The sequence below is a fragment of the Pseudorhodobacter sp. W20_MBD10_FR17 genome (genome assembly GCF_052119765.1).
Classification (GTDB): Bacteria; Pseudomonadota; Alphaproteobacteria; order Rhodobacterales; family Rhodobacteraceae; genus Pseudorhodobacter.
The window spans coordinates 222,374-304,515 of the sequence record NZ_JBGQOQ010000001.1 but is presented as its reverse complement, the minus strand read 5'-3'; the positions used below and the strand labels follow the sequence as shown (position 1 = coordinate 304,515).

General features: G+C 56.8%; 78 protein-coding genes and 1 pseudogene (1 of these 79 cut by a window edge). 30 read left to right on the top strand and 49 right to left on the bottom strand.

The window, feature by feature from the left end:
• On the top strand, window positions 1–333 hold a 333-nt coding region (locus ACEN2J_RS01490; protein WP_442102681.1), incomplete at its 5' end, for a transposase.
• Window positions 334–409: 76 nt separating this feature from the next.
• Here ACEN2J_RS01490 and ACEN2J_RS01485 read toward each other — a convergent pair.
• The 6 genes and pseudogenes from ACEN2J_RS01485 to ACEN2J_RS01460 all read right to left on the bottom strand — a co-directional run bounded on the left by ACEN2J_RS01485 (window position 410) and on the right by ACEN2J_RS01460 (window position 3,402).
• Window positions 410–658, bottom strand: coding sequence for a hypothetical protein (locus tag ACEN2J_RS01485; RefSeq protein WP_442102679.1), 249 nt, complete (start codon window positions 656–658; stop codon window positions 410–412).
• A 39-nt stretch (window positions 659–697) separates the two neighbouring features.
• The gene (locus ACEN2J_RS01480; protein WP_442102677.1) at window positions 698–1,558 is read right to left on the bottom strand and encodes a phage BR0599 family protein; all 861 of its coding nucleotides are present in this window, start codon (window positions 1,556–1,558) and stop codon (window positions 698–700) included.
• Between the two features lie 170 nt (window positions 1,559–1,728).
• The gene (locus tag ACEN2J_RS01475; protein ID WP_442102675.1) at window positions 1,729–2,055 is read right to left on the bottom strand and encodes a transposase; all 327 of its coding nucleotides are present in this window, start codon (window positions 2,053–2,055) and stop codon (window positions 1,729–1,731) included.
• 122 nt (window positions 2,056–2,177) lie between these two features.
• Window positions 2,178–2,276: pseudogene (locus ACEN2J_RS01470) on the bottom strand (IS6 family transposase); the annotation flags it as partial.
• A gap of 161 nt (window positions 2,277–2,437) precedes the next feature.
• The gene (locus ACEN2J_RS01465) at window positions 2,438–3,202 is read right to left on the bottom strand and encodes a hydroxypyruvate isomerase family protein (RefSeq protein ID WP_442102673.1); all 765 of its coding nucleotides are present in this window, start codon (window positions 3,200–3,202) and stop codon (window positions 2,438–2,440) included.
• The gene (locus ACEN2J_RS01460; protein WP_442102671.1) at window positions 3,199–3,402 is read right to left on the bottom strand and encodes a hypothetical protein; all 204 of its coding nucleotides are present in this window, start codon (window positions 3,400–3,402) and stop codon (window positions 3,199–3,201) included. Before ACEN2J_RS01460 ends, ACEN2J_RS01465 begins: the two co-directional genes overlap by 4 nt.
• A gap of 309 nt (window positions 3,403–3,711) precedes the next feature.
• On the opposite strand from ACEN2J_RS01460, the gene ACEN2J_RS01455 reads away from it, so the two are divergent.
• Both ACEN2J_RS01455 and ACEN2J_RS01450 read left to right on the top strand, forming a co-directional pair.
• The gene (locus tag ACEN2J_RS01455; protein ID WP_442102669.1) at window positions 3,712–4,686 is read left to right on the top strand and encodes an MBL fold metallo-hydrolase; all 975 of its coding nucleotides are present in this window, start codon (window positions 3,712–3,714) and stop codon (window positions 4,684–4,686) included.
• A 65-nt stretch (window positions 4,687–4,751) separates the two neighbouring features.
• Complete coding sequence (locus ACEN2J_RS01450) at window positions 4,752–5,669, top strand: AraC family transcriptional regulator (protein WP_442102667.1); 918 nt, start codon at window positions 4,752–4,754, stop codon at window positions 5,667–5,669.
• 118 nt (window positions 5,670–5,787) lie between these two features.
• On the opposite strand, the gene tcuB is transcribed toward ACEN2J_RS01450, so the two are convergent.
• From tcuB to ACEN2J_RS01435, 3 genes are read right to left on the bottom strand one after another with little or no spacing between them, the layout of a single operon-like run.
• Entirely contained in the window at window positions 5,788–6,861 is a 1,074-nt protein-coding gene (gene tcuB / locus ACEN2J_RS01445) for a tricarballylate utilization 4Fe-4S protein TcuB (RefSeq protein WP_442102665.1), read from the bottom strand.
• Window positions 6,851–8,257, bottom strand: coding sequence for an FAD-dependent tricarballylate dehydrogenase TcuA (tcuA, locus tag ACEN2J_RS01440; RefSeq protein WP_442102663.1), 1,407 nt, complete (start codon window positions 8,255–8,257; stop codon window positions 6,851–6,853). Before tcuA ends, tcuB begins: the two co-directional genes overlap by 11 nt.
• Before the next feature lie 2 nt (window positions 8,258–8,259).
• Complete coding sequence (locus ACEN2J_RS01435; protein WP_442102662.1) at window positions 8,260–8,940, bottom strand: GntR family transcriptional regulator; 681 nt, start codon at window positions 8,938–8,940, stop codon at window positions 8,260–8,262.
• A gap of 91 nt (window positions 8,941–9,031) precedes the next feature.
• On the opposite strand from ACEN2J_RS01435, the gene ACEN2J_RS01430 reads away from it, so the two are divergent.
• Window positions 9,032–10,066 carry an AbrB family transcriptional regulator gene (locus tag ACEN2J_RS01430; protein ID WP_442102661.1) on the top strand — a complete coding sequence of 345 codons (1,035 nt, stop codon included), beginning with the start codon at window positions 9,032–9,034 and terminating at the stop codon, window positions 10,064–10,066.
• Window positions 10,067–10,106: 40 nt separating this feature from the next.
• On the opposite strand, the gene ACEN2J_RS01425 is transcribed toward ACEN2J_RS01430, so the two are convergent.
• The 3 genes from ACEN2J_RS01425 to ACEN2J_RS01415 form a co-directional block, all read right to left on the bottom strand.
• Window positions 10,107–11,198 carry a 4-oxalomesaconate tautomerase gene (locus ACEN2J_RS01425; RefSeq protein WP_442102659.1) on the bottom strand — a complete coding sequence of 364 codons (1,092 nt, stop codon included), beginning with the start codon at window positions 11,196–11,198 and terminating at the stop codon, window positions 10,107–10,109.
• A gap of 13 nt (window positions 11,199–11,211) precedes the next feature.
• Window positions 11,212–13,191, bottom strand: a complete 1,980-nt coding sequence (locus ACEN2J_RS01420; RefSeq protein WP_442102657.1) for a tripartite tricarboxylate transporter permease — start codon at window positions 13,189–13,191, stop codon at window positions 11,212–11,214.
• A gap of 128 nt (window positions 13,192–13,319) precedes the next feature.
• Entirely contained in the window at window positions 13,320–14,429 is a 1,110-nt protein-coding gene (locus ACEN2J_RS01415) for a Bug family tripartite tricarboxylate transporter substrate binding protein (protein WP_442102656.1), read from the bottom strand.
• A gap of 163 nt (window positions 14,430–14,592) precedes the next feature.
• On the opposite strand from ACEN2J_RS01415, the gene ACEN2J_RS01410 reads away from it, so the two are divergent.
• The 9 genes from ACEN2J_RS01410 (at window position 14,593) to ACEN2J_RS01370 (ending at window position 24,251) form a co-directional block, all read left to right on the top strand.
• On the top strand, window positions 14,593–15,264 hold the full coding sequence (locus ACEN2J_RS01410; protein ID WP_442102654.1) for a response regulator transcription factor: 672 nt from the start codon (window positions 14,593–14,595) through the stop codon (window positions 15,262–15,264).
• Window positions 15,261–16,637: a sensor histidine kinase N-terminal domain-containing protein gene (locus tag ACEN2J_RS01405; RefSeq protein ID WP_442102652.1), complete on the top strand. Its 1,377-nt coding sequence runs from the start codon at window positions 15,261–15,263 to the stop codon at window positions 16,635–16,637. The genes ACEN2J_RS01410 and ACEN2J_RS01405 overlap by 4 nt, the downstream gene beginning before the upstream one ends.
• Window positions 16,638–17,074: 437 nt before the next feature.
• A complete protein-coding gene (locus ACEN2J_RS01400) occupies window positions 17,075–17,956 on the top strand; it encodes a fumarylacetoacetate hydrolase family protein (protein WP_442102650.1) in 882 nt (293 codons plus the stop codon).
• Window positions 17,957–17,971: 15 nt separating this feature from the next.
• Complete coding sequence (locus tag ACEN2J_RS01395) at window positions 17,972–18,373, top strand: nuclear transport factor 2 family protein (protein WP_442102648.1); 402 nt, start codon at window positions 17,972–17,974, stop codon at window positions 18,371–18,373.
• Between the two features lie 38 nt (window positions 18,374–18,411).
• Window positions 18,412–20,151 carry an ABC transporter permease gene (locus tag ACEN2J_RS01390; RefSeq protein WP_442102646.1) on the top strand — a complete coding sequence of 580 codons (1,740 nt, stop codon included), beginning with the start codon at window positions 18,412–18,414 and terminating at the stop codon, window positions 20,149–20,151.
• Between the two features lie 32 nt (window positions 20,152–20,183).
• The gene (locus ACEN2J_RS01385; RefSeq protein WP_442102645.1) at window positions 20,184–21,236 is read left to right on the top strand and encodes an ABC transporter ATP-binding protein; all 1,053 of its coding nucleotides are present in this window, start codon (window positions 20,184–20,186) and stop codon (window positions 21,234–21,236) included.
• A 24-nt stretch (window positions 21,237–21,260) separates the two neighbouring features.
• Complete coding sequence (locus ACEN2J_RS01380) at window positions 21,261–22,292, top strand: ABC transporter substrate-binding protein (RefSeq protein ID WP_442102643.1); 1,032 nt, start codon at window positions 21,261–21,263, stop codon at window positions 22,290–22,292.
• 77 nt (window positions 22,293–22,369) lie between these two features.
• Window positions 22,370–23,206 carry a polysaccharide deacetylase family protein gene (locus tag ACEN2J_RS01375; protein ID WP_442102642.1) on the top strand — a complete coding sequence of 279 codons (837 nt, stop codon included), beginning with the start codon at window positions 22,370–22,372 and terminating at the stop codon, window positions 23,204–23,206.
• Window positions 23,207–23,231: 25 nt separating this feature from the next.
• Window positions 23,232–24,251, top strand: coding sequence for a VOC family protein (locus ACEN2J_RS01370; RefSeq protein ID WP_442102641.1), 1,020 nt, complete (start codon window positions 23,232–23,234; stop codon window positions 24,249–24,251).
• 119 nt (window positions 24,252–24,370) lie between these two features.
• Here ACEN2J_RS01370 and ACEN2J_RS01365 read toward each other — a convergent pair whose 3' ends face one another.
• The 14 genes from ACEN2J_RS01365 to ACEN2J_RS01300 all read right to left on the bottom strand — a co-directional run bounded on the left by ACEN2J_RS01365 (window position 24,371) and on the right by ACEN2J_RS01300 (window position 38,837).
• Window positions 24,371–24,835, bottom strand: coding sequence for a GlcG/HbpS family heme-binding protein (locus ACEN2J_RS01365; protein WP_442102640.1), 465 nt, complete (start codon window positions 24,833–24,835; stop codon window positions 24,371–24,373).
• Window positions 24,832–25,554, bottom strand: coding sequence for a GntR family transcriptional regulator (locus tag ACEN2J_RS01360; protein WP_442102638.1), 723 nt, complete (start codon window positions 25,552–25,554; stop codon window positions 24,832–24,834). The genes ACEN2J_RS01365 and ACEN2J_RS01360 overlap by 4 nt, the downstream gene beginning before the upstream one ends.
• A 297-nt stretch (window positions 25,555–25,851) precedes the next feature.
• Window positions 25,852–26,874: an ABC transporter substrate-binding protein gene (locus tag ACEN2J_RS01355; RefSeq protein ID WP_442102637.1), complete on the bottom strand. Its 1,023-nt coding sequence runs from the start codon at window positions 26,872–26,874 to the stop codon at window positions 25,852–25,854.
• A 42-nt stretch (window positions 26,875–26,916) separates the two neighbouring features.
• On the bottom strand, window positions 26,917–28,011 hold the full coding sequence (locus ACEN2J_RS01350) for an ABC transporter ATP-binding protein (RefSeq protein ID WP_442102635.1): 1,095 nt from the start codon (window positions 28,009–28,011) through the stop codon (window positions 26,917–26,919).
• Window positions 28,008–29,666 carry an ABC transporter permease gene (locus ACEN2J_RS01345; RefSeq protein ID WP_442102633.1) on the bottom strand — a complete coding sequence of 553 codons (1,659 nt, stop codon included), beginning with the start codon at window positions 29,664–29,666 and terminating at the stop codon, window positions 28,008–28,010. Before ACEN2J_RS01345 ends, ACEN2J_RS01350 begins: the two co-directional genes overlap by 4 nt.
• A 312-nt stretch (window positions 29,667–29,978) precedes the next feature.
• Window positions 29,979–30,842: an aspartate/glutamate racemase family protein gene (locus ACEN2J_RS01340; protein ID WP_442102632.1), complete on the bottom strand. Its 864-nt coding sequence runs from the start codon at window positions 30,840–30,842 to the stop codon at window positions 29,979–29,981.
• Window positions 30,843–30,905: 63 nt separating this feature from the next.
• Complete coding sequence (locus ACEN2J_RS01335) at window positions 30,906–31,940, bottom strand: Gfo/Idh/MocA family protein (protein ID WP_442102631.1); 1,035 nt, start codon at window positions 31,938–31,940, stop codon at window positions 30,906–30,908.
• A gap of 115 nt (window positions 31,941–32,055) precedes the next feature.
• Window positions 32,056–33,036: a LysR family transcriptional regulator gene (locus tag ACEN2J_RS01330; RefSeq protein WP_442102630.1), complete on the bottom strand. Its 981-nt coding sequence runs from the start codon at window positions 33,034–33,036 to the stop codon at window positions 32,056–32,058.
• Window positions 33,037–33,210: 174 nt separating this feature from the next.
• On the bottom strand, window positions 33,211–34,089 hold the full coding sequence (locus tag ACEN2J_RS01325) for a 3-keto-5-aminohexanoate cleavage protein (protein WP_442102629.1): 879 nt from the start codon (window positions 34,087–34,089) through the stop codon (window positions 33,211–33,213).
• Window positions 34,089–35,225, bottom strand: a complete 1,137-nt coding sequence (locus ACEN2J_RS01320; RefSeq protein WP_442102628.1) for an LLM class flavin-dependent oxidoreductase — start codon at window positions 35,223–35,225, stop codon at window positions 34,089–34,091. The genes ACEN2J_RS01325 and ACEN2J_RS01320 overlap by 1 nt, the downstream gene beginning before the upstream one ends.
• 43 nt (window positions 35,226–35,268) lie before the next feature.
• The gene (locus ACEN2J_RS01315; protein ID WP_442102627.1) at window positions 35,269–36,048 is read right to left on the bottom strand and encodes an alpha/beta fold hydrolase; all 780 of its coding nucleotides are present in this window, start codon (window positions 36,046–36,048) and stop codon (window positions 35,269–35,271) included.
• A 128-nt stretch (window positions 36,049–36,176) separates the two neighbouring features.
• Complete coding sequence (locus tag ACEN2J_RS01310) at window positions 36,177–37,022, bottom strand: IclR family transcriptional regulator (RefSeq protein WP_442102626.1); 846 nt, start codon at window positions 37,020–37,022, stop codon at window positions 36,177–36,179.
• Window positions 37,023–37,138: 116 nt separating this feature from the next.
• A complete protein-coding gene (locus ACEN2J_RS01305) occupies window positions 37,139–37,645 on the bottom strand; it encodes a flavin reductase family protein (RefSeq protein ID WP_442102624.1) in 507 nt (168 codons plus the stop codon).
• Between the two features lie 184 nt (window positions 37,646–37,829).
• Window positions 37,830–38,837 (bottom strand): LacI family DNA-binding transcriptional regulator, encoded by a 1,008-nt coding sequence (locus tag ACEN2J_RS01300; RefSeq protein ID WP_442102622.1) that lies wholly within the window; start codon window positions 38,835–38,837, stop codon window positions 37,830–37,832.
• Between the two features lie 281 nt (window positions 38,838–39,118).
• Between ACEN2J_RS01300 and ACEN2J_RS01295 the strand changes: the two genes are divergently transcribed.
• The 7 genes from ACEN2J_RS01295 (at window position 39,119) to ACEN2J_RS01265 (ending at window position 46,445) form a co-directional block, all read left to right on the top strand.
• Window positions 39,119–40,384 (top strand): ABC transporter substrate-binding protein, encoded by a 1,266-nt coding sequence (locus ACEN2J_RS01295; RefSeq protein ID WP_442102620.1) that lies wholly within the window; start codon window positions 39,119–39,121, stop codon window positions 40,382–40,384.
• A gap of 87 nt (window positions 40,385–40,471) precedes the next feature.
• On the top strand, window positions 40,472–41,317 hold the full coding sequence (locus tag ACEN2J_RS01290) for a carbohydrate ABC transporter permease (RefSeq protein ID WP_442102618.1): 846 nt from the start codon (window positions 40,472–40,474) through the stop codon (window positions 41,315–41,317).
• Entirely contained in the window at window positions 41,314–42,147 is an 834-nt protein-coding gene (locus tag ACEN2J_RS01285) for a carbohydrate ABC transporter permease (RefSeq protein ID WP_442102616.1), read from the top strand. Before ACEN2J_RS01290 ends, ACEN2J_RS01285 begins: the two co-directional genes overlap by 4 nt.
• Before the next feature lie 11 nt (window positions 42,148–42,158).
• Window positions 42,159–43,202, top strand: coding sequence for an ABC transporter ATP-binding protein (locus tag ACEN2J_RS01280; RefSeq protein WP_442102614.1), 1,044 nt, complete (start codon window positions 42,159–42,161; stop codon window positions 43,200–43,202).
• Between the two features lie 16 nt (window positions 43,203–43,218).
• On the top strand, window positions 43,219–44,493 hold the full coding sequence (locus ACEN2J_RS01275) for an MGH1-like glycoside hydrolase domain-containing protein (RefSeq protein ID WP_442102613.1): 1,275 nt from the start codon (window positions 43,219–43,221) through the stop codon (window positions 44,491–44,493).
• Window positions 44,490–45,176: a D-lyxose/D-mannose family sugar isomerase gene (locus tag ACEN2J_RS01270; RefSeq protein WP_442102611.1), complete on the top strand. Its 687-nt coding sequence runs from the start codon at window positions 44,490–44,492 to the stop codon at window positions 45,174–45,176. The genes ACEN2J_RS01275 and ACEN2J_RS01270 overlap by 4 nt, the downstream gene beginning before the upstream one ends.
• 9 nt (window positions 45,177–45,185) lie before the next feature.
• Window positions 45,186–46,445, top strand: coding sequence for a glycerate kinase type-2 family protein (locus ACEN2J_RS01265; protein WP_442102609.1), 1,260 nt, complete (start codon window positions 45,186–45,188; stop codon window positions 46,443–46,445).
• On the opposite strand, the gene ACEN2J_RS01260 is transcribed toward ACEN2J_RS01265, so the two are convergent.
• The 3 genes from ACEN2J_RS01260 to ACEN2J_RS01250 all read right to left on the bottom strand — a co-directional run bounded on the left by ACEN2J_RS01260 (window position 46,429) and on the right by ACEN2J_RS01250 (window position 48,340).
• The gene (locus tag ACEN2J_RS01260; protein WP_442102607.1) at window positions 46,429–47,046 is read right to left on the bottom strand and encodes a sulfite oxidase heme-binding subunit YedZ; all 618 of its coding nucleotides are present in this window, start codon (window positions 47,044–47,046) and stop codon (window positions 46,429–46,431) included. The two genes, ACEN2J_RS01265 and ACEN2J_RS01260, sit on opposite strands and share 17 nt — an antisense overlap.
• Window positions 47,047–47,195: 149 nt before the next feature.
• Window positions 47,196–48,038, bottom strand: a complete 843-nt coding sequence (locus ACEN2J_RS01255; protein ID WP_442102606.1) for a nuclear transport factor 2 family protein — start codon at window positions 48,036–48,038, stop codon at window positions 47,196–47,198.
• A 23-nt stretch (window positions 48,039–48,061) separates the two neighbouring features.
• Window positions 48,062–48,340: a DUF2218 domain-containing protein gene (locus ACEN2J_RS01250; RefSeq protein ID WP_442102605.1), complete on the bottom strand. Its 279-nt coding sequence runs from the start codon at window positions 48,338–48,340 to the stop codon at window positions 48,062–48,064.
• Between the two features lie 94 nt (window positions 48,341–48,434).
• Here ACEN2J_RS01250 and ACEN2J_RS01245 point away from each other — a divergent pair, with 94 nt between their 5' ends.
• Complete coding sequence (locus ACEN2J_RS01245) at window positions 48,435–49,331, top strand: LysR family transcriptional regulator (protein ID WP_442102603.1); 897 nt, start codon at window positions 48,435–48,437, stop codon at window positions 49,329–49,331.
• Between the two features lie 98 nt (window positions 49,332–49,429).
• Here ACEN2J_RS01245 and ACEN2J_RS01240 read toward each other — a convergent pair whose 3' ends face one another.
• From ACEN2J_RS01240 to ACEN2J_RS01220, 5 genes are read right to left on the bottom strand one after another with little or no spacing between them, the layout of a single operon-like run.
• Window positions 49,430–51,688 carry a glycoside hydrolase family 2 TIM barrel-domain containing protein gene (locus tag ACEN2J_RS01240; protein WP_442102602.1) on the bottom strand — a complete coding sequence of 753 codons (2,259 nt, stop codon included), beginning with the start codon at window positions 51,686–51,688 and terminating at the stop codon, window positions 49,430–49,432.
• A gap of 1 nt (window position 51,689) precedes the next feature.
• Window positions 51,690–52,838, bottom strand: coding sequence for a galactonate dehydratase (gene dgoD, locus ACEN2J_RS01235; RefSeq protein WP_442102600.1), 1,149 nt, complete (start codon window positions 52,836–52,838; stop codon window positions 51,690–51,692).
• A 7-nt stretch (window positions 52,839–52,845) separates the two neighbouring features.
• Window positions 52,846–53,766, bottom strand: coding sequence for a Gfo/Idh/MocA family protein (locus ACEN2J_RS01230; protein ID WP_442102598.1), 921 nt, complete (start codon window positions 53,764–53,766; stop codon window positions 52,846–52,848).
• Complete coding sequence (locus ACEN2J_RS01225; protein WP_442102596.1) at window positions 53,766–54,824, bottom strand: ABC transporter ATP-binding protein; 1,059 nt, start codon at window positions 54,822–54,824, stop codon at window positions 53,766–53,768. The genes ACEN2J_RS01230 and ACEN2J_RS01225 overlap by 1 nt, the downstream gene beginning before the upstream one ends.
• 46 nt (window positions 54,825–54,870) lie before the next feature.
• Window positions 54,871–55,680: an IclR family transcriptional regulator gene (locus tag ACEN2J_RS01220; RefSeq protein WP_442102594.1), complete on the bottom strand. Its 810-nt coding sequence runs from the start codon at window positions 55,678–55,680 to the stop codon at window positions 54,871–54,873.
• A 146-nt stretch (window positions 55,681–55,826) separates the two neighbouring features.
• Between ACEN2J_RS01220 and ACEN2J_RS01215 the strand changes: the two genes are divergently transcribed.
• From ACEN2J_RS01215 to ACEN2J_RS01185, 7 genes are all read left to right on the top strand, one after another.
• On the top strand, window positions 55,827–57,059 hold the full coding sequence (locus ACEN2J_RS01215; protein ID WP_442102592.1) for an ABC transporter substrate-binding protein: 1,233 nt from the start codon (window positions 55,827–55,829) through the stop codon (window positions 57,057–57,059).
• A 77-nt stretch (window positions 57,060–57,136) separates the two neighbouring features.
• Entirely contained in the window at window positions 57,137–58,051 is a 915-nt protein-coding gene (locus tag ACEN2J_RS01210) for a carbohydrate ABC transporter permease (RefSeq protein ID WP_442102591.1), read from the top strand.
• Window positions 58,051–58,896 carry a carbohydrate ABC transporter permease gene (locus ACEN2J_RS01205; RefSeq protein WP_442102590.1) on the top strand — a complete coding sequence of 282 codons (846 nt, stop codon included), beginning with the start codon at window positions 58,051–58,053 and terminating at the stop codon, window positions 58,894–58,896. Before ACEN2J_RS01210 ends, ACEN2J_RS01205 begins: the two co-directional genes overlap by 1 nt.
• Entirely contained in the window at window positions 58,893–60,974 is a 2,082-nt protein-coding gene (locus ACEN2J_RS01200) for an alpha-galactosidase (protein WP_442102588.1), read from the top strand. Before ACEN2J_RS01205 ends, ACEN2J_RS01200 begins: the two co-directional genes overlap by 4 nt.
• Entirely contained in the window at window positions 60,971–61,861 is an 891-nt protein-coding gene (locus ACEN2J_RS01195; RefSeq protein ID WP_442102586.1) for a 2-dehydro-3-deoxygalactonokinase, read from the top strand. Before ACEN2J_RS01200 ends, ACEN2J_RS01195 begins: the two co-directional genes overlap by 4 nt.
• Entirely contained in the window at window positions 61,858–62,460 is a 603-nt protein-coding gene (locus tag ACEN2J_RS01190; protein ID WP_442102584.1) for a 2-dehydro-3-deoxy-6-phosphogalactonate aldolase, read from the top strand. The genes ACEN2J_RS01195 and ACEN2J_RS01190 overlap by 4 nt, the downstream gene beginning before the upstream one ends.
• Complete coding sequence (locus tag ACEN2J_RS01185; protein ID WP_442102582.1) at window positions 62,457–63,308, top strand: SMP-30/gluconolactonase/LRE family protein; 852 nt, start codon at window positions 62,457–62,459, stop codon at window positions 63,306–63,308. Before ACEN2J_RS01190 ends, ACEN2J_RS01185 begins: the two co-directional genes overlap by 4 nt.
• On the opposite strand, the gene ACEN2J_RS01180 is transcribed toward ACEN2J_RS01185, so the two are convergent.
• From ACEN2J_RS01180 to ACEN2J_RS01115, 14 genes are all read right to left on the bottom strand, one after another.
• The gene (locus tag ACEN2J_RS01180; protein ID WP_442102581.1) at window positions 63,309–63,908 is read right to left on the bottom strand and encodes a TetR/AcrR family transcriptional regulator; all 600 of its coding nucleotides are present in this window, start codon (window positions 63,906–63,908) and stop codon (window positions 63,309–63,311) included.
• A gap of 3 nt (window positions 63,909–63,911) precedes the next feature.
• On the bottom strand, window positions 63,912–64,556 hold the full coding sequence (locus ACEN2J_RS01175) for a DsbA family oxidoreductase (protein WP_442102579.1): 645 nt from the start codon (window positions 64,554–64,556) through the stop codon (window positions 63,912–63,914).
• A 187-nt stretch (window positions 64,557–64,743) separates the two neighbouring features.
• Window positions 64,744–65,313, bottom strand: a complete 570-nt coding sequence (locus ACEN2J_RS01170; RefSeq protein WP_442102577.1) for a carboxymuconolactone decarboxylase family protein — start codon at window positions 65,311–65,313, stop codon at window positions 64,744–64,746.
• A gap of 214 nt (window positions 65,314–65,527) precedes the next feature.
• Window positions 65,528–67,525 (bottom strand): AsmA family protein, encoded by a 1,998-nt coding sequence (locus tag ACEN2J_RS01165; RefSeq protein ID WP_442102575.1) that lies wholly within the window; start codon window positions 67,523–67,525, stop codon window positions 65,528–65,530.
• Between the two features lie 107 nt (window positions 67,526–67,632).
• Window positions 67,633–68,205, bottom strand: coding sequence for a DUF1190 domain-containing protein (locus ACEN2J_RS01160; protein ID WP_442102573.1), 573 nt, complete (start codon window positions 68,203–68,205; stop codon window positions 67,633–67,635).
• Between the two features lie 46 nt (window positions 68,206–68,251).
• Window positions 68,252–69,478 (bottom strand): glutathionylspermidine synthase family protein, encoded by a 1,227-nt coding sequence (locus ACEN2J_RS01155; protein ID WP_442102571.1) that lies wholly within the window; start codon window positions 69,476–69,478, stop codon window positions 68,252–68,254.
• Between the two features lie 75 nt (window positions 69,479–69,553).
• Window positions 69,554–70,987: a hypothetical protein gene (locus ACEN2J_RS01150; protein ID WP_442102570.1), complete on the bottom strand. Its 1,434-nt coding sequence runs from the start codon at window positions 70,985–70,987 to the stop codon at window positions 69,554–69,556.
• Entirely contained in the window at window positions 70,984–72,339 is a 1,356-nt protein-coding gene (locus ACEN2J_RS01145; RefSeq protein ID WP_442102568.1) for a DUF3131 domain-containing protein, read from the bottom strand. Before ACEN2J_RS01145 ends, ACEN2J_RS01150 begins: the two co-directional genes overlap by 4 nt.
• Complete coding sequence (locus ACEN2J_RS01140) at window positions 72,336–74,165, bottom strand: glycosyltransferase family 2 protein (protein ID WP_442102566.1); 1,830 nt, start codon at window positions 74,163–74,165, stop codon at window positions 72,336–72,338. The genes ACEN2J_RS01145 and ACEN2J_RS01140 overlap by 4 nt, the downstream gene beginning before the upstream one ends.
• Window positions 74,162–75,316, bottom strand: coding sequence for an acyltransferase (locus tag ACEN2J_RS01135; protein ID WP_442102565.1), 1,155 nt, complete (start codon window positions 75,314–75,316; stop codon window positions 74,162–74,164). The genes ACEN2J_RS01140 and ACEN2J_RS01135 overlap by 4 nt, the downstream gene beginning before the upstream one ends.
• Window positions 75,313–77,040, bottom strand: a complete 1,728-nt coding sequence (locus ACEN2J_RS01130; protein ID WP_442102563.1) for a DUF3131 domain-containing protein — start codon at window positions 77,038–77,040, stop codon at window positions 75,313–75,315. Before ACEN2J_RS01130 ends, ACEN2J_RS01135 begins: the two co-directional genes overlap by 4 nt.
• Before the next feature lie 50 nt (window positions 77,041–77,090).
• The gene (locus ACEN2J_RS01125) at window positions 77,091–77,504 is read right to left on the bottom strand and encodes an ATP-binding protein (protein WP_442102561.1); all 414 of its coding nucleotides are present in this window, start codon (window positions 77,502–77,504) and stop codon (window positions 77,091–77,093) included.
• On the bottom strand, window positions 77,501–77,845 hold the full coding sequence (locus tag ACEN2J_RS01120) for an STAS domain-containing protein (RefSeq protein WP_442102560.1): 345 nt from the start codon (window positions 77,843–77,845) through the stop codon (window positions 77,501–77,503). The genes ACEN2J_RS01125 and ACEN2J_RS01120 overlap by 4 nt, the downstream gene beginning before the upstream one ends.
• Before the next feature lie 2 nt (window positions 77,846–77,847).
• Entirely contained in the window at window positions 77,848–79,023 is a 1,176-nt protein-coding gene (locus ACEN2J_RS01115; RefSeq protein ID WP_442102558.1) for a PP2C family protein-serine/threonine phosphatase, read from the bottom strand.
• A gap of 416 nt (window positions 79,024–79,439) precedes the next feature.
• Here ACEN2J_RS01115 and ACEN2J_RS01110 point away from each other — a divergent pair, with 416 nt between their 5' ends.
• Together ACEN2J_RS01110 and ACEN2J_RS01105 are read left to right on the top strand one after the other, a co-directional pair.
• A complete protein-coding gene (locus tag ACEN2J_RS01110; RefSeq protein WP_442102557.1) occupies window positions 79,440–79,982 on the top strand; it encodes a heme NO-binding domain-containing protein in 543 nt (180 codons plus the stop codon).
• 14 nt (window positions 79,983–79,996) lie between these two features.
• The gene (locus ACEN2J_RS01105; protein WP_442102556.1) at window positions 79,997–81,751 is read left to right on the top strand and encodes an ATP-binding protein; all 1,755 of its coding nucleotides are present in this window, start codon (window positions 79,997–79,999) and stop codon (window positions 81,749–81,751) included.
• A 98-nt stretch (window positions 81,752–81,849) separates the two neighbouring features.
• On the opposite strand, the gene ACEN2J_RS01100 is transcribed toward ACEN2J_RS01105, so the two are convergent.
• Window positions 81,850–82,142: the 3' portion of a response regulator transcription factor gene (locus ACEN2J_RS01100; RefSeq protein ID WP_442102554.1), read on the bottom strand. It continues 322 nt past the right edge of the window; only the last 293 of its 615 coding nucleotides appear in the window; its start codon lies beyond the right edge, outside the window — the gene reads right to left on this strand; the stop codon is at window positions 81,850–81,852.

The following is an 82,142-nucleotide window of genomic DNA, read 5'->3' as shown; positions in this document are numbered from 1 at the left end:
ACCATCGCTGACAGCGAAGCGCGGCCCATAATCCACAGCGATCGCGGAGGCCACTATCGCTGGCCTGGCTGGCTGGAACGTATCGACGCAGCAAAGCTCGTTCGTTCGATGTCACGAAAGGCGAGCTCGCAAGACAATGCCGCATGCGAAGGCTTCTTCGGGCGCCTGAAGACTGAGTTCTTCTATCCTCGTGATTGGCGGGCCCTCACCGCAGCCCAGTTTATTGACGAGGTTGACGCCTACATCCGCTGGTATAACGAAACACGTATCAAGATGTCTCTTGGCGGTCGAAGCCCAATCGAATACCGTAAAAGCCTAGGACTTATGACGTAAAAACAGTCCAAGTTTTTGTCCGCATCCCCGCCGGGTCAGTTCTCAGTGACAATTAACACTTGGAGGATTACGCGCGTCACTTCTTACCGCCTTTCTTCTTGATGGGAACGACCCGGAGGTCACCGGCCCAGACCACGTTGGGGCCGGTGATCAGCATGGTGCCGAAGACAACCGGGATGGGCCGGCCCGCCTCGGCGGTGGGTAGGCTGAAATCGTCGAGACCCGCGGCCTGGGGCTTCTCGACTTTGGGTTTTGGGCTCAACGCATAGGAAATTGCAGACAGCACGAGCCCGAGAACGAGCCGCGCGATAAAGGTCCAGACCATATGGGAGTGCCGTTTGCTGTTTGGGGACGCGGGAGTGCGTCAGACGATGGAACTGCCGCCAAAGGGATTGCGGCCCGGGATCTCGGGGAAGCCCCCGAAGTTCAGGACATTGCCGAATTTTGTGGCACAGGTGGCAGCACGCAGATCACATCCTGGGGCGATGTCGGCGAGCAGGGGCAGCGGCGCGCCTGTGACGGGATCAATCTCGGGGGCGGCGAGGGCTGCGGCCAGATCTGGCATTGGCCGTGATAGGGTCAGAGCCGCCCCGGCATGCCCCGTGATAAACCCAAGCTGGGTGCCAAACCGCAGCACACCACCGCGAAACCAGCCATCGGGCTGGCTCGCAGCCTCTGGGATTGTCACCGCAGTACCGGAGGCCGCAGTCACTGTTCCGGTTTGCCAGTGCAGTGCAATATCGAGCCCGCAGCCGCGGCCGTAAAGTGCATGGCGGCAGAGGCGCTGATACTTTGCCCGCACGCCTGCGCGGCGCAGGGTGCTGAAGACGGACTCGCAGTTGAGGAGGATCCGCACCCCCTCGACCTCGGCCCCGACCACACGGCCTTTCCAATGCGCGACGGTCTCGCCCAAGACCTGTTCGTGGCCGCGAAAAATGGTCAGTGTCACTGGCGTGTTCCCGAGCGGCGCCAAAAACCGCCGCGCAAAGGGCTGCGAGAGCGGCCATGTGAGCTCCAGCCGCCCTCGCTCGATCTCACTTGTTTGCACCACATCACCGTGGGCCACGGCAGCGGCTTGCCAGGTGATGATGTCGCCCCCCCTGCCTGCGCTGAGCCAATCCTCGGGCCTGCTGGTGAAGCGCCAGACCTGTTCCCCCTCGACGAACTGGTAGAGGAAATACGGGCGGCCCTCGGCGGCTGAGGCCTCGATGGTGGCGTAGCTCATGATGGGGGTGTTTCCCTCATTGGGGCAGGCGAACCGGTTGCACCCTCGACCAGATTGGCGGTGCATGACAGGGCAACATGGCCGGTGCAGGCGCGGGTTGCCGGTCGCTGCGGTGGCTTTGGGGGTGTTTGGGTGGAAGGGCGGGAGCGAGCCTTCGCTGCGGTGATGACCTAGGCAACCTGCGCCGGACGAAGTGAGCCGGGCTCAGCCGATACGCCGTTCATTCGCGCGGAAGCGCCAGAAACCTTCATTGCAGGCCCATCAATCTCGACGGGAAGGAAAATGCCCTCAAGCTCAATACTCTCCTCCGGAGAGAGTGCGCGCTCTGGCGGCGCAAATCGGGGATCCTTCAGCCATTTGAAAATCAGGTTCGCGTTCATCGAATAGCGCCGTGCAACCTGTGCAACTGAAACGCCCGGTGCCAGCGTCTGCTCGCAAATCGTGCGCTTCTCGACGTCAGACCAGACCCGCTTCTTCAACCCCTTCTTCCCCGCCATCACCAACCTCAAGATGTCCACTATCCATGGTGGACACTATCACCCACTCCATCACGCAGGCAGGGCAGTCAGACCGGACGGATACTTTGCAAATACGCTGACAGGCAACGCAACATCGCGCGGCTCAGGGCAAACCGATGGTACGCCCAAACGGCATAGGGGATGATGGACCGAGGCAACCGGAAGCCTTTCAGGCGAGGCTGTGAAACTTTGCTGATGATGAGAGATGGCTATGCGTGCAGCCTGGGCGCGTCAATAACCTGATAAAGCCTCCAGATGCCACTTGTCGTTTGGGGGCGGCCGATCTCGGCGGATGCAGGTTGCAAAATGCGTCCAAGCCGATTGGGCAATGCACAAAGTTCTGTTTCTCTAATTGGGAGATTCACATCCTTGCGCGTGAGAACCAGCCAAGCGTCTCATCTGTCGGCCCATTGGGTTTATATTCTGCCCCGATTGGGGCGCCCCAACCTGTCTTTACAATTTCCGCAAAGACATGGGCGTAATTTATTTCTCCATGATCCGGTGCGCCGCGATCTGGAACCGAGGCAATCTGAATATGCCCGATGAGGGGTCGCAGATCATGAAGACGGTACGTGAGATCACCTTCCATCAATTGCACATGATAGCAATCGAACATCAGGCGCAGGTTGGTGGCGTCCACAGCGTCGATGATGGTTTTCGCCTGCGTGGTGGTTGTCAGGAAATAGCCCGGCGCATCATAGTGATTTAGCGGTTCTATCAAGATTGTGATATTGTGATTTGCGGCCTGTGCGCATGCATAGCGCAGGTTGGCCAGAAAAGTATTGTGCGCTACAGAACCCGAGGCGAAACCGGCCATCACATGAACGTTTTCAGCCTTGATTGCAACGGCATAGGTCAGAGCTTCGTCGATCGCGGCGCGTGCGTCGGCTTCACGCCCAGGCAAGGCTGCTAGCCCGTTTTCACCCCCGTTCACGTCACCACGGCGCGTATTAAGGCCGAGCATGGACAGGCCCGTTTCTGCCAAGGCATCGGCGACCTCATTTGGCGGTGTGTCATAAGGCCAATGGCATTCAACCGCGTCGAAGCCCGCCGCTTTAGCTGCCACAATGGCCTTTGGTAACGAAAGCTCCGACCATAGAAACCCAAGGTTCGCTGAAAACTTCATACATCCCACTCCACATCGAATTTGGTAATCAGGGACTGCACTTGGGTTCCTGTCAGACCGCGAGGGTTCAGCCCCCAGGTCAACAGGGCCAGCCGCGCAGTATCCTCAAAGATGGGTGTCGGGGCGAGGACGAGGGCGCGCATGAAAGTGCTGTTGTGTTCTATATTTGCAGACGATGCGTTGGGACCGTGAATCATCATAGACTCGCTGCTGTATCGACCTTGTTTAACGATACGTCTTCATCCCCGAAGTCTCTGATAAAGCTTTGGATGAATTCGTCTAGGTGAATATTCACAGATTATATCATGACACTGCAACCGTAATGACTGGGCGGGTCAGGGCTCAGCGACAATGAACAAGCACTGATCCACACTCCACACCGCAGCCCATAAAATCAATAAATTGACAAATTTTGTACGATAAGTATTAAGAGTTGGACGTTGCACCATTATTCGTCCATTATAATCATCATATATGTTTTTCATGAAAACGCAGTTCAGGAGAAACACATGTCGTACCTCACAGTCAACCGCCGCAAAGCTTTGCTTGGTGGTGCCCTTCTTGCAGCAGCTCCGGCTTTGCTGGCGGGAACAACCGCCGCCCGCGCTGGCGGCACCGACCTACCAATGCGGGCCGTCGCACGATTTTCGCTGGGCGATATGCGCCTGACGGTCATTGATGATCTGTTGTTCACAGTTCCAACGGCCATTTTCGGCGCAAACCAGCCCGCGGGCAGCGTAGACAAACTGTTCGCCAAATACGGCCTGCCACAGGAATTTGCCAACATGCAGGCGCAGGTTTTGCTTGTGGAAACGGGCGATGCCAAAGTTCTTATTGATACGGGCATGGGCGACATCACCTTGCCTGATTCGACCCCTGACAATGGCCGTCTGTTCGCGGGGCTCAAGGCCGTTGGTGTTGCGCCAGAAGACATCACGCATGTTTTCCTGACGCATGGCCACTATGACCACCTTGGTGGCGTGTCGCAAAATGGCAAGCCGTGTTTCCCCAATGCCGCACACTTCATGCCCGAAAGCGAGCTGGCCTATTGGACAGCAGCCCCCGGCACCGAAGCGAACTTTGAAAACCTGATGATCGGTTATGCCAATGACAAATTGGCGCCCGTCAAAGACATGATTAAAACCGTTAAGGACGGCGATGAAATTGTACCCGGCATCACGGCAATCGCGGCACCCGGCCACACACTTGGCCACATGGCGGTTATGCTGACCAGCGGAGACGAGTCTCTGCTGCACATGATCGACACCTCGGTCCACTACATCGTTGGCACGAATGAACCAACTTGGGCCTTGGGCATCGAACATGACCCCGAAGCCGCTGTCGCCACGCGCCGCAAGCTGTTTGGTCGCGCGGTTGAGGAAAATCTTTTGGTGGCGGGCTACCACTTTCCATTCCCGGGGATCGGGCGCATGTCGCAGAAAGAGGACGGCACCTACCTCTACACCCCCGTATCGGTAGCATAAAAATCTGCGGCCCCTGTTGAAGTTTGCAACACGGGGCCGCATTCTATGCCCAAAGGATATGCCCGATGGACCCGCTTAGCGACATTCTGGAATTGGTGGGGGTGCAAAGCTCTATCTATTTCCAAAAGGATTTTTGTGGGCCGTGGAAAATGTCGGTCGACAACACAGGCTTTGCGCAGTTTCACTTTGTGATCAGGGGCGGCGCCATAGTTGACTCGGACGGAGCGCAATCGCTGTTATCGGCAGGCGATATTGTGCTGTTCCCCAAGGGCGCGACCCATACGATTGGCGACCATCCGGCCAGCATCGCCACGCCCGGCACCGAGGTGATTGCAGGCCTGCAAAACGGGGCCGAGCCTTTCATTCAGGGGCCATTAGCCACGACGATGGTCTGTGGCCACTTTGAATATGATCTTTCGCACCCGCACCCGATGATCCGGCATTTGCCGAACCAGATCATTTTGCGCACGAATGATCTGCCGATGGGGAACTTGCTGCTTGGATTGCTGCCCCTCATCGTGCGCGAAACGAAAAACAGCGCACAAGGCAGCCGCGTTGTTATCCAGCACCTGTCATATGCGCTTTTCACGTCGATTTTGCGCGCTTATTTTGAAACCACGGATGCAGATGTCGGGCCCTATGCCGGTTTGCGGGATGCACGCATTTTAACGGCGCTCTCGGCCATCCACGAACCACAAGGATGGTCCTATAGCCTTGTCGATCTTGCGCAAAAGGTTGGCATGTCCCGCTCTTCGTTTGCTGCAACATTTAAATCACTGATGGGCCAATCGCCTGGTGACTATGCGGTAAACTGGAAATTGCTAAAGGCAAAACAAACGCTTGAGACAACGCAAAAAACGATTGAACAAGTCGCATATGACTATGGCTATTCAACAGCAAGCGCGTTTACCCGCGCATTCCGCGAACATATTGGGGTGAATCCAAGCTTCGTGCGAACACCTGTTTTCAAGCGTGGCCCTTAAGCGTTTGTATCTTTGATGTAACCTTTTTGAGGCTTGGGATCGCCGCCCAACGGTGGATCATTTCTACTGTTACCTAAGGACCATGCAAAACTCTGCCCTAGGGGCAATTGGTCCAACCTCACGATTGGTGATCACGGGTTTTTTGGTTTTCCGATATGAGCGCCGTCAACCGATAGAAACCATGGACCATTTTGCTAAAAGGCAGCAGCAAAAAGAATGCCAGCACGCAACCAAGGTGAACAGCCAAAAGCAAAGGCACGGCTGCAGTGCCAGTTGCGCCATAAAGCGCAAGACCGGTGGCGCCAGTTGCCCCCAAAAGGGCGATGAAGGCCATTTCGCCGCCCCAGACCCGCACGGCACCTAGCTTTGGGTCTGCCTTGGTCTTTAGCCAACCCAGGCCAATGGTGCCGATGGTCAGCAACACGCCGCCTGGAATACCCAGCAACTTGGGCAGGCTGAACAATCCATAAGGGGCCTGCATGTCAAACATATAGTGCAGGATTGTACCGCTGGAGGTGGAGGCAAAGCACAATAGAAAGCCGTACATGACCGCCTGATGCAACCAACGCCGCGTGTCGGTATATCTGTCTTCATCCTCAAAGTTACAGCCTTGGCCTTGACCGCCGTTCAGGTTTTTCAGGTTGGCCGCAGCGCGAAAGCCGCCGATAACATCACGCCACGGCAAAGGCCCACCGTTGGTTTCGTGCCAATAGCGGCGCAAACTGAACCCGACAGACAGCAGCGGCAGCAAAAAGGCAGGCGCGAAAATCGCGACCAGCGCGCCATGGGCAAGGTAAGCATAGAACCCATCACCCGAAGCAGGGCGCAGCATTTGCGTCAACCCAAAGGCCACGGCAAAGGCAATTGCGACCACCACCGCTATCAAGACCCCGCTTTGATGGAAGCAGCGGGCAAGAGGCTGTGGCCATGCCAACCGTTCCCAGCTTTCTTGCCGCACTTCGGCCAAGGCGGCCGGAAAGTTCAGCGCAAATTCATGCGGCTCGGTGTATTGGCAGGAATAATAGCAGCCCCGACAGTTATGGCACAGGTTTGCCAGATGGCTGATATCACCATCGGCAAAGGCTTTTTGGCGAGTCAGCGCGGGAAAGACCGAGCAGAAACCTTCGCAATAGCGGCAGGCGTTGCAAATCTCGGTCTGGCGGCGGGCCTCTTGAATGGCATCAGTTGACATGTTTTGCGGCCTCCGCGCCTGCGATACGTCCAAATACGGTTCCGATTGTCATGCCAAAGCCTGCCAGATACCCTTGGCCAAGGATTGATCCGGCCATGATTTCGCCAGCGGCAAAGACGTTTCTAAGGGGGCCTTGCGGGGTGTGAACCTGCGCGCGGTCCGACACCTTCAGCCCAAGATAGGTAAAGGTCACGCCGGGGCGCAGCTGATAACCGTAATAGGGTGGTTTATTGATGGGCCGCGCCCAGTTAGTCTTGGCCGGTGTTAGCCCTTGGGTCGCCACACCATCGAGTTCGGTGGGGTGGAAATCGCCAGTCTGACAGGCCGCGTTAAATGCCTCCACAGTCTGTGACAGCTTTGCGCCGTCCAGCCCCATCTGCCGACTCAAATCTTCAATGCTGTCGGCCTTGATCGGTGGAAAGACCGAGGGCATGAACAGATCAATCGACTTGGAATCAATCACCGCATAGCCGACCTGATCGGGCTGCGCCGCAACCAAACGGCCCCAGATCGCATAGCGCTTTGGCCAGACATCTTCGCCTTCATCATAAAACCGCTCTGCATCTTTGTTCACGACGATGGAAAAGGGGACGCAATCCAACCGCGTCACGATCCCGCCGTCAAACTTTGGCGCGCGCCCGTCAATGGCAACCGCGTGGCATTGTGTCGGGTCGCCGACGCTATCGGCCCCTTGGTCCAGCATGTCGCGCAGCACGACGCCGCGATTATAGGGCGTTCCACGGATCAAGAAATTTGCCGCCGCTGGCCCCCAAGCCCGGGTCAGCCATTCCAAATCTGATTGAAACCCACCCGAGGCCAGCACAATCGCCCGCCCCTCTATCTTTTTCATCTGCCCGCCAATCCGCAGGTCAACATGGGTAAAACGGTCGCCGTCCAGATGCACATGCGTCACCTCGGCATCATAGGCGACAGACACGCCCAGATCTTCGGCAGTGTTATAATAGGCATTCACCAAGGCCTTGCCGCCACCAAGGAAAAACGCATTCGTGCGGCTTAACGACAATGTGCCCGACAGCGAGGGTTGAAAGCGAACACCATGCGCCTCCATCCACGGCAGGCATTCTTCAGAGTGACGTATCGCCATACGGGCCATAGGTTCATCGGTTTTGCCTTTGGTGACACGCATGAGGTCATCAAAATATTCATCCTCGCCGTAGCTATCGGTCAGCACAGAAAGCGGCCCTTGGTGCATACAGCGAAAGTTGCGGGTATGGCGGCTGTTGCCTCCGCGATAGGTTTTGGGGGCGGATTCAACGATCAGCGCCTTGGCACCAGCTTCGGCCGCTGTGATGGCCGCGCAAAGCGCCGCATTGCCGCCGCCGACCACAATGATATCCCAGATTTGTTCCAGCTCTAGCGGCTTTGCCCGTTTCATTCCTACAATTCCTCAATAGGGCGCTCTCGGCCACGCAAGGCACGCAGGCGTACCCTGTGGGCGGCTTCAATATGGCTGCGCATCGCGGCCTCGGCCCGCAAACCATCACGGTCCCGCAAAGCCGCCAAAATGCCTTCGTGCTCTGTCACCGCATCTTTGGCGCGAACCGGCTCGATCAATGTGGTTGGCCCAAGGATAAGCAGCGTTTTCTGCAAGGCGCTTACCGATTTGACGAGGTAGCGATTTTTGGCCGCATCCAGCAGCGTCATGTGAAATTGCCGGTTCAATTCATAGGCGGTGCGCGTGTCTGTTGTCGCCCCAAGATCTGCGTTTAGGGCGGCCAGCTCATCAAGCTCCAAGTCGGATGCCGCCCGCGCGGCAAGCCGGGCTGCAGTGCCTTCCAGCACTGTCCGCATCTCATACAGCTCCATGACTTCGGAGTAATCCAACACACGGATGGTCGCCCCTTGCCGCGGAATATGGGCAACAAGGCCGTCAGCCTCCAGCTGGCGAATGGCTTCGCGCACAGGGGTTCTGCTGATGCCAAAGCGATCGGCCAATTCGGTTTCGCGCAGACGCGCACCCGGAATAAGCGTGCCTGCGCGAATATCCTCTAAAAGCCGGCGATAAGCCCCATTTCCCTGTGGGCCGTCTTCTTCGGTGGTTGGTTCTGACGGGGGCATGAAAACTCCGGCTTGATATCTGTATTCAGATGTATACAGTTGGATGCAATATCAGTCAAGACTCTCTTGCAACTGGCACAAGGATCCTATGATGAAACCTTTTCGCTCACATCTGTTAACGGCAGGAATTGCTGCGCTGGGTGTTTTGGTGTTCTACCTGCTTGGCCTTCCGTTGCCGTTTTTGTTTGGGCCGATGGCCGCCTGCCTGATTGCGGCACTCGTCGGTGCCCCACTAAAGGGGTTGGGCCAAATTTCGGTTGCCGCCAGAACGATCCTTGGTGTTGCGGTGGGGGCCTCGATCACGCCAGACCTGCTGCACCAATTGCCGCTGATGGCGGCGTCGCTGGCACTGGTTCCGATTTATATCACTCTGATTGCGCTGGTCGGCGTTCCGTTCTTTACGCGGGTCTGCAAGTTTGATCCGGTAACTGCCTTTTACGCGGCGATGCCCGGTGGGTTGCAGGATATGGTCATCTTTGGGGCCGAGGCCGGCGGCAATGTGCGCATTCTGTCACTTGTCCATGCAACCCGCGTGCTTATCATCGTGACGATTGCCCCCATCTTGCTGACCCAGCTTTACGGTGTCGCCCTTAGCAACCCAATTGGCGCGCCTCTTACCTCTATTCCGTTGCAAGAGTTGGCCTTGATGGCGGCGGCGGCCCTGATCGGCTGGAAAGGGGGCGAGCGCGTTGGCCTGTTTGGTGCGTCAATCCTTGGGCCAATGATTGTTGCCGCAGTGTTCTCGCTTGCGGGCTTGATCCATATGCGGCCCCCGAAAGAAGCGATCCTCGCGGCGCAGTATTTCATCGGAATGGGGATCGGCGTTTACTATGTCGGCGTCACAATACGAGAGCTGCGCCAAGTGGTCTTGTCTGGCACGGCTTTTGTTATCTTGCTGGCCCTTTTGGCCGCAGGCTTCGCCGAGATTGTCATTCTGGCTGGTTTCGCCCCAAAAGTAGAGGCGTTTTTGGCCTATGCCCCCGGTGGGCAGGCCGAAATGACGGTGCTGGCAATTGTTGCCGGGGCGGATCTGGGGTTTGTGATTACCCATCACCTGACGCGGATCATTCTGGTTATTACCGGCGCGCCGCTTGCCGCAAAGTTCTTTGGTGCGGGCAAAACATAGGCGGCGACAGGGAGGAGAGGCCCCCTGCGCCGCCAAAGTTTCAGCGCCCTTGCCAAATCGTATTCGGTACAAACACCTCGCCCCTTGCCAACAGGCGTGCGGTGCGTAACAGACCTGCCGAGCGTAAGACAAACCCATCCGTGCCGTTTTCATAGTCAACCGTTACGTCGATGGTGCCAGAGGGGTGTTCAATCACCACAACCGCCGGTAGCCCTGCTGGTGGGTCAAACAGCCCCTCGGCCACGGTGCCGGGGGTCAACACGCAAGACGCAAGGCATTGCGACCCTGTCACCGCCATTGTGGGGTGGCAGTTTTTCGGCATAAAATACCGCGCAGTCACGGTGCCGCCTTGGCGCGGCGCGGCCAAAAGGCCGAATTTCGGTGTGACCGAACCTGAAACATCGCCCATCCCCATGCGTTTACCAGCCTCAATGCGGATCGGTTCCATCCGGTCATAAAAGGCGCGGTTTGCGTCCAGCTCTTCTGCGGATTCATAGCCGGTCAGCCCAAAATCACTGGCGCGTGCAATAACCATCGGCATGGCAACATCCATGCAGGTGACCTCGATGCCATCGATGGTATCACGCAGGTTGCCCGTGGGCAGCAGCGCGCCGCAGGTTGATCCGACCACATCCATAAAGTTCAAATAGATCGGTGCTGCCGTGCCGGGAACGCCGTCAATCGCGGCGGGCCCATCGTATTTAACTGTGCCGCCTGGGGTTTGCACCACCGCCTCAATCCGTGCACCGGTATTGGTTGATAAAACCCGTATCCGTGTTTCATCGCCAGAGGGGGCAACCAGCCCCATCTCTATTGCCGCAGGTCCGACCGCCGACAGGATGTTGCCGCAGGTCGGCTTGAAATCGACCGTCCGGTCCAAAACCGAGACTTGGGCAAAGAAATAATCCACGTCTGCCTCGGGGTCATCCGACACCGACAGCATAGCGACCTTGGTGGTTACAGCGGCCCCGCCCCCAAGGCCGTCAATGTTGAGGCCGTGACCAGACCCCAAGACCGCTAGTAAAACCTCGGCCAAGGTTGCGCGATCTTTGGGCAGATCGGCACGGTTGAAATATGGCCCACGCGATGTGCCGCCGCGAAAGAAGAGAAGCGGGATTGCGGTTTGTGTCATAGCGCAGCCCCCCTCAACGAATTGGCCACGGCAGGTCAAAGGCGTTTTGCAGCCAACCCGACGGGAAATTAAGGCTAAGCATGTAGGCAAGCCCAAGGATGAAAGCTGCCGCCGACGCTGTCATGATCAGGGTGCGCAGCCATGTCGCCTTGGCCCGAACGCGCAGGAAGGCAATGAAAAAGCCGATCATCGCGATGTAGAAGCCCACCAACGCCGTCGCCGCAACCAATCCGCCGATCCAGGCAGGCCCAGTCCAGAACCAGCCGTTGCCTTCACTGCCAACATGGTCGCCAACGATTTCATAATCGTAAAAGGCCGGATGGTCCGAATGCCCGCGCCACAGGTGAACCAGCAAGATCACCCCGAATACCGCGCCAACCACGCCGACCCCAAGCGGGAACACGCCGCCCAGCAGGCTTTGTCCAGCCGCATCCCACAAAGCCAAGCCAAAAAATACCATTGCCGCCAAAGCAAAGACGATCTGGATATTGCGGCTGCTGTGTGAGGTTACAACAGTCTCACCTTCGGCCCCCACATCATCAATGCGGTTCTTCAACCCGAAATACACCGACAGCAAGGTCATCGCGCCGATGATCAGCACGCCGGGGCGAAGCAGGAAGCCCCAGCCATTGAATTGCAGCGCTTGGTAAAAGAACGTCTCGGCTTGCGGTGCCAGAACAAAGCCGATCAGTAGGGCAGGGCGTGGCCAGCCGAAACGTTTCATCAAGATGCCGACCAGCCCGATGCCCAGCAGCGCCACCAAATCCGCCAAGTCCCGCGTTGCTTGGAAGGCCGCAAAGCAGATCAGCGCGATCATGCAGGGCGCAAGGTAGTGAAACGGAATGCGTGTCAGGTTGGAAATCGGTTGCGCCAGCATCATGCAGATGCCCGCACCCATGATATTGGCAAGCGCCAGTGACCAGATGATCGAATAGGTGATGTTCAGGTCAGCCCCCACCATCGACGGCCCCGGTTCAATCCCGATCAGGACCATACCGCCAAGGAACACAGCCATAGAGCCAGACCCCGGAATTCCGAACAACATTGTGGGCAACAGCGCACCGCCTTGCATCGCGTTATTGGCGCTTTCGGGCGCGATCACGCCGCGAATGTCACCCTTGCCGAAATGCGGATTGTCTTTGGTGGTTTGCACAGCGTGACCGTAGGCGATCCAATCCACGACCGAGCCGCCTAGCCCCGGAATAGCCCCGATAAGGCAGCCAAAGCCGGAACAACGGATGGACAGGAACAGGTTGGCCCACCAATCGCGCAAGCCTTGCATCCAACCGCTTCCAAGGGCGTTGCCTTCGGCGATAGAGCTGTTCTTGCGCAGCAGGTCCGAAATTTCAGGGATGGCGAACAGGCCAAGGCCGATAATCACCAGCGGGATACCGTCATAAAGATATTCCGTGCCAAAAATCATCCGGAACTCGCCTGTTGCAGGCGCGGCCCCGATAGAGCCGATCAACAAGCCGATTGCAGCAGCGGCAAGCCCTTTGGGCAGGCTGCGCCCCGCCAGAACCGCAACCATCGACAGGCCGAACAGCGCCAGCATGAACAGTTCGGCCGAGCCAAACATCAAAATCAACGGCCGTGCGATCAACACAAAGCCTGTTAGGATAACGGCACCAACAATCCCGCCAAACAATGACGAAATAAAAGCCGCCGATAATGCCCGCGCAGCTTGGCCCTGTTTGGCAAGCGGAAAGCCATCCAGAACCGTAGCTTGGCTGGCGCTTGACCCCGGAATCCCCATCAAAACCGAGGCAAACGTGTCAGAGGTTGGAATAACCGCGACAAGCCCGATCAACATGCCTAGGGCCGAAATCGGGTCCATCCCGTATAGAAATGGCACCAAAAGAGACAGGCCCGCGATCCCGCCAAGGCCGGGAATAACGCCAATAACCAGCCCGACAGAAACGCCAAGCAACATATAGGCCAAATGCTGAAACGTCATCAGCGCGGCCAACGCAGAGAGAAGGGTGTCGATCATGGCATAACTCCTCCGCCCTCTAAAAAAGAGGTGCGATTTGGGGATAATTCAGGTTGGGGAACGGGCGCGGTGCGCCAAAATGGCAAAAGGCGCAGGCCGTCAGCGGGCCTGCGCCTTAAAGCGCGATGTTACTCTTCGCCCAGCTTTACGCCGTAATCGGCAGCCAGCATATCAACGACCTGCTTGCGCAACTCGGGTGTTATGACGGTGCCTTTTTTGAACAACGCATCAGCGGCCTTGCCTGTCACCTGCTCATAAGTTCCCAGAACGGCTTCTTTATTGGCATGATAATCGGGGTCTTCTTTCATCGCGATGATCGCCGCCTGATAGGCATCGACAATCTCTTGCGCGGTGTCTTTGGGAAGGAATACCATTTTTTGCGCCGGGAACCCTGCGGTGAAGAAGGCGAAATAGGCGTCATACTCTGGCCCAGACGGCGCGTTGCCCGTCATGGTTTTGTAGGCCTCGCCAAAATCGGGCAGATCCGGGAACGTCGGGTCGCGCATCAGATTGCCGTCTTCGTCCAGCACACCCCAGCTAAACAACGGAACAGCGGTTCCTGCATCAACCAAGGGCTGGACGTTTTTGATGTAGGCAGACGAGGTTTGGTAATCGATATTCGTCTCGCCACGCTCAAACGCCAAACGACCATCGCCGCGGCCTTTGAACCCAAACACGTGCTGCACATCTAGGCCCATCTGTTTGAAGCCAAGCAACGGAACAAGATCAAGGGACGTGGCGCCTTGGCTGGCATAGATCAGCTTTTGGCCAACCAGTTTGCCAATTTCTTCTGGCTTGGTCACGCCGGTTGAGGGCGACGTATACACTACACCGCCGGTGGGCGAGGCCATAACGATCTTCCAGTCGGCGTATTCATAGCGCACACGCGGATCGCCAAGAAGGTATGGGAACTGCGTCGACCCCGATGTGCCCAGAATGGTCAAACCATCTGGCTTGGCACGCGCCGCAAACAGGTTGGAGCCTTTGGTCGAGCCGCCACCCGGCTCGTTCACCACAACAACCGTCGGGTTGCCGGGTAGGTATTTGCCAAGCAAAGGTGCGTTAAAGCGCGCCCAAGTGTCAGAACCGCCGCCAGCCGAAAACGGGATAATCCATTCGATTGTTTTGCCTTTAAACGAGACTTCTGCTGCGGCTGGGCCTGCAAGGCTAACGGCTGCTGCGGCACCAAGCGCCAAACCAAGCGCGCCACGGCGCGTGGTGGTGAAAATTCCTGACATATATGGTCCTCCCTGACCGAATTCTTCCGAGCAGGCCAAATGCAAAACGCATCCGTCCCCCTCAGTTTCAGTTTATCTGCCGCAATTTGACCCTCCCGGTCTTACGGCTTGATAACATGCCTTATAAAGGTGCATCCTGTCTAAAACCTGTCAGGCCCATCTTATGCGCATTGTCCTTGTCGAAGATCATCAAAGCCTCGCACGGGGGATACGGAATGCGCTGCAAGATCAAGGGCATGCCGTCGACTGGCTTGCCGATGGGGAAGACGCGGTAGCGTTTTTGTCAGCCGAGGGAGCCGATTTGGCGATCATCGATGTAAACTTGCCGGGGATGTCGGGATTCGAAATCGTCCGCCGCATCCGTAGCGTTGGCAAGGTGATTCCCGTGATCATGTTGACCGCGCGGGGCGAGCTTTCCGACCGCATAGAGGGGCTGGATGCGGGTGCCGATGACTATTTGGTCAAGCCTTTTGAAATGATGGAACTGACGGCCCGTATCCGTGCCCTCGCCCGCCGCAGGCCGGACTTTCAAAAAGGAACCGTTCGCATCGGCGCGCTTGAATTTGATCGCGCAGCGCGCCAAGTGTCTGGCCCCAGTGGCGTGATTGACCTGCCCCGCCGCGAATTGGCACTTTTTGAGTGCCTGTTGGATCATACAGGGCGCATTGTTTCAAAAGACCGGATCGCAGACACTCTTTATGGGGTGGGTTCAGATGTTGAGCCCAATGCCGTTGAATTGCTGATCTCACGTTTGCGCCGCAAGTTGGCGGGCGCCGGCGTGACGATACGGACAGCAAGAGGCCTTGGCTATCTGATGGATGACGAGGCTACATGAAGCATTGGTCCTTACGCAGTCGCCTGTTTGTTTTGATTATCCTGCCGCTTATCTTTGTGGCCTGCGGTGCGGCAGCGGTGCGCTATATCATGGCAGAGCGCATGTCGCAGCGGCTATACGACAATACGCTGCTGACCGTCGCTCTGACAATCTCACGCGATGTGGTGCTTAGCGAAGGCGATGTTTTAACCGAAAAGCTGCTCGACTCTCTGACCAGCGCCTTGGGCGATCCGGTTTATTACCGGATTGAGGGCCCCGAGGGGCGATTTATCACCGGCTATTCCGATGCACCGCCCTTGCCTGAGGATACCGAAGTGTTATCGGGCGTACCGTATTTTTATGACTCGGTAAATTTTGGCAGCCGCGTCAGGGTGGTCACACTGCGCGAATTCATTGCCGAGCCGCAATTTGGCGGCTGGGTCACTGTTGACGTGTGGCAAACGGTCAATCAGCGTGACGCATTCAGCCTGCAACTCTTGATCCAATCTATCACAATCATGGCCGTCGTGATTATGGCGGCGGCGCTGTTGGTCTGGTTCAGCATCAACCTTGGGCTGCGTCCGCTATTGCAACTGCGAGAGGCGGTGGCCCTGCGTTCACCCGATGATTTGCGCCCGATCCGACGTAAAGTGCCCAAGGAGGTTCGCAATCTGGTTGGTACAATGAACGCCTTGTTTGAACGGCTTGCCGAGGCTTTTGCGCTGCGCAACGCTTTTATTTCGGACGCGGCCCATCAATTGCGCAACCCGATCGCCGCCATTCAGGCCCAAGCCGAAGCGGCGACGACAGCCCCTGATGAGCCCACTTTGCGCCGCAGGGTGGCAGAGCTTGCCGAAACAGCCCGCAATACCGGCCGCCTGACACAACAGCTTTTGTCGATGGAAAAGGCGCAGGGTCGCAAAAGCCAGGCCGCGCGGTCAGAGGTCGATCTTGTTGGCCTGTTGAAAGGCCTGTGCCAGTCCTTTGCCGAAATGCATTTGCGCAAAGGCTGTGATATTTCCTTTGAACGTGTTGGCACCCCTACGCCGGTCTGGATTGACCAGATTATGGTGGGTGAAGCGATCGAGAACCTTTTGGACAATGCTGTCCGCTATGGCTGCATTGATGGCGGAGAGATCGTGGTGCGACTGACCTTTGCGCAAGATCGTGCCATAATACGGGTTCAGGATAACGGCCCCGGCGTGCCAGTCGAGGCGCGAGGCCGGCTTTTTGATAGGTTCTTCCGTGGCCAAGATGACGCCTCGGGCGGCTGCGGGCTTGGGCTTGCAATCATAAAGGATGTGGCGCTGGCCCATGCAGGCCAAGTGCGGCTTGCGGAAAGTGAAACTGGCGCAGCCTTTGAATTCCAGATTCCGGTGATGGCAAGTCAATAGCCCTGCGTTAAACGCTTGCCCCGCGCCATGCTGGCCTTGTGAAATGGGTTCAATCGGGTCTGCTGCCGCACATTTGGCTGGGCGAAATTCGACGCATGCGAGGGGCGGGACCGACCAATCCAAGTGCCCGCTGAAAGTTTGTGACGCCAAAAGCCGATGATTTTGGTCTTCGTTTGTCGGGTCAAGGGGCGTCTGGTGAATGTCAGTGTTGAAAAATGTACAATAAAACAAACCTTTGGGTTCGTTCTGTTGGCATTTCGGCGCGCGGCTCCATACAAAATCTAGGCTGCGCCCGAGATTTCGGCACACATATTTTATCGACCAAATTGCTTGACGTACGTTTTTACCGATCATATGGTGCCTTTAACGGCGCTCATAATGAAAGGCTGCCAAGTCTATCCGTGGTGTTAACGCTGCGGGGGACGGCAAAGAGATAAATGAAATTTGTATCATTCCTAACCAATTCCAAAGAGTGCCTCGGCTGGGTGCAAGAAGACGGACAGACCGTGCGTGTTGTCGGTTCGACGCAGGCCGATCTGCCGCAAACGATGTCGGATGTCATCGCGGGCGGCGATGCGGCGTTAGAGAAAATCAGACAGGCCAAAGGCGATCTGCCGGTTCGGGTGCTGGATGAGTTGCGGCTTTTGCCGCCATTGACGCGGCCTCGCGGGATTTTCTGCGTTGGGCTGAACTACGCGGAACACGAACGCGAAGCCCCCGTTGCGGGAACGGATTTCCCGACAATCTTTCTTCGGATGGCGCGCAATCAAATTGCGGACGGTGCCCCGATGATCCGCCCCACGCAAAGCGATACGCTGGATTGGGAGGGCGAGTTGGTTGCCGTGATCGGTAAGGCCGGACGTCATATCGCGCCAGAAAATGCCTTCGATCATATCTTCGGCTACTCGATCTATAACGAGGCGTCGGTGCGCGGGTTCCAACACCATTCAACGCAATTCGGGATGGGCAAGAATTTTGAAGGCACGGGCGCGTTTGGTCCCTGTATCATCACAGCGGAGGCCTTTGGCGACCCCTATGCGCAGCGGATCGAGACGCGGCTTGATGGCGAGATCGTGCAGTCGGCACAGATTGGGACGATGACGCACCGGATCGAGGATGTGATCGCCTATATCTCTTCGGCCACCACGCTTTTGCCCGGCGATATTATTTGCACTGGCACGCCAAGCGGCGTTGGTGCGGCGCGCAAACCGCAGCGGTTTATGCAGCCGGGCGAGACAGTTGAAGTCTCGATCTCGGGCATCGGCACATTGCGCAATACGGTTCAAGCCGAAGACCTCGGCCACAAAAAATCAACTTGAAATCGAGGACGTAAAATGAGTGACCATGATGATCTGATCGCGCTTGAGCAAAAGCGCTGTGCGGCGATTGCCGAAGGCGACCTGGCCCTGCTGTCGACGATGCTGCGCGATGACTATCTCCATGTGTACGGCGGTGGGTTGAGCAGCGGCAAGGACGCCTGGATCGACCATATTTCCGAAGTTCCGCGTATCCCCGAGCGGGTTGATTTGGCGGTGCGTGTCTATGGTGATACGGCGGTTCTGACCGGAAAGCTGATCAACCGGATCCGCCCGAACGCAAATGCGCAGCCTGCCGAGGCCATTGGAAAACGCGTGCCAATCAAGGAAGATGTTCAGGCTTTTGCCACGCAGGTTGCGGTGCGCGAAGATGGGCAATGGCGGTTTTGTTCATTCCAGATGACCCGCTGCGTCGACTAGCCCTGACAAAGCTATGATATCTTTGGGAGGGGATGGAATTGAACGAGCTTACGAACACCTTACACGATGAGCTGCCAGAGCATTGGCTCCGCAAGCTTTTCCCGCGCGATCCGTTTCTTGTCGCGGTGCAGGTGGTTGTCATCATCGCGTTGATGCTACTTGCTATCCCCGTCGTCACCTTGGTTTGGACCAGTTTGACGAACGGCGAGGGCGGAATGTTTGCGGATTTTGCCGCCGTGATGTCGCATCCGCAATTTTGGCCCGCGATGGGCAACACATTGATCGTGGGGGGCGGCACGGTTGTTGTGATGATCGTGTTCACGGTGCCTTTGGCGTGGATCTACACCCGCACCGACCTGCCGTGCAAAAGCGTGATGCTTGCGCTGATTACAATCAACGTTGCGATCCCCAGCTTTCTTGTCGCCCTTGGCTATATCTTTATCTTTAACCCGAGCAACGGGGTCGGGAACGAGATTTGGCGGATGATCGTCGGGCATCGCGAAACGCCGTTCAATGTGTATTCACTACAATGGGTTATCCTGTTGCAAGGGGTCGCGTTAAGCGCGCCTGCGTTCTTTATGATGGTGCCGACGTTCCAAGGGATCGATTCCTCGCTGGAAGAGGCGGCAGCCGCGAATGGGGTGAAACGCTGGACTGCCGCGCTTTATATCGTGTTGCCGTTGGCGGCGCCTGCGATCCTTGCTGTGGCCGCGTACTACTTCATCATCGCGATTGAGATGTTCGACTACGCAGGGATGTTGGCCACGCCAGCGCGGACCTATGTTGCCGCCACCTTGCTCTATGCCTTCATCCATGATGCGACAGGCTTGCCGCGTTATGGCGAGGGCGCGTCACTGGGCCTGATTATGGCGGGCATGGCGATGATTTTGGCGATTGCCTACCTGTATTGTGTGCGCAACGCCGATCGCTACGTCGTGTTGACGGGCAAGCGCAAAGCGCAAACGCCGATTGCCCTAACTGCGGGCGGGCGTCGGTGGTGCTGGGGCTTTGTGTCGGCCTATTTCCTTATCGGGACGGGGTTGCCGCTGTTGATGCTGGTCTGGGCGTCGGGGATGCCATTTTTGCAAATTCCGTCTTGGGAGGGGCTGCAACAGTGGAATTTCCAAGCCTATCGCAACGTGTTGGCGATGGTGCCGGGGTTGCTGAAAAACAACCTGATCTTGATGCTGGTTATGCCAACCTTGGGCGTGCTGATGGCCGCGTGCATGGCGTGGGTTGGCACAAGGTTCAAAAGCCGGATGCGCAAAGGGATCGATGTGGCGGTGATGATCGCCGTGGCGGTGCCGTCGATCGTGGGCGCTTTGGGGTTCATGTTCTTTGGCCTTGGCATCAACAGCCATATCGCGATTTACGGCACGATTTGGTTGATCGCTTTGGCGATGACGGCGCGCTACATCACGTGGGCGAACCGCACCATCTCGGGCGCGATGATGCAATTGCACCCCGAAATTGAGGAAGCCAGCGTTGTGTCTGGCGTGCGCCGTGGGCAGGGGTTTGTCTCGATCGTGCTGCCGAATGTTGCGCGCTCTTTGGTGATTTCATGGTTCTGGCTCGCGTTGCTGTCGCTGCGGGAACTGACGATCCCTGTCATGCTGTCACGCCGTGGCACAGATGTTTTTGCGACGGCTATTTGGGGGCTCAATACATCCGGTGTCACGGATGAGGCCGCCGCATTAAGCATGATACTCGCCGTGATGATTATGGTGCTTGTCACCCTTTTCCACATTGTTTCAACCAGATGGGAAATTCGCAAATGATCATCGGGACGTCACTTAAAAAGCAGTTTACGATGGATACGGGCCAAAAGGTTGACGCGCTGCGCGATGTATCTTTTGAGGTTAACCAGGGCGAGTTTTTCGTGCTGCTCGGGCCTTCGGGGTCGGGAAAAACCACGACGCTGCGGGCGGTTGCGGGGATAGAGACGGCGGATAGCGGTGTTATTCGTATCGGCGCTACTTCGGTTTTTGACTCTGCAAAAGGCATCAATATGCCCGCCGAAGAACGCCCCGTTGGGATGGTGTTTCAATCTTACGCACTTTGGCCGCATATGAATGTGCTGGAAAACATCACCTTTCCGTTGCGCAAAGGGGTGCGCCGCGTCGCTGCGCCGGAAATCAAACGCCGGGTTGATGCGGTGGCGGAAACCTTGCAATTGACGCCGTATCTAAGCCGCCCCATCGCCCAGCTTTCGGGCGGGCAGCAACAGCGCGTTGCCTTGGCGCGGGCGCTTGCGTTAGAGCCGCAGGTTTTGCTGATGGATGAACCTTTGTCCAACCTTGATGCGAAACTGCGCGCGCAATTGCGCGTCGAGATCAAGAACCTGACGCAGAGCCTTGGGATTACCACGCTTTATGTCACACATGATCAGGTCGAAGCGATGGTCATGGGCGATCAGATCGCGGTGATGAATAACGGCGCGATTGCGGAACAAGGCGTGCCCGATCAGCTGTACAAACGGCCTGCAAGCGAGTTTGTGGCCAAGTTTTTGGGCGAAATGAATTTCGTGCGCGGCAATTTACGCCGCAGCGGATCGCGGTTTGCCGTAGACACGCCGATGGGCACAATCGAGGTTGATACCCCACCTGCAACGATCACCGGCGACGCGGTGAAATTGGGCTTCCGGTTGGAAGATGTCCACCTCGGCCCGCAGCCGGGGGCGGTGGTTTTCCCCGCGACGGTCACCCACAGATACTACATCGGCGATGCGATCCTGTGCGATTTTGTCGTCTCTGGCGGTACTTTCAGCGCACGTCTGCCCAACACCGCGGCTGTTATCCCAGGAGAGACGGTCGATGTGAGCATACTGTCCAGCAGTTTTACACTTTTTCCCGACAACGCCTGAAACAGACTTAGAGGAGGACGAATAATGAAACGTTTTATCGGAATTTTGGGGGTCATCGCCTCGACGACCGCGATCGCCGCACCCGTTGCTGCGCAATCCACGCTGCAAGACGTGATTGCGAAAGCCGGCGCCGAAGGGGCCGTCGCAATTAACGTCAGCACCACGCGCTTTCCGTTGGAAGCCGGTCCGAATCTTAGCGCGGCGCTGTCTAAGGAATTCGGCGTCGATATCAAGGTCGAGCTCATCAACAACTCGCCGGTTCCGGTGATGGCGGGGCAGATCGTTGAAGAAACGCGCGCCGGTGTGACACCGAGCTTTGACCTTTTCCCGCTGCCTTTGGCGTTCACCAAGGCGATTGATGCGGGCGGCGCGATTGAGCGTATCGATTGGAAGGGCATCGGCGTTGATCCCGAATTCATTGACCCTGCGGGAAATGCGGTTTGGATCGATACGGTTCCGCGCGCGGTATTTTACAATACCAACCTGTTAAAGGGCGAGGACATCCCGACAAAGCTGGAAGATCTGCTTGACCCGAAATACAAAGGAAAAATCGCGGGCCCCGGTTTTGGTGATGCTTATGCGATGGTCAGCGTGCCTGTTCTGGGCGAAGAGAAAGCCGCAGAATGGATGAAATCGCTGTATAATGACCAAGGTTTGACAGTGATCCGCGCGATTTCGGATATCCCCAACCGCGTGGCGAATGGTGAGTTCGAAATCGGCATCGGGATTCCCGCAAACCGGACCGGATTGGTGGATAAAGGCGCGCCGATTGCGAATGCGCCGCTCGAAAGCGTTGGCGGGCAGCCGTATTACATCTTCGTCGTCAAGAACGCGCCACACCCGAATGCGGGCGCATTGTTGAGCTATTTCTTCTGCTGCACTGCGGCCGGTAAAAAAGCGCTGTTTGATGATATGGCTTGGGCAAAGTTCGACTATGAAGGATCAGAGCAAAACGCGGTTGGCGGCAATGGTCGCGGCAAAGTGCCAACGCCGGAATGGCAGTTGGCCGAACAAGATCGTGTTGGCGCCGCGTTTGATGCCATCATCGGGCGCTAAACGCCTCTGAGATCTTGGCCTGAGCGATGCTCCCCGCTCAGGCCCCCCATTTTTCACCGTAATGAAGTGGCACAAAGATGAAATATCCTAATCCAACGGGCTGGCCCGAAGGTAAAACCATGGCTGTCTGCGTCAACGTGATTTGCGAGCAGTGGGGCGATAATGCGGCCCCCGGCGCTGGCCCCTTCGCAAACCCGATCAAGCCCGGCTTCAATGATCTGGCAAGCAAATCTTGGGCGGAATATGCCAAGACGACGGGGCTGTTCCGGCTGCTCGATATTTGCGAAAAGCTGGATGTGACGGCGACGGTGGCGTTGTCCGGCATTCTGGGCGCGCGTAACCCCGAATTGTTTGAGCGGGCGGCACAGGGTGGGCACAGCTTTCTTGCCCATAGCTGGAGCCAAGATCGCTATCACGTTTATATGGAACGTGATGAGGAAGATGCAGAAATCAAGCGTTGCATTGCGGCGTTCGAACAGGCGGCTGGCCGTCGTCCGTTCGGCTATGGTTGCCCGCGCGGTGCCTTAAGCGCGGATACCGCCGAGTTGCTGGTTCAAAACGGCTTTACATGGATGCAGGATTTCCTCGACAGCGATGTGCCTTACGATGTTGATACGCCGTCTGGCCCGATCGTCAATATCCCGTATAATATGGCGGTGAACGATCTGCCGATCTATGTGCGCCACGGCAATCCGCCAAACACCCTTGTTGACAGCCTGAGGACGGTTTTGAACGGCTGGGACAATATTGGTGCGCCGCATTATATTCTTGATATCAGCGCCCATTCCCATGTTTTGGGCCGCCCGACTGCGGCGGTAGAGTTTTATGATGCGTTGGCCTTGGCGAAATCGCATGATGCGGTCTGGCTGACAACGCGGGACGAAATCGCAGCGCGCTGGCAAGCGGCACGTTGATAAAAGGGTGGTAAGGAGAATAGCCATGAGTGACACGGAATTTCAGCCGATCTCCTTACCGCCAACGGTGTTTTACCCGCCGTTCAATATCACGCGTGCCAGCCATTACATCCAAACGGTGCGCGATCTGGACGTCAGCAAGGCGTTCTATTGTGGGGTGCTGGGCCTGTTGGTCAGCGATGAAGATGCGCAAACCGTCTATCTCCGCGGCGCCGAAGAGGCGTGCCACCACAGCCTGATCTTGCGCCAAACGACGGGTGCGCCGGAATGCGAAGCCATCGGATTTCGGGTTCTGACCGAGGCGGAATTGGATCTCGCCTATGATTGGGCGGTGGGCCAAGGGCTTGATCCGCATTGGATTGAGGCACCTTATCAGGGGCGCACCTTGCGGCTACGCGATCCGGCGGGCACACCGGTCGAGCTTTGCGCCCATATGCCGGTTTTGGCGCGTCGTATGGATAATGGTGGCGGGCGCTTGCACCTCGCTAAACGGCTGGATCATTTTCAGGTTTTGAACCCGAAAATTGATGCCTGCACTGCGTTTTATGCGGCGATCGGATTTCGGATTTCCGATGTGATTGTTGTAGAGGGGGCATTGGAGGCATGTTTCTTGTGGCGCAAAGGCAGTGTCTCTGATCTGGTTTTGATGGAGGGCGACGGTCCGCGCCTGCATCATGCCGCGTTTTTTGTGCGCAATGTTGGCGATATTTTGCGCGTTTGCGATAATGTCGGCGAAAAGGGCTTTGCCCCGATGACGGTCGAGGAAGGCCCCGGACGGCACGGCATGGATGGCGCATATTACGTTTACTTGCGCGATCCTGACGGCCACCGCGTAGAGCTGTTCGATGGTCACTATCAAACCATTGATGCCGAGTTGCCACCGTTGCAATACCGGCCCGAACAGGCCGCTCCGCCTTGGGGCCGCCCGACATTATCAAGTTGGTTTGAGGAGGGCACAGCCTTTTCCGACACGCAGAAAATCACAGCACCCCGCCCACGCAACGCGCCGACGATGGAAGGCTATGTGCGCGGCAAGTCGCGTTAACGGATTAGCGCTTTTCCGTCAAACGCACGCATCAAAACCCGCATCGGTTTGGTCAATTTGGCCAACGTCCGATGCGGTTATCTACGCTTAGCGGTTTGGAATACGTGCCAAACGGGCGTTTAACCGCGCCAGTTTGGGTCCGGCTGGGGGGGATTGCTGTCAAAGCCTGCGCTTTGAATGGCGAGGGTCGCGCAATATTCGTCCTTTTCCGAGGTGTCGCCGCTGACGCCTACCGCCCCAATCGCCATGCCTTCCGCATCAACGATCAGCACGCCGCCCGGCACAGGTAAGAACCGGCCACCGGATGCCGCAGCCATGCCACTTGCAAAATTGGTACGGTCGGCCAAGCGGTCACGCAGATCGCGGCTCGACGTGCCCATGCCAAGCGCGGCATAGGCTTTGCCCAAGGCGACGTTGAACCGCAACAGCCCGCAACCGTCGTCGCTTTTCATGGCGACGGGGATGCCGCCGCCGTCCAACACCACGATGCACAGCGGGTCCATGCCCTCATCCTTTGAGAGCTCCAAAGCCTTGTCCACAATTGCGGCGGCAGTGGCGAGTGTTAGTGTGCGTTTGATTTTCATTTCCGAGGGGCCTTTTTGTTCTGGGTAATCAGCACTTTTTCGACCTGATCGAGTGTGTGCTGGAAATGTTCGTTCAGTAGGGTAACTGCAGTCGCGCTATCACGGGCAACGGCGGCATCGGCGATGGCTTTGTGCTCATCGCTGGCATTTAACCGCGTGGCCCCCGCATTCAAACCAATGCGGCGGTAGCGTTCGATCTCGTCGAAAAGCTGCTCGCAATACAAGACCAGCCGTTGCGAACGGCCGCCGTTAATCAAGCTGCTGTGAAACAGCCGATGCTGAAGGTTCCAATGCTCCATCGCTTCGATATCGGCGATATCGGTCGGGCGTTTGGTTTTCGAGAGCCGGAAATAGGCCAGCATTACGCCTTCTTCCCACGCACTATCCCCAAAGGCGATAGACTCGCGCAGACAGGCCTCGTTCAAAACACATCGCGCATGATGGAGGTTGCGCAGCTCTTCGACCGTTGCTGGCACCACCGAAAACCCGCGCCGGTCGCTTTGCACAACCCATCCTTCCGAGGATAAACGGCTAAGTGCCTCGCGGATCGGGCTTAGACCCACCTCAAACCGCTGGGCAAGGCTGCGCGTTTTCAGTTTTGTCTCGGCGGCGAGAACGCCTTGCATGATGTCGCGGCGGATTTGATCGTAAATCGCCGAGGTTTGCGTGCGTTCTGGCATGGGGGCCGTTCGGCTTTCCTCTTGGTTTTGATAGGTCATAGATCAACTTTGTACAAAATGCGGCGGGAAATCGCAGGCGGGCAAACGGTGGTTCGGGCGGTAAGGGTCTGTCTTAGAATATTCGTCGGATTATAATATGAGAACAAGGCGCTTTTACCGATTAAAGAATAAAATGTAATATTTTACCATTTATAGTGCGGGGGAGGTGTTGTTTGGCACGAGATAGCAGGTGGCCCCACAGTATCAGAGCAGCACTACAGCGTTGCAAACCAAGGTTTGGTTTCAATTGAATCCCCTGCCTGAATATGATCAGGCAGGGGTTTATTCAGTTGGCCGTTAGCGACCGATCAGCTTGTCCATAGCCTTGCCGACGCGCGCCTGCTCGTTCAGCTGCCAGTCTTCGCTTGGGGTCACACCGCGACCGTTGCTGCCCAATGCGTATTGCTCGGAGCCTTCGGTATCAAACATGGACCAGCCCATGTTATCCAGCAGGGCCTTTCTGCCTTCAGCCGTGCAGCACATGAAATAAGCCAAAAGGGCTGCGGCATTTGGATGAGGGGCCTTATGCACAACAAAGCTAAAGTAGGGTTGGCCGCTGATCTTTTCCAAAGGCGCATTGGCGATGGGTGCGCCTTTATCAACGAGGCCGGAATAGTTGGCGGACACGCCCATCCCGATCATGAACTCGCCATTCGCAACGCGATTGGGAACGTCGGTCATCGAACTGATAACGGCAAGACCCTGATCGTCATACAATGCCTTGAGCCATTCTGCGGCCTTCTCTTCGCCAAGAACGGGAACGGAAATCATGCCGTAAGCATCACCAAAGCCGGGACCGGCGATCTTGCCCTTCCATTTTGGGTCTAGCAAATCCGCCAGCTTGGTGGGGATATCATCCCCTTTCACCAAGTTTACGTTGTAAACGACCGCACGCGCGACTGTATTCACCCAGACAGAGTTGCCGGCCTTGGAAATCAAGCTTGGGTCAACGCCCAAACTGGCCCAATCAATATTCTCGATCGCGCCGTTTTCATTCAATGCCTTGGTAAAGGCGAGAGGCACAGACACCAGATCGACAGCCGGTGCAATGCCCGCCTTGGCCTCTTCGATGATTTGACCGGTCATTACCGGTGCGGGCGCGCTGTTGGTCAGCTCGACTTTGATATCAACACCGAATTTTTCGGACATCGCCTTTGACAGATTTGGCCCAGACTCGGCGGGAAAGCGCGTTGTCGCCGTATCGACAATGACGACGCCTTCCGATTTGGCGGCGGTGATAAGGTTATCCAGCGCGGTTTGCGCCACCGCTGGCAAGGCGAGGCTGGTCGTTAGGGTCGCGCATATGGCGACCGCGGTCATCGTCCTCATGGAATATAGCATAGGTTCTCCTCCTCTATTGGTTTAGTTTGTCGTGCCTGAAAACACCGAGAAATCGCTTGGATTTATGCTGAAGACTGTATCTTCGCCCTCGGTGATTTTTGATGTGTTGGGCAGTCTTGCCGCAATTTTTTGTCCGCCCACGGATAGATCGCAGGAGAATGCCTCACCCAAATAGTAGGAGTGCAAGATGCGCGCTGTGAAGTGAACAGAGTGGTCGATCTGCCCAAGATGAATGTCTTCGGGTCGAAACCCGATCCGCGCCGCTCCGCTGTTCGGCCGATCCGGTTGCGCGGTGACTGCGAACGTTCCCAATACCGTGTCGACGTTCGTCATCCCGTTAGGGGCCTGGGTAAGGACGCAAGGCAAAAAGTTCATATCGCCCAAGAAGTTTGCGACAAACTCGCTGCGCGGATGTTTGTACAGCTGGCTTGGGGTGCCTTCCTCGACGATGGCGCCACCGCTCATGACGGCGATACGATCCCCCATCACCATCGCTTCAACTTGGTCATGCGTGACGTAAAGTGTTGTAATGCCCAAGGACTTCGTCAAGTTTTTGATTTCAATCCGCAACTGGGCCCGCAGCTTGGCATCAAGGTTCGACAATGGCTCATCCATCAGCAGCACCGCTGGTTCCAACGCCATGGCGCGCCCAAGGGCGACACGTTGTTGTTGCCCGCCAGACAGTTGACTGATCGGGCGTTTAAGATAGGGCGTAAGCTCTAACGTCTTGGCCACCGATGCCACGCGCCGTGCTATTTCGGCGGCATCAACGCGGCGCACCCCGTGGCGCAGCGGGAACTCGATATTTTGCTGCACGTTCATATGCGGCCAAAGCGCATAGGATTGGAAAACCATAGAAACGGGGCGTTCCTCGGGCGCAATGTTCAGCGATTGATCCGATGCGTAAACCGTCTGATCGTCGATCTGCAGAAAGCCGGTATCCGGTGTCTCAAGGCCTGCAACTGCGCGCAAGGTTGTTGTTTTGCCAGAGCCGGACGGCCCGAGCAGCACATAGAATTCGCCTTCGGCCACCTCAAAAGAGACGTCATTAAGGGCATCAACGATCTGACCTTTGTCAGTGATGAACCGTTTTTTTAGTGATTTTGCAGTGATCATTTTTGAACGACCCATTTTGTTGAGATGAGGTGATAGCACCCGACAAAGATCAGGATGAGCACCGCCAGAATGACGCTAAGCGCCGCGGCCTCATCTGTAATGCCAGAGGAATTCAGTCCCCAAATCGCAGTTGAAAAAACATCCGTGCCGCGGCGCGACAACATGATCGGAATGGTCAGGTCACGCAGCGATAACAGCGCGAGCCAGAACCATGAGATGAGCAAAGAACGCGCAACATTCGGCAGGACAATCGACAGGAAGGTTCGGCCTTTGCGCACCCCCGAAACAAGGGCGGCTTCTTCGATCTCGGGGTGAATTTGCATCATTGAAGTGGCAATGGTGCGGTTGGCCCAAGTCAAATAACGCGCGGCCATAGTGATCGCGATCAGCCAGATCGTGCCGTAAATCGCGATATAGCTGTTGGCCATAAGGCCAAAGGCCAGAAACCCCAGTGCCCCCACAATAGACGGAACGGCCACAGCCAACATGACCGTGATATCGATGCCCTTGCGCAGCTTGCTCTTTAGCCGCGTTCCGGCCCATGCAAGGCAAGCGGCCAAAATGACGCCGATGGTGGGCACAACAAGGATAAGCAACAGGTTGTTTTTAAGCAGCAGCGGCACCATCGGCAGAACATTCGCATAGGCGTTCAGGTTCCACAGCTTCATCGCGGCAAAGGATGGTACTTGCAAAAATGGCAGGCCCGATGCCCACAGCAGCATCAGCAATGGCATGCCCGTACCTATCGTAAAGTAGAGTGCGACAAAGCCCCATGCCCAGCGTTTGCCCGACCGGCTCAATTGAATGGAGATCTGCTCTTTGCGCTTGCCTGTCAGAACGACAAAACGATCGGCATTCCGGACCGCCCAGAGATAGGCAAAGGCAAGAAACATAGCCATGACGGCCATAATCAAGCCCAGCGAGGCCGCCTCCGAATAACGCGGCAGGGCTTCATCATGGATGAACGCATACAGCAGGCTGGCGGCAACATAGGTGCGCGCTGGCGTGCCAAGCATCCCCGCATAGTCAAACATTTCGACCGCGATGATGAAGTAATAGGCGGCGACCGCAAAAATGGCCGGGGACGCCAGCGGCAGGACAATAAACAACGCGGCCTTCCAGCGCCGTACCCCATTCGCCGCTGCAGCTTCTTCCAGCGATGTATCAATGCCTTGCAGGGTGGGAACCGTCATAAAGAACGCGGGCGCACTAAGGGCGACACCTTGCAAAAAGACAATCCAGCCCAAGCTATAGACGTTTACGGGCGACGCACCGGCGTTGAAAAGCCCGCGCCAGATTTCGTTGAACACGCCATTGGACGGGTTGAAAACAAAGATATACCCCAATGCGACAAGAAAGCTTGGGATGGCCACATTGATCGTGATCAAGGCGATCATCAGGTTCTTTCGCGGTAGGTTGGTGCGGGTATAAATCCACGCAAGCGGAACCGTGATGAACGTCATGACGATAACAGTGCCGACCCCGGAAATGGCAGTATTGCGCATTGCAGGCCAAAACTGTGGGTGCTCCGTAACCGAGATAAAGTTCTGGATCGTTGGGCCGTCATCGCCTTTTAGGGCTGAAAATATCAGTGACAGTATGGGGATGGCTAACAAGGCCATTGCCACCGCGATGATCACGCTGACGATTGCCAACAGAGGATCACGCGGTAAAAACCTTCGCGCAGAGTTTGGTTGCAACACAGTTCGTTTCCTCCCGAATTGGTCATCATGCGACGCATTCCGCGCCGCGCTTTTGTGCTCATTTTCGGTTACATTCCTCTGCGCTTGCTGGCCTCACCCCCTCCCGAGCAAAGCCAACACGCACCATTTCCCCGCCTCAGGCTATTGGTGACACTGGAAAAGCACCAATAGCCCGCGTTCCGCATCGTGGAATTCGAGGGCAGCAAGCACGCATGCTTCAACCCTTAGGCGATCTTAGAAATGTTCCGTCGTGTTTTCGTGGCTTTAAAACACGATCTTGCGCGGGCGCTTTTGCGGGCGATCAGAGGGGAAGGCCAATCCGCTGGCGGTGACGCCGTAATTGACCTGCATCTTGGCAAGCTCTATTGCCGCGCCATAGCCTTCAATGACCGGCACGTCCCAGCCTTCTTCGTGCAGCCGTTTTTCCACAAACGGCTTCATCCAAAACCCACCCGAGCAGCCGAACATGATGACATCGGCACCGTCTTCTTCCATCGCACTGATCGATTCCGCGACCGCGCGTTCCACAGCCTCACAGCGTTCACCCGCCATTGCTTTGCGGCGCTCGGCGCTAAAGGATTCCACATCGTTGTAATAGGGCTTGGAATGGTAATAGCCGATATTGCGGATCGAGGCGCAGCGGTCTGTCATCCGGTGTTGCACAACGAGGTTGTGATAAAACATCGTGTGAACTTCGGAAAAGTCGATGATCGCGAACTTATTGCCCAACATCGAGGCCATGTGCATTTGCGAATGGCCGCAAGAGGTTACCGGAATGCCATAGCGCCGCGTCAATTCGCGTGCCTCAAGGAATCCGGGTTCACCGCCGCCCTCAAGGATGATTGCGTTGTATTTCCCACTTTCGCAGGCCTCTTTCACAATAGGCAGCCGTCCGGCCGCCACTTGCAGAAACTCTTGCCGGTTTTCGACCGTCCAGTTGCCGTAATTCGTCAGCGGGCCGGGGTGCATCTCCCAGTCTACATCGTCCAGCAAATGTTTCAGATTGCCGTAATTCTGCAAACGCTCTTCCTTGGGGATGCCGTCACCGCGCTTTGGCCCTGAGAACGGGCTATCCTCTGGCAGGCAAAAGGCCGAAATGAACAAGAACCGATATTTTTTCTCTGACATGCGTCTCTCTCGATTATATGAAAGGGTTGATTTTTTATGGTGTTGGTCGTGGCGCATCACGCGCTAGGACTGCACGCGCTCGATCGTGCCAGAGCGCGATGATTGTACAATCGCCTCCAGCACCGCTGCATTGTGGATCATATCTGCGGCGGGCACCGGATAGGGCGCTACCCCCTCAATCGCATCTGCAAAGGCGACAAAATTTGCGGCAACAGAGTCGATAAGCGGGAAGTGTTCGGTCTCGGGATCGGTACCGTTCAACCGACGTTTGACCATGGACAGGCTTGATTTCGTGTAGGACCCAATGTCGTCTGGGCCAACCGCCTCGGCCCAACCTTCGGACCCTGAAATCAGCAGTCGAGAGTTCAAAGGCGAGGCGAGCGAGCTGTTGATCGTGCCGATCTTGCCGCTGGTGAACCCCAAGGTGACAAGCATCGTGTCGGGGAAAGGAGTTTCAATCGTGCGGGCAGGGGTGCTTGCCAAAACCCACTCGATTTCGCCGAAAAGATGGATGAACAGATCAAGGTGATGGATGCCAAGATGCACCATCGGTCCCACTGGGGCCTCGGCAAGGTTCAGGCGCCACCAAGATCCTGTATCACCATTCTCGCCGCGCTCGGCGGCTTCGCGGTTCAACTTCTCTAGTGCTTTCTTGGTGAAATCATGCGACAGCACCGATTGCACGGTTGTAACCTGACCAAAGGCGTCCTTTGCGATCAACGCTCGAAGGGCCGCAACCGCCGGATAAAAACGGTGATCGTGCCCAAGTGCGAGAACGACGTTTTGCGCACGTGTGATCGCCACATTCGCCAGCGCCTCGGCATGCGACATCGCAAAGGGTTTTTCGGTCAGAATGTGTTTGCCAGCCAAAGCGGCTTGCCTGATTTGATCGGCATGAAGTGTGTGCGGCGTTGCGATCGAAACCGCGTGAATGTCCGGATCGTCGAGGACCTCTTGCAAAGAGTCCGTGACAGGAAAGTCGACCTTCACCTGCGCCTTATCAACGCCCTTGACCACTTTAAAACGTCCGCTGGCCGATGCCGATTGGACATGACGTAGCCCCCAGGCGCCAAGCCCGACGACAGCAATATTAAGCATTGCCGCTCCTCCCATTTTCTTCGAAATTATTGGTGATTACACAACACTTGTCGCTGCTTCACCGCTCCTCTGACATGAGGGTCGCATAGGGGCTTAAGCTTAGTCCAATGCCATTTTACACAGTATCCATATCGTTTTTGTTATGGCATTGATTGTCAAAACTGTTATCCCCACATTGATAATACTTTGACATGGACTTGATGAGATTGATCGTCTCGCTCACCGCTGCCGAAGGGTGGTGACGGTTCACGGTTGTCAGCTGAACGGGCCAGCTGAACGGATTCGATGCCAGTTTCAGTTCGGTCAATCCCGCCGATTCTGAGGTCAGCGCGCAGAGTTGCGGATGCACAAGGCCAACCAGATTACGTTGACGCAACATCGCGATCATCAACACCGAAGGTGAGATTTCCATCGGGCCCGACGGTGGGGTTAGCCCTTCTTTTATGAACACCTCATCAAAGGTGCGGCGTGGCAAGGTATTCGCGACCGGCACCATCCACGCCTGTTGCGATAGCATCTTCAACGTCACCGTCGGCTCTTTGGCCAGTGGATGATCGGACCGTACAAGGATGGATGGTTTGGATTGCGCAACGATGAAAGTCTTAACCCCCTGCGGCAGCGGACCAGAGTGAACCGGACCGAAAATCAAGTCGAGTTTGCCTTGCAGCAAAGGGTTTATCAGGTCTTGGAACCGGCCGCTCATACAGTTGAACTGAACGTCTGGCCGACGGTTCAGCACGCGCTCCATGATATTGGGCAAAAACGTATAGCCCTCATAGGCCCCCATCCCGACGCGAACCGTGCCGCCTGTCGCCCCTTCGTCCTGTACCAAATCGGCGCTGAACGTCTCAAAGTTAGACAGGACAAGCTGTGCGAATGCCATGAATTTTTTGCCGTTGCGGGTTAGCGTAACCCCCGTACGTGCCCGATCAAACAAGCGGATGTCGCCAAGCGCTTCCTCCATTTCGGTAATGCTGCGTGACAGCGCGGGCTGTGAGGTGAATAGCGCCTCCGCCCCCTCGCTGATGCTGCCCGCTTTGGCGACGGCCACGAACTGTCTTAGGTGTTTTAGCTTGAAACGATCAAATTGAATCATCCGGCCGGCCTCCTCTGCCCACGCGCCGCAGTGCCCTATCGCTGACCAGTATGTCCGAGATGCCGAAGATCTGGCTATGTAATATTTGACATAGCGAAGGGCTACTTGCTGGCCCCCAGATGGCTGTCAGATTACCTGGTTCTGCTTTGGCCAGAACCCGGTTTTTGGGGCTGATCAGCGCAGCCCCAAAATTTCCCTTGCCTCATCGGGGGTTGCAACGCGGTCCCCTATGCTTTCGATGATATCCACCGCGCGGGCCACCAATGGCGCATTTCCTTCGGCGAGTTTGCCGCGTTCCAGAAAGATATTGTCCTCCAGCCCGACCCGAACGTGCCCGCCCAGCAAGACCGCCGCCGCCGCCATCGGAAACTCCATCGCGGCCACGCCAAAACCGGCCCAAACCGCATCATCTGGTAGGTGCGACCGCAGGTAGCTCATCGATTCAACGGTTGCCGGTGCGCCCCACGGAATACCAAGGCAGAATTGGAACAGCCCCGGCCCGTTAATCACCCCGCGTTTGATTAGGTCTTTTGCGTGCAAGACATTGCCCAGATCGAAAGCCTCAAGCTCGGGTTTGGTGCCCACCGATTTAATCAACTCGGCCATCTGTTCCAGATGCGCTGCGGTGTTCATAAACACGCGCCCGCCGTGGTTGAAGGTGACCACGTCTACGCTGCAAATTTCCGGCTTTAACTCAAGGATATGCGCCACGCGCGCCTCGGGCGAGGCAAGGTCGCTGCCGGGCCCTGCGACTTGCGGGTTATCATCCGAGGGGATGTAGAAAGCCCCCGGACCGCAGGTCAGGTTGATGATAATATCGGTGTTGCTGGCGCGCAGGCGGGTCACGACCTCGCGGTACAGCGCCAGATCCATCGTTGCCGCCTTGGTTTCAATATCGCGCACATGGATATGCGCCACTGCGGCGCCGGCCTTGGCGGCCGCAATACATTCGTTTGCAATCTCTTCGGGGGTCACGGGAACATGCGGGTTTCGCAGTGCGATACTGTGCTCGCCGCCCGTGACCGCACAGGTGATAATAACCGGTCTGGTCATCACGCAGCTCCTTTTGACGGGGCAGCGCCCATTCCATCAGATGTGCCGGTCGAGGCGCGAACTTTTGGCATAACCTCGGTCGCCAGCAGCTCCATCGAGCGTTTGGCTAGGCCTTCGTCAACCCAGTCCATCCCAGCATAAACCAATTCGCCAAACCCGCCGACCATCTCGTTCAGTTCCAGAATCTGCTCGGTCACTTGGTCGGGGGTGCCGTGGATGACCAAGTTTTTCATCACATACTCCAGCGTGATTTCGTCATCCGATTGCTCGCGGCTTTCCTTAAAACCGCCGTGGATGCCCGCGCGTTTGAATTTGGTCAAAATTTGCCGGTAATAAAAGGAATAGGGACCATTCGGGTCTTCCATCGCGTAGCGCCGCGCCGTGGCTTCATCGTCAGCAACAAAGATCGTCCGCGCAATGCGCCAATCAGAACGGTCGGCTTGCACGCCAACCTCGGCCTTGCCGATGGCGTAATTATCCCAATGGCTTTTCAGCCACTTCGACAACAGGAAGTTTGCAGACATCGGGTGGAAATCGCGTTTGCCCATCTGAATGACGCCCTTAGAGAAGGGGGCAACCACGGTTCCCACAATCTCCGGCCGCGGCTGTTGATATGGCTTTGCAAGATATCCAAGGCCAAGTGACAATTCACCCGTCTTCATCGTCGAGACTTTGTAGCGGTTATCCGGCAGGTCAATGTCATAGGGGGGATCGCGTTTCCAGATTTCCAGAATGACGTCGATGGATTCCTCAAACATCTTTTGGCGGTTTTCGTCCAGCGTTCCCAATACTTCCGCATCGGTCGGAAGCGAGCCGGGGCTGATGCCCAGAATGAACCGACCCTTTGACAAATGGTCCATCATTGCCGCATGTGACGCGACTAATACGGGGTGTGTCTGTGACAGGTTGGTGGTGCCAGTGGCCAGCTTTATTGTCTTGGTGTCCGATATCAATGACGACAAAAAGAGCATGCTGTTCGTAATCGTTTCCACTTTATCGGCCAGATGCTCGCCGACAAAGCAATCATAAAACCCCAGTTTATCGGCGAGGATGATCCCTTCACGGTCTTCTTGCAGCGTTTCTGTCCAGTTGCGGTGCATCGGGTGCATCGGCATGGTAAAATAGCCCAGTCGCATGGCTTACTCCTATTCGAGCGTTTTAAGGGGGGGCGCGAGGCCGTTATGTAAGAATGCTGTTCAGCGCAGTGGCGAAAGCTTCTGGATCATCCGCCATCGGGAAATGCCCGCAATCGGCAAGTGTGATCGAGGGCGCATCCGGCAGCAGCCGTTCAAAATGCGCGGCACCTGCAATCGTCGGCCCAACATCGCCGTAGATGACAGCCGGTTTGCCCTTGATCGCTGCCAGATTTGCCAAGACATCATAGTCGCGCAGCGCCCACATCACGCCGACCATCGTTTTGGAACCGGCTTTGTTGCGATCACAATTCCAACGGGTCAGTTTCGCGGGGGTAAGTTTACGGAAACGCTGCGCAATCTGCTCGAACGTTTGGCTTGGTACGCCAAAGTTGATGTCAATGCCCGGCCAGCCATCCAGCCAGTCTTGCAAAGACCGGATCGGCGTTTCAACAAGGAAAAGCCAGTCGAAACGCGCGGCATAGCGCACGCCCAGATCTACACAAATCGTGCCGCCGACCGAAGAGCCGGCAACACTGGCGCGATCGATACCCAGCGCATCCATCAGGTCAACCACAGCATCCGCATAGTCCGGAATGCTCCAATGTTTCATCAGCGGCTCGGAATCGCCGTGTCCGGGCATATCCCAAGCAATCACGCGACGGGTTTTTGCCAAATGTGCGATGACGTCTTCATATTCATGGGCCGAACAGCCGTTGCTATGCAACAATATCAGTGGCGCGCCTGTCCCCGCTTCGCGGTAGTGAATTCGCCCCGATTTCGTTGCCGCGAAACCATCTGTAATTACGCAATTTTCCAGCGCCAAGTGCTGTCCTCCCTTGATTTAACAATCCGCAGCAAAGCACTTGCCGTGCTTGCTTTTGAATTGAGTTTAGGGGCGGAGGCACATCGAACAAGTTCGCGCGTTCCACTCTGCGGAATTTGCCAGATGATTTAGCAATCGGGGTTCAGGCGGGGTGTTTTCTCGTCTACCGCCTGACGCCAGCTTTCTGCGGTTTCCTCTTTATCCTTGTCGCGCCCAACTTTGCGCGCAATCGTTTCGGCTTCGCGCGTCAGAACCGCAAGGCACCGATGACGCGCTTCACCGCGCATTCGGCGCTCGGCGGCGATGATGCAAAGTGAGGCAATCGGATTTCGTTTTGAATCAAAGATCGGCACCGCAATCCCCGCCTTCGGCTCGGAATGCAGCAGAGCGGGGAATGTCAGAAAGACATAACCTTCGGCCCTGATCTTGCCGAGTGTCTGCGACAGATGTTCAGCCGAGAAATGCGCATAGGGTTGCAGGCGCCGTTCATTATAGGTCAGGATTTCCTGAATCTCATCATTCGGCAGGTATGCCAGCAGGGCGAGGCTGAAGACGCCAATCCCAAGCGGCCAGCGGTCCATCAGCTTGATCAGCACGTCTTTGGGCGTGTTGGCCCCTTCGTGCCGGTCCAAGCATAGCGCGTCATAGCCGCTTCGGATGCCAAGCAGTGCAATCTCACCGGTCTCGTTTGAAATGCGGGTAAGTGAGCTGGACGCCAATTCCCGAAAATCGAACAGTGATGAGACGCTGGTGCCAAAGGCAAACATCTCGGGTCCAAGCCGGTAAAGCCTTGTTCCGGAAGGGCGATCTACCAAACGTTCCGCAACAAGTGCGGCCAATATCCGGTGGGCCGTTGCTTTCGGAATACCGGTCGCATCGCAGGCCTCTGCTAAGGATATTCCGCGCGGGCTGAATGTTGCCAAAGTCCGCAGCATAAGCGCGGCTTTTCTAACGCTGTGTAAACCGGCGCTCATATTGGTTTTGCAAACATGTCTGGTCCTCCGCCCTGAACCCAAACACAAAAAGTACATTCAAGATAGGGAAGAAAACCCTCGCCATGGGTTTTGCGGTTGCGCCGCAAAAGCAGGTGTCAGAGAGGGTGCGACTGGCAATAGCCGGCTTCGGCGTACAGCAGCGGGGTTGTCGTATCATTCACGGCTGCGCTGACCACCTCGCCGATAAACATGGTGTGTGTGCCAAATGGAATGGCGGCCTTGCGGCGACAAACGACGTTGGTATGCGCCGATTTCAACACAAGCATCCCTTTCTCATCCCGCGCCCATGTGTCCCTTGCGAACCGCTCTTCGGCCAGAACGGCACCGCTGAAGGCATCCGATAAAGAGGATTGCGTGATATCCAGAACATTCACCGCGAAATGGGATTGTTCCAGCAGCATCTCATGCAAAAGCGTGCGGTTGTTCAGGCACACCATCAAGGACGGAGGCGCCATGGAAACCGAGGACAGTGCGGTCACTGTCATGCCATGATCGCGCGTGCCATCATTGGCGGTTATGATGCTTACCGTTGCCGGAAAACGACGCATTGCACCGCGGAAATTCTCCGAGGCTTGTTGTTCAATCTGTCCCAGTTGAGTCATTTAAATCTCTCCAAAAATGCGGGCCAAAATGCGGGTTAGCAACTCACAAAGACCGAGTCATTTGCATTCATAATGACTAGCTTGGCCGCTGCGCGTGGAACAAGGCTGCGCGTTCCGCATCATGGAATTGGCGTCTTTCGTCTTGTCACGCTGTCCGAATGTGCCGGACTACTTTCAGCATTTTCTAGGCTGGCTGCCCTGTTGTTCCCCGAACAACGAGCTGTGCAGGAACTGTAACCGTAACCGTTGGCATGTTAGGTTCCTGTATCCGGTCCAGCAGCACGCGCGCCAGTTTTCGCCCCAGCAGCGTGGGCGAAACTGCAAGGGTGGTTAGGGGCGGTGTGGCCACGGCTGCACCTGAAATGTCGTCAAAACCGATAACCGACATCTCTTTGCCGGGCGTTTGCCCAAGGCGTTGAAGGGCAAGACACGCACCAAGCGCGACCATGTCGCCGTTGCAGACCAATGCGGTGACCTGTGGGTGCTGTTTGCGCAAGGCCAAGACGGCATCTAGCCCCGAAAGCTTATTGTCTGCCGAAGGCCAAATAATCGGTTCACCAAGGTTACGCTCTGCGAGGACGGCGCGATAGCCCGCAATCCGTTCCGTGCGCACTTGGCCTGTATCGGTGCCGCCAAAAAATGTGATTTGCGTGTGACCTAAATCGGCCAGATAGTTTGTTGCGGATTTGGTTGCAGCGGTGTTTTCGATGCCAACATGATCAAAGTTCAACCCGTGAAGCCGCCGCAAAAACGTTACCGTTGGAATGCGGTGGGTCGCCAGCAAATCAATTGTCCTAGGTTCAATGTCCGCCGTCGGTACCCAAAGCAACCCGCCCCTGGCCGATCGAATAAAGGCCTCTAGGTTGCGGGCCTCTTTTGCGGGGTCATCGCGGGAATCAAGGACCGAGACCAAATACCCTTCGGATTCCAGCAAATCGCTGACCCCGCTGATGACCTCGGCGTTGAACGGGTTGGCAATGCCGTGAATGACCAGCCCGATTTCGCGGTTCTCGCCCGAGCGCATTGAGGCGGCACGACCGTCGGGCACATAGTTCAGGTCTTTGGCGGCCTGTAGCACCTTCTTGCGCGTCTCCTCAGATATCCGCCCTGCGCCGCGCATAACTTGGCTGACCGTCGCCAAAGAGACGCCAGCGTGTTGCGCCACAGTTTGGAGCTTAGGTTTTGTGGACACGGAAGACAGGCCTTTGCTAAAACGTTATTCCGGATTGTTACCCGAAAAATGTGTTTGACGAAACATAAAAGCAGTCTTTTGATCATTTACTGTTGGAAACGTTCATAATTAATTTCTTGACGACTGGTATAACGTTATACCATAATGATACCCAAGACGCGATTCCGGCGGGAGGTTGGGGCGCGTGCGGGTTAGGGCAAGGCTTAGGATTTGCCCGGATTCCAGACCAACGACGACGTACCCCTTCATGAAATTGGGGGGACAATAACAGGGAGAGAGACATGACAATTAAGAAAACCCTACTGGGTGCGACAGCCGCACTGGCTTTTGCATCTGCCGCGCAGGCCGATGTGCTGTTTTGGTCGACGCAGGCCAACCCCGTTGAGGAATCGCAGGCCATGCGTGAGCAGGTTTTGGCAGGCGCTGGCCAAGCGGTGGATTATCAATCCAACGAAGGTGGCCCATGGTTGACCCGTTTGCAGGCTGAAATTCAGGCCAACAAAGGTACGATCGGTCTGCTTGGCGCGTTGCACGGCGATTTCGCGGCGCTTCCTGCCGATGATATGGCTGATTTGTCCTCGGTTGATCTGGGCGATGTAAAAGTCAACGCCGCCTTTCAAAAGCTGGCGACACTTGGCACCGATGGCCAGCCTTATTTGCCATGGATGCAGGCCAGCTATATCATGGCGGCCAACAAAAAGGCGCTTGAGTATCTGCCTGCTGGTGCCGACATTGACGCGCTGACCTATGACCAGTTGATCGAGTGGACGGCAAATGTTGAAACAGCAACGGGCGAGAAAAAGTTCGGCTTTCCAGCCGGTCCCAAAGGCCTGAAGCACCGGTTCTTCCAAGGGTATCTGTACCCGTCCTACACCAACGGTGTTGTCCGCACGTTCAAATCTGATGCGGCAGTGGTGGCATGGGAAAAGTTCAAAGAACTTTGGAGCCACACCAACCCCGGCTCAACCAACTACGGTTTCTTGCAAGAGCAACTGCTGAGCGACGAAGTCTGGATCGCGTTTGACCACTCATCCCGTTTGGCGAATGCCTTTAACGAACGCCCAGATGATTTCGTTGCCTTCCCCGCGCCTGCTGGCCCAACGGGCCGTGGTTTTATGCCGGTTATCGCTGGTATCGCCATTCCAAAAACTGCGCCCGATATGGAAGCATCAAAGGCCCTTATCGCCTATATGATGAAGCCAGAAACCCAGATTGCAACGCTGCGTGCGACCAACTTCTTCCCTGTGGTTGATGTGGCGCTACCCGATGATCTGCCGCCTTCGGTCAAAGCGGCTGGCGATGCGATTGCCAAGATGAGCGGCTCTGCCGATGCCAACCCAGGCCTGTTGCCAGCGGGCCTTGGAGACAAAAGCGGTGCGTTCAGCCAAGTGTTCACCGACACGTTTGAGCGTATCGTGCTGGGTGGCCAAGACATCCGCATGGTGCTGGACGAGCAGGGCGCTGTGCTGAATGGCATTATGCAGGAAACCGGCGCCAAGTGCTGGGCCCCTGATGCGCCGTCCGAGGGTGCTTGCCCCGTCGAATAACGACAGGCTTTAACCAACCCGATCCTTAATCTGGGCCACATTTGGCCCAGATTGCCCCCTCATACCCTTTCGGTCAGGAGCGATCCGATGAACGCCAGACTGTTGCCTTATTTCCTGATTTTGCCAGTCACGTTGTTTCTGTGCGTGTTTTTCATTTACCCCTTCGTGCTGGTGGCGCAGCAAGCGTTTTCAAGCGACGCCGGGTTTTCACTGGATCATTTCCGCGACGTTGTCGGCTATTGGAAATTTCCGGTCACGCTGAAAAATACACTTTTGTTGGCGGCGCTGGTTTTGCCCGTGCAGCTTGCCCTGTCTTTGTTGATGGCGACCATGGTCACCAAAATGAAAAAGGGCCGCGATCTGGTACTTTATGTCTGGACCATTCCTTTGGGGATTTCTGACCTTGCGGCAGGCCTGATCTGGCTTGCGATCTTTGATCAAACAGGGTTTCTGAACTCGATGATGTCTGCGCTGGGCATAATTGAGCGGCCTATCGGTTTGCTGACCTATCAACACCCCGGCATTTTGTTGGTTGCGATTGCACTGGCTGAAATTTGGCGGGCGACGGCGATTATGCTGGTGATCTTGGTGGCAGGCATTGGCCTGATCCCGAAAGAATATTATGAGGCCGCCGAAGTCTTTGGTGCCTCGCCTTGGCAGCGGTTTTTGAAAGTGACCTTGCCGTTGCTGCGTCCATCCTTGCAAACCGCGTTGGTGCTGCGGGTGATCCTTGCGTTTGAGGTGTTTGCCGTGGTCGCGGCCCTTGGTGGCACGCTGTTCCCGGTATTGATGGGTCAGACCTATGACTACCAATTCTCTCTTAACAACTCGGGCGCTGCGGCGGCGATGGCGTTGATTATCCTCGTCATATCTATCGCCTTCACCCTCTTGATCCTTCGCATCCTGCGCGTCCCGAAAGGAGCACGGATATGACAACGACCACCCCTAATACCGTCCAAGTGCGTAAATCTGGCCGTTTCTTGTTTCGGGCCTCGGTCGTATTGCTCTGCGCTTGGGTCTTGGTGCCGATCTATTTTCTCATGATCAATACGCTGTCGTCGCCCGAAACCGTCAGCAGCTTTCCAAAACCGTTTTTTCCCGAATTTGATCTGGGCAGCCTGACGTTTTTCGCCAACTTTGCGGGGATGCTGAACGCACTGAAAAACTCGGTCATTGTGGCCACGTTCACCATGATTATGGCGATCGCATTTGGGGCGCCGGCGGGCTATGCGTTGTCGCGGTTTGAATTTCGCGGCAAGGAAACCTTTCGGGTTCTGATCTTGCTAACCCGTGCCTTTCCGTTGCCGTTGCTGGCGCTGCCCTTGGCGGTGCTGTTCATCCGCACCGGGCTGGATGACACGCTGTTCGGCCTTGCCTTGGTGCATACCACGCTGGCCATTCCTTTTGCCGTGCTCATCACATTCTCGCTGTTTTCGGGCATCCCGATAGAGCTGGAAGAGGCGGCATGGACCCTTGGCTGTACCCGTTTCACCGCCTTTACCAAGGTCGTGTTGCCACTCATTGCGCCGGGCATCGCGGCCAGTGCGATCTTTGCTTTCGTCATCTCATGGAATGAGGTGTTCGCAGCGGCTGTTCTGACGATTGAGAACCGCACCCTGACCGCGTTTTTGCTGCAATCGCTGGACACCTCTCCGCTGCATCTGAAATTCGCCGGTGGCTTCATCCTCGTCGTTCCCGCTCTCGTCTTCATCTTTGCCGTTCGCAAATACTTGTTTGCGATGTGGGGCATCGCCAACCGTTAAGGACCAAACCCATGGCACAAATTCAAATCAAGAACGTCGCCAAAACCTTTGGCGCATACCAAGCCTTGCACTCGATTGACCTGACAATTGCGGATCAAGAGTTCATGGTTCTGCTGGGCGCATCGGGCTGTGGCAAAACCACATTGTTGCGCATCATTGCAGGGCTGGAAACCGCCACGACGGGCGAGGTCTGGATCGGCGACCGTCGCGTAGACCATCTGCCGCCGCGTGAACGGGGCATCGCAATGGTGTTTCAAAACTATGCCGTGTTTCCGCATCTGACCGTGTTTGAAAACATCGCCTTTGGTTTGCGGATGCAAAAGATGCCGCAGGCCGAGGTCACACGTCGTGTGGAACGCACGGCGACCCTGATGCATATCGAGCAGCTCTTGAAACGCTATTCCGGCGAGCTTTCGGGCGGTCAGCGCCAACGTGTTGCCGTGGCCCGCGCGCTTGCGATGGAACCCGACGTGATTTTGATGGATGAGCCGCTGTCAAACCTTGACGCGCTGTTGCGTCTGGAAATGCGCGCCGAACTTAAGGGCGTGCTGGCCGACAGCAAAACCACCGCGATCTATGTGACCCATGATCAGGTCGAGGCGATGAGCCTCGCCGACCGAATCTCGGTGATGCACCAAGGTCGCATCGTGCAATCGGCCAGCCCGATTGAGGTGTATCGCAACCCTGCCGCGCGGTTTGTTGCGGGCTTTATCGGCAACCCGCCGATGAACTTTTTGCCCGCCACTTCCGCAGGCAATGGGCAATGGACGGTCGCAGGCCAAACCGTAACGGGCCCCAATACCGATGCCGCAGCCTTGGAATATGCCATCCGCCCCGAAGATCTGACCCCGTCGGAAACCGGCCTTCCCGCAACCGTGCGGTTGGTAGAGCCGTTGGGCGCGCACCTGTTGGTGACGTTCGATGTGGGCGGTCATCCGCTGCGTGCCGTGCTTGACAGCGAGCTGGTGTTGAAACCCGGCGACCGCCTGAACCTTGCACCGCAAGCGGGGCGGACGCGTTGGTTCGACCCTAAAACCACTTTGGCCGTTGCCTGAATTTGCGAGAGACCCAATGACACAAGCCCTTATTGACCATGCCGCTGCCATTCTCGCCGAGAATGACAAGGGCGCCTACACCGTCCCGACACACGGCCTTTATCCGTTTCAATGGAACTGGGATTCCTGCCTGACCGCCCTTGGCCAAGCCCATTTCAATGAAGACCGCGCGTGGACCGAGATTGAAACCTTGTTCGCCCATCAGTGGGATGATGGCATGGTACCGCATATCATTTTCCACCAGTTGGATGACGGGTATTTCCCCGGCCCTGATGTTTGGCAAACCGCTCGGCCTGTGCCCACTTCGGGTATCACTCAGCCCGCCGTTGCAGGCTTTGCCGTGGCGCGGCTTTTTGCGCGGGCCAAGGACAAAGACATGGCGCGCCGCCGTGCCACAGCCTTGCTGCCCAAAATCGCCAAATGGCATGATTGGTTTTTCCGCTGCCGTGACCCGCAAGGCACGGGGTTGGTTGCGATCATTCACCCTTGGGAATCGGGCCGTGACAATTCGGTCGATTGGGATGCCGCGTTTGAACGGGTGCCAACCGATGGCGTCATGCCCTTTACCCGCCGTGATACCCAACACGCCAACCCTGCGCACCGCCCGACACAGGCCCAATACGAACGTTATATCTATCTGGTGCAACTGTTTCGCGGCCTTGGCTGGGATAATGCCAAATTGCACGACGCCTCGCCGTTCCAAGTGGTCGACCCCGGCTTTAACGCGATTCTGTTGCGGGCTTGCGGGGATGTGGCGGCACTTGCAACCCAGTTGGGCCTGACCGACATCGCCAGCCACGCACAGGCACAGGCCGACAAAGGCCTGACGGCGATGGAAAGCCTATGGAGCGATAAGCACGGCCAATATCTTTGCTTTGACCGCAAGTTGGGCGCCTTGATTCAAAGCCCGTCTATCGGCGGTATCCTTGCAGCCTTTGCCCCCATTCCTGCGGCGCGGTCGCAGGTGATTGCCAACACCCTGACCAAGCTGGGCGCCCAAGTGCGCTATTTGGTGCCAAGCCACGACCCTGCCGCGCCGGAATTTGATGCGCTGCGTTATTGGCGCGGGCCGGTTTGGTTGATCGTGAACTATATGATCGCCGACGGTCTTGCGCGGGCAGGGCAAACCGCTGTGGTGGACCGCATTGTTGCCGACAGCTTGGCGCTGATCGCAGAAAGCGGGTTTGCCGAATACTATAGCCCTGTCGATGGTACGCCTTGCGGCGGTGGGCGGTTCACATGGACCGCTGCGATGGTCATCGAATTTTTGACGGACGGATTGGCACAATGAAACGCAGCCGCATTAACGACATTATGGCCGAAGCGGACGCGATGATCCGGCACTACGGTTTTGTTTTGCCACCCTTTGCCTATTGGACGCCCGATCAGTTCAAGGCCAATGCGGGCATCGCCCAAAACGTGATCTCGGCGCGTTGCGGCTGGGATATCACTGATTATGGCGCAGGCCGTTATGATGAAATGGGCCTGTTCCTGTTCACCCTGCGCAATGGTCGGCTGGCCGATCTGCAACGCGGAGGCGGCATGTGCTATGCCGAAAAGCTGTTGATTTCGAAGCAAGATCAGCTGTCGCCGATGCACACTCATGTGCTAAAGGCCGAGGACATCATCAACCGCGGTGGCGCGACTTTGGTGGTCGAGCTGTTTGGTTCGGATGATCAGGGGCAATTTGATGGGAATAAGGGCGGCACGGTGTTTTGCGATGGCATCCGCCGCGATTTTGCCCCCGGCGACAAGCTGAAACTTGCCCCCGGCGAAAGCGTCACCCTGATGCCCGGTGATTGGCACGCGTTTTGGGGCGAGGGCGGCGATGTGCTGATTGGCGAGGTTTCAACCGTGAATGACGACGAAACCGACAATATTTTCCGCGAACCCATCGGGCGGTTTGCGAAGATTGAGGAAGATGCCGCCCCGACCCATCTTTTGGTTAGCGACTATCGCGCAGTCTTGGGATAAGTTTTGCAAATGACCACGCCCGAAACCCTGCTTCGCCACCTGTTTGATCGCGCCGTTGAAGTGGCCGATCCTATGCGCACGCTCGCAGGGCACCTGCCGCCCAAACCCGACGGGCGCGTAGTGGTGATTGGTGCGGGCAAGGCCAGCGCGCGGATGGCCGAGGCGGTAGAGGCCGTTTGGGGCCCGTGTGACGGGCTGGTCATCACCCGCTATGGTTACGCGCGCCCCTGCCAAGGCATTGAGATTGTCGAGGCAGCCCATCCGGTGCCCGACCAAGCGGGCGAGGATGCAACCCGCCGGATGCTGGATCTTGTGGCGGGGCTGGGTGCGGATGATTTTGTGCTGGCGCTGATCTCGGGCGGGGCTTCGGCCTTGCTGTGCGCGCCGTGCGATGGGGTTAGCCTTGTGGAAAAGCAAACGGTGAACGCAGCGCTTTTGGCCTCGGGGGCGCCGATTACCCAGATGAATATGGTGCGCAAACACCTCAGCCGCGTTAAAGGCGGGCAGTTGGCGGCGGCGGCCTATCCGGCAAAAATGCTGTGCTTGATGATTTCCGATGTGCCGGGCGATGATATGGCGTTTATCGGCTCTGGTCCTACGGTGGGCGACGCATCAACGCCAAGGGATGCGCGCCAGATTTTGGAAGCTTGGGATGTTGTGGTTCCGCCCCGCGTGACAGCGGCTTTGGCGGGGGCAAGCGGCGTGGTGCGGCCTGATGACCCGCGTTTAGGCGCGGTGACCAATGTGATCTATGCCGCACCTGCGCAGTCGCTTGTGGCAGCGGCGGAACTGGCGACTAGCATGGGGTTTGATACCCGTATTCTGGGCGATGCCTTGGAAGGTGAGGCGCGGGTTGTGGCAAAGGCCCAAGCATACATGGCGCTAGGCCTGCAGGCGAGTTTGAAGCTGGGCGATGCACCGATCTTGCTGTTGTCGGGTGGCGAGTTAACCGTGACGCGGCTTGGTGACGGTATAGGTGGACCGAACGCAGAGTTTTGCCTAGCCCTTGCCTTGGCGCTGCAAGGCGCAGACGGAATTTACGCCATTGCCTGCGATACTGACGGCGTCGATGGCGCGGCCGAAGTGGCGGGGGCGGTGATCGGCCCCAAAACGCTTGGCTTGGCCCAAACCGCAAGCGTTGATGCCGCAGCCATGCTGGCCCGCAACGACGCCCACAGTTTTTTTGCCCAGATCAATGCCCAAGTTATCACGGGCCCCACGCTGACCAACGTCAACGACTTCCGCGCGATTCTTATCCAGCCACGCTAGCGGCCCGCACTCGGCGGCGTTGCAAATTGTAGGCCAAGCGATAAAGTTCAAGCGCTATAAGCGGGCCAAAATTGACCAGCGCAGGCACGATGCTGCCCCAGTTATGCAATGCCGCCCAGTGCAGCAGCGTTAAAACCGCAGCTCCATAGACACCGCGCTGCAAGGTTTTCCACTTTGGCCCCATCGCGCGCACCCAACCATCGGTTGAGGTCACAGCCAATGGCACGAAAATCAGAAAGGCCAGCCAGCCGGTCCAGATATAGACCTTGGAAATCTCGGCTCCGGTAAAGGCAATGGACCCTTCATCAACCAAATAAAGCATCGTGTGCAAAAGGGCATAGGCAAAGGCCGCAACCCCCAAATACCGCCGCCGTTTCATCAACCAACGCGGCCAGCTTGCGCCTTTGAACAGCATCATCAAGGGCGTGATCATCATCGAGACAATCATAAACCGTGCCGCAAATTCGCCTGACGGATGCAGGATTTGATGAGCGGCCCTAGGGTCGCCCGACGCAAGGCCAAAGATCATCGGAATGGCGGGCAGGCACAGGATTGCCCAAAAGGTATAAGGATGGTTCCAAAAGGATTTTAGGGACGTCATATGTCGATCTCCGTAGGGTCTGAGGTCTAAACGCAAGCCGCGGCCTGTTCCGTCGCACGGGGCTGGTCTCTTTGCCGCTATGCTTGGTGATGCCGCTTATGGTGTCTTGGGTGCTGCGGCCCCAAGGCGGGCTTGGGGCCGCGTTGCGATTAGAATTTGCCAGCTTTATTGTGCGGTGCATCGGTGGCGGGCATCGGCGCAATCACGTCCCAATGCTCAACGATCAAACCGTCTTCGACGCGGAACAGGTCATAGAACGCCTGCGCTTGATCGCCAATCGCGCCATCCGATAGGGTTAAAACAAAATTGCCTTCGCCGATCACTTGGTGCACCTCGTTATAGGTCATCGTGATGCCCTTGGCCGCCATTTCGCCCATGAACGCGCCAAACCCTTGCAGCCCGTCAGCAACCATCGGGTTGTGCTGCACATAGTTGGTGGGGTTGATGTAATCGGTGAATTCAATGTGCTCGTGGGTGATGAGGGCTTTGGTCACAAACTCTTCGACCAGCGCTTTGTTCGCGGCGGTCTTGTCCAGATCGGTCAACTCGGTCGCGCCGTCCGTCTGTGTATGGCCCGATGGGTTTGGCGCAGCCTCGGGGATCAGGTTGTCCCAATGTTCAGCGATTTTGCCATCTTCGATGCGAAACACATCAAAGGCGATCATCGGGGTAGGGCCAAAGCCCTCATAGCGGCTGTGGAACGCAACCAGATCACCATCCGCGATCACACGGAAAACGTCTGCCTTGAATGCACCGCTGGCGGCCAGATGCCCGATCATGCCTTTCAACGGCTCGGCACCATCGGCGATGTCGGGGTTGTGCTGAACATAGTCGGGGGCAAAATATTGGTCCACGGCAGCGGGGTTGCCCGCCCCAAGGGTCGCGCCCAAGGCCTCAATCGCCAAGGTTTTATTGGTGTTGGTATCGGCTGCAGCCGCAAGGGCAACAAATGTTACGGCGGCGGCAGAGGCGGCAAGGGTATTCAGTTTCATGGTGTTTCCTTTGGGTTTGGGCTTTAAGCCCATGTGATCTGGGGGTTTTCGCGAAAGGCAAAACGTTCAAGGTGGCTTGCCATCACGCGGGCGGTTTTGGTTAGGTCTGCTTGGGTTTCAGCTGTCACAGTCAGGCCAAGGTCGGCGCCACTGGCGGTCAGGTCACACTGACCGAAGGCAAAATCGATGTGGCCCAGCTGGGGGGTAAACTGCACCTGAACCTTGTGGCTGAAGTGCTTGCACAACTGTTGCATATAGATGCTGGCGCGCTCGGTGGTGATCTTGGCGGTGCTTGTGAACATTGCTGTCTCCTGTCTGCTGTGGCCAGTGATAGACAGAAGGCAGCTTTTTGATTATCTCAATTGTGGCGAAATCACTTTTACAGGAATTAGAAAGATGATTGAGGATTACCGCAGTCTTGCTGTCTTTGTGGCTATCGCCAATACGGGCAGCCTAAGTGCGGCCGGTCGCAGGCTTCGGCTGTCTACCTCGGTCGTCAGCCACCATTTGTCGCGATTGGAGGAGCGGCAGGGGGTGACGCTGTTTTTCCGCTCGACCCGGTCCATGTCGCTGACACCCGAGGGGCGCAGTGCCCTTGACCCCGCGCGCCGCATGGTTGCAGCAGGCGAAGAGGCGCTGGATGCGATCAACGCAGGGAATGAGGAGCCGGTGGGTGCGCTGCACATAACAATGCCAGCCTTTGGCGAACAACGCGGCCTGCATCAGGCCCTGTGGGCCTTTGCCAAGCGCTATCCGATGGTCGCGGTGTCATTGCACAGCAGTGATACGCCGACAGATTTGGTCAAAGACGGCTTTGACTTGGCGATCCGTCTTGGCACCCTGCGCAGCAGCAGCCTAAAAAGCCGCCGCATCGCAGATTTCAAGCGGCTGTTGGTTGCCGCGCCCGACTATCTGGCAAGCCGTGCGCCCATTGTGTCGCCGCAAGATCTTGTTGAGTGTGATGTCATCGCAGTGACCCAAATCCCCTCGGTAATGACGCTGGAACGCGCAGGGCAGGTGGTCAGCATCGAGCCTGCGAATATTCGTGTTGAAGTAAACACCGTCAACGCCGCCAAATCAGCCGTGCTGGCAGGAATGGGCATTTGGCACGTCCCGCAGGGCGAGATTGAGTCCGAGGTTGCAGATGGTCGCCTTATCCAGGTGCTACCAGATTGGTCTTTGCCGATCTTGGGGATCTATGCTGTTTGGCCCGATAGTGGCCCACAAAAGGCGCTGACCCGCAGGTTGATCGACTTTTTGGTGCAAGAGCGCGCAGGGCAGGGCGGCGTATAACCCCTAGGTTTGGGCCTTCGGGCGGCTTTTAAAACGAGAGCCACCGCGATATGGCTCTCGGTCCTGTTTTTGCGCCATGGAGGGGGGGTGGGATTTCGCTAGAGTGCGAAGGTTTGCGCCGCGCTTTGTGGTTTTGGTGGCGTTATGCGCAAGGTTACGCTTTGCGTTCCAAAGCGTGGAGACGTGACGTTCAAAGTGACCTCGCCGACCTCGCCGGTCAGTCGCAGCCACGCGCCAGAGGTGCCACCCGCCATGACGGTCGTGTCTGGCCCGATCAGATGCGCTGGGCCATCGACCTGCAAGGTCAGGGGTTCTGCAAGAAACAGCATCTTGTTGCCCGCCTGATCCAATGCGCGGAAAATGACACGGATATCGTCGCTGGCGCAGGCCTCGGCTTCCCACACATCCGGCGCGATTTCTAACGTCGTCGGCACGCTATCGCCGGGGAAAATCCGCTCGGCGACCTTCTCGCCATTCAGGAAACCGGTTATCCGCCCGCCGTGCCAGCTTTGCCCCCAATGGCCCAGCTCATCCGGTGAAAAATGGCGGTCGTCGATGATGACCGGCGGGTTGGGCAGATGGCCAAAGCGTTCCACATCCGGCCCGACACGTTTGACGACATCGGCAAAGGCCAGCTCTACTTCATCACAGTTTGTCAGCACGATCAGCGGCAGCACACCGCCGATGTTACGCTCGCCCCGCGCCCAAACCGTGACGGGTTCCATCACGATGCCTTCTTCGGCAGACTTTTGGCTGGAATAGGCGTAGGCGGCGAATTTCGGTTCGCGGAAAATTGTCATCACGCCGTGGTGGCAAATCCGGTCGCCTGCGCCGAAATCTTTGTGGGTGTTATAGTCATACATGCACCAACCGATGCAGCCCGCGATATTCGGGTCGCCGTAGGCGGCGTTCAGCACTTCAAGATGGCGGATCACATGCTCGGCCTGATGCGCCTCGGGGTCGCCTGCTTTGGTTGGGAACATATGGCCGTTATATTCGGTGATGATATAAGGCACAGGCTTTGGCAGGCCCGTTACCTCGGCTTGGCTGCGCAGGGCGGTGCGGGGGCAGTTGTTGCCGGGCAGCTCAAATTCGCCCAGCACAAAATCATTCATCGTATAGACGTCTTCAAGCAGCTCACTTTCCGTAATATATCGCACGCCGCCGGTGGGGCGGGTGGTATCCAGCGCACGGGCGGCGGCGTTGGTGCGGGTGTAAAAGTCGTGGTTGTCAAAGCTCTCATTAATCCGCACGCCCCAGATGATGATGGACGGATGGTTCCAATCACGCATCATCATCCGCGCGACGTTTTGAACGGATTCGTCCTGCCATGTGGCCCCGCCGATATGCTGCCAGCCGGGAATTTCCTCAAACACCAGCAGGCCGATCTCATCGCAGCGGTCTAGGAAATAGCTGCTTTGTGGATAGTGCGAGGTGCGCGCGATATTGCAGCCCAGATCATAGCGCAGGATTTCCGCGTCGCGTTCTTGGGCACGTTTTCCTTGGGCATAGCCGGAATACGGAAAGCTTTGATGCCGGTTGAGGCCCCGCAGTTTCAACGCCTTGCCGTTTAGGCAGAACCCGTTCGGTGTCCAGTCAATCTGGCGAAAGCCAAAGCGGGTCAGGGTTTTATCACCACTTTCAAGCGTGATTTGCGCGGTATAGAGCGCGGGGGTTTCGCAAGACCAAAGCGCTATGTCGTGCAAATCCGTGATTTTGATCTCGGCTGTATCACCCGAAATTTGAACGTTCCCGTGGGCAACTTCTGCGCCGTTTGCGTCAAAAATAACCGCCCTAGCCGTGCCCTGCGCCGCCTCGGTCGTGATTTTGAACACAGCCGTTTTGGCCAGTGCCAATACATCCGGCGTCTCAATCTTAACGTTGCAGATATGGGCGCGTGGCAAGACCCGCAGCCAGACATCACGGTAAATCCCCGCATAGGTCAGGTAATCAATCCGGCCCCCGAATGGCGGAATTTCGGGGTTTTCCGATCCGTCAATCCGTACCGTGATAAGGTTCACGCCGCGGGTTAAATGCGGGGTCAGGCGGGCGGTGAACGGGGTGTACCCATCGGCATGGCGGATGATTTCCACGCCATTGCACCAAACGACGGCATCTGCCATCGCCGCATCAAACCGCAGTTCTACCTCGCGGTCTTCCCACGCAACATCCCAAGCCAATTCGCGCTGATAGGTAAAGGCGCGCTGATAGGCCGTTTCATCAAAGTAATTCAGTGGCAGGTCGACCGCGTTATGGGGCAGGGTGACGGCCTCACTTGCAAGCGGGATGTTGACCCAAGCCGCGTCAAACCCCTTTGCAAAGGCCCATTGCGTGTTCAGTTTTGTGATGTTGCGCATCTTACCACTCCGCAAAGCTGCCGTCGGCATGGCGCCAGACGGGGTTACGCCAGCGGTGGCCATTCGCGGCCTCACGCCGGACTTTGTCTTCATTTACCTCAACGCCAAGACCGGGGCCTTGGGGAATGCCGACAAACCCGTCTTTGTATTCAAATACTTCTGGGTTTGTGAGATAATCCAACAGGTCCGAGCCTTCGTTGTAGTGAATGCCCAAAGATTGTTCCTGAATGAAGGCGTTATAACACACCGCATCCAGTTGCAGGTTTGCCGCCAGCGCAATCGGCCCCAGCGGGCAATGTAGCGCCAGCGCCACGTCATGCGCCTCGGCCATCGCCGCAATCCGGTAGGTCTCGGTGATGCCGCCAGCATGCGACGGGTCGGGTTGGATGATATCGACAAAACCCTCTTGCAGGATCTTTTTGAAATCCCAGCGGGTATACAGCCGCTCGCCCAGTGCAACCGGCGTGGAGCAATGGTTGGCAATTTCGCGCAGCGCTTCGGCATGTTCTGACAGCACAGGCTCTTCGATAAACATCAGGCGGAAGGGTTCCAATTCCTTGGCCAAAACCTTGGCCATGGGGCGATGCACACGGCCGTGAAAGTCAATGCCGATGCCGAAATCCTGGCCCATTTCATCGCGGATCGCCTGCACGCGTTCCAACACTTGGTCAACCTTGGCGTGGCTGTCAACGAACTGCATTTCCTCGGTGCCGTTCATTTTCACGGCGGTAAAGCCTCGGTCGCCACATTCACGCGCCATGCGGGCGGTATCGCCGGGGCGGTCGCCGCCGATCCAGCTGTAAACCCGAATTTTATCGCGCAACTGCCCGCCCAGCAGCGCATGGACCGGCTGTCCCAGCGCCTTGCCTTTGATATCCCACAGCGCTTGATCGATCCCCGCAATCGCCGACATATGAATGCCGCCACCACGATAAAACCCTGCGCGGTACATCACGGTCCAATGATCGTTAATCAGGCGCGGGTCTTTGCCGATCAGGTAATCCGACAGCTCATCCACCATCGCGGCCACGGTTTGGGCGCGGCCCTCTAGCACGGGTTCACCCCAGCCGGAAATGCCCTCATCGGTGCTGATTTTCACAAAGCACCAACGCGGCGGCACGATGAATGTCTCAATTGCGGTGATTTTCATTTGGGCCTCAGGGTTGGAAAGGGGCGGTGGAATGATGCTGGCCGGTTAGGAAAGCATCAGCGACAAGGCGAAGCGGGGCAAGGTCAACCTCGCTGTGTTTGGTTGTAATCAGATCATGGAAGCGGGCGTAAAGCCGCGCATATTCTTGGTTGGGGCCAGCGGCCAGCGGGGCGCCATCAACCATTGCGCGCGCGCCGCCATCCTCTAGCAAAAGCGTGCCTTGGTCGGTGGTCAGGCCGATGCGCCAAATCTCGTCATGGTCAAGCCGCCAATCAAAGCTGGCCACGATCGGAACGTCGCCCGCCCGCAGCCGCAAATCGGCTGCAATCGGCGTGGCGCGGCCTTGCGGGATGTGCAGATCGGCCGATTGCAACACCACGCCCGCGATCAGCTTGGTCAGAATAGACAGCGCGTTGATGCCGGGGTCGAACACGCCCAATCCCCCCGCTGCCCAAATCCAATCTTGGCCGGGGTGCCATTTACGCACGTCTTCATGCCAGTCAATTCTGATAGACCTTAGGTCCTTACCAACCAGCCAATCGCGCGTGGCATCCACGGCGGCGGCCTCACGCGAATGCCATGTGGCGAAAATCGTCAGGCCGCGTGCAGCAGCCTCTGCACGCAGAGCCTCGACCTCGGACAGGGTTGCACCGGGCGGTTTTTCCAGCATCAAATGCCGCCCCGCGCGCAAAACGGCCATCGCTTGGTCGAAGCGCCCCTGCGGCGGGGTGCACAGCGAAATCGCGGTGATCTGCGGTTCCGCCTGCAACAATGCTTCAACATTGGCATAGCAGGGCGTGCCATCCAGCACGGCATTGCGCGACGCAATCGCGCCAAGATCCATCCCGTGCGTCGCCGCAATCGCGGGTAAGTGCTGGGCGCGCGCAATCGTGCCGAGGCCGACCAGACCAATTGAAATGCTGGTCATTACCGAACCCGCAACCCGCTATCAGCGCAGAACACAAAGCAATCGGCAGGGTCAAATTCCAGCCCAACCATTGTGCCCCCCGCCGCCGGAAGCCGCTGATCGGTTTCCACCACCAGCCTTTCACCCGATGGCGCTGTCAGATGCGCATAGGTCACGGCGCCAAGGTTTTCGGCATGCTCAACACGGTAAGGCCCCTGCGGCGTGATGCGCAGCGCATTCGGGCGCAGACCGATTTCGACCCCGACACCAGTTTCTGGCATCGCAACAGCAGGCGACAGGCGGGCGTTATCCAAGCCCGGCGCAACAATGACGCCTTTTTCGACCGTGGCCGCCACAAAGTTCATCGCGGGCGACCCGATAAACCCTGCAACAAAGCGATTATCGGGGTCATCATACAGATGCATCGGGCTGCCGACTTGCTCAATATGGCCCGCGCGCAGCACGACGATTTTATCAGCCATCGTCATCGCCTCTACCTGATCATGCGTCACATAAATCATCGTGGCACCGATTTCGCGGTGCAAACGGGCGATTTCGGCCCGCATTTCCACACGCAGCTCGGCATCCAAATTCGACAGCGGTTCATCAAACAAAAATACCTCGGGGCCACGCACAATCGCGCGGCCAATCGCGACGCGCTGGCGCTGGCCACCAGACAGGGCGGCAGGCTTGCGGTCCATCAACGGGTCAAGCTTCAAAATTCGCGCGGCCTCATCCACCTTTGATGCGATCTCGGCCTTGGGGTGGCCGTTCATTTTCAGGCCGAACCCCATGTTTTCGCGCACGGTCATATGCGGGTACAGCGCGTAGGTTTGAAACACCATCGAAATGCCACGCTCGGCCGGATCGGCGCGGGTCACATCGCGGGCACCAATGGAAATGGTGCCATCGGTGGTTTCCTCAAGCCCTGCGATCATGCGCAGCAGGGTGGATTTGCCGCAGCCCGAAGGCCCGACGAACACACAAAACTCGCCCTGCTCGACCTGAAGGTCGATGCCATGGATGACCTGCGCGGCAGAGTAGCGTTTGACGACCTTGCTTAGGGTAACTTGCGACACGTGATTTCCTCCCACGGGTGATTGGGTATGGCCTTGGATGGGCCGATTATTGTTCGGGAAAGCGCCAAGTGTTGGCAGCTTCGGCGATAGATGCGGCAGTTTGCAACACGCGCGGGGCATAGGATTCGAGCTTGGCGCGGTCTTGGGCATTGGCCGTGGTGATCGACAGCGCACCCAAAACGCGACCGCTGTTTGAAAGGATGGGGGCCGCGATGCAAACGATGCCGGGCTCATGCTCTTCATTATCCCACGCGTATTTGCGGGCGCGAATGGCGATCAATTCGGCGCGCAAAGCGGCCTCATCGGCCAAAGTCGTGGGGGTGTAGCGCTGAAACGAGGTGCGCGCGATGGCATCGGCCAGCTTATCCTCGGGCAAATAGGCCAACATCGCCTTGCCAACGCCAGTGCAATAGCTGGGTCCAACCTTGCCCGATTGCGAAAACATCTCGACAGGGCGGGCCGCGTTGCGTTTATCGACGTACAGCACCATGCCGTGATCAAGCTGCGCTAGGTGGATGGTTTCGCCGGTGTCTTGCGACAACGCATCCAAAAAGGGCGCTGCAATCGGGGCAAGGCTGCTTTGCGCCCAGGCCGAATGCGCCAGCCGCACCAGCCGCAAACCGGGCGCATAGGCTTGGCGATCTTCGTCAAAGGCCAGCATTTCCTGATTCGTCAGCGCCTGAAGAAAACGGTATAGCGTGGCCTTGGGCAGGTCCGACTTGGCAAGGATTTCGGCAAAGCGCACAGGGCGGGCAAAGCCAGCAACAAGGTCAAGCACCGCAAGTGTGCGGCCAACCGTGCCGTCTTGTTTTGACAAATCACTGCCACTGGCAATCGGGTCTTGCTGCGATGTCATCCGGTCCCCTCCCTTGGTCCAAATCTGCTCGGTTCATTTCGAACACTGTTGACATACTGGCCGATTCGGGACAAGGTTTCAATATCCAATAACTGGTTCCATTATGTGAAACCTACAATTGGTTGAAAATAGCTTGGGAGGAGCGAATGAAGTTTACGAAAGCAGCCCTTTTGGGGGCCTTGATGCTGTCTGTTGCCGTGCCCGCCATGGCGCAACAGCGCTCGCTGGTCATCAACACCGACACATCAGATCCAGCGCCAAAAGCGGCGTTTGAGGCGTTGATCGCGGATTTTGAAGCCGCAAACCCTGATGTCAAAGTGACGGTGAACCTGTTTGACCACGAAGGTTACAAAACCGCGATCCGCAACTTTTTGACCGCTGACAGCCCTGATTTGGCGAACTGGTATGCGGGCAACCGCATGGCACCGTTCGTCAAAGCGGGTCAGTTTACTGATGTTTCGGATGTTTGGGCCGAAAACGGTTTGAACGAAAGCCTTGCCTCGGCGGCATCCTCGATGACGATTGATGGCAAGCAGTGGGGCGTTCCCTATACTTACTATCAGTGGGGCATTTATTTTAACAAAGACGTGTACAAGGCGGCTGGCGTTGACGTGCCAAAAACTTGGGATGAATTCGTCGCCAACTGTGCTAAATTCCAAGCGGCAGGCGTTGATTGCCTGACCACGGGGTCCAAGGCGCTGTGGCCAACGGCTGGCATCTTTGACTATCTGGATCTGCGCACCAACGGTTATGATTTCCACATGCAGTTGACCAGCGGCGATATTCCATGGACCGATGACCGCGTCAAAGCCGTGTTCGCCGAATGGGCAAAAGTGGTGCCTTACACCACTGCAAACCATGCCGCGATTGACTGGCAAGATGCGGCGGCGTTGTTGGTGCAAGGCAAGGCTGCGAACTATGTCATGGGCAACTTTGCCGTGGCCACGTTCAAAGACGGCGGCATGACGAACGACTCTCTCGGCTTTATGCCCTTCCCGGAAATCACCCCGGGATTGGCCCGCGCCGAAGAAGCCCCGACCGACACGATCCACATTCCTGCCGGTGCGAAAAACGTAGCGGACGCGAAAAAATTCCTCGCGTTTCTGGCGTCGGCGGATCAGCAGACCAAGCTGAACGAGGCGCTTGGCCAGCTGCCGATCAACAAAGATGCAAGCGTCGGCGACGACCCGTTCTTGCAGGCTGGCTTTGAATTGCTCAGCACTGCTGATGGTGGCATTGCGCAGTTCTTTGACCGCGATGCTTCGGCTGAAATGGCCAAGATCGGCATGGAAGGGTTCCAGGAATTCATGGTCAAACCAGATCGCCTCGACGCGATTTTGGAGCGGCTTGAAAAAACCCGCGCACGTCTCGCGAAATAATCACTATCGGGGGCGGGCCAGCCTGCCCCCGTTTTTCGCCCCATCACCCTGCCGATGCCCGAGGGAGACCCACGGCCATGACTTCATGCCCCCCCAATGTAACCGCCCCCCGCAAACGCCGATCGCGCCAAGCGTTGGCGCCTTGGTTGTTCCTCGCGCCCGGTTTGGCGATGTTTTTGGTCTATGTGATCATTCCGGTTTTCCAATCGATGTGGGTTTCGTTCTTTGATTGGGACGGCTTAAGCCCGAAAACTTGGGTTGGCCTTGCCAACTATATCGAGCTGATGGATGATGAGGCGTTTTATACATCATTGAAAAACAACGTGATTTGGCTGGCGCTCTATATGCTGGCGGTGCCTGCGGGCCTGATGATTGCGCTGTTTTTGAACCAAACGGTACGCGGCATCCGCATCTATAAATCGCTGTTCTTTTTCCCCTTTGTGATTTCACAAGTCGTCGTTGGCCTAATATTTTCATGGTTCTACGCCCCCGATTTTGGCCTGCTGTATAAACTGATCGAATGGCTTACAGGGTCACAAGTCGCCATTTTGGCTGATGAGCATCTGGTCACCTACGGCATCATCTTGGCGGGCCTGTGGCCACAGATCGCCTATTGCATGATCTTGTATCTGACCGGCCTGAACGCCGTTGCCCCCGACCAGATAGAGGCCGCGCGGTTGGACGGTGCCAAGGGCTGGAAAATGCTTTGGTATGTGGTGCTGCCGCAACTGCGCCCCGCGACATTTATCGCGCTGGTGGTCACAGTTATCGGTGCGCTGCGCAGTTTCGACTTGGTGTCGATCATGACCTCGGGCGGCCCATATGGGTCTAGCCGCGTGTTGTCCTACTACATGTATGAGCAAGCACTGTCAGAATACGGCTATCGCATGGGCTATGGCGCGGCGATTGCGGTGGTGCTGTTTGCCATCATGATGATCTTTATTTCGGGCTTCATCTGGAAGATGTGGCGCGACGAACAAGGAGCGCGCTGATGTTTCCGCGTCCAATCCAATCTATGTCGTCCCAGGCGCAATGGGCCTATAAAATCGCGCTGCCTGTGATGCTGATCTTGTGGCTGCTGCCGCTGATCGGGGTCGCGATGACCTCGCTGCGCCCGTCATCCGACTTGGCGGCGGGCAATTATTTCGGCTGGCCGTCGTCCATCGCGTTTGACAACTATATCACCGTGTTCAAAAACACCGCGTTGGATAAATACCTGCTGAACAGTTTTAAGGTTACAATCCCGACGGTGATCGGCGCAGTGGGCCTGTCGTGCCTGACCGGTTTCGCGCTGGCGGTGTATAAGTTCAAAGCCAACCTGCTGCTGTTTTTCATGTTTGTCGCTGGCAACTTTGTGCCCTTTCAAATCTTGATGGTGCCGGTGCGCGATTTGACAGTCAGCTTGGGGCTGTATAACTCGATCTCGGGCCTTGCCCTGTTTCACATCGCGTTCCAAACGGGGTTCTGCACCCTGTTCATGCGCAATTTCATCAAGGCCCTGCCGTTTGATCTGATTGAGGTGGCGCGGGTTGAAGGTGTCACCGAATGGCAGATTTTCCGCTATGTCGTGATGCCCTTGATGCGCCCCGCGATTGCAGCACTTTCTGTGTTGATCTTTACCTTTATCTGGAATGATTATTTCTGGGCGATGGTGCTGACAACCGGCGCCGATACCCAGCCGATCACCGCCGGTTTGAACAGCCTGAACGGCCAGTGGATCGCTGCGTGGCATTTGGTTTCGGCAGGGTCCATTCTAGCCGCCTTACCGCCGGTCATCATGTTCTTTGCGATGCAACGCCACTTTATTGCGGGCCTGACTTTGGGGGCCGTAAAGTGACCCACCCACAGATTTGGCATCTGAGTGATACGCGTCAAAGCCTTGTTTTTATTTCGGAAAACCAAGGTCTGCCGCAAGTTGCCTATTGGGGCGCGCCGCTGGTTGGCGCGGATCTGGGCGCCATCGCGCAAGCGCATCGCATGGATGTGACAGGCGGGATGCTGGATGAAAATCCCGCTCTGTCGATCTGCCCCGAGGCCGCCGCCCCGTTTCCGGGCCAAGCGGGCCTGCGGTTGCGGGCGCTGGATGGGAAAATCCTGCTGCCACGGTTCAGGCTGGACTCTGTGACCGAAAGCGAGACGGCCCTAAAGTTTGCCTATCGTGATGGCGGGCTGCGCTATTTTGCCGAGTTCACGATCAACCCACATACCCATATGATCTCCGCACAGGCGCGGCTAACGTCCGATGCGCCGGTCCACCTTGATTGGCTGGCCGCACCGGCATTCCCTGCGCCGCAATTGTCGGATGAGATGATCGATTTCACAGGCCGCTGGATTGGTGAATTTCAGATGCAGCGCAACCCATGGCGGGCGGGCATCCATGCGCGCGACAACCGCACAGGCCGGACAGGGCACGAACATTTCCCTGCGATTTTACTGCCCGCGCGCGGTGCCACAAATACCCAAGGCGAGGTTTGGGCCTTGCATTACGGCTGGTCCGGCGGGCACGGAATGATCGCCGAAGAGCTGCCCGATGGCCGCCGCCAAATCCAATTCGGCCATGCCCCGCAAAGCGAACTGGCCCCTGCCACCAGCTTTGAGACAGCACCCCTCTATGCCGTTTTTTCAAGCCACGGGTTGAACGGTTGCGCAACTGCCTATCAGCGCCATTTGCGCGACGAAATCGTAACGTGGCCCCATCCCGACCGCCCGCGCCCCGTGCATTATAACTGCTGGGAGGCGGTCTATTTCGACCACTCCCTTCCTGAACTGAAAGACATCTCCACCCATGCCGCAGGTTTGGGGGCCGAGCGTTTTGTGCTGGATGACGGCTGGTTCGGGCGACGCGATGATGACACCAGCTCCTTGGGTGATTGGGCGATTAATTCGCGCAAATACCCCGATGGCCTCGCCCCGCTGATCGACCATATCCACGGTTTGGGCATGACGTTTGGCATTTGGTTTGAACCCGAAATGGTCAACCCCGACAGTGATATTTACCGCGCCCATCCCGACTGGGCCTTGGGTGCCAAAGATCAGGTTTTGGGCCGTCAACAAATGGTCTTTGACATGGCACTGGCCGAGGTGCGCGACTATCTTTACACCCAAATCGCGGCCGTACTGTCTGCTTATAAAATCGACTATGTCAAATGGGATCATAACCGCGTTCTGCCTCATAGCGATGCCGCACAGGCCCATGGTACCTATGCTTTGCTAGACCGTTTGCGCAGCGATTTCCCTGAGGTAGAGATTGAAAGCTGCTCGTCGGGCGGTGGGCGAATTGATTTTGGCATCATGGCCCGCACACAGCGGGTTTGGTTGTCCGACAGTAACGACGCGCTGGAACGCTTGCGCATTCAGCACAACGCCGCACTGTTTTTGCCGATGGCTGTCACAGGCAGCCATGTCGGCCCGCGCCAATGCCACACGTCGGGGCGGGTGATTGATATTCGCATGCGTGCTTGGGTCGCCGCCGCCCGCCACATGGGGTTTGAGATGGACCCGCGCGAGCTGACCGAAGATGAGGCAGGCGTTCTACGCGACGTCACCACATGGTGGAAAGCCAACCGTAACTGGACCACGCGCGCCGATATTTTGCGCCTCGACAGCGCCGATACCGCCGTGATCGCCGAGCAGCAACTGGCCCAAGACGGCACGCGCTTTGTGGTGTTTGCGGGCAAGGCCGACACGTCGGATCAAATCCTGCCGCGCCCTTTGCGGTTGACCCAGCTTGACCCCACGGCACAATACCGTATCACCCTGCGTAATCGCGGCGATGCGGTTGGTTTGTCGCGCGGCATGCCTGCGTTAAAGGCGGGTGACTTGGTGCTGACGGGGCAATATCTGATGTCGCACGGGCTAAACCTGCCGTGGAGTTTTCCGCTGACGATGTGGGTGATCGAGGGGGAGAGGCTATGAGCAACGCGCATTGGATTGCTGCCGATTGGGGCACGACGAACCTGCGGCTTTGGGCGATGCGGGGCGCGGATGCTGTGCATCAGCGGTCGTCATCGCAGGGCATGGGCGGGCTGCAGCCTGCCGAATTTGCCCCCGTTCTGGCCCAAGAGACGGCGGATTGGCGGGCAGGTGACTGGGCCGTGGCCCCTGTTGTTGCCTGCGGCATGGTCGGGTCGCGCCAAGGCTGGACCGAGGCGCCCTATGCGACCGCGCCCACGCAGGCAGGCACGCCTTTGGCGCAAGTTGCGGGTGCAAATGTGTGGATCGCCTGTGGTGTGAAACAGCTGAACCCGGCCGATGTGATGCGCGGCGAGGAAACCCAGATTGCAGGGCTTTTGGCGGCGCGCCCCGATTTTGACGGCGTCATTTGCCTGCCCGGAACGCATACCAAATGGGTGCGCGTCTCGGCGGGTGAAATTTGTTCGTTTCAAAGCTTTATGACCGGCGAAATGTTTGCGCTTTTGGCAGACCATTCGGTGCTGCGGCACAGTGTTCAGGCGGCGACGTTTGATATGACGGCGTTTGATGCGGCGGTGCAGGATGCCCTTGCGCAACCGCACCGTGCCTATGGCCGGCTGTTTCAGCTGCGGGCAGGGGCCTTGGTTGGCGATCTGGCGCCCGAGGTTGCGCGGGCAACGCTTTCGGGGTTGCTGATCGGTTGGGAATTGGCGGGCGCAAAACCTTATTGGCTGGGGCAAGAGGTTGCGCTGGTTGGCAGTCCTGCGGTGTCCAATCTGTACGCGCGGGCGCTGCGGGTGCAGGGCGTTGTGGTTAGCGAGGCAGATGCGCAGGCCGCCACTTTGGCAGGGCTGCACCGCGCATGGAAAACAATCGGAGGGGCGGCATGACGTTGAATTTAGTAGCGATTTTGCGTGGGATAACACCCCAAGATGCGTTGGCCGTTGGGCAAGCGCTGGTCGATGCGGGTATCAACCGTATCGAGGTGCCGATGAATTCGCCCGAGCCGCTGGTTAGCATTGCAGCGCTGCAAGGCGCGTTTGGTTCTGTTGCCATGGTCGGTGCAGGCACGGTTTTGAAAGTGGAACAGGTAGCCCAAGTTGCCGCAACCGGTGCGCGGCTGATCGTGTCGCCAAACTGTAATCCGGCGGTGATCCGCGCGGCAAAACTGGCCGGGATGGAAAGCTTTCCGGGGGTGATGACGCCAACCGAGGCCTTTGCCGCGATTGAAGCAGGTGCAGATGCGCTAAAGCTGTTCCCCGGTGAATTGGTCGGGCCTGTGGGCTTGCGGGCGATGAAGGCAGTTTTGCCGCGCGACATGGCGCTCTATGCTGTCGGGGGCGTAACGCCGGAAAATATGTCACAATGGCTGGCGGCAGGGGCTACGGGCTTTGGCATCGGCTCATCGATATACAAACCCGGAGACAGCGCCGCAGTGGTCGCGGGCAAGGCGCAGGCGCTGGTGGCCGCGTGGAATGCCGCACAATGACGCCCGCGGTTTTTGATACGACGCCCTGTGTGTTGGGCGAAGGGCCGCTGTGGCTTCCCGATCGCAACGCACTGATTTGGTTTGATATTCTGAATCGAACAATGTTCATGCGCGGTCTGCAAGGCCCGGTGCGGCAGTGGGCGTTTGACGGTTATGTCTCGGCTGCGGGGCGCGTTAGTGGCGACCGATTGCTGATTGCATCTCAGACCGCGCTGTCCCTGTTTGATCTGAAAACCGGCGCGCAAGAGGTGCTTGCGCCCCTCGAGGCTGACAACCCGATCACCCGTTCCAACGATGGCCGCGCCGATCCGTACGGTGGGTTTTGGATTGGTACGATGGGCATAAAAGCCGAGCCAAAGGCGGGTGCGATTTGGCGATATTACAAAGGGGAGCTGCGTAAAATCTTCGCCGGAATCACGATTTCCAATGCGATATGCTTTACGCCAGACGGCGGTTTTGCTTGTTTTTGCGATACTAAGGAAGGTGTCATTCGGCGGGTGCGCCTAAATGTCCAAGGCTGGCCTGTGGGCGCGCCCGAGGTGTTCATTGATCTTCGTACAGAGGGTTTAAACCCTGACGGCGCGGTCATGGATGCCGAAGGGGCGCTGTGGTCGGCACAATGGGGTGCAAGCCGTGTGGCGCGCTATGATGGGGCGGGGCGGTTTACCGATGCGGTGGCCTTTCCTGTGGCACAGATCAGCTGCCCTGCCTTTGGTGGCCCGGACTTGACCACCCTTTACGCCACCTCTGCCGCCGAGGGCATCGCCAAGCCGAGCGCGTTGGATGGCGCAGTCTTTGCCGCCGAGGGTATAACCCGTGGCCAACAAGAGCATTTGGTTATTCTGTAGTCAGTGCAAGACGCCAAGCCGCAAGGTTTCCTGCGCCATATCTTCGGCAAGCTCGGCAACCGCCGCTTGCGGGGTGCCGCGCTGTAATTCGACGCGCAGGGCGGTCAGATTGGCCTGATACCGCCGCGCAAGGCGCGCAGGGTCGGCATCGGCAGCAAGCTCGCCTTTGGTGCGGGCCGCCTCAAAAGCGGCTGCGAACTCTTGGGTCATTTGGCATAGATAGTCTTGGGAAACGCCTGCGATCTTGGGGTCGGTGGATTTGGTATCGATCAACGTTTTCATCAACATACAGGCTTGGCGTGATTGGCTTCCGTCGGCGAGGTTCGCGTAATTCTGGAACTGCGCTGCCAACCCCGACAGGGGCGATGTTGCCTTGGCCATTTCAGCGCGGAACCCTTGGCGTGACGCATTAAAATAGCGCGTCATCGCCAAGAGATAGAGGTTTTCCTTACTTTCAAAAGCCGCATAAATACTGCCCGGCTTCATCATTAGAACCGTTTCCAGATCTTTAAGCGACGTCGCATAATAGCCTTTGCGCCAAAATACGGTCATTGCTGCATCAAGTGCTGCATCACGATCATAATTTGCGGCGCGGGCCATAGGTTAGTCTCTCATCTCGGCAAGTTGGGCAAGGATACTGGTGTAGTTTTCCACGCCTTGCGCCCCTGTGACAAGGTGCTTGCGGTCAAAGACAACGGCGGGCACGCCGGAAATACCCTGTTGCTGCCAGAACTGCTCTTCGCTGCGCACCTCATTTGCAAAGCGTTGATCGGCCAGCACGGCAAGGGCCTCATCACGATCCAAACCTATTTCAGCGGCGACATCGGCCAAAACTGCATCATCCGACAGGTTGCGCTGATCTGTGAAATGCGCGGTGAAAAGCGCCATTTTCAGGTCATGGCGGCGGTTTTGTGTATCGGCCCAGTGCAGCAACTGGTGGGTGTTAAAGGTGTTGTGCATGCGCGACTGTTCGGTCCATGCAAAATCAAACCCGAGACTGTCGCCCACGGTCTTCATATGCTGGCGCGATTGTTCGGATTGTTCAGGCGTGCTGCCGTATTTCTCGATGATGTGTTCGCGGGTGTTTTGCCCCTCGGCGGGCATTTGCGGGTTCAACTCAAACGGGTGCCAGTGGATTTCATGCGCCGTGCCGGAGGCCTCTAGGGCGCCCGCCAACTGACGATATCCGATGATGCACCATGGGCACATGACGTCGGATATGATGTCGATACGAAGGGGTTCTGTCATGGTGCCTCCTTTAGGCAAAATCGGCGCGGTCGCCCGCAAGCCGATGGTCGATGGCAAGTATGACAAGCCGCGTTTTGACCCACAAGAGGAGCGCAACCAGAGGCCGACATATTTTGGTGGATCTTGTAGGGGTCAGGGTGGTTTTCAGATGTTGGTCCGGCGACATGCGCCGGACCAAACGTAACCCTTATTCAGCAGCGACGTCTGCTTTCTTTTCCCAAGCGAATTTTTGGAAGACTTGGTCAACAGGCGTTTTGGCGAAGTGGTTGGTGTAGTTCGACATCAGTTTCTGTGCCGCGCCCAGAATGATTTCGAGGATGTTTGTCTGCGTGTAGCCAGCATCAAGGAACGCTTGGGTATCAGCCTCCGAGACGAATCCACGGTCGCGCACCATCGCCAATGTAAAGCTGCGCAGCGCTTCTAGCTTGGCTGTTGGCAGGGGTGTTTCATCACGCAACGCTTCGGTGATCGCGTCGTCAATCTTCATCATTTTGGCGATGCCTGTGTGGGCTGGAACACAGTAGTGGCAGTTGTTTTCGACGTTAATCGCTTGCCAAACAACGGTTTTCTCTTCGTCGGTCATGGATGTCGCCATGAATTGCTGGTGGGCAAAGGCATAGGCGGCAAGCAGCGGTGGCGCGTCTGCCATTGTACCGTGCAGGCCCGGAATGCGGCCGTTGTTCTTAAGCGAGGTTTCCAAAAGCGGCTTACCAGCCTCTGGTGCAGTTTCGATTGTGTGGATCGTGAAGGTCGCCATAACGTACCCTTTCATGGGTTTGGGGGATGCTGTGTGATGGGCTTAACGTTGTTTGAGCGATCGCTCAACAATATAATTGAGCAATCACTCAAAAGTGAGGCCGCGGCTCAAACGTGCAACATGTCGATCGGACAGCAAACCAGCCCGATGCAAAAACAAAGCTGGCAAAGATTTGTTTTTTATGGGGGGCGGTCGATGGCCTTTGCGCGCGGCCTTAGTTGGCGCCGAACAACTTGCCTAAGGCACGGGCGGCTTCGGCCTGTATCGCCTCTTGGGCGCGGCGCTTGGCGGCGTCTTCCAGCTTTTCGCCTTCAAGCCGCTGTATCCCAAGCTCTTTTTCCAGCTTGGCCTTGGCGCGATCTTCCTCGGCGCGGGCCTTTTGCTTCAGACGCTCTTTCTCCTCGGCCAGATTTTGATCAAGCAGCGCCTGCATATCCAACCGAAATTTTGGCTGCGCCCAAGGCCCTGAAATGATCAAGGGCACGGTTATGCCGCCCGTGCCGTCGGTTTGTGCCAGTGCGGTTGTCATCAACCGGTAGTTCAGATCGCGCGCACCGATGCCGACCTGACCGGATCCGGATGCGGTGATATAAGCCGATTTGAACTGTAGATCATCGTTGCGCAGCACGCCGCCCTGTATCGAAAAAGACGCCGTGATCGCATCGAAAATCGTCTTTTGCCCTTCGCCGATATAGCCCAAATCCAAGGATTTCAGCATCCCGACAAGGTCTAACCCGCGCAACTCTCCCTTGCCAAAACGTAGTGAGCCGGTGCCGGATAGCGAATTCATAATATCTGACAGGCGGTTGCCGATGCCCAGAAATTTTAGGTTAAGATCGCCGTTACCGATCAGCCGGTCAAACTTGGCCACATCCTGCAACAAGGGCTGCATCGCAACGCCCGTCGCCCGCAGGTCACCGCCAACCGACATACCGTCGCGGCCATTGACCACAAAGCTGCCCGTCACATTGCCGCCATAGGCCCGCAATTCCTGCGACTCTATCACCATCCGGCTTTTGTCCAAGGTCACATACAAACGTGTCCGGTCCAGCTTGGCCGTGCCCAAATCAATCTGATCCGCCGAGAGCGTCAGGCGGGCATCCAGCGCCGCCAGCCCGCTTACATCGATCAGGTCACGCGACCAACCTGCAGGTGCAGTGCCTTGCGCGGCTGTGGCCGAAGAGGCAGACACCGGTGACGTAAAGTTCAAAGAACCCGCCGAGATTTTGGCCGTCACGTTGGGGCGGTCGCCCTCAAACACAGCATCCAGATCGCCGGTGAATCTATTGCCGTCCAGCACCACCGAGCCGCCCCGAAGGTGCATCGAGCCGGCATTGGTCAGCGTGAGTGTACCAGAAACCTGCCGCGTTTTTGCCCCCAGCCCTTGTGGTAGCGTGGGGGCGGCTTGGCCTGCCAGCCCCATGACTGCCGCCAGATCGGCCAGATCGGCGACGACCGCACCTTCGGCGAGCATTGGGGCCAAACCTAGCCGACCGTTAAAATCAACCTTCGACCCGCCGATAGCGGCCTTTAGGGCTACATCGGTAACCTTCCCTGCCGCAAACGCATCAAACGCCGCGACCTGCCCTTCGAGTGCGAGCTTTACACCATCCTTTACCCCCGAAAGGGATAGGGTTGCAGGGCCGCTAAAATCGGGCATGCGCGCCTCGGCCGCGATGTTGCGGATTTCCATGCGCGAGCCATTCGCATGGTCTAGAAACAGCACAGAGCCATCTTCTATGACGCCATGATCCAGCGTTATGACGCTGCTTTTTGCTGTTTCAGATGTGCTGGCAGTGTTTGTGCCGGATGAGCGCAGGTCTGCGACCGATGCAATTTCCCAGTTGCCAAGTCCGTCGGTGTTGCGCTCCAATATGATCTGCGGACGGATTGCCTCAATCTGGGTGATTTTGATGTCACCGCCGATGAGAGCCGCCACATCAAGGCCGATCGCCAGCCCTTCGGCCTGTAGCAATGGGCCCTCGCGTGACCAATCGGCGTTGGCGATCTGGACCAAGCCAGTTTTGACCCCCAATACCGGCCAGATCGTCGGGCTGGCACCGCCTTCAACAGTCATCGCCCGCCCCGTGGTTTTTAGAAACTGGGCTGCTGCCACATCGGCAACCTTTGCCGCGGGGATCAGAAATACCAAACCAGCCAGCACAACCACCAGCATGACCAAGCCAAACCCAATTCGAACAAACCATCGCATAATGAAGCCCACCCAGTTTTGCATATAACACTACGCAGGCTTTTATCGTTCGGCAACTATTGCAAAGGCGCTTGGGTGCATTGGCGACCTAAAAGCCGTTTTTGGCCTTAGCCACCAAAACTGCTGCGCCCCGCGCTGGAACTGCCAAACCCACCACGTGACATGGCTGTCGCGCGCGACATTGGGGCCTTGCCAACCGTTGCCGCAGGGCGGTTGAATTGCGATGCGCCCAGCTTTGTTGCTCCCGAATTGCCAGAGAACGTGCTTGATCCGGCAGCGTTGGTGAACTTGCCGCCTGATGTTCGGTACAGCGGTTGGCTGGCCTTTGATCCGCCAAGCATGTTGCCAATCAGATAGCCCATCATCAGCGGCATAAAGATGCTAACTGATCCGCCTTGCGTCGCTGTCGCCTCGGTGCCGCAAGCCCCTTCGCCGTGCTGCTCTTCACACACGGCAAGGCTGTCATAACGCGGCGCCGCTTCAACATGCAAAGCCGCAGCTTCGGCAAAGGCAGCATCACAATCTTGCGCCGTGAACAGGCTGCCGTTTTGGGCCGCAGTGGTGCAGCTTTGCAGATCGGGAAATGCCGCGGCATCGACCTTTTCTTCTTGGCAGCCCGCAAGGGTAAACGCCGCAGCGCCAAAGATCGTGATTGCGACAGTTCTGGAACGTTTAATCATGAAAATCCTGGGTTCGTAGTCAGTTCAACGACGTCTCTATCCTATTTTATCCCGTAATAAAATGCGGCTTGAAACGTGATAAATCTTGGGTGATGCGGGATTGGTCCTCGCGCATACCTATACCTGCGCAGGTCTCACCCACAATCCACGCCCCAATGACTGGGCGAAACCCGTCAAATTGCGGCAAGGGCGTGTAGGCCTGAATAATCTGCGGCTGCTCGGCATAGGCGGTGTTTTGAGACACCTCAAGAATGCCGCCATCTTTGAAAATCGAAACCGAAGCCCCTTCGCGCGACAAAATGGGTTTGCGCACATGCCCTGATGTGAGCTGCCCCTCGGCGCGGCCAAAAGCGGCGGCCACATCTGGCGCGGGGCCTCCGCGTCCCGCCATCGTATCCTCTACGTCCTGCGCAAAAAAGGCGGGCAAAAGGTTGGGATGGCCCTCATACATCTGCCAAAGCACAGGCAAAATCCCTTTGTTCGACAAAAGCGCCTTCCACGCTGGTTCCAAGAATTGGCAACCTGATCCGGCGATGTGGCGGGCATAGTTTTCGCGCAACAGATCTTCCCATGGGTACAGCTTGAACAGCACGCCCATAACCCTATCTTGGTCATCTAGGAACTGGCCCTCGTCGCTGATGGCGAGTTTATCAAGGTTACAATAATGCGCGCCCAAGCCTGCCTCACGGGCGGCCCATGCCAGCGCTTCGACGGTGGCGTAATCTTCGGGGTTATCTGCAACAGCGGTAAAATGCAGATCGGTTTCGGGCGCGAAAAGGGCCGCGAGGCGCGCGACAAGCGCTTCGTGGATGCCGTTGAATTGGTCGCTTCCCTCGGCCAGCACGCCCGCGCCAAGCTGATCTTCAAGCCATTGCCATTGAAAGGCTGCCGTCTCATACAGCGAGGTCGGCGTATCAGCGTTATATTCCAGCAGCTTCGCAGGCCCTTTACCATCATAGGCGAGGTCGAACCGGCCGTATAATTCAGGATCACCGCGCCGCCAGCTATCGGCAACAAGATCGCGATATGCCTCGGGGATGGCAAGGCGGTCCATCAAGGGTTCGCTGGTGATAATATGGGCAACGGCTTCGCGGCACATGGCATGCAGCTCGGTCGACGGGTCCTCAATATCGGTCTCAATTTGCGCTAACGTAAAAGCATAAGCCGAGGTTTCGTCCCAATACGGCGCACCGTGCATGTCGGCAAAGGTAAAACCGACCTCTTGCGCATGTTCACGCCACTGCGGCCTTTCAGGCAGAATAATCTTTTTCATTTGGCCCCATTTTTAAATCTTTAAGTGCGGTGCTGGTTTCTTGGCCGTCAGAGCGGGGACACCGGACATTTACGCTTATTGTTCCGGTTGGGTGCTTTGGTTGCACAGCCGTTGGTTTAATGCGGTTATGACCTCCGGAATTGGCATGGTTCTTCCCTCGGCCCCCAGCAGTTCCACGATCGCATTTCGGGTTCGTCTGCCGGGAAATCCGTCTATCCGGCCCGGGTTGGCACCAGCAAGCACCAAAAGGCGTTGAACCGTTATGCCTTCCGGGCCTTGGGGTATGGCGTTCACGCCGCATGGCACGGTTGGCGTGGCCGTTGCCACTATGGTAGGGGCCACAGTGCAATCTTGCGGCAGCCCTGTCAGAACCGGTGCGGTTCCCAGCTGCGCTGCGGCAGCAGAGAGGTTAACCGTGGCAACTGTAACCGGATCGGGGGCCAATAGCTGCACTTGCAGCTGAACCTGCAAAGGGTTTGTGGCGCATTGGGCAACTGCCGTAGTGGCCACCGTTGCAGGGGCGACCGTTGCGGGGGCCACTACCTGCGCCTGCCGGACGGGTTGCACTGCAACAGGGGCCGCCTGCACGGTATTTGCGCCTGTACCAGTTCCCGCCGCCACATTCGGGGCAACAGCGGTTGCCGTCTGTTGTACAGCTGCGGGATCCGCCGCTGCTTGCGCCGCCTTGGCTTCAGCCAGCTTTTTAGCTTCGGCTTCGGCTTCAGCCAGCTTTTTGGCCTCGGCATCGGCCTTTGCTTTCGCCTCAGCCAGCTTTTTAGCTTCAGCTTCAGCTTCAGCCTTTGCTTTGGCTTCAGCCGCCGCCTTGGCTTCAGCCTGCTTTTTGGCCTCGGCATCGGCCTTTGCTTTCGCCTCAGCCAGCTTTTTAGCTTCAGCTTCAGCCTTTGCTTTGGCTTCAGTCGCCGCCTTGGCTTCAGCCTGCTTTTTAGCCTCGGCATCGACCTTTGCTTTCGCCTCAGCCTGCTTTTTAGCCTCGGCTTCGGCCTTTGCTTTCGCTTCAGCCGCTTTTTTAGCCTCTGCATCAGCTTTGGCTTTCGCCTCAGCCTGCTTTTTAGCCTCGGCCTCGGCTTTCGCTTTGGCTGCGGCCTCTGCTGCGGCCTTGGCCACCTCTGGCATAAAGCAATCCTCGATCCGGTCTAGGATTGCTGCGGTATTGGCGGGGGCGGGGTTACCCTCGGCGATGCGCGCGCAGATCTGTTCCGCCGCATCGCAAGTGGTGGTCAAAACCCAATCCGGCGCATCCGGCGCGTTTTGCAACACGGCCTCGCCATTCGCAAACATGGTGTAATAATACCCGTCAATGACGCCCTTTTGCCAAAGGCCGGGAAATTGCGATGACGGCACATCAGCCTGCTGCGTGACCGTATTCACCGCACCGGGCAAGGGAACGGCAAATGTTTCGGTCACACAAGGCTCGGCGGTGGCGCTGGCAGCCTGCGCAAGAGTTGCGCAAACCACCAGCATGCCCAGTTTGACACCAGCACCTGTCACGGCTCTGCCCGAATAAGCGGGCCATGCGCCTTGAACGCGAGGGAGGCAAGGACGACCGCATTGGTGTTGGTCGTGACGGAGCTGTTGGATTTGCCGTCGGCCTCATATATGCCTTCGGGCCAGCCGCGTTCCGGGTCGCCCAAAGGCGCAAGTGCGGTGACCAATTCGCGGGTGTAATCGGTGCCAAACAGCGCATCCCACGCAAAAGCGGTTTTCGTTGTCGTGGTGCGTTTGCTGTCAAGGCGCTCGCCTTTAAACGTCATCACCGCCCACGGCGCGCCGCCACCCCAAATCGATGAATAAACAAAATAGGGGGCCACATCGAGGTGGGACTCACTTACCGCCGTCAGGATACCCGTCTCGCGAAAGCGGGCCTCTTGGGCCTTGTAAATCGCGGTTGCAAAGCGGATCGACCGCGCATCAAAGCCAAATTCCAGCCCGTCGAAAATATAGGGCTCGCTGACGGTAAAGGCAGGCGTCGTGTTGCGATGCAGGCGGGTATCAACGGGGATGGGGAGGCCCTCAACATCCTGAACCATCATGGTTTCTTCGGTGTGATAGGCGCGGTACATATCATACCCGAACAGCATCATCGCCTTGGCGGCGTATTGCTCATAGCCCAGCCGTCCCTCTTGATCGCGACGCAACTGGCCATCGGCGATGTTGCCGCCGACCAGCTGGCCGTCCTCTACCATCTCACTCAGGTGCCATTTATCCATCACTGTGGCCACTTGCGCCCCAAGATCGGGATAGCGGTGTTTGACCTGACCTAATGCCCCAACCATCCGCGCAATATCCAACGCCGACCATCCAAGCCCGCGCTCGGAGGGTTTGTTGCCATAGTCGACCAGCTCGGCGGTTTGTACGTTATAGGCTTTATTGGGCAAAAGGTCGTCAAACAGCCGGATCGTGGCCAGCGTTTGCATCGCTTTGCCAATCCGCGCTTTGGCCTCGTCTGGCTCGATCAACCCCAACATATCAGCCGAGATCACGGCCACGAAATAGGACCCCGTTTCCCACATTGTCGTTGAGGGATATTTGTCGGCAGAGTTCACCAGACCAGTGGTTTCATTGGTGTTGTTCACAAAATACTGCCACGCGATTTTCGCATAGGCAATATCATCAGCCGAGCTTTGCCCGACCACGGCCAGCGGCAGTGGCGTGATCGCCTCAAACGCGGCCATGACCGAGGCGGCCTCAGACGCTGCGGGCTGCTCGGTAGGTGCTTCGGCGGTTGTCGCGGGGGTCTTTTCAACGTTTTCCAATGCTATAACCAATAATAGGCCACATCCAAGGGCGGCAAGAAAAACCAGATGACTTCTGGCTTTGATCAGGTTGTCACGAAAGCTCATGCTGTCTCACTTTCTTTATCTTGAGGTGGCACCCACAGGGCGGCACCGATAATTCCTGCCATCGCAAGGCAATTGTTCAATCCCCAAAGGATATTAGCGACAATGCCGCTGATGGAATGGGGGGTGTCGCCAAGCATTACCGACCCGATCGCCCAGACGGCCCCGAGCAGTGTTAGGGCGACAACGGCGATTTGGGGTTGGACCAGCCGCAAAAAATTGCCCGATTGGCGGACCTTTGGCGTGACGGGAAATGATATTTTCTGCCCCCGCGCAACCGCCCAGATCGCCCGCAACCCAAGCGGAAAGAACGACAAATAACTGGCCTTGGCATCATAGCCCGAAATACCCCATGTGCCGACCATCATTGCCAATTCCAGGGTCACAAGGAACGGGATCAGATGCAGGAAAAAATCCGTTGAATAGGCGGAAACAGGGGAAATGCCTGTGAACAGATAGATGATTGGACCAAACAGAAAGACCACGTTCCAGATGGGCGCGAGGTAAGAGTAAAAGGTCGTCGCGTACATCATCCGCTGTTGAAACGTCAGCCCGCGCCGGAACAGCGGGTTGTCATGGACCAAAATATCAAGGCTGCCGCCCGCGTATTTATAGCGTTGCACGGTCCATGTTAGCAAATCCTGCGGCGACAGCATTTTGCTTTCGACAATTGGGTGCATTTTTGATTTCCAGCCACGTTCGCGGTCAGAATGCAGCACGATGGATGTATAGATGTCTTCAGAGACGTGAAAGCGGTACGGGGTCAGCAGTTCGGTCGTTGCCGCTTGGGTGCGGATAGCCTCCATCAAATCGGTGGAAACCTCGCGCTCTTTGCTGGAGACGGTGATCACCTCTTCGGCGTCAAAGGTGCGCTTTTCGACCTTTGCACCAAAGCTGCGCAAGGCGGCTTCCATCACGGCCTCGCGCCGGTGGATTGACCCCGCGCCACAGCAGAATGAGGCATTGGCCGGGTTCCGGCGGCGTTGGATAATGTCATAAAACATCTTGGGATCATTGACAAAAGGGTCGGCACCAATGGTAACGGGGCCAAAAGCGTCCTCAATCCGGCGGCCCCACTCGCCGCCTTTTGCACCAAAGCGGCGGGCCAGCTTGGACGTCAGCCTTTCCCCTTCGGGCAAGTCATAAAACCACTGCGGGGTTTGGACCCAAGCCATTTTCGGATCGCGGAAATAGCCCAAAGTGTGTTCCAACAATGTTGGAAAGGGACGCGTGTCAGCGTCACAAATCACCAGAAAATCGCCGTCGGTTTGCTCCATCGCGTTGCGCAGGTTACCGGCCTTAAACCCCTCATTCGTGGTGCGCGAGATATAATTCGCGCCCTCTTGTTCCGTCACCGCGCGCATTTCATCGCGGCGGCCGTCATCCAAAATATGAATGCGGATGTCGATAGGGTGCGGATAGGTCATCTGCTTGGCTTCTCGAATGCCAAGGCGAACCAACTCTGGGTCCTCATTATAGGTGGCGAACATCACGTCCACTACGATTGTGCGATCGCCTTCGGGGTGGTCCGGCGCCACGTCCGAGAGCAGGGCGGGCGGCGCCTCAAGCTTGATCGGTTCATCCTTCCATAGGTTGAACACAAACAGGATCATCCCGAAAAATGCAAAGCTTTCGGCCAGCACCAAGGCCAGCGAAAACCACATCGCATCAGGGTTCAGCGACGCCGTCCAGCGCCACCAAATATACCACCCACCAATCACAAGAGCGATGACAGCAAGGAACTGCCACAGGCTTTCGCGCAGCGCAGAATAGGGCAGGGGCTCAGGCGGGACGCGGTCCTCAAACTTCAGGAAATAGTCATCGATCATTTCGCACCTGCCTTTTTGGCGGATTTCCACGTTTCCCACGGGGTTGGCCCAAGGCCGATTGTCCATGCAAGTGGTTTTAGCCGAGAGAGGCCAACCGCCAGAGCAAAGGACAATGGCAGCGCAAACGCATAGCGGAGTAAAACGATGGCCCAAGGTGACATCGACGCGCTCGCGCCCGAATTGAACAGCGCAATATCAAGCAAGTCGATGATAAGCGGATGCACGAGGTACACGCCAAAGGTAAAACGCGCGAGGTTAGACCATTTCGGCGACCATTCCAGAAATTGCCCACCCATGAAAAACAGCATCATGAAGATCGGCATCAGGAAGTGGCCGTAAAAATCCCACCCTTCGCGAACACCCCAAGCGCCGGTTTTCACGGCCACGCCATAAAACGGTAGTGTGGCGAGATAGGCGAGAATGGCAAAATAAATAGCCCCGCGCCGCAATAGACGGGATTCACCGCGCGGAATGCCGTCTTTCCACAGCCCATAGATTGCAAAGGCGGCAAAACCATAGCCGACATAGCCAAAGATTTTCAGCGCGCGGATCAGGTAGTCGCGCAAACCTGCATCAATATCCAGCGTCCAGACAAAGCCTTGTGTGCTGTTCATCACGCCTAGGGTGAAAAACAGCGCCAGCCCAAAGATCGGATAGCGCGTCGCCACCCGCATCAACGGATAGAACATGAACAGCACAAATAGCGTGGGCAGAAAGTGCATGTGATACTGCACCTTACCCAGCACGAAATAGCCAAGCCAGCTTTCGGGTTGTGCCAATTGGTCCATGATATACGGCCCATAACCAAAGGCATTGGCCTTGACCAAGCGGAAAAACGCATAAAACACCACCCAGAACGCAAAGGGCGTCAGCAAACGTTTGGCCTGCATACCAATGGCCGAACTATAAGACGGCAATTTGGTATCGACCCGCATCGCCATCAGGAATAGCGAGAACAGAAAGAACATCTCGGAGCCCGAAAACTCGCCAATCGAGCGCAAAAATACAGGCAAAAGCCGTTCGTCAGCAGCTGCGTTGGCAAAGGGTTGCCCTGCAAAATCGGTAGAAGAGTGGATCAGCACAACGCCCATAGCCGCAAAAACGCGGTTGGCATCGAACCAGACCATTCTAGGTTTGGCGCGTGTATTCATGGCTTCACACTCGGCTTAGGGCAAGATTTCGGCAGAACTTGCACCACCTTTGGCGGGGCGAGTTCGCGTTTTTCGGGGTCACATTCCGTTGCGCCAATTTCGCCACCCGTCAAAACGGGGCGGCAATAGATGAACTCTTCTACCGGAATAACAGGGGAGATTTGCGTCGGATTCGCGCATTCACAGCAGGCTACAACCTCTTCCATCAGGCTTGGGTGGCATTTGTTGGCGCGAATATCGGTGCCTGCAAAATCAGTCGCCCAACGCTGGGTGTTCTTGTTGTTTTTCTGCAAAATCGGGCCTTGCACCTTATACAGCAGCGCGGCGAGGATAACGCCGTTGTTGTTTGCAGTTTGCAGCGGGATAAAGCCGTTGCCGTTTTCATAGAGCCCTTCGTAAAACCCTAAATCGGGTTCAGACAGATCAGCAACACTGTCAAACAACAGGTCCGTATATTCGGTCTGCCATAGCGCCCACAGGCCTACGGCGGCTTTGGCCGAAATGGCGGCGCGGTCGGGTTGGTATTCGCCTGTCGGGTCCAGCGTGTTCCATGGATAGCCATCGGCAAAGATGGAATCGTACACAAAGTAAGGTTTGCCATCTACCTGATGCTCGGACCGCGCGGTGATAATACCCGTTTGTTCAAAGCGCCGCTGTTGTACAAGGTAAATTCGGTTGGCAAATTCGGCCCGCCAGCCTTGGCTTGCGGTGTTGCCGTCATGGGCCTCATCTGTTGCCAGATCCCAGCCCATTTCCAGCCCGTCAAGGATGTAACCCTCGGTCAGCACATAGTTCTGGTTTTTGAAAACCCGCGGGTCGCGCCCGTCATACGGCAGCTTTACGTCGTAAATATTGGTGTAGGCCAAAGGTTCAGGTGACTGCGCGCGCGAGGTGTCAAAGCCCCACAGTTCAAACCCTTTGGCGGCATATTCTTCATAGCCCAAGCGCCCCTCTTGGACATATTGGGCCGTACCATCGCCTTTGACGAAAGAGCCGAACATCCGGCCATCTTCGTTCACCATGTTGCAGAAATTCCAGCGCATCGGCACGCTATCGACGGCATTGGCAAGGTAGGGGTGGCGTTCTTTCAAAATCCGCAGCCAAACCAGCAAACGGCCAATATCCAGCGCCGACATGCCAACTTCGCCCTTCTTGTTGGCGTAGTTCACCTTTTCGCCTGTTGCGGCGTTGTACACCTTGTTCGGCGCTTCGCCCCGAAACAGATCAAGGTTGCGCAGGGTGCTGATCAACTTGGTCGCGCGGGTGTCAAACTCGCGCTTGTCGATCACGCACAGCTCATACGCGGCGACAAGTCCGCTGATGTAAGACGCGGTATCCCACATGGTCGTTGACGGGAAAGAGCCAACGGCATTCACCAAGCCTGTCTCGGGCTGATAGCGTTTGACGAAATAGGACCAAGCGGTTTTTGCCATGGCAAACTCGCGGTCTGTAAGCGGGCCATTGCGCCCAAAATGCGGGGTCGACATCTTTGGATCATGCGCGCATTCCTGTGGCGCGTCCTGATTGGAAAATTCAAGGGTCAGGGGTGCCCCTGACCGGATTGTCACGCTGTTATACTTGGCACCATCAACCGAAGTATTGCCGATGATCACGGTGCCGGGGGCATCTGCCGCCTCTAGCGCCTGTGATTGAACTGTCAACGGCAACGCAAAACATGCAGTTGCGGCCAGTACGATGGTCTTTAGTGTTCCATATGGGGTCATTCGGATTCTCCGGTCGTTTTTTATGCTGCTCTGCCAAAGGCTTTTTTTATTTAGGGTCTTGCGGTAAACGTAAGTTTCAGGCGGTTTTTGTGGGCAACGGGGCCATAGTCTACGCTATCGGCGCATTCCATTATCAACCCCAACCCGCGCCCATTTTCGACGCTCGGATTAATCTGCGACAGGTCGGGCGCATGGGCGCGGATATCAAAGGGCGCGGCGCCTGATGGATCGAAAGCCTCAAGGGTGACGGTCGTGTCGCCAAGGGTCAGGCGGATATCGATTATTGGGTCTTTCGCATCGGTATTCGCATGGATCACCAGATTGGTAAGCGCCTCACTGACCGAGACTTCAAACCGAAAGCGGGCTTCCATTGGCAATATGTCGTCTACTTTGGATGCCAAAGCCATGACCATAGGGTCGACGTCGTCGAGCAGCTTCGGCATATGGAAGGAATGAACCGTCACGAACGCTCGCTAAGGGTTTGGAGGGCCATTTTCACGTTTGGGTAAATGTTGAAAACACGGTCCATGCGGCAGATGCGGAACATTTGCTCAACTTCTGTATTAAGCCCGCAGACGACCACTTCGCCGCGATGCCCAACCTTTTTCAAAACGCCAACAAGTGCGCCCAAACCCGAGGAATCGAGGAAAGACACCTCTTGGAAATCTATGACAAGCTGGGTTGAACCTTCGTTAATCAGGTCAATAACCTCATCCTTGAATACCTTGGCGTTCTGCGCGGTTAGGCGCTGCGCGCCTGGCCGGATGATCGTGATATCGGGTTCGTGTGCTGTGGTATGTATCATGTTCAGGTTCTTTCTAGGGCCAGGATAGTCAAATCATCTTCAAGTGCCTTTTCGCCGCTCCACGCTGACAAGGCCATAATAATGTCATCTGGCAGTTTTGTTAGCCCCGTCTGGGGCTTTGTGGCAACTATGCCTTTAAGGCGGTCTTGTCCAAAAGCTTCGCGCTGCTTGTTTTCAGCCTCAAGCGCGGCATCAGAACACAGAACCAGCGTGCCGCCCGTACCTATCGTTAGAAAGGCATTCTCAAACGCCAAATCGGGAAGCATCCCGACGGGAAAGCCGCCTTCGCCGATGCAGAGGATTTTACCGGCTTGATCAACGTAAATCGGCGACGGTGCCCCGGCTTGGCAATAGGTCAGATGCCCTGTTTGCGTATCAATGACACCAGTGAACATCGTAAAATAATCATCGTTATCCGCGCCGCTAAAGCGCTGGTTCAGGTCCGCCACAAGGGCGGCAGGGTCGGGGTGTCCATCCGGCGTGAACGCCTTGGTGCGGAAAAATTCCGGCGTGATCAGGTGGCCAATGGCAACCGACAACAGTGACGCATGCACCCCGTGGCCAGAGACATCGACCGTGTAAATGCCAAGCGTCCGTTCATCTACGGGAAAACAGCCGAACATATCGCCCGACACAAAGGACGACGGCACAAAGGCAGACGCTATCTTAAAGCCAAGAAAGTCGTTGCGTTGGTCGGGCAAAAGTTGCCTTTGCGCATTCGCCGCAGCCAGCAGATCTTCGTTGATGCGGGCATGGGAGTCTTTCAGGGCGCGTGTTTGCGCGGCCAGTTCCATCGCGTGATGTATTAAGCGGGTCGCCGCACGAATGCGGGCTTTCAGCATGGCAGGGCTGCTTGACTTGCTAAGAAAGTCGTCCGCGCCTGCCTCCATGGCCTCACGCCAGAAATCATCATCGTTCATGCCGGTGATCATAATGATATGAACATAGTGATCGAGCGTCAGCTTGCGCACTTCGCGCGTCAACTCGATCCCGTTCAGGTTGGGCATTTCAAAGTCGCTGATAATGATCTGCGCATTGGTCGAATGCAGCAGGCGCAAGGCCTCTGCGCCATCCTCGGCAGGGATTGGATTATAGCCCAATTTGCGAATGAGCACCGCAAGATACTCTCGCTGAATAGGATTATCTTCAGCCACAATGATCTTGATACGATCAGGCATGCGGGTAATCCAGCAGGTTTCTACAATGCCTCAATGTCTTGGCCCAATCATTATACAGCACGTTTATACTAGCCTTTTTGGCCCCCTCGGACTGTGCGGATTGAGGGGCGTTGGTTAACAATACTCTAACTCAATACATTTTTGGGGCGGTTTAATGGCAAAGCCGAAACAATCTTAAGCTGTGTGATGTTTTTCGCCACTTTTTCCGCATATGTCCCTTTTTGCACGCTTGTTATGCCGAGGGATAGTTGCGGAATTGGGTAAACGAAGGGGCATATGGGTAGCGGCGGGTTTCTTTTGGCTAGGCCGCAGGGATTCGGTATAGATGCCAAGGCGGTGTTTGAAGGTTTAACGGATATCGTCTATACTCCGCTTAGGGACGTGCTGAGCAGCACCACAAATAAGAAAGAGACACCATGCGGGGAACGATTTTCGTCGAATTGATTAAGATGGCCGAAGAAACCTTTGGCGAAGATGTGGTGGATGAGGTGCTGGAAAAGGCAGATCTTGATAATGACGGTGCCTTCACTACGGTTGGCAATTATCCGTGCTCGGAACTTGTCAAAATCGTGATGGCCCTTAGTGCGCATTCCAGTATCAGCCCCGAGGTGTTGCAGCGCAAGTTTGGCCATTGGATGATCAATCACTTTGTCGAAAATTTCCCTGCATTCTTTGAAGGCAAAGCAGATAGTTTCGCGATGCTTGAATCGGTTGATGGCGAAATTCACGTTGAGGTTGCAAAGCTTTACCCTGACGCAGAGCTGCCTGTGTTCGAAACCAAGCGTTTGGCGCCAGATCATTTGATCATGACCTATTCATCGCCACGGCCGCTGGTCGAGTTTTGCCATGGGATGATCGAAGCCTGCCTTGATCTGTTCAGCCAATCTGCCGATATTCAGCGCATGGCAGTGCCAACCCCCGCCAACGCAACTCGGTTTGATATTCGTCTGACCGCATAAGGCACCCGAACAGAATGAACGACAGCACCGATGATCGCGTCTCGCGCAAAAGATACCAGCGCGAACAAGCTGCCCGCGCCGAGGCCGAGGCTCTGCTAGAGCAAAAAAGCCGTGACCTGTTCACAGCCAACAAAAAGATGAGCGCCTATTCCGCCGAGCTGGAGCAGGCGGTTCAAAAGCGGACATCCGAATTGCAGGTCGCGCTGAGGCAGGCCGAAACTGCCTCAATCGTGCGCAGTCGTTTTGTTGCCACGATGAGCCATGAAATCCGCACGCCGTTGGGCGGGTTGTTGGGGATGATCGATTTGCTTAGCATGGATGAGCAGGATGAAGGCCGTAAAGAGCTGCTTGAGTATGCCAAGATCGCTGGAAACGGGCTCAGCCGTATCGTGAATGACGTGCTTGATTTTTCGAAGATGGAGGCCGGTGTTTTTGTGTTCCAAGAAGAACACGTCGATATTCGCGCCGCGATTGAAAGCATTCGGATACTCGCGGTGACGAACAAAAAGGGCAAAGGGCGGTCGATCCATGCCAAGATTGACAAAAGCGTGCCCCAGTTGTTTTTGGGTGATGCAACGCGGATCCGTCAGGTTATTTCGAACTTTATCGATAATGCGCTGCGCTATTCGACCGATGGGCCGATCATCGTGCGTGCCATGGCGACCCCCGACCCCAAGGATAAACTGCTGCGCGTCGAAGTCGAAGATTTCGGCGTGGGTGTTGCCGAAGATAAAATCCCTGATCTGTTCAAAGATTTCTCACAGATTTCAAACTCTCTGACGGCTGCAGCCCAGGGCACGGGGCTTGGCCTTGCGATCTGTAAACGGATCATGGAGGGTTGTGGCGGCCGCGTCGGGGTTGATAGCAGCTTGGGCGAAGGGTCTACCTTTTGGTTTGAGCTGCCCGTTGCCGTTGTTGCCGCGTCTTCGACGGGCGAAAACCACGCGGCCTTGGGCGATGCCTCCCAGCAGATCACCCTGACGGGCAAGCGGGTTTTGATTGCCGAAGATAACCCGATCAACCAAAAGCTGCTGCTGGCCTATGTGGCCCGCATGGGCTTGGTTGCCGAATTGGCCGAAAACGGGCGTTTGGCGCTAGAGGCGTTTGCACCTGATAAATTTGATATCGTGCTGATGGATGTGGCGATGCCCGAAATGGACGGGCTAGAGGCGACCCGCCGGATCCGTGATAAATGGGCAGGCAGTGACCTGCCGCCGTTTTTGGTGCTGACCGCACATGTCATGGACGCGATTGAGGAAGAGGCAAGACAGGTTGGCGTTGACACGGTTTTGTCGAAACCTATCCCCTTTGAAGAGCTGAAGGCCGCGATGATCGCGGCGCTGGGCAACAGCAAGGCCGCGCGAACCCCTGCGGCACTACAGGCCAAAGTGGCAGAGCCGGAACCCGTGGTCGCCCCGCCCGAAGCGCCCGCAGACAAATCAATCATCGACATGATGTCTGTCACCGCCGCCAAGGAATTGACGGAAATATTCGGCCTGTCCGAAGTGTCGGCCTTTGTTCAAAAATACATCACGGATGCGACAGAGCGCTTGGATAAAATCGATGCCGCGATCAGCAGTGGTGAGGCCCTTGTCGTGACACAACAGGCGCATTCCTTAAAAGGGGCGTCGCATGTCTTTGGCTTTGCCGATATCCCTGAATGGGCGCAGAGCATTGAAAAAAGCGACCCGATTAAGGACTCGCAAGCCGTGGCTGATACCGCGAAAAATATTCGGGGCCGGTTGCAGATGCTTCAGGCCTTGCTGTGAGATCGTGTCAGAGCTGTAAGTCATAGCTGCAAGAGGCGCTTCCGCCCGTCAGCCCCAGCGCCCAACGCCGGTTTTTGGCGTTGGGCGTGCCAATAGGGTCAGAAAAGCTTTGCCTCATGCGCGATCATTGCAGCCTGTGTTCTGTTTGACGCATCAAGCTTGCGGTACAGGGTTTTCATATGCAGCTTTACCGTTGGTTCGCTGATGTCCAAATCGCGGGCAATTTCCTTGTTAGATTTGCCCTCGGTCAGACCTTTCAACATCTGCAATTCACGCGGGGTTAGCTTATCTGCCAGCGGATGGGTTTCGGGGGCGTCTTGCGTCGTCATAAAATCAAACGGAACAAACTGTTCGCCCATCACCATGAACTTTACAGCGTTGATCATAGATT

What these genes read in the sequence shown, in the direction of transcription:
- ACEN2J_RS01110 (WP_442102557.1), top strand. Translation starts at nt 79,440, where the DNA reads ATGCGGGGAACGATTTTCGTCGAATTGATTAAGATGGCCGAAGAAACC.
- ACEN2J_RS01250 (WP_442102605.1), bottom strand. Translation starts at nt 48,340, where the DNA reads ATGTTCACAAGCACCGCCAAGATCACCACCGAGCGCGCCAGCATCTAT.
- ACEN2J_RS01365 (WP_442102640.1), bottom strand. Translation starts at nt 24,835, where the DNA reads ATGAAAATCAAACGCACACTAACACTCGCCACTGCCGCCGCAATTGTG.
- ACEN2J_RS01355 (WP_442102637.1), bottom strand. Translation starts at nt 26,874, where the DNA reads ATGACCGCGGTCGCCATATGCGCGACCCTAACGACCAGCCTCGCCTTG.
- ACEN2J_RS01375 (WP_442102642.1), top strand. Translation starts at nt 22,370, where the DNA reads ATGAAATATCCTAATCCAACGGGCTGGCCCGAAGGTAAAACCATGGCT.
- ACEN2J_RS01205 (WP_442102590.1), top strand. Translation starts at nt 58,051, where the DNA reads ATGTTTCCGCGTCCAATCCAATCTATGTCGTCCCAGGCGCAATGGGCC.
- ACEN2J_RS01450 (WP_442102667.1), top strand. Translation starts at nt 4,752, where the DNA reads ATGGACCCGCTTAGCGACATTCTGGAATTGGTGGGGGTGCAAAGCTCT.
- ACEN2J_RS01220 (WP_442102594.1), bottom strand. Translation starts at nt 55,680, where the DNA reads ATGACATCGCAGCAAGACCCGATTGCCAGTGGCAGTGATTTGTCAAAA.
- ACEN2J_RS01425 (WP_442102659.1), bottom strand. Translation starts at nt 11,198, where the DNA reads ATGACACAAACCGCAATCCCGCTTCTCTTCTTTCGCGGCGGCACATCG.
- ACEN2J_RS01370 (WP_442102641.1), top strand. Translation starts at nt 23,232, where the DNA reads ATGAGTGACACGGAATTTCAGCCGATCTCCTTACCGCCAACGGTGTTT.
- ACEN2J_RS01465 (WP_442102673.1), bottom strand. Translation starts at nt 3,202, where the DNA reads ATGAAGTTTTCAGCGAACCTTGGGTTTCTATGGTCGGAGCTTTCGTTA.
- ACEN2J_RS01195 (WP_442102586.1), top strand. Translation starts at nt 60,971, where the DNA reads ATGAGCAACGCGCATTGGATTGCTGCCGATTGGGGCACGACGAACCTG.
- ACEN2J_RS01175 (WP_442102579.1), bottom strand. Translation starts at nt 64,556, where the DNA reads ATGACAGAACCCCTTCGTATCGACATCATATCCGACGTCATGTGCCCA.
- ACEN2J_RS01140 (WP_442102566.1), bottom strand. Translation starts at nt 74,165, where the DNA reads ATGATCGATGACTATTTCCTGAAGTTTGAGGACCGCGTCCCGCCTGAG.
- ACEN2J_RS01350 (WP_442102635.1), bottom strand. Translation starts at nt 28,011, where the DNA reads ATGATCACTGCAAAATCACTAAAAAAACGGTTCATCACTGACAAAGGT.
- ACEN2J_RS01115 (WP_442102558.1), bottom strand. Translation starts at nt 79,023, where the DNA reads ATGCCTGATCGTATCAAGATCATTGTGGCTGAAGATAATCCTATTCAG.
- tcuB (WP_442102665.1), bottom strand. Translation starts at nt 6,861, where the DNA reads ATGTCAACTGATGCCATTCAAGAGGCCCGCCGCCAGACCGAGATTTGC.
- ACEN2J_RS01285 (WP_442102616.1), top strand. Translation starts at nt 41,314, where the DNA reads ATGACAACGACCACCCCTAATACCGTCCAAGTGCGTAAATCTGGCCGT.
- ACEN2J_RS01415 (WP_442102656.1), bottom strand. Translation starts at nt 14,429, where the DNA reads ATGTCAGGAATTTTCACCACCACGCGCCGTGGCGCGCTTGGTTTGGCG.
- ACEN2J_RS01410 (WP_442102654.1), top strand. Translation starts at nt 14,593, where the DNA reads ATGCGCATTGTCCTTGTCGAAGATCATCAAAGCCTCGCACGGGGGATA.
- ACEN2J_RS01380 (WP_442102643.1), top strand. Translation starts at nt 21,261, where the DNA reads ATGAAACGTTTTATCGGAATTTTGGGGGTCATCGCCTCGACGACCGCG.
- ACEN2J_RS01320 (WP_442102628.1), bottom strand. Translation starts at nt 35,225, where the DNA reads ATGCGACTGGGCTATTTTACCATGCCGATGCACCCGATGCACCGCAAC.
- tcuA (WP_442102663.1), bottom strand. Translation starts at nt 8,257, where the DNA reads ATGAAACGGGCAAAGCCGCTAGAGCTGGAACAAATCTGGGATATCATT.
- dgoD (WP_442102600.1), bottom strand. Translation starts at nt 52,838, where the DNA reads ATGAAAATCACCGCAATTGAGACATTCATCGTGCCGCCGCGTTGGTGC.
- ACEN2J_RS01325 (WP_442102629.1), bottom strand. Translation starts at nt 34,089, where the DNA reads ATGACCAGACCGGTTATTATCACCTGTGCGGTCACGGGCGGCGAGCAC.
- ACEN2J_RS01480 (WP_442102677.1), bottom strand. Translation starts at nt 1,558, where the DNA reads ATGAGCTACGCCACCATCGAGGCCTCAGCCGCCGAGGGCCGCCCGTAT.
- ACEN2J_RS01405 (WP_442102652.1), top strand. Translation starts at nt 15,261, where the DNA reads ATGAAGCATTGGTCCTTACGCAGTCGCCTGTTTGTTTTGATTATCCTG.
- ACEN2J_RS01455 (WP_442102669.1), top strand. Translation starts at nt 3,712, where the DNA reads ATGTCGTACCTCACAGTCAACCGCCGCAAAGCTTTGCTTGGTGGTGCC.
- ACEN2J_RS01275 (WP_442102613.1), top strand. Translation starts at nt 43,219, where the DNA reads ATGACACAAGCCCTTATTGACCATGCCGCTGCCATTCTCGCCGAGAAT.
- ACEN2J_RS01360 (WP_442102638.1), bottom strand. Translation starts at nt 25,554, where the DNA reads ATGACCTATCAAAACCAAGAGGAAAGCCGAACGGCCCCCATGCCAGAA.
- ACEN2J_RS01475 (WP_442102675.1), bottom strand. Translation starts at nt 2,055, where the DNA reads ATGGCGGGGAAGAAGGGGTTGAAGAAGCGGGTCTGGTCTGACGTCGAG.
- ACEN2J_RS01460 (WP_442102671.1), bottom strand. Translation starts at nt 3,402, where the DNA reads ATGATGATTCACGGTCCCAACGCATCGTCTGCAAATATAGAACACAAC.
- ACEN2J_RS01330 (WP_442102630.1), bottom strand. Translation starts at nt 33,036, where the DNA reads ATGATTCAATTTGATCGTTTCAAGCTAAAACACCTAAGACAGTTCGTG.
- ACEN2J_RS01295 (WP_442102620.1), top strand. Translation starts at nt 39,119, where the DNA reads ATGACAATTAAGAAAACCCTACTGGGTGCGACAGCCGCACTGGCTTTT.
- ACEN2J_RS01430 (WP_442102661.1), top strand. Translation starts at nt 9,032, where the DNA reads ATGAAACCTTTTCGCTCACATCTGTTAACGGCAGGAATTGCTGCGCTG.
- ACEN2J_RS01260 (WP_442102607.1), bottom strand. Translation starts at nt 47,046, where the DNA reads ATGACGTCCCTAAAATCCTTTTGGAACCATCCTTATACCTTTTGGGCA.
- ACEN2J_RS01120 (WP_442102560.1), bottom strand. Translation starts at nt 77,845, where the DNA reads ATGATACATACCACAGCACACGAACCCGATATCACGATCATCCGGCCA.
- ACEN2J_RS01335 (WP_442102631.1), bottom strand. Translation starts at nt 31,940, where the DNA reads ATGCTTAATATTGCTGTCGTCGGGCTTGGCGCCTGGGGGCTACGTCAT.
- ACEN2J_RS01210 (WP_442102591.1), top strand. Translation starts at nt 57,137, where the DNA reads ATGACTTCATGCCCCCCCAATGTAACCGCCCCCCGCAAACGCCGATCG.
- ACEN2J_RS01435 (WP_442102662.1), bottom strand. Translation starts at nt 8,940, where the DNA reads ATGCCCCCGTCAGAACCAACCACCGAAGAAGACGGCCCACAGGGAAAT.
- ACEN2J_RS01190 (WP_442102584.1), top strand. Translation starts at nt 61,858, where the DNA reads ATGACGTTGAATTTAGTAGCGATTTTGCGTGGGATAACACCCCAAGAT.
- ACEN2J_RS01105 (WP_442102556.1), top strand. Translation starts at nt 79,997, where the DNA reads ATGAACGACAGCACCGATGATCGCGTCTCGCGCAAAAGATACCAGCGC.
- ACEN2J_RS01155 (WP_442102571.1), bottom strand. Translation starts at nt 69,478, where the DNA reads ATGAAAAAGATTATTCTGCCTGAAAGGCCGCAGTGGCGTGAACATGCG.
- ACEN2J_RS01290 (WP_442102618.1), top strand. Translation starts at nt 40,472, where the DNA reads ATGAACGCCAGACTGTTGCCTTATTTCCTGATTTTGCCAGTCACGTTG.
- ACEN2J_RS01215 (WP_442102592.1), top strand. Translation starts at nt 55,827, where the DNA reads ATGAAGTTTACGAAAGCAGCCCTTTTGGGGGCCTTGATGCTGTCTGTT.
- ACEN2J_RS01240 (WP_442102602.1), bottom strand. Translation starts at nt 51,688, where the DNA reads ATGCGCAACATCACAAAACTGAACACGCAATGGGCCTTTGCAAAGGGG.
- ACEN2J_RS01170 (WP_442102577.1), bottom strand. Translation starts at nt 65,313, where the DNA reads ATGGCGACCTTCACGATCCACACAATCGAAACTGCACCAGAGGCTGGT.
- ACEN2J_RS01280 (WP_442102614.1), top strand. Translation starts at nt 42,159, where the DNA reads ATGGCACAAATTCAAATCAAGAACGTCGCCAAAACCTTTGGCGCATAC.
- ACEN2J_RS01230 (WP_442102598.1), bottom strand. Translation starts at nt 53,766, where the DNA reads ATGACCAGCATTTCAATTGGTCTGGTCGGCCTCGGCACGATTGCGCGC.
- ACEN2J_RS01255 (WP_442102606.1), bottom strand. Translation starts at nt 48,038, where the DNA reads ATGAAACTGAATACCCTTGCCGCCTCTGCCGCCGCCGTAACATTTGTT.
- ACEN2J_RS01245 (WP_442102603.1), top strand. Translation starts at nt 48,435, where the DNA reads ATGATTGAGGATTACCGCAGTCTTGCTGTCTTTGTGGCTATCGCCAAT.
- ACEN2J_RS01400 (WP_442102650.1), top strand. Translation starts at nt 17,075, where the DNA reads ATGAAATTTGTATCATTCCTAACCAATTCCAAAGAGTGCCTCGGCTGG.
- ACEN2J_RS01420 (WP_442102657.1), bottom strand. Translation starts at nt 13,191, where the DNA reads ATGATCGACACCCTTCTCTCTGCGTTGGCCGCGCTGATGACGTTTCAG.
- ACEN2J_RS01130 (WP_442102563.1), bottom strand. Translation starts at nt 77,040, where the DNA reads ATGACCCCATATGGAACACTAAAGACCATCGTACTGGCCGCAACTGCA.
- ACEN2J_RS01305 (WP_442102624.1), bottom strand. Translation starts at nt 37,645, where the DNA reads ATGACTCAACTGGGACAGATTGAACAACAAGCCTCGGAGAATTTCCGC.
- ACEN2J_RS01185 (WP_442102582.1), top strand. Translation starts at nt 62,457, where the DNA reads ATGACGCCCGCGGTTTTTGATACGACGCCCTGTGTGTTGGGCGAAGGG.
- ACEN2J_RS01270 (WP_442102611.1), top strand. Translation starts at nt 44,490, where the DNA reads ATGAAACGCAGCCGCATTAACGACATTATGGCCGAAGCGGACGCGATG.
- ACEN2J_RS01165 (WP_442102575.1), bottom strand. Translation starts at nt 67,525, where the DNA reads ATGCGATGGTTTGTTCGAATTGGGTTTGGCTTGGTCATGCTGGTGGTT.
- ACEN2J_RS01145 (WP_442102568.1), bottom strand. Translation starts at nt 72,339, where the DNA reads ATGAGCTTTCGTGACAACCTGATCAAAGCCAGAAGTCATCTGGTTTTT.
- ACEN2J_RS01485 (WP_442102679.1), bottom strand. Translation starts at nt 658, where the DNA reads ATGGTCTGGACCTTTATCGCGCGGCTCGTTCTCGGGCTCGTGCTGTCT.
- ACEN2J_RS01180 (WP_442102581.1), bottom strand. Translation starts at nt 63,908, where the DNA reads ATGGCCCGCGCCGCAAATTATGATCGTGATGCAGCACTTGATGCAGCA.
- ACEN2J_RS01135 (WP_442102565.1), bottom strand. Translation starts at nt 75,316, where the DNA reads ATGAATACACGCGCCAAACCTAGAATGGTCTGGTTCGATGCCAACCGC.
- ACEN2J_RS01265 (WP_442102609.1), top strand. Translation starts at nt 45,186, where the DNA reads ATGACCACGCCCGAAACCCTGCTTCGCCACCTGTTTGATCGCGCCGTT.
- ACEN2J_RS01385 (WP_442102645.1), top strand. Translation starts at nt 20,184, where the DNA reads ATGGATACGGGCCAAAAGGTTGACGCGCTGCGCGATGTATCTTTTGAG.
- ACEN2J_RS01395 (WP_442102648.1), top strand. Translation starts at nt 17,972, where the DNA reads ATGAGTGACCATGATGATCTGATCGCGCTTGAGCAAAAGCGCTGTGCG.
- ACEN2J_RS01310 (WP_442102626.1), bottom strand. Translation starts at nt 37,022, where the DNA reads ATGAGCGCCGGTTTACACAGCGTTAGAAAAGCCGCGCTTATGCTGCGG.
- ACEN2J_RS01340 (WP_442102632.1), bottom strand. Translation starts at nt 30,842, where the DNA reads ATGTCAGAGAAAAAATATCGGTTCTTGTTCATTTCGGCCTTTTGCCTG.
- ACEN2J_RS01160 (WP_442102573.1), bottom strand. Translation starts at nt 68,205, where the DNA reads ATGATTAAACGTTCCAGAACTGTCGCAATCACGATCTTTGGCGCTGCG.